The organism is Streptomyces caeruleatus (assembly GCF_001514235.1).
Classification (GTDB): domain Bacteria; phylum Actinomycetota; class Actinomycetes; order Streptomycetales; family Streptomycetaceae; genus Streptomyces; species Streptomyces caeruleatus.
Genome location: NZ_KQ948941.1, coordinates 29,777 through 142,891, shown reverse-complemented (window position 1 = coordinate 142,891; position 113,115 = coordinate 29,777). Strand labels below are relative to the sequence as shown.

The window sequence follows — 113,115 nt, the reverse complement described above, 5'->3', positions numbered from 1 at the left end:
ACGGCAGCGCACGCGACCAGGGCGTGAGCGCGGTCGACGCGTATCTGCCGCTGCACCGGGCGCTGGCCCGGCTGGAGGCCGAGCGGAACCGGGACGTCCATCCCCTGATGGCCGAGCACCCGATCCCGTACGCCCTGTCCGTGGGGACCGTACGGGCCGGCGACTGGGCGAGCAGCGTGCCCGACGTGCTGGTCGCGGAGGGGCGGCTGGGGGTGCGGCTCGGCGAGGATCCGGCCGAGGCGCGGGCTGCCTTCGAGCGGTGCGTCGCCGAGGCCTGCGACGACGACCCCTGGCTGCGGGCGCATCGGGCGAGCGTGACCTGGCCGGGCGGGCGGTTCGCCAGCGGGCGGCTGCCGCAGGGGCATCCGCTGCCCGAGGTGATCCGGGTCGCCCATGCCGACGCCGGGGGAGCGGCGGGGCTGCGGGAGTGCGGGGCGCCGTACGGGAGCGATCTGCGGCTGTACGCCGGGGAGGGGATCCCGACCGTGCAGTTCGGGCCGGGGGACATCCGGGTGGCGCACAGCGAGCGGGAGCGGGTGGCGGTCGCCGAAGTGGTGCAGGCGGCACGGACGTTGGCGGTGACCGTGCTGCGGACGGTCGGGGTGAAGTGACGGGGCGTCATGTGCAGGGGGGAGGGCTGCCGGGGTCCGGGAGGTACTCGGCTCGCTCCTTCTGCGTGAAGTCGCGGCCCACGGCCCAGCAGATCCGCTCGACGGCCTCCTCCGGGTCCGGCAGGGAGAGCCGCCACAGCTCCACACCGGCGTCCTCGCTGCCGACCGCCAGCCGGCCGCCGTCGGGAGCGAAGGCCACGGAGGCCACCGGGCCGGGCGCACCGGTGAGGACCCGCCGACTGCGGTTGGTGGCCGTCTCCCACAGGCGTACCGACCCGGAGCGGCCGCCGGTCGCGAGGAAGCGGCCGTCGGGGGAGTAGGCGGCCGCTGTCACACCGTCACTGCCCTCCAGCGTCGCGTCCAGGCGTCCCGAGACCGTGTCCCACAACCGCAGTGGACCGTCGCCGCCGGTGACCAGGACACTCCCGTCCTCGGAGAACGCCAACGGCTTGATCGGCGCTGTGCCGTCCGGTGCCTCAAGGCTCGTTCGCAGGTCCCCGGTGGCGGTGTCCCACACCACCACCGTGCCGCTGTTCCGCGCGGCCAGAGTGGTTCCGTTCCGGGAGAGCAGCAGACTGTCGAACTGCCGGTCGCCCTCGCCGAGCCGGGGCGACGACCTGAGCACGCCCGTGGCCGTGTCGCGCACCGACAGGTCGTTGCCGCGCCGGAGCGCCACGGTGCTGCCGTCCGGACTCAGGGCCGCCTCACGCACCCCGCGCTGCTCGGACGTGCCCGGACCGCGGGCGGGCAGCGCCTTGCGGGTGGCGATGTCCCGCACCGCCCAACCGTCCTCGTCGTCGACGACGGTCAGCGGGCGGCCCTCGCGGTCGTAGGCGGCGGTTGCGCGCAAGGCGTGAGTGCCGGAGTAGCTGACACGGACGTCGCCCGTTCCCGCGTCCCACACCTGCGCCTCCTTCGTACCGACACCGAGCAGGTCGGCTCCGTCGGGGCTGAAGGCCAGGCCGAGGGCGGGGCCGCCCAGTTGCCCGGACCGCTTCACACGTGCGTACGGCTGGAGTTGGTCCAGGTTCCACACCCGGACCTCGGAGTAGTCGCTCGTCACCACCGTGCGGCCGTCCGGGCGGAAGGCGACGCGGTAGTGGTCCGAGCGGGCGTGACCGCTGGCGAAGGAGGTGCGGAGCCTGCGGTGGGGTACGTCCCACAGCTTGACGGCCCGGTCGTCGGTGAGGGCCGCGAGTGTGTCGCCCGCCGGGGCGAAGGCCAGCGCGCGGACCGTTGCGGACGGCCCCCGCAAGGTGGCCGTGACCTTGCCGGTCCGCACGTCGATCAGGCGTATCCGGCCCGACTCGCCACCGGTCGCCAGGGTGTCGCCGTCCTCGGTGAGCGCCACCGACCGAACGGGATCGTCGTGCTGGTCGGCGATCGTCCGTTTCCTGCCCGTCGTCCGGTCCAGCACCACCACACCCCGCCCGGGCGAACTCGCCGCCACTTTCCGCCCGTCGGGAGTGACGGTCAGGACGAGATCGTCCGTCGGCGGCCGCTTACCGGGCACCGTGGCCGAGACGCGGTCGAGGGGCTTACGGGTCTTCAGGCTCCAGGTGACGGCGAGACCGTCTCCGTCGACGGTCGTCAGCGTGTCGTCGGCGGTGAAACGTATCTCGCGCGGTGACGCACCGGAGCCGAGGGTGATCGAGAGCTTCTGGTGACCGTCGCGCACGTCCAGGAGACGCACGCGGTCGGCTTCTCCGACCGCCAGGGTCCCGCCGCTGTCGTCGAACGCCACGGCCGTCGCCCGGTACCCGCTCCCGTCATGCGCGGCGTCCTCCCGGCCGGCTCCGATGCGCAGGGTGCGCTGTGCGCGCGACACCAGGTTCCACAGCCGGACCTCGTCGCCGTCCTTGCCGCTCGCCGTGGCCAGCGTCCGGCCGTCCCGGCTCAGCGCCATGGGCCCGCCCGCGCCCTCCAGTCGCCGGACCAGCGGCAGGTCCGAGGCCGCGTAGAGGGCCGCACGGCTCTCGGGGGTGGGCCAGGTTCGGTAGGCCTGTACGGCGAGCAGAGCCGCGAGCTCGGGTTGCGAGAGCAACGTACGGGACTGGGTGAGGAGTTGGCGTGATTCGGCCAGTTGCTTGGCCTCCAGGGCCTGCTGCCGTTGATGGAAGGCCACCGAGGCCGCGACGAGGACCAGTCCCAGCAGGACCGCGAGGATGACGTTGAGCCTTCGCGCCCGCTGCTGCCGCGCCTTGCGGTGCGCCTCGCGCGCCTTGTGGTGGGCCTCGCTGGCCTGGACGTACTCCGCCGTGTGCCGGGGAAGCCGCTCTCTGGCCGCCCACCGCAGGCCATCCGCCAGATCGGAGCCGTGCAGCAGGTCGTCGGGGTGGTGTAGCTCGTCCCACTGGACGCGGCGCTCGTCGGCACGTCGGAGCCAGTCGTGGAAACGGTGGTCACGGGCGACCCAGTCGTTCAGGGCCGGCCAGGCGCGGATCAGGACGTCGTGAATCAGTTCCGCGACGGGTTCCTCGTCGTCGGGCCGCCCTGGGCGGCGCCGCATCCCGATGATGACGATCCGGCTCCGGATCAGCTCGGCCAGCACCTCGTCGGCGTCGGCCTCCATCTCGCGTAGCACGTCCAGCGGGACGCGCTGCCGTACGGCGGGGACTTGGCGCTCGTCGTCGGCCGGGCGGACGAGGGCCGTCAGCAGCTTCTCGGCGACGGGCCTTTGGTCGGGCGGCAGCTTCTCGACGGCGTCCTGACACCACATCCCCAGCGCGCCGGTGACCCTCCCGATGTCGTGGTGTGCCTTGTAGGTCAGGCAGCCGGTGGGGTCCAGGCGCTCCCACAGCCTGTTCATGGCGAGTTGGAGGGCGGGCAGCAGGGTCACGGGCGCCGTGGAATCCGTGAGGAGGGCGGCCACGATCAGCTCTGGCAGGCCGTACTCGAAGCGGGCGCCGACGGCTGCGGCCGGCCGGGTGACGATGGCCTCCAGTTCCTTGCGGTCGAGCGTGGCGGGCATGTTGACCAGGCCGTGCCGCAGCTTCTCCAGCAGGGCGGGGGCCGAGGCGGCCAGCCGGGGGTAGAAGTCGTCCCGCAGGACCAGCAGTACGGTCAGCCGGGGAACCGTGCCGATCGCCTCCGTGAGCGGCTCGACGACGGCCGGGTCGCCGAACAGCAACTCCTCGAACTGGTCGACGACGAGCAGGATCCGGTCATGGTCGGGGTCGTCGTCCAGCCGACTGCCTACAGCGCCGGCCAGGCCGTGCTCGCGTGTCCCGGGCAGGGGGCCGGCGTCCAGTTCGGCCATGAGGTCAGAGCCGGGGCGGACGACCACGGGCAGCCAGCGGTCGCTGCCGGGCACGCCTACGTCTTCCAACGCGGGCAGCACACCGGCCCGCACGAGCGACGACTTCCCGGACCCCGACGGCCCCAGCAGTAGAACCCCGCTGCCCCGGCCGGTCTGCTCGGCCAGCGCTGCCAGCACAAGGCTCACCGCCCGCTCCCGGCCGTGGAACCAGGCCGCGTGCTCCCGGCCGTAGGGCTCAAGGAGGCCCGGATACGGACACTCGGGGCTGTGCCCGAGCTCCGGCCAGGCTTTGCGGAGCGCCTGCACGGCGGTCGCGTACGCGATGTTCTGACCGCGGTCGTGTTCATCAGGTACGACGATGGAGGTGACCATGCCGACCACGTGCTCGGTGAAGTCGTCCACGACCGGGCCGCCGCTGAAGCCCGTCGTCAGATCGTTGGCGTCGCTCAGCTGCAGGACGGGTCCCGATGCGTCATGGTCGAGGACGGCGCCCGCGACGCCGGTGCCGAAGTGCCCACCGGGCGGCGCCTGCCGGGGGAACCCGAAAGACCGCACCTTGTGTCCGCGGCAGCCTTCGGAGAAGCCCAGCGGCAGGACCGGGACGTCACCGACCGGCCCGTCGAACCGCACCACGGCGATGTCCTCGGCCTCGCGCGCCCGCCAGGCCTCGGACAGCACCCGGCCGGTCAACCGCGGCTTGCCATCGGCATGCGGGAAGACGACGGTCAGCTCTTCACCGGGGCCCGCCCCGGCCTGCAGCACGACGTGGGCGCAGGTCGCCAAGAGGTCCTCGGCCAGCAGGAAACCGGCTCCGACCACGGTGTCGTCGCTCCCGAGCACCTGGGCGACCGACGCCTGTAACGGCGGGGTCATCAGGCGCGGGGGGACGAATCGCCGCGCGGGGGAAGGTGGTTGGCGTCCGGGGAATCCGGGGCATTCGGGGAATCCGGGGCATTCGGGGTGTCGGCGCGGGTGGCGTCCGGGCTGCCGTCAGGTGCGTGGCCGCCGCCCGGCGACTCGTCGCGGCGCCACAGCATGCGGACGGTCACGTGGCACCCCGTCTCCGCCTTGGTGATGACCGCCCCGGCCTGCGCCGCGAGGTTCACGCCGAACTCGACCTCGATCTCGTCGGGTCCGGCCTGGCGCAACTGGGTCAGCATCGCCCGGGCCGCGTCCCGCACCGGGACGAGCGTCGTCTGGAGAGTCGAGGGGAGTTCCCCGACGGCGTCACTGAGGCGCCCGGCCTTCACCGGCCCGCCCGGTACGGCCGCCACGCCCTCGAAGAGAACCGAGCCCCCGCCCTCCAGGGGCACACGCACAATCCCGTCCACGTCCCTGCCCCCGTCCCCCGCCCCGGGCGGCCTCCGGCCCGGCGCCTTCTCGAGTGGTCTCGCACGATGGTACGTGCGATGTTCGTGAGGCCGGAGGGGTTCCGTGCCGGGCGAGCCGGATCAGGCCACGATTCCTTGAGCCCTGAAGGGTTCCTGTGTCCGTCCGCTGTCCGTCCGCTGTCCGTCCGCCTGAAGTCCTGGGAAAACGGTCACCGTTGAGGCACCTGCTCCGTACACTCCGTGACCGTTTTGACGCTACAGGCCGGGCACGAGGTCGCCGGCCGCTACCTCCTCAGGGAACCCGTCGGCAGAGGCGGGATGGGCGTCGTGTGGCAGGCCTGGGACGAGACGCTGCGGCGGATCGTCGCGGTCAAGTGCGCGCGCCCGGACGACGGGCAGGCCGCCAGGAGACTGCGGAAGGAGGCGCAGTACGCCGCCCGGCTGCACCACCCGAACATCGTGCCGGTGTTCGACTTCGTGGAGGAGCCGGACGACGGCACCGGCGGCGAGGCCACCTGCTGGATCGTCATGGAGTACGTCCCCTCCCGCAGCCTCGCCCAGCTCGCCGACGACAGCGGTGGCACCCTCCCGCCCGAGGACGCCGGGTCCGTCGGCTGCCAGATCGCGGCCGCGCTGGCGAAGTCGCACGCCCTGGGCGTCGTGCACGGCGACGTCACGCCGGAGAACATCCTGGTCACCGAGGACGGGGTGGCCCGGCTGACCGACTTCGGCATCGCCCGGGCGCTGTGGAGCGACGTCACCCAGACGCACACCACGGGCGTGGTGCGGGGCAAGCCCAAGTACCTCGCGCCCGAGCTGGTCAAGGGCCGGTCCGCCGGCGAGAAGGCCGACGTGTTCTCCCTCGGCGCCAGCCTGTTCGCGTCGGTCGAGGGACACTCGCCGTACGGCAAGGTCGACCACCCGATGGCCTACGTCGCCCGCGCCCTCCAGGGGCACCTCGAACCCGCCGAGCGGGCCGGCCGGCTGACCGCCCCGCTGACCGCGCTGCTGGAGCCGGACGCCCGGCGCCGCCCCGACGCCGCCGAGGCGCACCGGCTGCTGACGCGGGCCGCGCCGCCGCCCCCCGAGGTCCAGGGCAAGCTGCGCGACCAGGCCTCCCACACCCACACCCTGCCCCTCGCCTCACTCACCCTGCGGCTGCCGCATGCCGCATGCCGTACGGCGTCGGGGGCGCCCCCTGGCGATCGGGGCGGCGGCGCTGTCCGCGGCGGCGGCCCTGGTCACGGCCGGGGTCGTCGCCCTGATGTCGGGCGGCGACGGCAAGGGCCCGGCGCCCGACGCCATGCCCACGGCCACCCTGCACGCCGGCGCCATCGGCGACGTCCGCACGGCCGACCCCTGCAAGCTCCTCGACGCCACCTCGCTCGGCCGTTTCGGCGACACCGAACTCGACCCGGACTACGGCGAGTTGGACCGCTGTGACGTACTGGTGCTGAGCGACGGGGGCGACGAGCTCGCGGGTGTCGAGGTCAACTTCTCCAGTGCGGCCAGGGAGTTCGACGGCGGCGTGGCCGTTCGGCGGGCCGGCGACGTCGAGGTCGCGAGCATGACGCGGGACGGCGACGACTGCGAGCGCTACATCGCGACCGCCGACCGCCGGGGGATCGTGGTCATCGGGTCGAGAAGGGACGCCGGCGCGCCCGACCCCTGTGCCCTCGCCGACGCCGCCACCGACTACGCGGTCACCGTCCTGGACCGGGGCCCGGTGCCCCGGCGCTCCTCGTCCTGAGCCGCCAGCTCCCTCGCCCGACTCGACGCCTGCGAACTGCTCGACAGCACCGCGCTCGCCCGGGTGCCGGGCCTGCGGAGCCGCCCGTCGGACCACGGTTTCGCCGACTGGGCCTGCGACTGGTCGAGCCCGGACGGCGACCATGCCTTCGTCCAGCTGACGTTCACCCGCGACAACCGGCTGGAGGACAACGGCGTACATCGCCCACGAGGGCCCGCCCGGCTACGGCCACGGCGGCATGAGCGCCATGCTTCTGGACGAGCTCATGGGCCGGGCCTGCGCGGCGGCCGGAAGGGCGGGCCTGACCGTCCGGCTCGGAATGGCTACCACGGTCCGGTCCCGCTGGAGACACCGCTGCGGATCCTCGCCCGCGTCACCGACGTCACCGGCCCGGACGCCCGCAAGGTCCAGGTGACCGGGTCGACCGCCACCGAGGCGGACCCGGACACGCACCTCGTCACGGCCGACGGCGTCTTCGTCGTCCCGGACGCGCGCCGCGTCCGCGCCCTCTTCCCGGGGCCGGAGCCCGCCCCTCAGACGAGGTTGCGCTCCAGCGCGGTCAGGTAGCCGGCCATGAAGTGGTCGCGGATGCCGTCGCCGGCCGGGGCGAAGGCGTCCGCGGTCAGGCCACGCCCGCGGTCGGCCAGGCCGCCCAGGAGGGACATGGACTCCCGGACCCTTCCGCCGGAGTCGATGTGGCGCAGGACGTCCACGTGGTGGAAGACGGGCTCGGGCGGCAGCTGCGGGACGATGTCGTTGTTGTTGACGAACCGGTACAGGCGGTTCTTGAACGCCTTGTTGCAGGACGCCGCCAGCAGCCGGTCGCAGGTGCGGGGCTGGCCGTAGGTGTAGACGCCGTCCGCGAGGAGTTCGGGGTCCTCCAGGTAGAGACGGCAGCCGGCGAGCATGGCCAGGGCGCCGCCCAGGCTGTGGCCGGTGAACCAGAGGGTCTGGCCGTTGTCGTGGAACTCGGCGAGCGTGTCCTTGACCTTCGGGAACACGGAGTCGAGGGCCTCCGCGAAGCCGTAGTGGATGTGGCCGGTGCCCGCCGGGCCGGGACAGGGCGGGGTGGTGGCGTCGGTGAGCCAGTCACGGATGTTGGCGGGCTCGGTGCCGCGGAACGCGGTGATGATCATGTGCTCGTTGGTGGCCGTGTACGCCTGGGTGTCCTGCAACGGGAACGGCGGCGTGAAGGTGCTCCGGTGGTGCCGGACCCGGTCGAAGCCCCACTCCCGCAACTGCCGTTCGATGGTGGCCTCGTCCTTGTAGGCCAGGTCGGAGGCGCGGGCGAGCCAGTAGGCGTGGGCGAGGCTGTAGCCGGTGGCGCGGTGGTCGAGCGGGGGGACGGGCACGGTGGTGCCTCCTGGGAGGTCGCGGCGGGGGTGGCGCCGAGCGGCGCGGGATCGCCTTGTACCTATCCGGGCTCCGTGGGCGGACGCGGCCCGGCAGTCGATCTTCACCCGAAGGATCCAGCCCCTGCTTCCGACAGGCTTCCGGCCGCCTCCCTGGCCGGGACGGGACCCGAAAGCCCCCGCCCCCCACGCCGAGCGGGTCCGTCACACCGTCAGCCACACCGCCTGGTCCGGCGCCAGCGTGCCGCCCTCGACGGGACCGCTCGCAAGCAGCACCGACGTGTGCTCGGGCAGCGGGCAGGGCTCCGCCGAGAGGTTGACCACGCAGACGAAGCCCGGGTCGCGGCCGAACGCGAGGACGCCTTCCGGGGCGTCCAGCCAGGCCAGGCTGCCGTCACCGAGCGCCGGGTGCTCGCGGCGCAGACGCAGGGCCGTGCGGTAGAGCTCCAGCATCGAGCCCTCGTCGCCGGTCTGGGCGGCCACGGTGCGCGGCGCCCAGTCGGCCGGCTGCGGCAGCCAGGGCGAGGCTCCGGCACCGTCGGGGCTGAAGCCGTACGGGGTGGTGGTGCCGGACCAGGGGATCGGGACCCGGCAGCCGTCGCGGCCGCGGTTGGTGTGCCCGGAGCGTTCCCAGACGGGGTCCTGGAGGACGGCCTCGGGGAGGTCCTCGACCTCGGGCAGGCCGAGTTCCTCGCCCTGGTAGACGTAGGCGCCGCCCGGCAGGGAGAGCATCAGCAGGGCGGCGGCGCGGGCGCGCCGGGTGCCCAGTTCCAGGTCGAGGGGGCCTTCGGGTTCGTACGCCGTGTTGGCCACCCAGCGCTTGGTGGCCCTGCGGCCGTAGCGGCTGGGATGGCGTACGACGTCGTGGTTGGAGAGCACCCAGGTGGCGGAGGCGCCCACCGCGCCGAGCATCTCCAGGGAGCCGTCGATGACCTCGCGCAGGTCCTTCGGATGCCAACTCGACATCAGGAAGTCGAAGTTGAACGCCGTGTGCAGGCCGTCCGGCCGGACATAGGCGGCCAGCCGCTCCGGGGTGTCCGCCCAGGCCTCGGCGACGAAGGAGCGGTCGCCGGGGAACTCGTCGGCGACCCTGCGCCAGGCGCGGTAGATGTCGTGGACCTCGTCGCGGTCCCAGTGCGGGTGGTCGACGTGCTGCCAGGGCTGCGCGGTGTCCGGGTCGCGGCGGGGCGGGAGGTCGGGCAGTTCCGGGTGCTTGATCAGGCCGTGGGCGACGTCGATCCGGAAGCCGTCCACGCCCCGGCTGAACCAGAACCGCAGGACCGACTCGAACTCGGCCCGCACCTCGGGGTGTTGCCAGTTCAGGTCCGGCTGCTCGGGCGCGAACAGGTGCAGATACCACTGGCCGTCGGGCAGCCGGGTCCAGGCCGGGCCGCCGAAGCAGGAGACCCAGTCGTTGGGCGGCACGGAGCCGTCCGCGCCCCGGCCGTCCCGGAAGACGTAGCGCTCGCGCTCCGGACTGCCGGGACCGGCCGCCAGCGCCGCCTGGAACCAGACGTGCCGGTCGGAGGTGTGGTTGGGCACGATGTCCGGGATGACGCGGATCCCGTGCGCGTGCGCCTCCTCGATGAGCCGCTCGGCCTCGGCGACCGTGCCGAACAACGGGTCGATCTCGCGGAAGTCGGCCACGTCGTAACCGTGGTCGGCCATCGGGGACTTGTACCAGGGGTTGATCCAGATGGCGTCCACACCCAGCGACTTCAGATACGGCAGCCGGGAGCGGATGCCGGCGATGTCACCGATGCCGTCGCCGTTCCCGTCGGCGAAGCTGCGGATGTAGACCTGGTAGATGACGGCGCTGCGCCACCAGGGCGCGGGGGTGGGGGACAAGGCTCGGTAGCTCCTTGGTTGTCGGGGCAGTCGTAAGGGGGGTCGCGTTACTTCGCCGCGCCCGCCGTGAGTCCGGCGACGATGCGGCGCTGGAAGAGCAGCACCATGACCACCAGCGGGACCGTGACCAAGGACGCCCGCGGCCATCTAGCCCGATGAACGGGGCCGTCTTCCACACCTCGGCGATGATGACCGCGACCTTGGCGTGGAACCCCTCGGTGGTCCACAGCACCTGATGGCCGATCAGGGCGTTGGCGACACCGTCGCTGTTGAAGATCCAGCGCCACAGCAGGCCGGAGATCGCCGTCGGCACGGCCCAGGGGATCAGGATCCCGGCCCGCACGAGGCCGCGGCCCCGGAACGCCTTGTGCATGATCAGGGCCATGGCCACCCCGATCACCGTCTCCAGGCCGACCGTGAGGACGGTGAAGAAGGTGGTGTTCCAGAAGGCGTTCCAGAACCGCTCCCCGGCCTCCCCGAAGATGTCGGCGTAGTTCTTCAGTGCGACGAACGGCTCGGTGTCGCTGATGAACCCGGTCGCCGGGTCCAGTCCCTTCGGCCCGTACAGCGACTCCTTCAGCGCCATCAGCGTCGGGTACGCGACGACGATCGACAGCACCAGCAGGGTCGGGGACACGAGCAGGGCGGCCATCCGGCCCGAGCCGGCCGTGGCCCGGGCGGGGTGGCGCGGGTTGCGCCGCGAGGGCTTCACCGGTCCGCAGGGCCGCCCGGTGACGGCGTCCTGCCGAGACAGGCCCGGGCTTCCGGTCGGGGTCCCGGTCGGGGTCTCGGTCTCGGTCTCGGTCTCGGCCATGCTCCCGCTCCTCACTGCGCGACGGACTTCCGCAGGGCCGCCTGAAGGTCCTTCAACGCCTGCGCGCTGCTCTTCTCACCGGTCAGGGCGGCGTACGCCTGCTGCTGGACCGCCGAGGTCACGTCGCCGTAGCGCACGACACGCGGGCGGGGCACGGCGCGCAGGATGGACTCCTTGAGGACGGGCAGGTACGGGTACTGCCCGGTCAGCGCCTTGTCGTCGTAGAGGGAGGCGTACGGCGGGGCGAGGGAGGCGTCCTTGAGGAAGGTGGCCGCGTTCTCCTCGCTGGTGAAGAACCTGATGAAGTCCAGGGCCGTGGCCTTGTTCTCGGCGGAGGACGACAGGGCCATGTTGTGCCCGCCCAGGCTGGAGGCGCCGGGCCCGTTCAGCCCGGGCAGCGGGGCGACCGCGTACTTCCCCTTGATCCCGCTCCTGGCGGCCAGCGCGTACACGTAGGGCCAGTTGCGCAGGAAGACGAGCTTGCCGGCCTGGAACGCCTGGCGGCCGTCCTCCTCCAGGTAGGTGATGCCCTCCTTGGGGACCGTCCCGTCCTTGACGGAGCCGACGAGGAAGTCCAGGCCCTTCCTGGCCTCGGGGGTGTCGACGTGCGGCGCGCCGTTCGCGTCGGTGACGGTGCCGCCGGCCGAGTTCACGGCTTCGGCGAAGTTCACCGTGAGGCCCTCGTACTTCTGGAACTGCCCGGCGTAGCAGGACATGCCCTTGGCCTCGGGCAGCTTGCGCACCTTCGCGCAGTCGGCCTTCATCTCGGCCCAGGTGGTGGGCGGTCGGGCGATCCCGGCCTTCTTCAGCAGGTCGGTGCGGTAGTACAGCATTCCGCCGTCGGAGCTGGCCGGGACGGCGTACAGCCCGCCGCGGTACTCGGCCGTCTCGACCACCGGGTCGAGCATCCCGCCCAGCGGGAACCGCTCCTCGGGGAGCCGGTCGATCCACTGGTGGGCGGCGAACTCCGACGTCCACACGACGTCCAGCGAAAGCACCGTGTAGGCGTCGGACTTCGTCTCCGCGTTCTGGATCATCTGCTGGCGCTGCGCGTCCGGGTCCGTCGGCAGCTGGATGAAGGTGACCTTCTCCGTCGGGTGCAGCTTGTTCCAGCGGTCGATCGCCGGCTGGACGGTGCCGGAGGTGTCCTTGCCTGCGACGTACGTGATGGGGCCGCGCCCCTCGAACGACGCCGCGGCCCCGGCCTGCCCGGAGTCACCCTCACCGAGGCGGGCGTCCCCCTCGACGACGACCTGGTCGCCGCGACGACGGTCGGCGACAAGCGCGGCACCGCCGAGGTGCTCGGCCGGCTGCTCAGCCTGCGTGAGCCGCCCACCGCGATCTTCGCCGAACAGGACGAGGTCGCGGTCGCGGTCATCCGCGCCCTGCGCCGGACGCGGATCGCCGTTCCGGAAGGTATCTCCGTCCTCGGCTTCGACGACCAGCCGCTCGCCGACTGGTTCGACCTGTCCACGGTGGCCCAGTCCCCCTCGGACATCGGCCGCGAGGCCGGCGAACTGGCCCTGCGGCTCATCGAGGACTCCCAGGTGGAACACGCCCAAGCGGAACGCGAACGTCACGTCGTCCTGCCGACCCATGTGATCCCCCGGGCCACAACGGCCCCGGCGCCCCGCCCTCAGGACGAGCGGGAGGTGGGCGGGGAGGCGGAACGGGGGTGAAGGGGGCGTAAGCCGGCCCTGCTCAGGTCGTGCTGAGCAGATCCAGCTCACCTACGGCGGCGACGTCGTGCGGCGACGTCGTGCGGCGACGTCCTGCGGCGACGTCCTGCGGCGACGTCCTGCGGGAAGTGCGGCCCGAGCTGTCAGCCCACCCCGTCCCCCACCAACTGCTCCTCCAACTGCTCCTCCACCAGATCCGCGGCCCGGCGGGTGCCGCCTTCGGTGCGCGCCTCGGACCACAGCCAGGCAGAACGCGTGGCGACCCGCGGATCGCCGATGAGCTCCATCAGCGCGGTACGCAGCGTCGCCGCCGTGACGTCCGAGGCGTCGATGCGGCGGGCGACCCCCAGCTCGACGAGCCGGTCGGCGTGAAGGCACTGGTCGGCCCCCTGCGGTACCGCGATCATCGGCACCCCGGCGTACAGGCCCTCGCCGCTGCTGCCCATCCCGGTGTGCGTCACCCACACGTCCGCATGCTCCAGGATCGTCAACGGCGGTTCCCAGGGCCGGACTTCGAAGTTGGCGGGGATCCGGTTCCCCGGAACGACGAGACCGCCACCGCCACCGCCACTACCGCCACCGGTGCCGCTGCCGCCCGTCTGCAACACCACATGCCACCCGGGGAGATCCGCGAACGCCGCCAGACACTGGTGGTAGACCTCCTCGGGCCCGTGGTGCGCCGAGCCGGTCAGCGACACCAGCAGCACCTTCTCCGCACCGGCCGGCCGCGTCCAGCCGCCCCGCTCCTGGCCGGCGCCGAAGCACGGGCCGACGAACGTCACCGCCTCGGTGTCGACCCGGTCCGCATGCGGCTGCAGGGCGCGCGGGATCATGGCGAGCACGCGTGGCGGACGGCCGATGAACTCCTCCACGTCCGTGGTCACCGCCCCGCACCGGCTCAGCCAGGCCGCGAACCGCGCCCGGTACGCGGGACCTCCGGGCAGCCCGGCGAACGACGCACCGATCTGCTCCCGGGCACCCTCCCAGCCCACATGCGCGGCGGACAGCTGCAGGAGACCGCGGCCCTGCGCCTCGGCCAGGGCCCGGCCCGCGTACGCGCCGACGTCGTAGAGGTAGAGGTCGGCGGGAGCGTCGTCGTACGCGGCGTGCAACTGCGGCAGCACTGCCCTCGCCTCCTCCAGGAACAGGGACGCGGCGCCGATGGGATCCTGCGGCCAGTCACCGTCGGCGACCGGCAGGGTCGACGCGATGCCGACCAACTCGGCGCCGGTGGGGGAGATCAGCTCGGCGACGCGACCGGAGACGGCGTACGTCACCCGATGGCCGCGGGCCACCAGCTCACGGATGATCTCCAGGCTGGGCAGCACATGGCTGACCGCAGACGTACCGACCATGGCGATATGTGCGGGACGGGGCATGACCGGACTTCCTTGGATAGAGGTCTACGCCAGGGAAACGCCGAGAACCCCGACGGGGCAACGCGCTTCCCGCCCGGAACCGCCCACATGCCTGCCGGCGCCCCTTCCGGCACATGACGAAGGCGGGGCCTGAAGACCCCGCCAACTCCTGACTCAACCGCCGACTACCGGCGAAAGCTCTGCTTCAGGGCCACACCAGGCAGTACGAAGGGAGATTCCATGCAGCGAATATCTGTCGCTTCCACCAATCTGGCGTCCGTCGGCTATGAGTCGAACTCTAGGACACTCGAAGTTCAGTTCAGGAATGGATCGGTCTATCAGTGTGCGGGTGTGCCCGAGGCGGTTTACAGCGGATTGATGAACGCAGCCAGTAAGGGGAGTTACCTTGACGCCTTCGTAAAGAAGGCGGGTTACGCGGTAGCGAGAATCGCTGGACGTCCTGCCCTTACAGAGTTGGCTCTCGGTCAAGTGCCAAGTCGCTGCTGCCTTGGTCAGACGAAGACGAGAGAGCGGAACTCGTTGCGGACGTGGGTGAGTGGTTCGCGGTCCCGGCTGTAGTAGAGCTTGTTGGTGAGCAGGGCTGCCCAGCGGTCCTTCCTGGGGGACAGCCACATGCCGGTGCCTGTGAAGCCGTAGTGCACCCAGACGTCGTCGGCCTCCGGAGTCGTGCCTGGTGCAGGGTGCCAGAACAGGCCCCGGGCGGGCGTTAGATCCCCGGTGTGGATCTGGAGGGATTCCTTGATCCAGTCCGTGCCGAATCCGGGTGATGCGTTCAGCTGGTTCGGATCGAGGAGATAGCGCAGGAACGTAGCGACGTCGTCGAGGACGGAGAAAGCGCCCGCGATGCCGCACACCCCGCCGAGCAGGCGGGCGGAGAAGTCGTGGGCGGTTCCTTTGAGATGGGTTCCTGCGCTGTCGTCGAGTTCGGTCGGTGCGCAGCGGGCCGCCGCTTCGGGACTCAACGGCCCGAAGCAGGTCTGTGTCATGCCCAGCGGTTCCCAGACGCGGTCGGCCGCGAGCGCATCGAGCCGCTGGCCGGAGAGGTGTTCGGCGAGGTAGCCGAGGATGAGGGCAGCGCGGTCGGTGTATTCCACGGCCTCACCGGGCGGCCGGTGCAGGGCTTCTCGCAGGACGCCGTCGCGGACGTCCTGCGGGTCGGTGCCGTACAGGTTCTTGAGGTTGGCCCGGAGCGGTACGCCGGCGGTGTGGGTGAGCAGGCGGCGTGCGGTCACCTGCGCCAGTGGGCGTCCGCTTACTTCAGGCCAGAAGTCGCCTAGTGGTGCGTCGAGTTGAAGCTTCCCGTCCTCGACGAGACTGCCGATGCTCGACCACACCGCGAGGATCTTGGTGAGGCTGGCGACGTCGAAGACGGTGTCGCGCCGCATCGGCTCGTCGGGCCGTTCGGGATCCAGGACGCCCGTGCTGCCGCTGGCCTGGGTTCCTCGGCTGTCACCGACGGCCCAGATGGCGCCCGGGTAGATCAGGGCGGCCAAGAGCCCCTGCCGCGGCCAGCAGCGGCAGAGCGGCGTTCTTCGAGCCATCCACGGTGACGGTGCCGGTGAGTGGCGGCCCGGGGCGTACGGCGATCACCTCGGCGGCTCGGGTAGAGGTGCTGGTGGGCACGGTCAACTCCTTTGCAGAGGAAGGGAAACGGTCGTCTTCGTCGCCGGGCGGACGGGCAGGGCGATCTCGGCCCAGCAGCGCTTGCCCGTCGGCGTCGGTTCGGCGGCGTACCGGTCGGCAAGAGCGGCGACGAGGAACAGGCCGCGGCCGTTCTCGCTGTGCTCGTCCGGGAGGCCGGGCCGAGGCAGCACCGGACTGGAGTCGCGCACCTCGACGCGCAGGACGGCTGCGAGCAGCTGCACTTCCAGCGAGACCTGACCTTCTCCGGCGTACCGGACGGCGTTGGTGACCAGCTCGCTGATCACCAGCTCGGCTGTGTGCACCACCTCGTCGTCCAGATCCACCTGCCAGCCCTGTATCGCCTCCACGGCCTGGTGCCGGACGAAGGCGACCGCGGTGGGGGTAGCCGGTACGGACAGGGTGAGCTGGTGCGCTGCCATGAGCGGCCTCCCGAGGTTGGTGCGGCCACTTCACGCAACCAGCTCGTAGCAGTGGGTGGTTAGTCCAGGTGCCGGTGGTGCATCGGTTATGCAGGAGCTGCATCACGGCGAAGTACGGCTGATCTACGCTCGGTTGAGCAGGCAGGATCGGCGACGGCAGAAGGGGCCGTGGCAGATGGCCGAAGCACACAGGGAAGCGAGACGGATCGGCGAAGTGATCCGTCAGGCACGAGTGTTACAGCGGCGCTCGCAGAAGGACGTCGCCGCCGCGCTCGGCTACCACCAGTCCAAGGTGAGTCGTCTGGAGGGCGGCCGTGGCACGGAGGACATCCGTGTCCTGCGTGCCGTCGCGCAGGAACTCAAGATCCCCGCCCAACAGTTGGGTCTTGCCACTGCTGTTCCCGACGCCTCCGCCACCGATCCCGAAGCAGACGACATGCACCGCCGTACCTTCCTTGCCGCGAGCATCGCCGCGCTCGCGCCCCCTGCCGCCTCGGCCGCCGCCCACGACGATCTCGTCCAGGCCCTCCTCCCGGGACTGAGCGCGGCGGGTACCGACGCCCCCTTGGACACGATCGCGCTGCGGGAGCGGGTCGGGGCTGCCCGCAAGCTCTTCTACACCTGCGACTACGCGGAGCTGGAGCGCACCCTGCCTGGCCTGATCGCCGACCTCAGACTGGCATCCAGCAGCACGACGGACAGCGATGTGCTGTCCGCGCTGCTGGCCACGACGTACCAGACCTCCACCAGCCTGCTGCTCAAGCAGCACGACCAGGGCAACGCCTGGCTCGCGGTCGGCCGTGCGATGGCCGAGGCCGAACGCTCAGGCGACCCCGTGGTGCTGGCCTCCAGCGTCCGCGTACAGGCCCACGTCCTGGCCCGCGAGAAGCACACCGCCCAGGCCGTCACCCTCGTTCGCCACACGGCCGATCAGCTCACCGGCTCGTACGACCGCCGCTCTCCGAAGGATCTCGCAGCCGTTGGGCTGTTGCTGCTCCGCGGTGTGACCGCAGCCAGCGGTGGTGGCGATCGCGCGGCCACTGATGAATTCCTCGCCGAGGCCAAAGAGGTGGCCCGGTACGTATCCCTCGACCAGCCCGATGCCTGGGCCAACTTCAGCCCAACCAACGTCGCCCTGCACGAGCTCAGCGCCCTGGTGGCCTTCGGCGACTCCGGCCTCGCACTCCAGGCCGCCCGCCCGCTCATGCGTCGGCACATCCCGGTCCCCGAGCGCCGGGCGGCCCTGTGGGTGGAGACAGCCCGCGCCTACAGCCAGCAGGGCCGTCTCTCCGACGGTTACCAGGCCCTGCGCATCGCCGAGACCTGCGCCGCCCAGGATGTCCGCCGACCCGCCGTCCGCGACCTGGTCGCCGACATGGCCGCCCGCGATCGCCGCCGTACTCTGCCGGAACTGCACCACTTCAGCCGCCAACTGGGAGTCCCTGCGTGAGTGAGCCGAACGACCCGGAGAAGAAGCCCTTCCTGTACGTCGTCGTCTGCGCCTGCGGCATCGCCGGCGACGTCGGCAAACTGATCACCGCTGCGCAGGGGCAGCACTGGGACGTCGGCGTCATCGCCACCCCGCAGGCACTGGGCTTTCTCGACACCGAGGCGATCGAGGCGCAGACCGGCTACCCCCTCCGCTCCGCCTGGCGAACGCCCGGCGAGGCGCGCCCACTGCCGCCCGCCGATGCCATCGCGGTCGCGCCGGCCACCTTCAACACGGTCAACAAGTGGGCGGCAGGGATCTCCGACACCCTGGCGCTGGGCATCCTGTGCGAGGCGTACGGCATGGGCATCCCGACCGCCGTCCTGCCGTATCTGAACTCGGCGCAGGCCGCCCACCCCGCCTATCACCGCAGTCTGGACTGCTTGCGGGAGATGGGTGTGCTGATCGGTTCGTACGAGCCGCATCGTCCGAAGGCCGGGGGCGGGGCGGACCGCTTCCGCTGGGAGGAAGCGGTGGAATTGCTCACCCCCAAGCTGTCCGCCTAAGCCTGATCAGCGCCGTCGTGTCGGATTCGGCGGAGATTGGACGGGTGGGGTGGGGCGCTGCGAGAGCGCGGGGCGCGCTACCTCCAGGCGGCTCCGGAAGACGGCATACACGCCCTCCGGCACGCGTACGCCTCCGTGCTCCTGGACGCGGGGGAGAGCATCAAGGCGCTCTCCGAATACCTCGGCCACTCGGACCCGGGCTTCACGCTGCGGACGTACACGCACCTGTTGCCGTCCAGCGAGACCCGCACCCGCAAGGCGATCGACGACGTCTTCGCAGAAGCCGAGGCAGAAGCCGAGGGCGACCGGCCGGCACTCAGGGCACATCAGTGCCCCCAGCGGAACCCATGTGCCCTGGCCGCCTGACGGCCTCTCTCCGCACATGACGAGGGCGGGGTCAGAAACCCCGCCCGAAACCCCCGAAACCCCTGAAACCCCAGGTCACGGCCAAACCAGGCAATAAGGCTGATGCCCCGCCTCATGCAACCGATGGCTGAAGTCCTGCCACTCATGCAGCAGCTGGTACACGTTGAACGCATCCCGGGGCCCGCCCCGATCCGGCACCGTCGACCAGATGAACGCCGCGGCGCCCACCGCTTCCTCTCCTATGCCCCGCAGCGGGTCGACCACCGTCATCGGGAGCTTGACCACCGCGTAGTCGGGGTGGAGGACGACCAGCTCCAGGGGCGGGACCTTGTGCAGGGGGACACCCTCGATGCCCGTGAGGACCATCGCGGCCATCGTCTCCGGCTTGATCTTGGTGAACATGCCGTTCATGCCGAGTTCGTCGCCGCCGAGTTCTTCGGGGCGCATCGAGATCGGGACACGGGCCGCGGTCGCACCGTCCGGCGCGCCGAAGTACTTGTACGTCACCCCCACCCGACCACCATTCCTGCTCGCCCTCAGCCGATCACTGTGACGGTCGGCCCGCTCTGATTCGTTCGGTACACCCGGCATATCCGGTACTACGTGTCCCTGACGTGCTTCGTTCGAATCCTCCGCGTCGCGCCGGTGCCTTCCCCGCCGGGCACGTCGAGGACCCAGGTCATCAGTCCCCTCGCCCAGCCCGCCACCGCGATGCATATCTCCACCCGACTGCTTTTCTAGGACGCCTGACGCCCGCCGCGCAACCCGATCATCGTGTCAGTGACCTCCCCCACGGCCGCCCGCCGAAACGTGCGTTGAAACACCTGTCCGCAGGATCTTTTCAGTCCCCGACCATCACGCCCCGCATGAGCTGTGTGTATCACGCCCAGTCTCGCAGATCGCGGGCGGAGAGCCGCCGGGAAGTGGACAGCGGGGGAGGCGCGGGGAGCCCGTCCGGCGGGGCGGCGGCCGTCCCGCGGCCGCGACTCCCCGCTGGCCTACCCTGAGGAGGTCACTGCCCATCGGAGCCCGAGAAGGTCGGAGAAGTCGCAGGCCATGAGCGAATCGCCCTATCCATACGAAGCACCGGCCTCGCAGGCCCTGTTCGACCGTGCGGCAATCGTCACACCCGGCGGCGTGAACTCCCCGGTCCGCGCCTTCCGTGCCGTGGGCGGTACGCCCCGGTTCATGGTGTCCGGCACCGGTCCGTACCTGACCGACGCCGACGGACGTGAGTACGTCGACCTCGTCTGCTCCTGGGGCCCCATGATCCTCGGGCACTCCCACCCGGACGTGATCGCCGCCGTCCAGGACGCCGTCTCCCGCGGTACCTCCTTCGGTACGCCCGGTGAGGGCGAGGTCGCGCTCGCCGAGGAGATGGTCGACCGGATCGAGCCACTGGAGCAGGTGCGGCTGGTCTCCAGCGGGACCGAGGCCACCATGTCGGCCATCCGGCTCGCCCGCGGGTTCACCCAGCGGACCAAGGTGATCAAGTTTGCCGGGTGTTATCACGGGCACGTCGACTCGCTGCTGGCCGCGGCCGGGTCCGGCGTCGCCACCTTCGCCCTGCCCGACACCCCCGGCGTCACCGGCGCCCAGGCCGGCGACACCATCGTCCTCCCCTACAACGACCTCGAATCCGTCCACGAGGCCTTCCACCGCTACCCCGGCGAGATCGCCTGCGTGATCACCGAGGCCTCGCCCGGCAACATGGGCGTCGTCCCGCCGCGGCCCGGCTTCAACGAGGGACTGAAGGACGCCTGCCGCAAGAACGGCGCCCTCTACATCTCCGACGAGGTCATGACCGGTTTCCGGACCAGCCGCGCCGGGTGGTACGGCATCGACGGGGTCAAGCCCGACCTGATGACCTTCGGCAAGGTCATGGGTGGTGGCTTCCCGGCCGCAGCCTTCGGCGGGCGCGCCGACGTGATGGCCCACCTCGCCCCGGCCGGGCCCGTGTACCAGGCCGGCACCCTCTCCGGGAACCCGGTCGCCACCGCGGCCGGCCTCGCCCAGCTGCGGCTCCTCGACGAGGCCGCGTACGACACGGTCGACGCCGTCTCCGCGCAGATCCAGTCGCTCGTCACCGAGGCCCTCGCCAAGGAAGGCGTCGCGCACCGGCTGCAGAACGCCTCCAACATGTTCTCCGTCTTCTTCACGGACCGGGAAGTGCGCACCTACGAGGACGCCAAGCGCCAGGAGTCCTTCCGCTTCACCGCCTTCTTCCACTCGATGCTGGCGCAGGGCGTCTATCTGCCGCCCTCGTCCTTCGAGTCCTGGTTCGTGTCCACGGCCCATGACGAGCGGGCCGTCCAGCGGATCGCCGACGCCCTCCCGGCGGCGGCCCGAGCGGCGGCGGAGGCCACGGCGGCATGAGCGACAACCTCACGACCGAGAACAGCGACGTCACCGTCGTCCACGTCATGCGGCACGGCGAGGTGGCCAACCCGGACGGGATTCTCTACGGCCGTCTCGCGGGGTACCACCTCTCCGAGCTCGGGCGGCAGATGGCCGACCGGGTCGCCGAGCATCTCGCCTCCCGCGATGTGACGTACGTCTGCGCCTCCCCGCTGGAGCGGGCGCAGGAGACCGCGACGCCGATCGCCAAGGCGCACGGTGTTGACCTGGCGACCGACGCGCGGCTCATCGAGGCCGACAACGTCTTCCAGGGCAAGACCTTCGGCGTCGGGGACGGGGCGCTGAAGAAGCCGGAGAACTGGAAGCACCTGGTCAACCCCTTCAAGCCGTCCTGGGGTGAGCCGTACGTCGACCAGGTCGTGCGGATGATGGGCGCGCTGGACTCCGCCAAGGACGCGGCGCGCGGGCACGAGGCGGTGCTGGTCAGCCATCAGCTGCCGATCTGGATCGTGCGCAGCTATGTCGAGAAGCGGCGGCTGTGGCACGACCCGCGCAAGCGGCAGTGCACGCTCGCGTCCCTGACGAGCTTCACGTACCAGGGCGACCGGATCGTGTCCGTCGGCTACAGCGAGCCCGCCATCGACCTCGTCCCTGCCCATCTCCGCGCCGGCGCCAAGCCGGTGAAGGGGAAGGACAAGGCCTTCGGCGCCTAAGACACGTTTGTGACATTTGTTTCGGTTCCTCCGCGATAGGGAGGAACCTCCCCGTTCGTCGTGCCCTCTGGCTGGGTGACCACCACAGAAGCACGACGGACGGGGCAGCAATGCGCAACTTCAGCCGCAGGGGAGTCATCGGACTCGGTGCCGGAGCGGCCGCCGCCCTCGGACTCGCGGGATGCGGCACGCTCACCTCGTCAGACGGGTCGGACCAGGCCGAAGGTTCCAGCGGCGGTACGGGCAATCAGCCCGGCGCCCAGACCCACCGCACCCGTCCCATAGGCGACGGCTCCACCTCCTACACCGGCAAGCAGCCGAACCAGCCGGGCAAGCCCGAGCCGCTGGAGCCGGGGCAGGAGCCGCCGCAGTTCGTCGTCTTCTCCTGGGACGGCGCCGGCGAGGTCGGCAACGGCCTCTTCCCGCGCTTCCTCGAACTCGCCAAGGAGCACGAGGCGCACATGACCTTCTTCCTCTCGGGGCTGTATCTGCTCCCCGAGTCGAAGAAGCGGCTCTACGAACCGCCGAACAACCCGCGCGGCGCCTCCGACATCGGCTACCTCACCGACGAGCACATCAAGGCGACGCTGAAGAACGTCCGCCAGGCCTGGCTCGACGGGCACGAGATAGGCACCCACTTCAACGGCCACTTCTGCGCCGGCAACGGCACCGTCGGCAACTGGACCCCGCAGCAGTGGCGCAGCGAGATCGACCAGGCCAAGGCCTTCGTCAAGGAGTGGCGGACCAACTCCGGCTGGACCGACCTGCCCTCGCTGCCCTTCGACTACGACAAGGAGCTCGTCGGCGGCCGTACCCCCTGCCTCCTGGGCCAGGACAACCTGCTGCCCACCGCCCGCGAACTCGGCTGGCGTTACGACGCCTCCTCGCCCGGCGGCCGCCAGGTGTGGCCGCAGAAGAAGCAGGGGCTGTGGGACCTGCCGTTGCAGCAGATACCTTTCCCCGGCCGTTCGTTCGAGGTCCTCTCCATGGACTACAACATGCTCGCCAACCAGTCGATCAACTCGACGAAGGCACCCAGCCACAACTACCCGGGCTGGCGACAGCAGTCGGCGCAGGCGTACATCCAGGGATTCAAGCGGGCGTACGAGACAAACCGCGCACCCTTCTTCGTGGGCAACCACTTCGAGCAGTGGAACGGCGGCATATACATGGACGCCGTCGAGGAGGCCCTGAAGCACATCGCGCGGGAGAAGGAGAAGGGAGCCGACATCCGGCTCGTCTCCTTCCGGCAGTTCGTGGACTGGATGGACGTGCAGAAGCCGGATATTCTCGACAAGTTGCGCACGCTGGAGGTCGGACAGCAGCCCGTCGGCGGCTGGAAGACCTTCCTGCAGGGCAGCCAGGGCGGCCAGGGTGGCCAGAGCGCTTCCGCGGGCACGCAAAACGCCGCCTGAAATGCGGGTCTACGTCCGGGAGGGGGGTGCCAAAGATCCCCGGAACGGGCATGCGAAACTTTTCACATGAGTGCCGCCAGCCGCGCCCGTAGCCGTACCGCCCTGCTCACCACAGCCGCCGCCGTGGCCGCGCTGACCCTGTCCGCGTGCAGCTCCGGCGGTACGTCGGGCGGTGGGGGCGACACCGGCTTCGTGCCCGGCGACAACGGCATCGACACGGTCGCCCAGGACAAGCGGGCGGTGGCGCCGGTCCTCTCCGGCGAGACGATCGACGGCAAGCAACTCTCCACCGCCGGCACCAAGGGCAAGGTCCTCGTCATCAACGTATGGGGATCGTGGTGCCCGCCCTGCCGTGCCGAGGCGAAGAACTTCCAGACCGTCTACGACGACGTCAAGGGCCAGGGCGTCGAGTTCGTCGGCATCAACACCCGGGACACCAACACCACCGTCGCCAAGGCCTTCGAGAAGGAGTTCGGGATCACCTACCCGAGCCTCTACGACCCGACGGGCAAGCAGATGCTCCGCTTCAAGAAGGGCACGCTCAACCCGCAGGCGATCCCCTCCACGCTCGTCATCGACCGCAAGGGCAGGCTCGCCGCGCGTGCGCTGACGCCGCTCAGCGAGGAAACCCTGCGCAGCATGCTCAAGCCCGTCCTCGCGGAGAAGTGACGTGAGCGCACTGACCACGCTCGCCGAGGTCGCCGGTCGCAACGAGACGGTGATGAGCGGCGCCCTGCTGCTCGCCCTGCCCATCGCGCTGCTCGGCGGCCTCATCTCCTTCTTCTCCCCCTGCGTGCTGCCGCTGGTCCCCGGCTATCTCTCCTACGTCACCGGAGTCACCGGCACCGACCTGGCCGAGGCCCGACGCGGACGGATGGTCGCGGGCGCCTCCCTGTTCGTGCTCGGCTTCACCGCGGTGTTCGTCTCCAGCGGAGCGCTGTTCGGCTACTTCGGCGACACCCTCCAGGAACACAAGGACGTCCTGACCAGGGTGCTGGGCGTGCTCATGATCGTCATGGGCGTCTTCTTCATGGGGCTGATGCCCTGGATGACCCAGCGTGAGTTCCGCTTCCACAAGCGACCCGTCACCGGGCTGGTCGGCGCGCCCTTCCTCGGCGCGCTGTTCGGTATCGGCTGGACGCCCTGCCTCGGGCCGACGCTGACCTCGGTGATCGCGCTGTCGTACAACGAGGCGAGCGCCGGCCGCGGCGCAATACTGACCGTCGCCTACTGCCTGGGCCTCGGCCTGCCCTTCGTGCTCGCTGCCGTAGCCTTCCGCAAGGCCCTCGGCGCCTTCGCCTGGGTCAAGCGCCACTACGTCTGGGTGATGCGCATCGGCGGCACCATGATGATCGCGACCGGTGTGCTGCTGCTGACCGGCGCGTGGGACCGCATCGTGCAGGAGATGCAGGTCTGGTCCACCGGCTTCAGTGTGGGGATCTGATCGATGAGCGAGACGAAGACCGGAGCGCCCGACACCACGTCGGCCGCGGCTGACGAGGACCTGGGCGCCGCGGGCTCCCAGCTCTCCACCGCCCCCGCGGAGGACGCCCCCAACCTGCCGGCCCTCGGCGTCACCGGCTGGGTCCGCTGGTTCTGGCGGCAGCTGACCTCCATGCGGGTCGCGCTGCTGCTGCTCCTGCTGCTGTCCCTCGGCGCGATCCCCGGCTCGCTCATCCCGCAGACCGGGATCGACGAGACCAAGGTCGCCGAGTTCCGCAAGGCGCATGAGACGCTCGCGCCGGTCTACGACAAGCTCGGGCTCTTCCACGTCTACAGCTCGGTGTGGTTCTCCGCGATCTACATCCTGCTGTTCGTCTCCCTCATCGGCTGCATCATCCCGCGCACCTGGCAGTTCGTCGGCCAGCTGCGCGGCCGGCCGCCGGGCGCGCCCAAGCGGCTGACCCGGCTGCCCGCCTACACCACCTGGCGCACCGAGGCCGAGCCCGAGCAGGTCCGCGAGGCCGCGCTCGCGCTGCTGAAGAAGCGCCGCTTCCGCGCCCACCTCGCCGGTGACGCCGTCGCCGCTGAGAAGGGCTATCTGCGCGAGGTCGGCAACCTCGCCTTCCACATCGCGCTGATCGTGATGCTGATCGCCTTCGCCTGGGGCCAGCTGTTCAAGTCCGAGGGCAACAAGCTGGTCGTCGAGGGCGACGGGTTCTCCAACACCCTCACCCAGTACGACGACTTCAAGTCCGGCAGCCTGTTCACCCAGGACGACCTGGACCCGTTCAGCTTCAACCTGAAGAACTTCGTCGGCAGCTACGAGCCGTCCGGCCCCAACCGGGGCACCCCGCGCGTCTACAAGGCGGACCTCACCTACAGCGTGGGCTCCTCCGACCAGGAGAAGAAGACCACCATCGAGGTCAACGAGCCGCTGGAGATCGGCGACTCGAAGGTCTACCTCGTCAGCCACGGTTACGCCCCCGTCGTCACGGTCCGCGACGGCAAGGGCAAGATCGTCTACCAGGACGCGGTCCCTCTCCTTCCGCTCGACGGCAACGTCACCTCCACCGGCGCGATCAAGGTCATGGACGGCTACCGCAACGCCAAGGGCGAGCGGGAGCAGCTCGGCTTCCAAGCCTTCTTCCTTCCGTCGTACGGCGGCGCGGGCACCGCGGTCGTCTCCCAGTTCCCCGCCCTGCTGAACCCGGTGCTGAACCTGGAGGCGTACCACGGCGACCTCGGGGTGGACGCGGGCATCCCGCAGAGCGTCTACCAACTGGACAAGAAGAACCTGAAGGGCTTCAAGGACGCCAAGGGCGCCCAGGTCCGGGAGAACCTGAAGCCCGGCGAGACCATGAAGCTCCCGAACGGCGCCGGCTCGATCACCTTCGAGAAGGAGATCAAGGAGTGGGCCGGCTTCCAGGTCGCCCGCCAGCCCGGCAGCGGCTGGGCCCTCGCCGGTTCGCTCGCCGCGATCTTCGGTCTCGCCGCCTCCCTCTTCATCCAGCGCCGCCGCGTGTGGGTGCGGGCCACCACCGGCAGCGACGGCGTCACGGTCGTCGAGATGGCCGGCCTCGGCCGCAGCGAGTCCGCCAAGGTGCCGGAGGAACTCGGCGACCTCGCCGGGATCCTGTACGAGCAGGCTCCGGGCGCACCCGACCCCGACGACGACCCCGCAGATTCCGCAGCTTCCCCCGACCCCCAAGTCGCACCCGCCGAAGGGGCTGACAGCAAGTGACTCTCGCCGCCGCGACCGAGTTGGCCGCCGCCACCAACGAAAACCTCGCGAACATCAGCAACACGCTGATCTACTCGTCGATGGCCGTCTACACCCTGGCCTTCTTCGCGTACATCGCCGAATGGCTCCTCGGCAGCCGCAGCAAGGTCGGCCGCACGGCCGCCGCGCTCACCCCGGCGAAGGCCGGGACGGGCGGGAAGGCCGACCCGCCCGCCGTCACCGTGAAGAAGGGCGGCTCCACCGCCGTACTGGAGCGGCCGACGGTCGTCGTGCGGGCCGCGGCCGGCCAGCGGGACGTGCCGGACGGGCCCGGGGCGCACGGCGGGGACGCGCAGGGCGACCTCTACGGGCGTATCGCCATCTCCCTCACCGTCCTCGCCTTCCTGGTCGAGTTCGGTGGTGTGCTCACACGGGCTCTGTCGGTGGAGCGGGCGCCGTGGGGCAACATGTACGAGTTCAACATCACCTTCTCCACGGTCGCCGTCGGTGTGTACCTCTCCCTGCTCGCGCTGAAGAAGAACGTGCGCTGGCTCGGGCTGTTCCTGATCACCACGGTCCTCCTCGATCTCGGCCTCGCCGTCACTGTCTTGTACACCGCGAGCGACCAGTTGGTTCCCGCTCTTCACTCGTACTGGCTGTACATCCACGTCTCGACCGCGATCTTCTGCGGCGCGGTCTTCTACGTGGGCGCCGTCTCCACGCTGCTCTACCTCTTCAAGGAGTCCTACGAGAACAAGCTGGCGAACGGCGGCACCCCGGGCCGTTTCGCGAACTCCGTCCTGGACCGGCTGCCCGCCTCGGCGTCCCTGGACAAGTTCTCCTACCGCGTCAACGCCGCCGTCTTCCCGCTGTGGACGTTCACGATCATCGCGGGCGCCATCTGGGCGGGCGACGCCTGGGGCCGCTACTGGGGCTGGGACCCCAAGGAGACCTGGTCCTTCATCACCTGGGTCGCCTACGCCTGCTACCTGCACGCCCGCGCCACGGCCGGCTGGAAGGGCCGCAAGGCCGCCTACCTGGCCCTGATCGCCTTCGGCTGCTGGCTCTTCAACTACTACGGCGTCAACATCTTCGTCTCCGGCAAGCACTCCTACGCCGGGGTGTGAGTCCGGGGGCGCCCGGAGCGGGGTGCGTCTCGCGCCCCGCGGGGTCAGGCTGGTGTCATGACCGGTTCGGTGGAACAGGGCATCAGCCAGACCCACGGAAACACGCACATCCTGCACTTTCTCGTGCGGCTTCCCCAGGCCATGGAGACCGTCTGGCCCGCGCTGACCACCCCGGAGGGGCTCGCGTCCTGGTTCACGGCCGCCGACGTCCTGGAACCCCGGCTCGGCGGCGCGGTCACGTTGCGTGACATCGGGTCGGGTTCGATCACCGCGTGGGACGTGGAGCGGGTCGCCGAGTACACGGTGGAGGCCGGCGGCCGGCTCAGGTTCCATCTGGAGCGGGACGGGGACGAGGGCAGCGTGCTGCGCTTCACCCACGAGTTCCAGGGCGAGGAGGAGTCGGAGCCCCGGTGGCGGGCGCGCTTCGAGCGGCTGATCGGCGTACTCGAAGAGGTCAGTCCACGGTGATCGAGTCCAGCTTCTCCCGCAGATACACATGCGAGTCGACCGGCTCGTACGCCACCCGCCCCACCGGAGCCGGCACGGACTCCACGAGCGTGCCGGGCGTGCACTCGCCGAAGTAGACGAGGGACATCAGCTCCTCGGCCGGCGCGTCCGCGGGCGGCGGCAGCACCCGGTGCCGCCCCGACCGCCACCGGTCACCGGTCCAACGGGCCATCAGGTCCCCGATGTTGATGGTGAACGCCTCCGGGTTGAAGGGCGCGTCCTCCCACCCGCCGTCGTCCGTGTAGACCTGCAGCCCGCCCTTGCCGGCCTGCCGGTCGAGGATCGTCACGGTGCCGAAGTCGGTGTGCGGCCCGATGCGGAACTGGCCGGGCTCCGGGGTGCCGATCACCGCCGTCCCCGGGTACCAGTTGATGTTGAAGCCGTACGTCGGACGGTCCATGTGCCGGGCGAAGAAGTCGGGTTCGAGGCCGAGGGCCTCGCCGAGCAGGGAGAGCAGCTGGTTCTCCAGCTCGGCCATCCGTGCCAGGTACTCCTCGCACAGCGACCGCAGTTCGGGTGTCTCCGCCGGCCAGACGTTCGGCGCGTACCACTCGGCGTTGATCACCGGGTCGTCGAAGGGCTCGTGCGTGGCGAAGGTGAGCGACTCCTTCAGGTCCGGCGGGGTCTCGGTGCCCTCCGCGTACCCGTTGGCCTCCGCGCCGGGGCCGAGCCAGCCGCGGCCGCCGACCTTCGCCGCGTACGCCTGCTTGACCTCGACGGGGAGCGTGAAGAAGGCGCGGGCCGCCGCGCGGATGCGGGCGCGCAGGGCCGGGTCCACGCCGTGCCCGGTGACCAGGAGGAATCCGGCGGTCTGGAGGGCCTCGTCGACGGTGCGGGCGATGGCCCGGCGGGTTTCGGTGTCGCCGTCGAGCCAGGGGCGCAGGTCGATCGTGGGGATCCGGGGGATCTGACTGCTGCCGGGTGTCTGAGCGCTGCCGGGCGTCCGAAGGGTGCCGGGCGTCTGGCTGGTGCTGAGGTGGTCACTCACCGATGTCCTCGTTCCACAGGTCGGGGTGGTCCTTGGTGAAGCCGCGCATCAGCCCGACGCAGCCGGGATCGTCGAGGAGCACGACCTCCACGCCGTGCTCGGCCAGCCAGTCGTGCCCGCCGGTGAAGGTGACCGCCTCGCCGATCACCACCCGGGAGATGCCGAACTGCCGGATCAGTCCCGAGCAGTACCAGCAGGGCGAGAGCGTGGTCACCATGGTCGTGCCGCGGTACGACCGCCGCCGCCCCGCCGCCCGGAACGCCGCCGTCTCCGCGTGCAGCGACGGGTCCCCGTCCTGGACGCGCCGATTGCGGCCGCGCCCCAGCAGCGTCCCGTCGGCCCCGTACAGCGCGGCGCCGATCGGGATGCCGCCCTCGGCGAGCCCGGCCCGGGCCTCGGTGACGGCGGTGGCCAGCCAGGCACGGGCCGTCGCCTGATCCAAGAGCTCCATCCTCACGACTCTCCTGTGCTCGGAACACGAGGCCAATGTGCGGAATGTACCCACGCCGCACGCCCGACGTGCTTCAACGACGGAGCGTCACCCACGGAGCGGCTGCCGGACCGGAGGGGAGGCCTGCTGACTACTGACCGCCGAGCAGCCCGAGGACCCGGTTGACCGCCTCCAGCACCGGCTGCCCCACCGCGCCCACCGTCGCGGCGATGCCCGCGATGGCCATCAGGGCGCGGTGCCGGTCCTGCGGTTGCGCCGCGGTGTCGGGGCTGAGGGCCGGCACGGAGTCCTCGATGGTCCGGGCGCTGGCGGCGGGCACCCGGGTGCGCAGCTCCTCGACGAGCCGCAGCAGTTCCTGGACCGCCGCCAGCATCTCGGCGGACGCCGCCGACGCGTCGTCGGACACCATCTGCCGCTTGTCGATGCCGACGTTGTCCCGGCCGCCGTGCATGGTCACGCTGTCGCCGAAGTAGTAGTTGTCGCCGCTCACCCGTGCGCCACCCCCACGTTGCCCGTGCCGCCGTACATGTTGACGTTGTCTCCGAAGTAGTAGTTACGTGGGTTGACCATGAGCCGGTCCACCCTGACCTGGAACTCCACCTCGGGGTTCTCGATCGCCTGCACGATCGAGCCGACGAGCTGGTCCAGTTGGCGCGGGTCGGCGCTCGTGACCATGGCGATCGACGGGCCGGACGTCTCGACGGCCAGGACGTACTGCGAGGACGCCGTGAGGACGGACACCAGCTCCACGATGCTGAAGGCCAGCGCGGCCAGCGCGCCCAGCCAGACGAACGTGAGGATCGTGCCGCCCGCGCCCTCGTTGGCGATGCTCGTGAGACCGCCGAGGATCGTCAGGGCGAACGCCACCGACAGGATGATCCCCACGCGCTTCACGAAGAGCAGGGTGGCTTCCTTGCGCCGGGGCGTGAGCGTGTACGTGTACACGCGCGTGACGTTCTCCAGCGGATACGCGGCCCCGTCGACCCACAGCAGCCGCTTGCCGACCCGCAGGTCGACGGCGGTCGCCGCGCGGGGCGGAAACGCGGGCGGTGACGGTATGTCATGGTGTCCGGGCGGTTCGGTTCTCTCCATCGGTCCCCCTGAGGTATGGGCGCGGATGGCCCATCACTGACGCCGATTACTGCCTGATGGTCATTAACTACTCGAAGTGGCGTCGGTGCAAGCGAGTAACCGGAGTCAACTGTGAGGCAGTCGTGGAGAGTTGAGGCAGAGGCGAGGCCGCGCGAGGCTCTCAGGGTTCGTCGCGCTTGGGGCCGTCACCGTTCTTCTTGTCGTCGTCGTCCTCGTCCAGGGACTTCAGGAACTCGGGGTTGTCGTCGGGGGCCACCCACTGCCGACGCTCGCGCTGACGGTCCCGCACGCCGGACCAGCCCTCGGCGGCCGGGCTGCGCTTCTTGCCCGCGATGAGCCAGGAGATCGAGCCGACGAGGGGGAACACCAGGACGAGGATCGCCCAGAGCGGCTTGGGCATGTGGCGGATGTCGTCCTCCTTCGTGCTGATGCAGTCGATGAACGCGTACACGCTCAGCGCCAGTGGTACGAGGAACATCAGCACCCGGAGCATGGGCCCTCTCCAGCGAAACGGTCGTCGGGGCCGGGGGCGCGGCCCCCGGGTTCAGGGCCAGAGTAGCCGCTCGGGGATACTTGACCCCATGGCTTACGACGATCTTCGTTCCCTGCTCAGGGCACTGGAGCGCGAAGGAGACCTCAAGCGCGTCAAGGCTGAGGTCGATCCGTATCTGGAGGTCGGGGAGATCGTCGACCGGGTCCAGAAGTCCGGCGGTCCGGCGCTGCTCTTCGAGAACGTGAAGGGCTCCTCGATGCCCCTCGCGATGAACGTCTTCGGCACCGACCGGCGCCTGCTCAAGGCCCTCGGCCTGAAGTCGTACGGCGACATCTCCGACAAGATCGGCGGCCTGCTCAAGCCCGAGCTGCCGCACGGCTTCGTCGGCGTCCGCGAGGCCTTCGGCAAGCTCGGCGCGATGACGCACGTACCGCCGAAGAAGGTGAAGTCGGCGGGCGCGCCGGTGCAGGAGGTCGTGCTGCACGGCGACGAGGTCGACCTCGACAGGCTGCCGGCCCTGTTCACCTGGCCCAAGGACGGCGGCTCCTTCTTCAACCTGGGTCTCACCCACACCAAGGACCCGGAGTCCGGCGTACGGAATCTCGGCCTGTACCGCCTCCAGCGCCACGACAAGCGCACCATCGGCATGCACTGGCAGATCCACAAGGACAGCCGCAACCACTACCAGGTGGCGGCGCGGCGGGGGGAGCGGCTGCCGGTCGCCATCGCCTTCGGGTGCCCGCCCGCCGTGACGTACGCCTCGACGGCGCCGCTTCCCGGTGACATCGACGAGTACCTGTTCGCGGGGTTCGTCTCGGGCAAGCGGATCGAGATGGTGGACTGCAAGACCGTTCCGCTCCAGGTGCCGGCGCAGGCGGAGGTCGTGCTGGAGGGGTGGCTGGAGCCGGGGGAGATGCTGCCGGAGGGGCCGTTCGGCGACCACACCGGCTTCTACACGCCGCAGGAGCCGTTCCCGGCGCTGAAGATCGACTGCGTGACGATGCGCCGTCGCCCGCTGCTCCAGTCGATCGTCGTGGGCCGGCCCCCGACGGAGGACGGACCGCTGGGCCGTGCGACGGAACGCTTCTTCCTCCCGCTGCTGAAGATCATCGTCCCGGACATCGTGGACTACCACCTGCCCGAGGCCGGCGGCTTCCACAACTGCGCGATCGTCTCGATCGACAAGAAGTACCCCAAGCACGCCCAGAAGACGATGCACGCGATCTGGGGCGCCCACATGATGTCCCTGACCAAGCTGATCGTGGTCGTCGACTCCGACTGCGATGTCCACGATCTGCACGAGGTCGCCTGGCGGGCGCTCGGCAACACGGACTACGCCCGCGACCTGACCGTGGTCGAGGGCCCCGTCGACCACCTCGACCACGCCTCCTACCAGCAGTTCTGGGGTGGCAAGGCGGGGATCGACGCCACGAAGAAGTGGCCCGAGGAGGGCTACACCCGGGACGGCGGCTGGCCCGACATGGTGGAGTCCGACCCTCAGACGGCGGCGAAGGTCGACCGCCGGTGGAAGGAGTACGGACTGTGAGCAGCGCCTCCGCCGCGATCCCGCAGCCAGGACGTACGAAGGCGTTCCTGCGCCTTGTGATGATCGAGCACTCCGTGTTCGCGCTGCCCTTCGCGTACATCGCCGCGCTGACGGCCATGTTCCAGCTGGACCGGAACATCCACTGGGGCCGGCTGCTGCTGGTCACCGTCTGCATGGTGGGCCTGCGGACCTTCGCCATGGCGGTCAACCGGATCATCGACCGCGAGATCGACGCACGGAACCCGCGCACCGCCCACCGCGAGCTGGTGACCGGCGCGATGTCGGTCCGGCACGCCTGGACGGGCGCCCTGATCGCCCTGGTGGTCTTCCTGGGCTCGGCGGCCCTGCTGAACCCCCTGTGCCTGGCCCTCGCCCCCATCGCGGTGATCCCGATGGTGGTCTACCCCTACGGCAAACGGTTCACGAACTTCCCGCAGGCCATCCTGGGCCTCGCCCAGGCCATGGGCCCGGTCGGCGGCTGGCTGGCGATCACCGGGTCCTGGTCCTGGGACGCGGTGATCCTCGGCCTCGCGGTGGGCGTCTGGATCGGCGGCTTCGACCTGATCTACGCCTGCCAGGACGTCGACACCGACCGCGAGACCGGCGTCATGTCGGTCCCGGCCCGCTTCGGCATCCCGGCCGCGATCTGGGGCGCGCGGGTCTGCCACGCGATCACGACGGCCCTGCTCGTCTGGTACGCCCTCGCCACGGACGCGGGCTCCTTCTTCTGGCTGGGCCTGCTGATCGTGGCCGGCGCGTTCGGGTACGAGCACTCGATCGTGCGGCCTCATGACCTGTCGCGCCTGAACAGGGCCTTCTTCAGTGTCAACGGGTTCATCGGGATTGCCCTCTTCGTGTGTGCGCTGCTTGATCTCTTGGTTCGAGGTCTGACCGTGTGACTACGGTGCGGGCCATGAACCGACTGCACTCGCAACTCGCCCGGTTCGAGGACGCGTTCCCCGGCTTTCGTACGGAGATCGTCGAGGGCGACGTGGTGGCGAGTCCCGTCACACCGCATCACGGGATGACGATCCACAGGGTGTGGAGCGCCCTCGAACCGCAGGTCGGTGACAGCTGGGGAGTGACGAGCGATGTCGCCTTCCCCTTCGACGAGGAGAACGAGTTCTGCCCTGACCTGGCCGTCATTCCGGCAGCGGAGGTCGCGAAGAACCAGATCTCCTACGCGCCTGACCTGATCGAGATGGTCATCGAGGTCGTCTCACGAGGCAGCAGCCGCCGCGACTACGAGATCAAGCCTCGCCGGTACGCCGCTCAAGGCATCGCCAACTACCTGATCTTCGACCCGCTCAAGGGCCACTGCGTCGCCATGTGGAACCCGGGCCCCGACGGCTACCGAGGCCGCGACACCATCCCCTACGGCCCCGACCTCACCGCCGACTCGCCGCTCGGCAAGCTGACAGTTCCCACCGCGAGCCTCCCCGTCGACCCTAAAGCCCGCCCCCGGCCCTGAGCGCCGGACCGGATGCCCGGCGCCCCAGCACGAACGCCGCCGCGACCCCCGCCACCAGCCCCACCAGATGTCCCTGCCAGCTGACGCCGGACTGGGTCGGGGCGAGGCCCGCCAGTATGGAGCCGCCCCAGACGGCGGCCACCAGCAGGCCGGCCAGGACGCCGAGCGGGCGGCGCTCCACGAAGCCGGTGACCAGGAGGAAGCCGAAGAGGCCGAAGACCAGGCCGGAGGCGCCCGCGGTGTTGGTGTCGGGCGGCGATATCAGCCACACCCCGAGGCCGTCGGCGACGATGATCAGGGCGCAGACCACGACGAACCGGCGTATACCCCCAAGGGCCGCGAGGAAGCCGAGGACCAGCAGCGGCACGCTGTTCGCGGCGACGTGGGCGAAGCCGAAGTGGACGAAGGACGCCGGGACGACGTCCACCAGCTCGGACGGGGTGCGCGGGACGATGCCGAAGCCGTCGAGGACGTGTCCGCTGACCACGTCGACCACTTCCAGCAGCCACAGCAGCGCGACCCAGCCCAGCATCAACTTGGCCGCGGCCTTCGCGCGGGCACCCCGCGGCCACGCGCCCTCCGCACCCCGCGGCACCGGCGTACCAGCCATCGCGACCCCACCCCCGTCAACTCGTCCCCTCCAGGGAACGCCCGGCCCCCCTTGGTCGGTTCCCACCCGGCGGCGCCGGATAGGCTCGGTGTCGTGAACCCAGTCAAGCCAGGAGAGACGCCGCGTACGCCTTGGATCGTAGGGGTGTCCGGCGCTTCCGGCACTCCATACGCCGCCGCGGTGCTGCGTGCGCTCCTCGCCGCCGGGGAGAGTGTCGACCTGGTCGTCAGCCGGGCGTCACGGCTCACGTTGCTCGACGAGACGGGGATCCCGTTCCGGGACGCCCACTGGCAGGCCGACCTGCGCGAATGGCTGTCGCGCGGAGCCGACGGCAAGCCCGGGACCTTCGAGGTCGACATCGCAGGCGTACGGCACTGGAGCGCGGGCGACCTCGCGGCGGGGCCGTCGTCCGGGTCGTACCCCGTCAAAGGCATGCTGATCGTGCCCGCCTCGACGGCCTGCGTCGCGGGCGTCGCGCTCGGGCTGTCCAAGGATCTTCTGCAGCGCGCGGCGGGCGTCACCCTCAAGGAACGCCGCAAGCTGGTCGTGGCCGTACGGGAGACCCCGCTGAACGGCCAGACCCTCCGGCACCTCGTCGCACTGGACGACGCCGGCGCCAGCGTCGTACCGGCGTCCCCGGGCTTCTACGCGGGCGCGACCCACATCCAGGACCTCGTGGACTTCGTCGCCGGACGCGTGCTGGACGCCGCGGGCGTCGAGCACGGGCTGTACCGGCGGTGGAAGGGCGAGCTGGGGAACGGCACATAGGGCACGACGGGCAAGCAGCAGTACCTCTCGTCACTTGACTCTCATCACTTCTGGAACTCTTCAGCGGAAGGCTTCGAATCGCATGGACGCGGTGGACAGGCAGCTCATCCAGGCCCTGAGGGAGAACGGCCGGGCCTCCTACGCGGAGCTGGGACGCCTCGTCGGCCTGTCGGGACCCAGCGTCACCGACCGCATCAACCGGCTGGAGGCGGCCGGCGTCATCACCGGCTACCGCGCCACCGTCGACGCCGCCTCGCTCGGCCTCGGCGTCACCGCGCTGATCGGCATCTCCCTCTCCGACGCCACCGACCACGAGGACGTCGCGAACCGCCTGCGCGACCTGGGCGAGATCGAGGACTGCTGGTTCATCGCGGGCGACGACTCGTACATGCTCAAGGTGCGCGCGGCCGACGTGGACGGCCTGGAGAAGATCATCCGACGGCTCAGCGGCACCGTGGGCGTCTCCCGGACCCGTACGACGATCGTGCTCTCCACCAAGTGGGAGAACCGGGTCGGGCAACTGCCTGAAGAGGCGTAGGCGCGGAGCGCGTTCGGGGGTCCCGCCGCCCGGAGGGTGGGGGAGTACGGTTGACGAAGTCTGTCTAGGAGAGGTGCACGCATGGACGTCGGGCTCAAGCGCGAGCTGGAGGAGAAGGTCCGCTCCGGTGAGCGGCTGTCCCGTGAGGACGGCATCGCGCTGTACGAGTCGGACGACCTGGCGTGGCTCGGCGGGCTCGCGCACGAGGTGCGGACGCGCAAGAACGGCGACGTCGTCCACTTCAACGTCAACCGGCACCTCAACATGACGAACGTCTGTACGGCCTCCTGCGCGTACTGCTCCTTCCAGCGCAAGCCGGGGGAGAAGGACGCGTACACGATGCGGATCGAAGAGGCCGTCAAGCTCGCCAAGGCGATGGAGTCGGACAACCTCACCGAGCTGCACATCGTCAACGGCCTGCACCCGAACCTCCCCTGGCGCTACTACCCGCGCTCGCTGCGGGAGCTCAAGGCCGCCCTCCCGGACGTCTCGCTGAAGGCCTTCACGGCGACGGAGATCCACCACTTCGAGACGATCAGCGGCCTGTCCGCCTCCGAGATCCTGGACGAGCTGATCGACGCGGGCCTGGAGTCGCTGACCGGCGGTGGCGCCGAGATCTTCGACTGGGAGGTCCGTCAGCACATCGTGGACCACCGCACCCACTGGGAGGACTGGTCCCGCATCCACCGCCTGGCGCACGAGAAGGGTCTGAAGACCCCGTGCACCATGCTCTACGGCCACATCGAGGAGCCGCGGCACCGCGTCGACCACGTTCTGCGCCTGCGTGAGCTCCAGGACGAGACCGGCGGTTTCCAGGTCTTCATCCCGCTGCGCTACCAGCACGACTTCGTCGACATGAAGGACGGCAAGGTACGCAACCGCCTCCAGGCGCGCACCCAGATGGCGACCGGCGCGGAGGCCCTGAAGACCTTCGCCGTCTCCCGTCTGCTCTTCGACAACGTCCCGCACGTCAAGGTCTTCTGGGTGATGCACGGCGTCCAGACCGCCCAGCTGGCCCTCCAGCACGGCGCCGATGACATGGACGGTTCGGTCGTCGAGTACAAGATCACGCATGACGCCGACAACTACGGCACTCCGAACAAGCTGACCCGTGAGGATCTGCTGGACCTGATCCGGGACGCGGGCTTTCGGCCGGTGGAGCGGAACACGCGCTACGAGATCATCCGGGAGTACGAGGGCCCGGATCCGGCGCGCCGGGAGTCGCCGCAGCCGATGCGGGTCTGATGTGCGGGGGGCGGGACTGTCCCCACCTCCAGGGGCGCGGGGCTGTGTCGATATGCGGCTCCGCCGCGTGGGCGCGACCAGCCCCCACGCACCCGCGGACGACATGGGTCCGAGTCCCTGCGGCGGGTACTCGGACGCCATGGTGACCACCCGAGCGCCTGAGGACGCCTACACCGCGGAACCGTTCGTCCCGGAGGGGGCCCGGGGCCTTCCCACGCTGCGCCGGGCCGCCGCCGATTGCCGGGGCTGCCCGCTGCACCGGGACGCCACACAGACGGTGTTCGGCGCCGGGACGGCCCACGCGCGCGTGATGCTCGTCGGCGAGCAGCCCGGCGACCAGGAGGACCGGCAGGGCAAGCCCTTCGTGGGGCCCGCCGGCAAGCTCCTCGACCGGGCTCTCGCGGAGGCCGGGATCGATCCCGGCGAGGCCTATGTCACCAACGCCGTCAAGCACTTCAAGTTCACGCAGGCCGAGCCCCGCAAGCGCCGCATCCACAAGGCGCCCACCCTGCGTGAGATGACGGCGTGCGGGCCCTGGCTGGCCGCCGAGCTGGCCGTTGTCGAGCCCGAGCTGATCGTGATCCTGGGCGCCACCGCGGGCAAGGCGCTTCTGGGATCGTCGTTCCGGGTCGGGGAGGCACGCGGGGCGCTGCTGGAGCGGGAGGTCCACGGCCGGCCTGAGAAGCTGGTGGCCACGGTGCATCCGTCGTCGGTGCTGCGGGCGCGGGACGACGCGGACCGCAAGGCGGCCTACGAGGGCCTGGTCTCCGATCTGAAAGTGGCGGCACGAGCCCTGTCGTAATGGTTACGATGGCGTGGTGTCCCTTACTTTCACCCTCGACCCGGCCGTCACCCCCGCCCTGCGCGACGGCATCCTCGACCTGTGGACCGAAGTCTCCAACGCGGGCGGGGCCGTCGGCTTCGTGCCGCCCGTGACACGGGAGACGATCCGGCCGGAGCTGCTGCACCACCTCGCGGCGATGGCCGACGGCCGCACCAGGCTGCTGGTCGGGCGCGACGAGGCGGGCGAGGTGGTCGCGACGGCGTTCTTCACCTTCAACACCCACCGGCTGATGACCCACTGGGCCTGGCTCTACACGGTGATGGTGCACCCCCGGCACCAGGGCAAGGGCTACGGTCGCGACCTGCTGGCGGCCGCCGAGCGGGAGGCCCGCGCCTTCGACGGCATCGAGGCGCTGCGGCTCACCTGCCGGGGCGGCCTCGGCCTGGAGCGGTTCTACGGCTCCTGCGGCTACAAGGAGGTCGGCCGGATCCCGGGCGCCATCAGGGTCGAGCCGGGCGACGACCGGGACGACGTGATCATGCTGCTGCCCCTCGGCTGACGGCCCGCCGACCCCCCTGCAAGATCGAGGGCCGCGCGTGCTTCACTGGGCAACGGCCCTTTTTGGAATCGGAAGAGTGGATTGAGATGCTCCGCTACACACTGATGCGCCTCGGGATCTTCGTGGGCTGCCTCGTGGTCGTCTGGGGCCTCGTCTACTCCGGCGTCGCGCCGCGCGGCCTCGGCGACTCCAACGGCATGTGGATCGTCCTGCTCGCCCTGGTGATCTCGGCCCCGATCAGCTTCGTCGTCCTGCGCAAGGAACGTGACCGCGCGTCCGTCCAGATCGTGCAGAAGGTCGACCGCGTGAAGGCCAACCTGGAGGCCAACCGCAGCCAGGAGGACGACGTGGCCGACATGGCCGACGAGGCGACCCGGGCGCAGGGCCAGACCTCTTCCTGATACCGATCGGTAACTGTGCGGGGTACCCCCCTTACCTTTGTCCGGATCATGATGTGGGATGACTGGAACCACATCGGGCCGACCGGTGTATCACCAGTAGGACCCGCATCCAACGGGCATCGGAACACAAGGGGGAACCGTGGCACGAGCGCGCGCCAAACAGGGCGCACGACGCGTCGCCGAGGCCGTCGCCTCCGGCACCGATCCGCGGAAGGCCGCGCAGGAGGAACTGCAGCGGCAGATCGGCGGACGGGGATCGCGCGAAGGCGGCGAGGAGTACGACGCGCAGGGCTGGGCCATCGACCCGGCCGACTTCCTGGCCGCCCGGGAACAGGGCGGATCCACCGCCACCGTCATGCGCCAGAAGACGGTGCCGCTGGACGAGGCCGGGGAGGCGCTCGGCCGTAGCGAGCAGGTGCGCGAGGGCGGCGAGGTGGTGCACGCCATCTGCCCGATGGTGATCCCCAAGGGCCGCTCGATCGTCTCCATGCTGCCGGTGCTGACGCTGCTCGTGCTGAGCCTGGTGGGCGCGGCGCTCGTGGGAGCCTCCGGTGCCGACGTGCTGACCAACCCGCTGTTCGGCGTGCACTCCTGGCTCATCGCCCTGCTCGCCGTCGCCTTCGTCTGGTGGCGCCAGGGCATGGTCATGGTGCCGGACGGCTGCCAGGCGCTGATCACCCGGTTCGGCAAGCTGGAGAAGGTCGTCGGACCCGGCCGGATCGTGCTGCTGAGCCCGTGGAAGCGGGTGTCGTACATCGTCAACACCACGATCGAGTACCCGTTCAACGCGCCGGTGCGCGAGGCGCCGACCCGGGGCGGCGTGAAGGCGTCGATCGACCTGTTCATCCAGTTCCGGATCAGCGACCCCACCGAGTTCGTCTACACGCTGGGCGCGGTCCGCGGCTTCGAGGAGAAGCTGAGTAACGCGGTGAGCGAAACCATCCGCAGCCTCATCTACGAGCAGGAGGCCGCCGGGATCTACGACATGGTCGGCGAGGACACCGGCCGGCTGCTGGAACAGCTCAACCAGCAGTTCCGCCCGGCCGTCGAGCTCACCAACGCCAACATCACCCACGCCGAGCCCTCCGACCAGCGCTACCGCATGGACCTGGCGGCGCCCGAGATGGTGCGGGTCGCCAAGGAGGCGTACACCCACGAGTACGCGCTCCAGCTCCGCAAGGAGCAGGACGAGGGCGACCTCACCCGGGAACTCGCCTCCAGCCAGGAGACCCTGTCCGCGATCCAGGCCGACATCGCCCAGTACCAGGCGCAGATGGACACGGCCGTGGAGCGCGAGACCAACCGCGCCGAGGCCCTCGCCCGGCAGCGGTACGTCCAGGCCGAGTCGGAGGCCAAGGCCAACGCGGCCCTGCTGGAGGCGCAGGCCCTCGACATCCGCGCGGTGACCGCCGCGGAGGCCCCGGAGATCCTGGAGTACCGCTACCAGCAGCAGGTGCTGGACACACTGGAGCAGGTCGCCGACCACCTGCCGCGCCTGGTCCGCATCGGCGGCACCGCGGACGCGGGGATCGACTTCCTGGAGCTGGCCCGCGAACTGGTCGGCGAGCGGGGCACGGAACTGTTCACCGACGAGGACATGGCCGCCGTGCGGGCGCGTCTCCCCGAGGTGTCCGAGCGGATCGCCGCGCGCGAGGCGGAGATCGGCGCGCTGCTGGCCGCCGACCGGCCGACGGTGCCGCAGGTCCCCGAACAGCCCGCACCGGCGGGCGACGACGCCCGTGACGCCGGCTCCGACACCGCCGAGGAGACCACCCGATGAGCACCGCCCGTTCCCAGCGCAGGTCGGTCATCTCCGAGAAGGTCGCCCCCTGGGCCGACATCGCGCGGCTGCTGCGCGGCGGCGAGGCCGACACCCTGATCCCGGTCATCATCCCCCGTCACCGGCGCCGCCTGTGGTGGATGCTGCCGCTGTGGCTCGGTGTCTACGCCCTGTTCATGGGCCTGATGCTGACGCTGGGCGCGGCGGAGTCCGAGTCGGTCGCCGGGGACCTCGCCTACGGCACCCTCGCCACCCTGTCCTACGCCGGCGGCGCGGTGCTGCTGCTGATCGGCGTGCTGTGGTGGTGGCGCTCCTCGATCGTCGAGATCGAGCAGGGCACCAACGGCGTGCTGACCCGCTACGGCGCCGTCGTCCGCACCCTGGACGCCGGCCGCCACTACCTGTGGCACCCCTGGTCCCGGGTCGACTTCGTGGTCGACACGGCCACCGAGATCCCGTACTCCGCACCGGTGATGGCCTGCCCGACGCAGGAGAACGTGCCGCTGCGTTCCATCGAGTTCTTCCTGAAGTTCCGCATCAACGACGCCGTGCTGTTCGTCCGCACGATCGGCGCGGGCAACTTCGACCTGGTGCTCTCCAGCGCCGTACAGGACGCGATCCGGCAGCGGGCGCGGAAGATGCGCACCGAGCGCGCCTACGACCTGCGCGGCTCGGACGTGGCCGACATGCAGGAGCTGCTCAACCGCCAGCTCTCCGGCTACGGCGTGCGCATCACCGGCTGCAACATCCCGGACGTGCAGCTGCCGGCGCAGTACCAGCAGCACCTGGCCACCCGGGAGCGGGTCGCCAAGGAGCGCACGGCGTACGACCAGGAGTGGGGGCTCATCCGCAAGCGCCGCATCGACCAGCTGGGCATGGACATCGAGCGGGCCAAGAAGGTGCGGGACGCCCGGATCGTCGAGGTCAAGGCCGCGCTGAACCGGGCCCGTGAGGAGGTCGCCCAGCTGCTGGAGCAGCAGGAGACCAACGCCCAGCGGGTGCGGTTCGAGATCGAGACGCGGGGCCGCAGCGGTCTGATCGCCGCCGAGAACGAGGCCCGCGCCCAGCGTGCCCTCGCCAAGGCCTACCGGGACAACCGCGCGGTCCTTCAGTACGAACTGGCCCGGCGCCGCCTGGAAGTGGGCGCGAAGCTCGCCGGGAAGGCCCCGCAGCCGGTGGTCGTACGGACCGACGGCTCCGGCGCGGACACCTCCGCCCTGTCCACCCTGCTCACCGCGCAGCTGCTGCCCCGGCTGACGGCGCTGCCGTCGGGCGAGGGGCGGCCGTTGATCGACCAGGTGGCGCGGTTCGCGGACGAGGCGAGAGGCGAGGAGTAGCCGTTCGCGCGGGCGGCGATGTGTGGCGGGCCGGGTGGGATCACCCCTCCTGGCCCGTACGCTAATCGGCATGGGTGCCGTGAAGACCAAGCGGATGCCGCGCGCCGTCCGTGAGCAGCAGATGCTGGACGCCGCCGTGCGGACCTTCGGCCGACGGGGGTACATGGCCGCGTCGATGGACGAGATCGCCGAACTCGCGGGCGTCTCCAAGCCGTTGGTGTACCTGTATCTGAACTCGAAGGAAGACCTCTTCACGGCCTGCATCCGCCGGGAGGCCGCCGCGCTCACCGAGGCCGTCCGGGCCGGGGTCCGGCGTGATGTGCCGGCCGACCGGCAACTCTGGGAAGGGCTCGTCGCGTTCTTCACGCACACCGCGCAGAACCCGGACGGCTGGGCCGTTCTGCACCTCCAGGCCCGCACCCATGGGGAGCCGTTCGCCTCCGAGGTCGCCGCGATGCGCGCGGGGATCGTCGCGTTTGTGACGCAGCTGATCCTCGCGGCCGCGCGGGAGGCCCATCGCGACCCCGACCTGCCCGAGAGCGAGGTCGCGGGGCTGGCCGAGGCCCTGGTCGGCGCGGCCGAGTCCCTGGCGGACTGGGCCAACGCCACACCCGGGGTGACCGCGCGGGAGGCGGCGGCGACCCTCATGAACTTCTCCTGGTCCGGCCTCGGCAACCTCATGGCCGGCCGGCCATGGTCACCTCCGGCCCCGGCCGGGGCGGCGGCGGCCGAGGCACCTGCGGCCGCCGCTCACGAGGTGAGCGGGTAGACCTCCCCGGCCACGTGGACGCGCTCCCTGGCGCCCCGTAGCTCGAACCGCCCGCCCTCCGCCGCATAGGTCACGGTCCCCGGAAGCAGCACGGGTGCCCGGAACTCGGCTTTCACCAGCGCCCGTTCAGGAGTGCCGTGCGCGGCGAGACAGCGGGCCACCGTCCACATGCCGTGGGCGATGGCGCGCGGGAAGCCGAACAGCCGGGCGGTGAGGGGGTGGAGGTGGATGGGGTTGCGGTCACCGGAGGCGGCGCCGTAGCGGCGGCCGACGTCCCCGGCGAGACGCCACTCGGCGACCGCGGGAAGCGGCTTGGCCGGCTCGGGAGCCCTGCCCGACGCGGACGGCTCGCCGCGCCGTCCGTCCGTGCGGTGCCGGGCGAGATACCGGCTCCGTGACTCCCATACGACGGCCTCCCCGTCCCGCACCTCGGTGACCACGACGGCCTCCGTTCCCCTGCGGTGCGGCACCAGGGCGTCGATGTGCACGGACAGTTCGTACGCGCCGGTCGCCGTCAGCCGCCGGTGGCGGGTGATGCCGATGTGGGTGTGGACGAGGCCGAGCAGCGGCAGCGGGAAGTCCCGGGCGCTCATCAGCCGCATGGCCAGGGGAAAGCCGAGGACATGCGGATAGGTGACCGGCAGTGCGTCGTCGCCGGTCGCGAAGCCGCAGACCCGTTCGTAGGCCGCGAGCCGCGCGAGGTCGACGCGCAGGCCGGGCAGGACGAGCCGGGTTCGCGGGAACTCCGCGTCGGGGCTGGGTCGTTTGAAGGGGGAGAGCACAGCGCCCCGGGCGAGCAGCCCCGGCAGGGAAGGGGATCCGGTCAGGACGGTCGCGGTCGTCATCACGCCCCCAGCAGGCTCTGGCCGCACACCCGGACGACCTGCCCGTTGACCGCACCCGACTGCGGGTGCGCCAGCCAAGCCGTCGTCTCGGCGACGTCGACCGGCAGGCCGCCCTGGGCGAGGGGGTTCATGCGGCGGCCCGCCTCACGGATGATCAGGGGAATCGCGGCGGTCATCCTGGTCTCGATGAAGCCGGGCGCGACGGCGTTGACGGTCACCCCGTGCTCGGCGAGCGCACGGGGCGCGAGCGAGCGGACCAGACCGACGACACCCGCCTTGCTCGCGCCGTAGTTGGTCTGCCCGGCGTTCCCGGCCAGCCCCGCGATCGACGCCGTCGCCACGATCCGCCCGCCCCGCCGCAGCGTCCCGCTCTCCAGCAGGGCGTCCGTCGTGCGCAGCACGCTCGCCAGATTGACGTCGAGCACCGAACTCCAGCGCTCGGCGGGCATGTTGACCAGGCGCCGGTCCCGGGTGATCCCGGCGTTGTGGACCAGGATGTCCAGTCCGTCCGGCAGCGCGGCGGCGATGCGCTCGCCCGCGTCGGGTGCGGTGATGTCGAGCGCGAGGGCGGTGCCGCCGAGCCGGTCGGCCACGCGCCGGGCGTCCTGTTCGGCCTGCGGCACATCGAGCACGACGACCCGGGCGCCGTCCCTGGCCAGCGTCTCGGCGACCGCCTCACCGATACCGCGCGCGGCGCCGGTGACCAGGGCGGTGCGGCCGGTGAGGGGGCGGTCCGGGTCGGTCAGGGGGCGGTCGGGGCCGACGGGCGCCCCGCCCTCGCCGAGAGCACCGCTGTCGCGAACACCCTCGCCAAGTGCGCTCTCGCCAAGTGCGCCCTCGTCATAGCCACCCGCGTCATAGGCGCCCTCGTCATAGCCACCCGCGTCATAGGCACCCGCGCCGTAGGCACCGACCTCGATCACCTGGCCGCTGACGTAAGCCGACCTGGGGGAGAGGAGGAACCGCAGGGTGGACCCGGCGGCGCGGGCGTCCGTCAGCCGGACGAGGTTCACGGTCCTGCCGCGCCCGATCTCCTTGCCGAGCGAGCGCGTGAAGCCCTCCAGGGCCTGCTGGACGGCAGCCTGGTGATGGTCGGCGGTGTCCAGGGGCGCGCCGAGGACGATGATCCGGCCGCTCTCGGCGACGGACCGTACGACGGGGTGGAGAGCGGCGTGCACCTCGGCGAGCGTCTCCACGTCCCGTACGCCGGTGGCGTCCAGGAGCACGGCGGCCGGGTTCTCGGCGGAGGCGGTCAGGCCGAGGCCCGTGTCCGTCCACTCCAGGTCCGACTTCCCGGCCGTGAGCAGCAGCCGCTCGCCCTCCAGCGCGGGCCGCTCCGGTGACCAGCGTTTCAGCGCGGCCGGCTGCGGCAACCCCAGACGACGGGTCAGGAAGCGGCCGGGCGTCGTGCCGGTGAAGGTCAGATAGCGGTCGGCCATGTACCACTCCCAGTGCTGCTCCGGTGCTGACTCCGGAGTAAGGTTACCCGAGGTAAGTCCATGGTGACGTGAGGAGTGGGTGGAGATGAGCCCCGTGAAACCACCGTCGGTACGGCGCGTCGCGATCATCGGCGGCACCCGGATCCCGTTCGCCCGCTCCGACGGCCCGTACGCCACCGCCTCCAACCAGGACATGCTCACGGCCGTGGTCGACGGCCTGGTCGAGCGGTACGGGCTCGGCGATCCGGGCGCGGTCGGCGAGTTCGTCGCCGGGGCCGTCCTCAAACACAGCCGTGACTTCAATCTCGCCCGTGAGACGGTTCTCGGCTCGAAGCTGGACGCGCGTACGCCCGCGTACGACATCCAGCAGGCCTGCGGGACCGGTCTCCAGGCCGTCATCGCCGCCGCCAACAAGATCGCGCTCGGCCAGACCGAGTCGGCTGTCGCGGGCGGCGCGGACACGACGAGCGACGCGCCCCTCGGCGTCAACGACGAGCTGCGCCGCATCCTGTTGGAGGCGCGGCGGGCCAAGTCGCTGGGCGGGCGCGTCAAGGCGCTCACGCGCGTACGGCCCACCCACCTCGTCCCCGACATCCCGCGCAACGCCGAGCCCCGTACCGGGCTCTCGATGGGCGAGCACGCCGCCGTCACCGCCCGCGCCTGGGGCATCGCGCGTGCGGCCCAGGACGAGCTCGCGGCCGCCAGTCACCAGCGGCTGGCGGCGGCGTACGAACGCGGCTTCTTCGAGGATCTGGTCCTCCCCTTCCGGGGGCTGGCGCGCGATCAGAACCTGCGCCCCGGGTCGACGCCGGAGAAACTGGCCGCGCTGAAGCCGGTGTTCGGGCTGGACCGGCCCGACCCCACCATGACGGCGGGCAACTCGACGCCGCTGACGGACGGGGCGGCGGTCGTGCTGCTGGCGAGCGAGGAGTGGGCCGAGCGGCGCGGGCTGGAACCGCTGGCGTACCTCACCGCGTACGAGACGGCCGCCGTGGACTTCGTAGGGGGCGATGTCGCGGACGGCGAGGACGGGCTGCTGATGGCGCCGGCGTACGCGGTGCCGCGCATGCTGGAGCGCGCCGGACTCGGCCTCGCCGACTTCGACTTCGTCGAGATCCACGAGGCCTTCGCCTCCCAGGTGCTGGCCACGCTGGCGGCGTGGGAGAAGCGAGGGCTCGGCCCCGTGGACCGTGCCCGTCTGAACGTGAACGGATCCTCCCTGGCCACCGGCCACCCCTTCGCGGCGACCGGCGCGCGGATCGTGGCGACGCTGGCGAAGTCGCTGGCGGAGCAGGGCGGTTCGGGACGCGGGCTGATCTCCGTCTGCGCGGCCGGCGGGCAGGGCGTGACCGCGGTGCTGGAGCGCGGGTGACGGCCGCGACGGAGCGAAGGTAAGGAGAGGGTGAGACGAAACTGAGGGGCCCTCACATAACCCCCGACGTTGCACATACCCGGCTCCGTACCGCCGCCGAACCCGCACAACCCCCACACGCGCGAGCCGTACGATCTCCTGCCTAACCAGCGGTAACCCTTTCCGCAGGCCTCCGCATGCCTCGGCAGGTGAACGCCACGGTGCGCGAGGCACGTACGTCATGCAGCAAGCAGTGTTCTGTCGCTGCACGCCCGCCGCAGGAGCCGCCCGTGTCCACCCCGCTTCCCTCCTTCGCCCCGTCGGCCGCCTTCGACGACGCTCCGGGACCGAACCTGGTGCAGCCCGAGACGCGGCGACTGGACGGTGCCGTACGGGAGGCGTACGTACCGCCGTTCGCGCCGACGGTGACCCACGGGTCGCTCGCGGACCTGCCCTTCGACAACGCGGCGGCGGCTCCGGACGCCGTGGTCCTCAGCCGCAGGGGCGCGGACGGGCGCTGGTCGGACGTGACGGCGGCGGAGTTCGCCGAACAGGTGCAGGCGGTGGCCAAGGGGCTGGTCGCCGAGGGGCTGATGCCGGGCGACCGGATCGCGATCATGTCGCGCACGACGTACGAGTGGACGCTCCTGGACTTCGGCGCATGGGCGGCCGGACTCGTCACGGTGCCCGTCTACCCCACCTCCTCCGCCTTCCAGACACGCTGGATCCTCCAGGACTCGGGAGCGGTGGCCCTGGTCACGGAGACCGCCGCCCAGGCCGCCACCCTCGGCCCCGAACTCGACCGCGTGCCCGACCTGCGCCACATGTGGGTGATGGAGAAGGGCCATGTGGAGCGGCTGGCCGAGCACGGCAGGCAGCAGCCCGACGGGGAGGTGAGCATACGGCGCGGCATGCTGGTGCCGGACACGCTCGCGACGCTCATCTACACCTCGGGCACCACGGGCCGGCCCAAGGGCTGCGCGCTGACGCACGGCAACTTCTTCGCCGAGGTCGACAACGCGATCGAGCTCCTCTACCCGATCTTCAAGGCGAGGACGAGCGAAGAGGCCTCGGTGCTGCTCTTCCTCCCCATGTCGCACGTCTTCGGCCGCATGGTGGCGGTGGCGTGTATCCGGGCGCGGGTCCGCCTGGGCCACGCGCCGAGCCTGAAGGCGGAGAACCTGCTGCCGGACCTGGCGGCCTTCCGGCCCACTTGTCTCCTGACCATCCCCTACATGCTGGAGAAGGTCTTCAACTCCGCCCGCGCCAAGGCCGAGACAGGCGGCCGGGTGTCGTCCTTCGACCGTGCGGCGTCCGTGGCCGAGCGCTACGGCGAGGCGATGGAGGCCCGGGCGGCGGGCACGGGCGGCGGCCCGACCGCGGCGCTGAAGACCGCCCGCGCCTTCTACGACCCGCTGGTCTACCGCCGTATCCGCAACGCCATGGGCGGCCGGGTGCGGTACGCGATCTGCGGCGGCTCACCGCTCGGCCGCCGCCTCGCCGCCTTCTACACCGGCGCGGGCATCGAGATCTACGAGGGCTACGGCCTGACCGAGACGACCGGCGCCGCGACCGTCACCCCGCCCCTGAAGCCCCGTCTGGGCACGGTGGGCTGGCCCCTGCCCGGCACCCGCATCCGCATCGCCGCGGACGGCGAGGTCCTCGTCGCAGGCGACCAGGTGCTGCGCGGCTACTGGGACCCGTCGGCGGGCGGCGTGGTCCCGGCGGCGGCGGACGGCTGGCTGCCGACGGGCGACATCGGCACCCTCGACGACGAGGGCTACCTCACGATCACCGGCCGCAAGAAGGAACTCCTGATCACCGCGGGCGGCAAGAGCGTCGCCCCGGCCCCCCTGGAGAACTGGCTGCGCTCGCACCCCCTGATCTCCCAGTGCATGGTCCTGGGCGACCGCCGCCCCTACGTCGCCGCCCTGGTCACCCTGGACATGGACGGCGTAAGCCACTGGCGCCGCATGCACGGCAAGCACCCCGTGCCCGCCGAACTCCTCGTGAACGACGACGAGTTGAGGGCGATCCTCCAGCGCGCGATCGACGAGGCCAACAAACTCGTCTCCCGCCCCGAGTCGATCCGCCGCTTCGCGATCCTCCCGGCCGACTTCACCGAGACGGACGGCCATCTGACGCCGTCGATGAAGCTGCGCAGGGAAGTCGTCATGCGGGATTTCGCGACGGAGGTCGAGGGGCTGTACGAGAAGTAGCAGTCGGCACCAGCGAGTACGGAAAACGGTTGCCGTCTCGTTACGACAACTGCTTGACGTGACATGCCTGTGCCGCGTTGGCTACCGCCACCCGGGTTTGCCGCCCCCCGGTCAGCACCGCCGCTCGCCCGCTCGGAAGGCACCAGTAGTGAACGCACGTACCCCCCACATCCCCGCTGTACGCCGTGTCGCGATAGCCCTGGCCGCCTCGGCCTCGGCGTTGTCGCTCGCCGCGTGTGGTGTCGTCGACGGAATCGCGGGCGGTGACAGCTCCGAGTCGCCCAAGAAGGGCGACGACATCACGGTGGGGCTGCTGCTGCCCGACAAGGACACGGCACGCTTCGAGAAGTTCGACTACCCGCTCATCAAGAAGGAGGTCGGCACCCTCACCGACGGCAAGGGCAAGGTCGAGTACGCCAACGCCGAAGCGAGCCCGGACAGACAGAGCCAGCAGTTCCAGAAGATGATCGAGGACCAGGTCGACGTGATCCTGGTGGACGCTCTCGACGCCAAGGGCATCGCGTCGGACGTGCAGAAGGCGAAGGACGCCGGTATCCCCGTCATCGCCTACGACCGTCTCGCCCAGGGGCCGATCGACGCGTACGTCTCCCACGACAACGAACTCGTCGGCGAGGTGCAGGGCCGCGCGCTGGTCGAGGAGCTCGGTTCCAAGGCCGCCTCCAGCAAGGTCGTCATGATGAACGGCGACCCCGCCGACCCGAACACGGGCCTGGTCAAGAAGGGCGCGCTCGACGAGCTCGAGGGCGAGGTGAACATCGTCAAGCGGTACGACACCGACAAGTGGTCGCCCGAGGCGGCCAAGGCGAACATGAAGAAGGCGATTGCCGCCGTCGGGCTGAACAACATCGCCGCCGTCTACTCGGCGAGCGACGGCTTGGCGGACGGCGTCATCGACGCCTTCAAGGAGGCGGGCGCGAGCAAGATCCCGCCGGTCACCGGGCAGGACGCGAACCTGGACGCGGTGCAGCGGGTCGTCTCGGGTGAGCAGTTCATGACGGTGTACAAGTCGTTCCTGCTGGAGGCGACCAACGCCGCGAAGATCGCCGTGTACAAGGTCCAGGGCCGCGACATCGAGTTCGACGCGCTGACCCAGAACTCGGTCGACAGCCCGACCGACGAGGGCATCCCGGCGCAGCTGGTGCCGGTGGTCGCCCTCACGAAGAGCAACATCGAGGAGACGGTGATCCAGGACGACGTCTACACCGTCAAGCAGATCTGCACCCCCGAGTACGCGGCGGACTGCGCGGCGATCGGCCTGAACTAGCCGCCCGGGCTGCCCGTGTTCCCCGAGCCGCCGGACCGCCCGCTGCCCTGCGCCGGCTCTCCACCAGGTCCGCGAACGCCCGGTCCGGCGGGCTGAGCGCGTCCCAGCGGCGGACCGCCCAGCCCACGGGCAGCGGGCGCAGGGCGGGCAGCGGGATCAGCCGCAGGTCGCCGTCGCGGCCGGGGACGGGCAGGCCCGGCAGCGCGGGCAGCACCGCCCGCCCGACCCCCAGCTCGGCCAGCAGCAGCGCCGTGTCCCAGTCGGCGACGCTCGTGTCGTGCGTGAGACGGACGCCCAGCTCCGCGCAGGCGGCGTCCAGATGAGCCGCCGAGGCGGAGTTCGGCGGCAGCCGGATCAGCCGTACGTCACGCAGGTCGGCGCCGACGTCGACGTACGGCCGCCGCGCGAGCGGATCGTCGGCCCGCACCGCCAGCACCCAGGGCACTTCAACGCGCGCTTCAACTGCCGTGCTCCGCACTTGACTTCACAAGGCATCCGCGTCACATTCGCATTTCTGACACATCCTCAGAAATGCGGAGCCGTCCAGGCGGGAGCTGCCCCCATGACCACGAGCGCGCACCTTTCCCGAAGACACGTACTCGCCGCCGGCGCCGCGGGCACCGCCGCCGCCACCCTGGGGCTCACCACTGCCCGTGCTGCCGACCTGCCCCTCCTCGGCACGTACGACGTCGTGGTCGTCGGCTCCGGCGCGGCCGGCATGACCGCCGCCCTCACCGCCGCCCGGCAGGGCCTGAGCTGCGTGGTGCTGGAGAAGGCACCCACCTTCGGTGGATCCGCCGCCCGGTCCGGCGCCGGGATCTGGATCCCCAACAACTTGGTGCTGCTCGCGGCGGGCGTGCCGGACACGCCCGCGAAGGCCGCCGAGTACCTCGCCGCGGTCGTCGGCCCGGACGTCCCGGCCGAGCGGCAGCGGGCCTTTCTCGCCCACGGCCCGGCGATGCTCTCCTTCGTCATGGCTAACAGCCCGCTCCGCTTCCGCTGGATGGAGGGCTACAGCGACTACTACCCCGAGCTGCCCGGCGGCCTCCCGAACGGCCGCTCCGTCGAGCCCGACCAACTCGACGGCAACCTCCTCGGCGCGGAACTGGCGCGGCTGAACCCGCCGTACATGGACGTGCCCGCCGGCATGGTCGTCTTCAGCGCCGACTACAAGTGGCTGGCCCTGGCGGCGGTGAACGTCAAGGGCGCCGCGGTCGCCGCGGAGTGCCTCGCGCGCGGTACGGCCGCGGCACTGCGCGGGGAGAAGCCGCTGACCATGGGGCAGTCGCTGGCGGCCGGGCTACGGCTGGGGCTGCGGTCGGCCGGGGTCCCGGTGTGGCTCGGCACACCGCTCACCGACCTGTACGTCGAGGGCGGCGCCGTGAGCGGGGCGGTCGTCACCCGGGACGGCGCGCCCGGCCTGGTCCGCGCCCGCCGGGGCGTGATCGTCGGCTCGGGCGGCTTCGAGCACAACGCGGCGATGCGTGCGCAGTACCAGCGCCGGCCCATCGGCACGGACTGGACGGTCGGCGCGAAGGAGAACACCGGCGACGGCATCCGGGCCGGCCACCGGCTCGGCGCCGCCCTCGGCCTCATGGACGACGCCTGGTGGGGCCCGGCGATCCCGCTCCCCGGCCAGCCGTACTTCTGCCTGTCCGAACGCACCCTCCCCGGCGGCCTGTTGGTCAACGCGGCAGGCGCCCGGTTCGTCAACGAGGCCGCCCCCTACAGCGACGTCGTCCACACCATGTACGACGTCCAGGACACCAGCCCCGCCATCCCGTCCTGGCTGATCGTCGACCAGAACTACCGCAACCGGTACCTCTTCAAGGACGTCCTGCCGACGCTGCCCCTCCCGGCCGGCTGGTACGACTCCGGCGCCGCGCACAAGGCCTGGACCCTGGACGCGCTCGCCACCTCGATCGGCGTTCCGGCGACGGCCCTGCGCACCACCGTGGACCGCTTCAACTCCCAGGCGTGGCGCGGCAAGGACCCCGACTTCCACCGGGGCGACAGCGCCTACGACCACTACTACACGGACCCGTCCGTCCTCCCGAACTCCTGCCTGGCGCCGCTCTGGCTCCCGCCCTATCACGCCTTCCGGATCGTCCCCGGCGACCTCGGCACCAAGGGCGGCCTCGTCACGGACGCCCGTGCCCGTGTGCTGCGGGAGGACGGCTCGGTGATCCGGGGGCTGTACGCCGCCGGAAACGCGAGCGCGGCCGTCATGGGGCACAGCTACGCGGGCGCGGGCTCGACGATCGGTCCGGCGATGACGTTCGGGTACATCGCGGCGCGGGACATCGCCGGGAGCCTGTAGTCAGTCCTGGGCGGCTTACTTGCGGGCGATCAGGAACGCCTGCGGGGACGTCTCGTCGAGCGCGGGATCCGGTTCGCGGACCGTCCGGGAGACCAGGGCGAAGCCGGCCGCCGTCAGCAGGGCGACCATGTCCTCCGGGCGGCGACGCTGGAAGGTGAGCGCGACCGGGTGACCCCAGGGCTGGTCGTGGTGCCGGTGCTCGTCGCCGGCCTGGAAGGCGACGAGCAGGGGCGCGCCCGGCGCCAGCACCCGGTGGAACTCGGCGAAGAGGGCCGGGAGCCGGTCCACAGGCGTGTGGATGGAGGAGTAGAAGGACAGGGCACCGGCCAGCGAGCCGTCCGGGAGATCCAGTTCCAGCATCGAGCCCTGCTCGAAACGGAGTTCCGGGTTCTCGCGGCGGGCGATCGTGAGCATCGACTCCGACAGGTCGAGCCCGAACACGTTCAGCCCCAGCGCGGCGAGGCGCCCGGTCGTCCGGCCCGGCCCGCACCCCAGATCGGCCACCAGCCCGTCCTGGCCGGCTCCGCCCTCCTCGACGAGTTCGGCGAACACGCTCAGCAGTGCCCGCTCCAGCGGCCGGTTCACGAGCTCGTCCTGGAAGAGGGTCGCGTAGTCCTCCGCGACGGCGTCGTAGAAGGTGCGGGTGGTGGTCAGGAAGTCGGAGTCGGTCATGGCCGGGGACCCTAGCGGAGGCGGCGCCTACTCGCCTCTGTCTTCTGGCTCTGCGGCCCGCATCCGGCCGACACCCACCCCGGTGCCGACGGCGATGCCCATGCACATCCCCAGCGACAGCCCGAGGGCCAGGTTGTCGAGGACGGTCATCCCCAGGACAAGGCCGATGCTCACGCCGATGCTCAGCCCGACGGACAACCCCGTCGCAAGTTTGTTGCCCGCGGCACTGCCGCCGCTCTCCCCGTGGTTGTTCTCTTCACCGGTGCTCACCCGGCAATTCTCCCACTGGGGCCATTCATGCCAACCCTGTTGCCCGCAGCACCGCTGTGACGACCGCCGCCCCCAGCACGACCACCGGGAACGGCGCCCGCCACCACGCCAGCACACCGGCCACCAGCACCCCGGCCGGCCGCGCCCACCCTGCGAAACCGCCGCCCTCGGTCAGCGCGCCCGTCGCCAACAGGGCCACCAGCAGGACAACAGCCCCCGCCGACAGCAGCTCCTGCACCCGCGGCGACAGCACCACCCGCCCGTGCAGCACCGGCCCCACCAGCCGGAAGGCATACGTCCCCACAGCCAGCGCCAGGATCATGGCCACCGCCGCGCTCATGCCGTACGCCCCCTGCCGCGCCCGTGTCCGACGAGCCCCGCCAGTGCCACCAGCACCGGCACCCCGGCCGGCACGGCGGGCGTCACCGCCAGCGCCAGCCCGGCGCCGAGCAGCGCGCACCGCCGTACGGCCGGATTCGCGCGCAGGGCGGGCAGGACCAGGGCGACGAGGACGGCGGGGAAGGCCGCGTCCAGGCCGTAGGTGCCGGTGTCGCCGAGCGCGTCGCCGGCCAGCGCCCCGGCCAGGACGCCGAGGTTCCACACGGCGAACAGGCCGAGCCCGGAGATCCAGAACGCCGCCCGTCGCCGCGCGGGATCCGACTGGGCGAGGGCGAAGGCCACCGTCTCGTCGGTCACCAGGTGCGCGCCGAGGAGCCGGGCGAGGCGGCCCTGGCCGAGGATGTCCGCGACGGCGAGGCTGAAGGCCAGCGTGCGGGTGTTGAGCAGCAGCCCCGTGGCCGCGGCGGCCACCGGCCCGCCCCCGGCCAGCAGCACCCCGACCGCGCTGAACTGGGCCGAGCCCGCGTACACGACCAGGGACATCACCACCGGCACCCACACGGGCAGCCCGCCGGCCACCGAGATCGCGCCGAAGGAGACGCCCACGACACCGCTGGCCAGCCAGACGAGCGAGCTGTCGCGGACCAGGGAGGTGTCGAGGGAGCCGCGTGCGGGGCCCAGAGGTGTTCGGAGAAGCGAACGCATGTTTTCTACAATGGACAGCAAGAGAAGTGTTCGTCAAGGCGAACGAGCGTACCGATGGAGCGAACGCCATGTCCGACGCAGCGCCCCCGCCCTCCCGCCTGCCCCTCGACTGGATCGCGGCGTCCCTGCGGCGCGAGCGCACCCGGGCCGGGCTGTCCCTGTCCGAGCTGGCCAAGCGGGCCGGGATCGCCAAGTCCACGCTCTCCCAACTGGAGGCGGGCGGCGGGAACCCGAGCGTGGAGACGCTGTGGGCGCTGGGGGTCGCGCTCGGTGTGCCCTTCAGCGCGCTGGTGGAGCCGCCGTCGCCCGCGGTCCAGGTGATCCGGTCCGGCGAGGGGCCCACCGTCGCGTCCGAGCGGGCGGACTACGTGGCCACCCTGCTCTCGGCCAGCCCGCCAGGCGCCCGCCGGGACATCTACCACCTGCGCGCGGAACCCGGGGCCGCCCGGGAGTCGGAGCCGCACATTCCGGGCTCCGTGGAGCACCTGGTCGTCAGCACGGGGCGGCTGAAGGCGGGGCCGCGGGGGGAGGCGGTGGAGCTGGGGCCCGGGGACTACATGACGTATCGCGGGGATGTGCCGCACGCGTACGAGGCGCTGCTGCCCGGGACGACGTTCGTGCTGATCATGCAGCACGTGTGAACGCATTCACGCGCTGGGCGGGAAAAGGCAGGACGGGCGGGAAAAGGCAGGAGCCCCGTTGCCTTGCGGCACGGGGCTCCTTGGGTACTGCTATCTGTTCCGGATCAAAGCACCAGGCTCCGAGACCGAAGACTCAGACCGGGGTGACGTTCTCCGCCTGAGGACCCTTCGGGCCCTGCGTCACGTCGAAGGAGACCTGCTGGTTCTCCTCCAGCGAACGGAAACCGTTCGCGTTGATCGCGGAGTAGTGAACGAAGACGTCGGGGCCGCCGCCTTCTTGGGCGATGAAGCCAAAGCCCTTTTCGGCGTTGAACCACTTCACGGTTCCGGTAGCCATAAGCCCTCCTTGGGCCCAAAGGGTTGCCCTGCTCCAGAACCCTGCAAGTGTGAAAACAAAATGCCGCACAACTGCATACGTCTGAAAACGACGAGAGCCCGCGGTTACATGCTCCGCAGGCTCTGTACTGCAAGGGAAACCAAACTGCAACTTGCGACGAGCCTAGCACGCAGGCAGCCGAAAGCAATAGAGGTCAAGATCACGTCACTCGGATGTTTGAAGATCAAGTGTCGGCTTGACGGAAAGATCCCGTGTCGGCTTGACGAGCCGGGGGTTAACGGTGGTTGTGACGGAGGTGTCACGACCCAGGAGGCTGCACGCTACCCCATGGGGTCTACTGTCGCGATGTGGACAATTCTCGCACCCGGCCGCGCGTAGGCCACATCCAGTTCCTGAACTGCCTGCCCCTTTACTGGGGGCTCGCGAGAACGGGCACGCTCCTCGACTTCGAGCTGACCAAGGACACCCCGGAGAAGCTCAGCGAGCAGCTCGTGCGCGGCGACCTCGACATCGGGCCGATCACCCTCGTCGAGTTCCTGCGCAACGCCGACGACCTGGTCGCCTTCCCCGACATCGCGGTCGGCTGCGACGGCCCCGTGATGTCCTGCGTGATCGTCTCGCAGGTCCCGCTGGACGAACTGGACGGGGCCAGGGTCGCCCTCGGCTCCACCTCGCGCACCTCGGTCCGCCTGGCCCAGCTGCTGCTGGCCGAGCGCTACGGCGTGAGCCCCGACTACTACACCTGCCCGCCCGACCTCAGCCTGATGATGCAGGAGGCGGAGGCGGCCGTACTCATCGGAGACGCCGCGCTGCGGGCCAACCTCCTCGACGGCCCGCGCTACGGCCTCGAAGTGCACGACCTCGGCGCGCTCTGGAAGGAGTGGACCGGGCTGCCGTTCGTCTTCGCGGTCTGGGCGGTGCGCCGGGACTACCTGGAGCGCGAGCCGGTCATCACCCGCAAGGTCCACGAGGCCTTCCTCGACTCCCGCAACCTCTCCCTGGAGGAGGTCGGCAAGGTCGCCGAGCAGGCGGCCCGCTGGGAGGCCTTCGACGAGGCGATCCTGGAGCGCTACTTCACGACCCTCGACTTCCGCTTCGGCGGCCCGCAGCTGGAGGCCGTCGCGGAGTTCGCGCGCAGGGTGGGGCCGACCACGGGATTCCCGGCGGATGTGAAGGTGGATCTGCTCCAGCCGTAAAGGCGGGGGTGCTCGCGCACTAACCTGCTGGAGGGTTTTACCGGCGTGATGAGCCGTACGGGGGAAGGGTGGAGGCCGATGCAGCCGCTCGGAGTTGACGAGCCCACCGCCATCGGACCGTACCGGCTGCTCGGCCGGCTCGGCTCCGGCGGCATGGGCCGGGTGTACCTGGGACGCAGCGCGGGTGGCCGTACGGTCGCGGTCAAGATCGTGCATCCGCACTTCGCGCTGGACGAGGAGTTCCGGGCCCGCTTCCGCCGGGAGGTGGAGTCGGCGCGGCGGGTGGGCGGCGCGTGGACGGCGCCCGTGCTGGACGCCGATCCGGAAGCGGCGGTGCCGTGGGTGGCCACGGGGTACGCGGCGGGTCCCTCGCTGGCCGCCGCGGTCGCGGACTCGGGCGCACTGCCCGCCCATTCCGTACGGGCGCTGGGCGCCGGGCTGGCCGAGGCGCTGGCGGCCGTGCACGAACTGGGTCTTGTGCACCGGGACGTGAAGCCGTCGAACGTCCTGCTGACGCTGGACGGCCCGCTGCTGATCGACTTCGGTATCGCCCGGGCCACGGACGGCACCGCGTCCCTGACGTCGACCGGCGTCTCCATCGGCTCCCCCGGCTACATGTCGCCCGAGCAGATCCTCGGCAAGGGCGTCACGGGAGCGGCGGACGTCTTCTCGCTGGGCGCCGTGCTGGCGTACGCGGCGACCGGGGCGCCGCCGTTCCCCGGGGACTCGTCGGCGGCACTGCTGTACAAGGTCGTGCACGAGGAGCCCGAACTCGGTCCGCTGGACGGTTCGCTGGGCGGCGAGGTGCGCGAGCTGGTGGAGGCCTGCCTGGCCAAGGAGCCGGGCGCGCGGCCCACCCCGGCCGAGCTGGCGCGACGGCTGGCTCCGGACGGGGCGGCCCGGCTGGTGGCGGGCGGGTGGCTGCCCGGCGGGCTGGTCGAGCAGGTCAGCCGCAGTGCCGTGCGGCTGCTGAACCTGGACGCGGCCGACACCGGGGCGGAGGTCGTCTCGGGGCCGGTGGCGTTCAGCCGGCCGGCGGCGGTGGGGGAGTTCGGGCCGCCGCCGGTGATGCCCGGGGTGCCCGTGGGGGGCGCTGCTGTGCCTGAGACCGCGCCGCCGGTGGTCGTGCCCGAACCACGCGATGCCGTACCGCGCGATGTCGTACCGCGCCATGCCGTACCGCGGGACACGGCCCCCGCCTCCGGCTCCGGTGACCGGCCCGGGAAGCTTTCCCTCTCGGTCGCGGCGGTCTCGACGCCGGGGGAGGGCGGCCGTGGGCGACGGATGAGCTGCACCGTGGCGCTCGCGGTGGCGGGGGCGTTGGCCGCGGTGACGGTGGGGACCGTGTTCGTGTTCGAGCTGCTGCCGGGCGAGGGCAAGGACACCAACGCCGGTTCCGATGCCCCCGCGCCCGCGGCGCCGGATGACGGTGTCTCCGGCGCACCGGTCGAAAGCGACGTGCCCACCCGCTATGTCGGCACCTGGGAGGGCAAGGCCAACGCCCTGAACGGCGCCCTGCCGGCCGGTACCTTCCGGCTCACCGTGCACAAGGCCACCATCGGCGAGGAGGTGGGCACCCTCCGGGCGACGGACCTGCTCGGCCTCGCCTGCAACGACGTACTGACCCTGAAGAAGGTCACGGCGAAGGAGCTCGTCGTCACGTCCGTGGGCCGGAAGACCAACCACGCCGGCTGCAACCCGAAACCGCACACCGTCCGGATCACGCCGACCGGCGACGACCTGCTGTACCGGTCCGAGAGTGACGCGGAGGGGAATCCCGAGGCGCGGTTGTCGAAGGTCGACGACTAGCGAGGCCCAAGGTCCAGGAGCGGTGGCAACTCCCGTAACCGCGCTTACTACTGTGTCTCCGCACGCGAGCACGCCGACGGGGGAGACCCACCATGGAGACACTGCAACCCGACGATCCACGGGAGTTGGGCCGGTACCGACTGCTGCGCCGGCTCGGTGCCGGAGGCATGGGACGCGTCTACCTGGCCCGTTCGCCCGGTGGCCGCACCGTCGCGGTGAAGGTGATCCGCCCGGATCTCGCGGCCGACGCCGACTTCCGGGAACGCTTCCGGCACGAGGTCGACATAGCCAGGGCGGTCTCCGGCCGCCATACGGCACCCGTCGTGGACGCCGACCCGGACGCGGCGGTGCCGTGGCTGGCGACGTCGTACGTCCTCGGTCCCGACCTCACCGACGTGGTCGCCGCGCACGGCGCGCTGCCCGAGCACACGGTCCGCGCGCTGGGCGCGGGGCTCGCGGCCGCGCTCCAGGAGGTCCACGCGGCGGGCCTGATCCATCGCGACCTGAAGCCCTCGAACGTCCTGCTGGCCGCCGACGGCCCACGTGTCATCGACTTCGGCATCGCGCGTGCGGTGGACGGAAGCCGTATGACACAGACGGGAGTCGTGGTCGGCTCCCCCGGTTACATGCCGCCGGAGCAGGCCCTCGGGCAGGACGTCGGGCCGGCCGGTGACGTCTTCTCGCTGGGCGCGGTGCTGGCCTTCGCCGCGACGGGCCGCAGCGCCTTCGGGGACGGTGCCGCCTCGCACGCGGCGCTGCTCTACCAGGTCGTCCACGGGGAGCCGGACCTGGCGGACGTACCGCCGTCGCTCCTCGGGCTGATCCGGGCGTGCCTGCTGAAGGACCCGGCACAGCGGCCGGCCCCCGCCGAGGTCGTGGCGGCGCTGGCACCGCAGGGTGTCGGGGACGCCCTGCACGACTGGCTGCCGTCGGCGGTGGCGTCGACGATCGCCACGCACGCGGCGGGGATCCTGGACCTGGAGGCGCCGGAGCAGCAGGCGCAGACGGCGGCACAGTTCGGGCCGGCACCGGCGGGGTACGGGTATCCCCAGGCAGCCGCGTACGGACCGCCGTCCGCCGGTACGGCGCCCGTGCCCGGCTACGGCACGCCACCGGGCGGCACCCCCGCACCGGCGACCCCCGCTCCCGGATACGACACCCCGCAGCCCGGCACCGTCCGGCTCGGCTCGTCCCCCGCGCCCGCGCCCTCCCGCCGCCGCGCCCTCTCCCTCGCCCTCGGCGGTGCGGCCGCCGTCGCCGCGGTCGGTGGTGGCACGGCATGGTGGTTCGGCAAGGACGACGACACGTCGCGCACCGCGACGGGCGAGGGCGGCAAGGGCGGCAAGGGCGCCTCCGCCGAACCCGCCCGCGAGACGTTCACGACTCCGCCGGCCGGCGTGGCACCGCAGCCGCTGTGGCGCGAGACGGTCGCCGACGACAGCACCAGCACGTCCGTACCGTTGCTCGTCCACGACGGCCTGCTCCTGGTCAGCGGCGACCCGCTGGTGGCGTACGACGTGAGGACGGGCAAGGCCCGCTGGTCCAAGCCGGACATCTGCCCCGCCGGCGCCCAACTCCTCTTCCACGGCGGCAAGGTCTTCCTGTCCGACGGCGGTATCGACGGCATCCTCGTCGCGTACGACGCCGGCACCGGTGAGGAGGCGTGGCGGAGCCGGCTCGGCAAGGCGCTCGACGTCCAGGACACGATCGCCATCGACGACAAGAACGTCTACGTCACCGTGACCGACTACAGCGACGCCAAGTCCGCCACCGACTACCGCACGGCCGTCGCCGCCATCAGCCACACCACCGGCAAGAGGGTGTGGCTGCAGAAGCGCGACTGGGGCACCGACGACTACGACGTCGAGGGCACGGTCTCCGGCAAGTACCTGGTCTACACCGACTCCAAGTTCAACGTCACCGTCCGCGACACCGCCACCGGCGTCCAGCTGTGGTCCAGGAAGATCGGCGACGACTGGAGCTGGCGCCCCACGGTCGCGAACGGGCTGGTCTTCCTGCCGGGCGAGAAGCTGACGGCCGTGGACGCGGAGACCGGGAAGACCCGCTGGACCCTGTCCCCGAACGGCCGGCGCGGCTTCAACGACCCGACGGTCATCGACGGTGTCCTCTACGTCCGGGACTACGACCGCGGTGTCTGGGCGGTCAACGTCAGGACCGGCAAGCGGATCTGGCTCTGCGACGAGAACAACCGGGGTGCGCAGACCTTCCTCAAGGCCGGGACGACGCTGTACGGGGCGGGTTCGTCGCTGGCCGGCGGTGTCGCCGCCATCGACGCGAGGACCGGCAAGGTCCGCTGGACCTTCACCGACGACAGCGACTACGACGAGTGGCGGATCGCCCTCGCCGGGAACCGGCTGATGGTGGCGAACGGAGCGGAGATCTATGCCATGCCCGCCGTCTGAGCAGACCTGATGGCTCCGGGCGGCGGCGGGACCCGCTCCTCAGTCGCCGCCCCCGCCGCCGCCTCCGCCGTCACCCCCGCCGTCGCCGCCTCCTCCACCGGAGTCCCCGCCGCCGCCGTCCCCGCCGCCGCCGTCCCCGCCGTCCGAGCCCCAGCCGTCGCCGCCGCCGGGCTCGTTGTCGTCGCTGCCGCTCCCGAGGTTGGTGAACCAGGGGCGGTCCCACCACTCGTCGAAGGCGATCGGCTCGTCCCCGCCCGGCGCCGGGCGCCGCTGGGACCGGAAGCGCGCCAGGCCCGTCGTGTCCCCGAGCCCGAAGGCGACGGCGAAGACGTGCGCCATGACGACGTCCAGCGGGTCGGCGCTCTCGTAGCGCACCGGGGCCAGCGGCAGCAGCACCGAGCCCGGCTCGGGCACCGGTCGGCGCGCGGGACGGGTCAGCAGGGCGACGGGCCGCTCGTCGCGCAGCAGCCATGAACTCGTCGCGTTCTCCCGCCGCAGCACCCAGCGCTGCCCGGGCAGCCGCACCTCGACGGAGCTCTTCGACTTGCGCCGCTTCTTGTCGAGGCTGAGCTGCGCCGTCATGGCGCCGACGGTCAGCCGCAGGCCCTTGGCCGGCTGGGGTGAGTCGCGGCGGTATCCGTGGGGTGCCCGGATGCGGACGACGGGAGCCCCGGGACCCCAGACGTCCACGCGCACCAGACGCCGGTCCACGGCGACGGCGATCGGCCCGGCGGGGCCCGGCGCGAACCGCCGCGCGATCCACAGCGGTACGCCCTCGGCCCGGGCCCGGTCCGCCAGCGCGGCCACCTGCTCAGGTCCGCCACACCGCCACACCGCCAACTCCCCCAGCGCGCGGGCGAACTCCGCGGCCTGCCGTACCTTGACCGGCGTGGCGGTCCCGGTGACGCGGGTCACCGGGACGATCCCGGGACCCTCGGTCAGCCGCTGAAACGGGCGTTCCGCGCCGCCGCCCCCGAGCCAGGACCCGCGTCGGAACGCCTCGGCCATGGCACCGAGGTTCAGCTCGGCGAGCGGCGTCACCCTGCCGCCGCGCCGCAGCTGGTCCTCGGTCAACTCGACAGTCCGGGCCAGCGGATTCCACGACCGCTCGGCGTACAGCATCTGGCTCACGACAACCCCCGTACGTATGTGGCTCGCCAGTGCACACGCTCACACAGCCGGTTCTGGTTTCCGGCGTCGCAGCGCCCTGCCCACGATCCCCAGCAGGCCCGCCACCACCCCGAAGACCGCCCCGGCCACCACAACGCCCGGGAACAGCGCCGACCAGAAGTCGGGGCCGAAGAGCGGGGGCAGTTCGTCCTCGCGCACGGCGTCCGTGACCGGGTACGGGCTGTCGGCCGTGGTCGGCTCGTCGGAGCGCTCGGTCTTGTCGAGGACGGTCATCAGGGCGGCGAGACGGCTGCCCATCAGGTAGTCGTCGGCGTCGAGGGCATTGGCGTCGCCGACCGTGATGGATTCCGGCATGTCGAAGGCGAGGCTGTAACTGTCCAGCCGCAGACCGTAGTTGAAGACGTCGATGGAGCCGTGCAGCGGGTCGGCGACGACGTACACCCCGTCCTTGCCCAGCTTGTCGTGGACCGCCGCGGCGAACGCCTCCTCGTCGCCCCCGGACTCATCCTCCATCAGCTGCGGGACGAGCGAGACGAAGACCGGGCCGCCACCGTCGGAGCGAGCGAACGCACGGATGCGGCTCTGGAGCCGGTCCAGCTGAGCGGCGTCCAGGACCCGCGGGCTCTCCGGGTCCGCGTACACCGGGTCCTCGGCCAGGCCTTCCGCCACCCGGTCGAGACGGGCGTTGAGCTCGAACGCCCGGGGCGGCGGCGACCAGCTCGACCTGGTCTGGTCGTAGACGCGGGGGGCGGCCACGACGACGGCGACGGCGGAGGCGAGGGCCAGGCCCGCGACGGTCCAGCGCAGGGTGCGGCTCGCCGGGGGCACCACCGGCCTCTTGGCCTGCTTGCCTGACTCGCCCTTCTTGGTCTCCTTGGCCCCCTTAGCCCCCTTAGCCCCCTTGGTCCCCTCGATCCCCTTGTCCTGGGGGGCTGGCGAAAGGCGGAGCCACCAGCGCCGTACGTAGGGAACCAGCACCAGGATCAGCAGCGGTACGACGACGAGCAGGGCGCCCGTGAAGGACGACTGCTCGCTGCGGTCGGTCGAGCCGATGTACGCGTTCGCGGGCTCGGCGCCGTCGTCGTACTTCTCGCGTGCCGCCTCGGCCCGCGCCTTCGCCTTCTCGTCGCCCTGCGCGACGACCTCGGCGAAGCGCTCGAAGCGGCGCAGCGGGCCCACGTCGTAGGGGAGTTCGTAAAGGGCGACCGTCGAGGCGTCGTCCGCCGGGGCGTCGACTCCGTACGCCACTGCGTCCGTCACCCTCGACTCGTCGAGGAGCACGTACAGCCCGTCCCGGCCGAGCCGCTCGTGGACCGCGTCGAGCAGGCCCGGGTCCGTGCCGCTGAGGCTCGGGAGGACGAGGACGTACGTCGGTACGCCGGTGCGCTCGGCCACCTCGGCGAAGTCGCGGGCCGTGGACTGCGGTACCTCGCGGGGGAGTTGGTCGGTGACGTGGACCGGGTTCTCGCGGAGTCGGTCGGCGAGGTAGGCGGCCTGCGGGGCGGTGTCGGTGGCCGCCCGGGCCGGGGCTGTGGCGGTCGCGAACAGGGCTGCCAGGGCACAGAGGGCGAGGAGCGCGCGGGTGACTCGGGTACGCCATGGATGCCGGGTCCGGGGCCCGCGTATGCCGATTGCCATGGTTGTGCGCACTGCTGTCTTCCCCCGTGTCACGCCGACCGCTGTTGCTCGCGGCACTCTACTGAGTGCGTCTTCGGTGCCGCCTTCGACGGGGACGGTGGGAGTCCATAAGATCTCGATACCTTCAACAGATCCTCATATCCCGCTCCCTGTATCCCGCTCCCTGAATCCCTGTCTTCGTACCCAACCCCAGGACATCCGCCATGAATACGGCCCTGCTGGTGCTCGTCGCCGCGCTCTGGGGTGCCGCTGCGGGGGCGCTGCTGCCCCGGGCCGCGTACCGGTTCTCCGTGCCGGAGGGGGAGGAGTGGCGGGAGCGGTGTCCGGGTGGGCATCCGGTCGAGGGCTGGCCGGGGCGGGCCCGGTGCGGGCGGTGCGAGGCCGGTACGCCGCCGTACGGCCCCGGCGCTCCCGGGCTCGCCACCGTCACCGCCCTCGTCTGCGCCGTCCTCGCCGCCGCCACCGACACCCGGCCCGAGCTGGGCGTCTGGCTGCTGCTGGCGCCCGTCGGCGTACTGCTCACCGTCGTCGACTTCCGGGTACGGCGGCTGCCCAACCCGCTGACCCTCACCCTGGCGCTCGCCACCCCGGCCCTGCTCGGCCTGGTCGCCCTCGTCCCCGAGCACGCCGGTGACTGGCCGACCGCCCTGTGGGCCACGCTCGCGCTCGGCGCCGGCTACTACGTGCTGTACCTCGTCAACCCCGGCGGCATGGGCTTCGGCGATGTGAAGCTGGCGCTCGGGGTGGGGGCGGCGCTGGGCTGGTACGGCTGGTCGACGGTCATGCTCGGCACCTTCGCCGGGTTCCTGTTCGGGGCGCTCTACGGCTGGACCCTCGTGCTGCTGCGCCGGGCCGGGCGCAAGACGGCGATCCCGTTCGGGCCGTTCCTGCTCGGCGGGGCGTTCGTGGGGCTGCTGATCGGGGCGTACGCGGCCTGACCTCGGGGGTGAGGGAGCGCTGGCGTAGGCTGGTCAGGTCCGTCCAACCCCTTGACGAAAGGGACGCTCCCGGTGACCGAGAAGGCCGACCTCACGTCGTTTGATGTCACAGCCGTCCTCGACCGTGCCGCAGCGGGCGGACGCATCACCTCCGAGGAAGCGCTCGTCCTCTACCGCGACGCCCCGCTGCACGCGCTGGGCGCCGCCGCCGACGCCGTACGCCGCCGCAGGTACGCGGGCACCGAGCACATCGCGACGTACATCATCGAGCGCAACATCAACTACACGAACGTGTGCGTCACGGCGTGCAAGTTCTGCGCCTTCTACGCGGCCCCCAAGGACACGGCCAAGGGCTGGAGCCGCGACCTCGACGACATCCTGCGGCGCTGCGCCGAGACCGTCGAGCTCGGCGGCACCCAGATCATGTTCCAGGGCGGCCACCACCCGGACTACGGCGTCGAGTACTACGAGAAGCACTTCGCCGCCATCAAGAAGGAGTTCCCGCAGCTCGTCATCCACAGCCTGGGGGCGAGCGAGGTCGAGCACATGGCCCGGATCTCCGGTGTGTCGGTCGAGGAGGCCATCACCCGGATCCACGAGGCCGGCCTCGACTCCTTCGCGGGCGCCGGAGCCGAGCTGCTGCCCGAGCGGCCGCGCAAGGCCATCGCCCCGCTGAAGGAGAGCGGCGAGCGCTGGCTGGAGATCATGGAGGCCGCGCACAACCTCGGTGTCGAGTCCACGTCGACCATGCTCATGGGCACGGGCGAGACCAACGCCGAGCGCATCGAGCACCTGCGGATGATCCGTGACGTCCAGGACCGCACGGGCGGCTTCCGGGCCTTCATCCCGTACACCTACCAGCCCGAGAACAACCACCTGAAGGGCCGTACGCAGGCCACGATCTTCGAGTACCTGCGGATGATCGCCATCGCGCGCCTCTTCATGGACAACATCGCCCACATCCAGGGCTCCTGGCTGACCACCGGCAAGGAGATCGGCCAGCTGTCGCTGCACTACGGTGCCGACGACCTCGGCTCGATCATGCTGGAGGAGAACGTCGTGTCCTCCGCCGGGGCCAAGCACCGCTCCAACCGGCTGGAGATCATCGACCTGATCCGCAAGGCCGGGCGGGTGCCGGCGCAGCGGACGACGACGTACGAGCACATCGTGGTGCACGACGACCCGGCGAACGACCCCGTCGACGAGCGGGTCGCCTCCCACATCTCGTCCACCGCGATCGAGGGCGGCACGGCCCACCCCGAGCTGAAGCTCCTGGCCTCCAACTGACGTCCCCGTGCTGACGATCCACGCCGACTCAAGGGGCCACGCGCTCGTCGTCCAGGGCGCGTGGATCGCGGACGCGGGGCAGCTGGCGGAGCTGGTCGCGGCGCATCCGCGGGCGCGGGTGCGGGAATGGCCGGGCATTCTGACGCCCGGCCTGGTCAACATCCACGGCAACGAGCTGCTGGAGGAGGCGTACCACCCCGACCCCCGCGAGGCCGACGAGCTGGGCACCGAGCCGCTGACCGGGGACGCGTTGGCGGCGCTGGACATGGACGACGCCCGGTGGGGGGCGAGTGCCCGGCGGGCGGTACAGCGGATGCTGGCACACGGCACGGTCCGGGCGGCTTGCGAGTCACTGACCAACCACGCGGTGCGGGATGCTGTGCACCGCTCCGGCCTGGCGGTCATGGGCCGCATCGGGCGCCCAGGCGGAACCCCCTCGCTCGATCCGTACGCCGCCGAGTGGCCGGTGACGTTCGCGGAGCCGAGGGAGCGTCACTCCGCGGCCCGGTTCGCGGTGTTCGACGTACGGGACGAGACGGAACTGGCCGAGCGCGGTGCGGGGACGTGCGTGGCGACGGTGGCGGAAGGCCGGATCGTCTACCGCCGACGGTAGGGAAACGCCCCCGGTTTTTTGGTAAGTCCCCGTGGGAAGTCCCCAAGCTCACCCCGAAAACGCCTCCGCAAACGCCCCCTCCTCCTGATCCACCCCACTGCAATTCGTCAACGCGTCATCCGCGGACGAATCGTCACCACACTCCTGATCCCGAAACGTCGCCCACATGGACACCCACCCGACCCCCTTCTCCTCCGCGAACTCCCGCACCTGCGCCGCGTCGTCAAGCGCGAACGTCTCGCCGTCCACATCGTTCACGCCAAGCATCGACGTCAACGCCATCCCCTTCCAGGCGCCCGCGTCCGACGTCCCGAAAAGCTTCTTCAACTGCGTGTGCGCGGCCTTGGCCGAGGTGAGGGCGTAGTCACCCATGTCCCCGTCGTACGACTCGCCGTAATTCATGGTCATGATGTTCACGGTGGAGACCTGGACGTCGTGCTCGTTGGCGGACTCCAGCAACGCCAGGCTGTCGTCGTCCAGTCCGGACGGCATCACCGGCAGAGTGAAGGACACCTCAAGATCGCTCCGCTCCTTCTGGAGCAGCGCAATCGCCTCGGACCGCAGGTCAACCGAGTCGGAGTCGGTCAGCTCGTCACCCTCGATGTCGAAGTCCGCCTGGCCGGCACCGGCCGCGTCCAGCGCCTTCCCGTACGCCGCCGCCAGCTCGGACGCGCTGTCACAACTCGCCGCCAGCTCCTTGCCGGAGGCACCGCCGAAGGAGACGCGGACGGTGGCGCCGTCCTGGGTGAGCTGCGCGATACGGGACTTCGTGGCCGAGTCGGAGAGGGCGGTCGTACCGTTCCACTTGGGGGTGCAGTCGCTGCCGTCCGAGATGACGAAGGCCAGGTTGTACGCGGTCGGGGAGCCGGCGGAGTCGTTGTCGGAGGCCTCGGTGGCGCTGACGTAGGGGGCGTACGACGTGGTCGTCGAGGTCGACTCGGAGGGCGAGTCGTCGGCCGACGCGGTGGGCTGCAGCGTCGGCGGTGCCGCGTCCGCGGTGTCGTCGGAGCCCGCGGAGCACCCCGTGACGGCCAGTGCGAACATGCAGGTGAGTCCGGCCGTCGCCGTATGGAAACTCCGCATTACGTGTGTACCCGCTTTCGTGTTTTCTGTCCCGGTCCGGAAAACCCGGTACGTATCCCGGACGGAAATGTCTCACACTCATCCAGGTCCGGGCCCTCAACTCCTTTCACATGGCTGTGAAGTGCGCAGAGGTTCGCCGAAACTCTCAGGGAACGGACAGGCTAAGACGTTTCTCATGGGCGTCTCACATGAAGTACAGAGCTGTGCGCACATAAAGGTTCCCTAATGTCCGGGGAATGCATTCCGAGCCTGCCATCGAAAACCGCGCCGCCGCACCCGCCGTGCGCGGTCGCCGCCGCAAACGCGGCAACGGGTCCGCCGAGGGTCCCGTGTTCGTTGACAACTCCGGACGCCGCTCCAAGCTGCTGCGACGCCTCGGCCTCCTGGTCGGCGTCGCCTGTCTCGGGTACGCGGTCGTGCTGGGCATGGCCTTCATGGGCATCGGCACCTCGCTCACCCCGTCCGAGTTGCTCCCCTTCGGAGGCGGCGGTCCGGCCGGTGCCCCGAACTCGGGCCCCGGCGGCGCCCAGCCGCAGGGCGGTGTCGGCACCCCGCCCGCGAAGCCCACCGGTACTCCGCCGACGGGCACCGTGACCGGCGAGCCGCCCAGCGCCGCCCCGACCGTGTCCGCCTCCGCCTCTGCGGCCGCCGCCAACTGACCGGGACAGCACCCACACCCATGACTACGACGACTCCCTCACGCGGCCGCCGCCGCGCCCCCTCCCGCATCGAGCGAGTGGCGGGCAAGGCCGCGGCCCTGCAGAAACCCCGGGTCATCCTCGCCGGACTGCTCCTGCTCGCGCTGACCAGCGTCATGCTGCTCGACGGCTATCTGCGCGCCGAGGTCGGCGGCGACCAGCGGGTGCGTACCGGGGCCAGTTCCAGCAAGGTCCCCGACAAGATTCTCGACGGCGGACCGATCCTCACCTTCCGCGGCGGCCAGGCCACCACCGTCTCCGTCCCGGACAAGACGATCGCGCTCACCTTCGACGACGGCCCGAACCCCACCTGGACGCCGCAGGTCCTGGCCATCCTCAAGAAGTACGACATCCCCGCCACGTTCTTCGTGGTCGGCTCGATGGTCTCGCGCTACCCGGGAATCGTCGGGGACATGGTCGAGCAGGGCAACGAGGTGGGCATCCACACCTTCACCCACGTCGACCTCTCCTACCAGAGCGACGCCCGCGTCAACCGTGAGATGCAGCAGACGCAGCTGGCGCTCGCGGGCGCGGCCGGCATCACGACGACGCTGTTCCGGGCGCCGTACTCGTCGGAGACGGACGCCATCGACAACTACAGCTGGCCCGTCTACAAGAAGCTCGGCGAGGACGGCTACACCAGCGTCTTCGTCGACACCGACAGCGACGACTGGAAGCGGCCCGGCGTCTCGAAGATCATCAAGTGGGCGACGCCGGAGGACGGGGCGGGCGCGTCCGTCCTCTTCCACGACGCCGGCGGCGAGCGGTCGCAGACGATCAAGGCCCTGCCGGAGTACATCGAGAAGATGAAGGCGAAGGGCTACACCTTCACCACGATCAGCGGCGCCATCCAGCAGGAGGAGTCGGCGAACGGGCAGCAGGCGAGCGGTCAGCAGGCCAGTGGTCAGCAGGCCAGTGGCCAGCAGGCGAGCGGTCAGCAGGCGAGCGGCCAGCAGGCCGGCGGTCAGCAGACCGGGGCCGGTGCAGCAGGCGGCGTCGGTCAGCAGGCGGAGGGCGGTTCCGGAGCCGGACAGCAGCCGGGCGGCCAGCCGCAGCAAGGTCCGAACGGGCAGACCGGTGGCGCGGGGACCTCCAACCTCCAGGCCGCCCACCGCGAGGCCACCGGCGCGACCCTCTACGAGGGCAAGGCCCTGATCGGGGCCGTGGCCGTCGCCGAATGGGCGGTCCCGGTGCTGTCGGTCGGCCTCATGGTCGTCGGCGCCGCCGTCATGGGCCGCTTCGGCATGATGCTGCTCCTCGCCCGCCGGCACTACCGGCAGCGCAACAAACGCCGGTTCAGCTGGGGACCACCCGTCCACCAGCCGGTGAGCGTGATCGTCCCGGCGTACAACGAGAAGGAGTGCATCGCCAACACCCTCGCCTCGCTGGCGAAGAGCACGCATCCGATCGAGATCATCGTCGTGGACGACGGCTCGTCGGACGGCACGTCCGAGATCGCGAGCAACGCCGCCCACGAACTCGGCATGACCAACGTCCGCGTCATCCGCCAGGAGAACGCGGGCAAGCCGGCGGCGCTGAACAACGGTGTGCGCAGCGCCAGTCACGACATCGTCGTGATGATGGACGGCGACACGGTCTTCGAGCCGGACACCGTACGGCAGCTGGTGCAGCCCTTCGCCGACCCCGAGGTCGGCGCGGTCGCCGGCAACGCCAAGGTCGGCAACCGCAACACCGTCATCGGCGCCTGGCAGCACATCGAGTACGTGATGGGCTTCAACCTCGACCGCCGGATGTACGACCTGCTGCGCTGCATGCCGACCATCCCGGGCGCGATCGGCGCCTTCCGCCGTGAGGCGGTCCTGGAGGTCGGCGGCATGAGCGAGGACACCCTCGCCGAGGACACCGACATCACCATCGCCATGCACCGCGCGGGCTGGCGGGTCGTCTACCAGGAGCACGCGCGCGCGTGGACCGAGGCGCCGGGCTCCCTGAAGCAGCTGTGGTCCCAGCGCTACCGCTGGTCCTACGGCACCATGCAGGCCCTGTGGAAGCACCGCAAGTCCCTGACGGACAAGGGTCCTTCGGGCCGCTTCGGCCGGGTCGGCATGCCGCTCGTGGTGATCTTCCAGATCGTCACGCCGGTCTTCGCCCCGCTGATCGACGTCTTCACCGTCTACTCGATGATCTTCGTCGACTTCACGGCGGCGCTGCTCGCGTGGCTGGCGGTGCTCGGGGTCCAGCTGCTGTGCGCGGCGTACGCCTTCCGCCTCGACCGCGAGAAGTACCGCTATCTGCTGATGATGCCGCTCCAGCAGCTCGCCTACCGCCAGATGATGTACCTCGTCCTCATCCACTCCTGCATCACCGCGCTGACGGGCGGCCGCCTGCGCTGGCAGAAGCTGAAGCGGACCGGTGAGGTCGGGACGCCGGCGGGGGTGAGCTGAGGTGGGTTCCCACCGCAGAGGGGGGTCTTCGGCCGTGGCCGCGACCGCTGTGCAGGGTGCCGACGCGACGGACGTCCAGCGGGCGGCCGACCCGTCACCCGCGGCCCAACCGGCCGGACGTGACCGCTACTTCGACACCCTGCGGGCCGTGGCCCTGATCAGGGTCGTCACCTACCACACCTTCGGCTGGGCCTGGGCCGGCATGGTCTTCCCCTCCATGGGGGTCATGTTCGCCCTGGCCGGCACGCTGATGGCGAAGTCCCTGGAACGCCCCGCGCTCAAGGTGATCCGCGGCCGGCTGCGGCGCCTGCTGCCCCCGTTCTGGTTCTGGGGCTTCTTCGTGGTCGTGGCGATGCTGATCCACGACTGGATGCCGGGCCGGCAGATCGTCTACTGGATCGTGCCGCTGGGCGACCCGCCGGGCAACGCGTGGGGCGAACAGGCCTGGGAGATCCTCTGGTACCTGCGCACGTACCTCTGGTTCGTCCTGCTCTCCCCGCTGCTGCTCAGGGTGTTCCGGCTGGCCCCGGTCCCGGTGCTGCTGCTGTCGCCGGCCCCGATCCTGGTCGTCCACTTCGCCTGGGAACCCCCGGACAACCGCTTCGGCGGCGCGCTCACCGACCTGGCCACGTTCCTCTTCTGCTGGATGCTCGGCTTCGCGCACCGCGAGGGCGTCCTGCGCCGCCTCAAGCCGTTCGCCGTGGCCGTCCTCTCGCTCGCGGCCGTCGCGTACGGCGGCTGGTACGCCTTCACGCACCAGGCCGAGACGGGCTCCTACGACCTGGACGACATCCCGCTCGCGCAGGCGTTCTGGTCGGCGGGCTATGTGACGCTGCTGATGTGCGCGAAGGACCACTTCGGTATCGACTTCGCCTGGCTGACCAGGTTCCCGCGTCTCGACCGCCTCGTCACGATCTTCAACGCGCGCGCGGTGACGATCTACCTCTGGCACGAGATCGCCCTGATCCTCGCCGTCCCGCTGATCGACCAGTTCTGGAACGTGCCCGCGTTCGAGACGTACCTGCCCCTGGAGAGTCAGTGGTTCATGTTCGGCATCGGCTGGGTCCTGATCGCCGTCTTCGTGCTGCTGTGCGGCTGGGTCGAGGACGTGGCCGGGAAGAAGAAGCCGAAACTCCTCCCGGGAGGCCGTACCGCGACCTCGTGATGCCGACTGCCACAATGGGGCCGTGACCCGCGCATCCCTGAACAAGAAGCCGCACGAAGTCGCCTCGATGTTCGACGACGTGGCGGAACGGTACGACCTGACGAACGACGTGCTGTCGCTCGGCCAGGACCGTGTCTGGCGCAAGGAGGTGGCGAAGGCGGTCGACGCCCGGCCCGCGCAGAAGGTCCTCGACCTGGCGGCCGGCACGGGCACCTCGTCCCTGCCGTTCGCGCAGACCGGCGCGTACGTCGTCCCCTGCGACTTCTCCCTCGGGATGCTCCAGGTCGGCAAGCGCAAGCACACCTGGCTGCCGTTCACGGCGGGCGACGCGACGCGGCTGCCGTTCAAGGACGACACCTTCGACGCCGTGACGATCTCCTTCGGGCTGCGCAACGTCCAGGACTTCGACGCCGCCCTGCGCGAGATGTACCGGGTGACGCGGCCCGGCGGCCGGGTCGTGATCTGCGAGTTCTCGCACCCGACCTGGGCGCCGTTCCGCACGGTCTACACCGAGTACCTGATGCGCGCCCTGCCCCCGGTCGCCCGCGCGGTCTCCTCGAACCCCGACGCCTACGTCTACCTCGCCGAGTCCATCCGCGCCTGGCCCGACCAGCCGGCCCTCGCCGAGCATCTGCGCAAGGCCGGCTGGTCCAAGGTGGCCTGGCGGAACCTGACGGGCGGGGTCGTGGCCCTGCACCGGGGCTTCAAGCAGAGCTGACCACGGGGTACGGGTCTTCGGGCTGGTCGAGTTCGCGCCGCAGCCCGCCCGACGGCGGCCGCGGGATGCGTGGCTCACGTACGCCTCCGCCGCCCTCACCCTCGCCGAAGTCGAACCAGATGTAGACCATCGAGTCCTGCGGCACCTCGGCACCGGGCTGGGGATACTGGCGTACGACGTAGTCGACGACGGTGAGGTGGAAGTCCGGCCGATCCGGTGCGTTGAGGACCAGGCCGTGCGACTTCGCTGCCTCGCGCGCGTCCATGGCCATCAGTCCGACGAGCCTCGGCACGCGCACCTCGGGATTTTTGGGTGTTATGCGCACAGATGTCACCCCCAGCGGTACTGGCAGGGTAACCGCCCGGAGGTGCCGTCCGGAAGCTTCAAGTACCTTTCTGTAGCAGTCGATTACACAAGGTGACGAAAGTGGGAGTGGCGCGTTCCGTGCTTCACAGTTCGAGCCGGTAGCAGTGCCCCTTCTGCCGCTCGTCCGGCGTGGTGAACACTTCCGCGAGCCGCATCCCCAGCCGCCGCGTCACCGCGATCGACCGCTCGTTGCGCGCGTCCACCATCGCCACCACGCCCGGCACCCCGGCCGCCCGCACCCGCTCCAGGGTCAGCTCGGCGGCCGCCGTGACATACCCCTTGCCCCAGTGCTCCCGCGCGAGCCGCCAGCCGATCTCGATCTCGCCGGTGGGACCCCAGTTCCGTTCCCACGGCTGGGCTCCGGTGAAGCCGATGACCTGCTCGTCGTCGTCGAGCACGGTCCACAGGCAGTACCCGCGCTCGGCGTCGTGCCGGCGCTGACGGGCGGTGAGCTCCTCGTAGACGGACAGCTCCGCGGGCCGGCCGCCGTGGAACTCCATGACATCCGGGTGGGCGAAGATCCGGTGCCAGGCGACGGCGTCCTCGTCGGTGGGGACACGGAGCCGTACGACAGGGAGAACTCGGTTCACGGAGGCAGCCCTTCAGCCGGGTGATCAATGCTGCTGAATAGACTGCCCATGTCCAGTGCCGGTCGGCACACAGATTTCGAACTTGGGGAGATCCCGCCGTGACCGACGTGACCGAGCCCGTCTCCTCACCTCTCTCCTCGCCGCTCTCCGAGAACACCGCCGATGTGATCGTCGTGGGCGCGGGGCCGGCCGGCTCCACGACGGCGTACCACCTGGCCAAGTCCGGCCTCGACGTCCTTCTGCTGGAGAAGACCCAGTTCCCGAGGGAGAAGGTCTGCGGCGACGGCCTGACCCCGCGCGCCACGAAACAGCTCGTGGCCATGGGCATCGACATCTCCGAAGAAGCCGGCTGGCTGCGCAACAAAGGCCTGAGGATCATCGGTGGCGGGGTCCGCCTCCAGCTCGACTGGCCGGATCTCGCCTCCTTCCCCGACTACGGCCTCGTCCGCAAGCGCGACGACTTCGACGAGCAACTCGCCCGCCAGGCCCAGAAGGCCGGCGCCCGGCTCTACGAGCGCTGCAACGTCGGCGCCCCGATCATCGACGACCGCACCGGCCGCATCACCGGCGTCCACGCCAAGCTCGGCGAGGACAAGCGCGAGGTCACCTTCCACGCGCCCCTGGTGGTGGCGGCCGACGGCAACTCCACCCGCCTCTCCCTGGCGATGGGCCTGCACCGCCGCGAGGACCGCCCCATGGGCGTGGCCGTACGGACGTACTTCACCTCGCCCCGCCACGACGACGACTACCTGGAGTCCTGGCTGGAACTGTGGGACCGCCGCGGCCCCGGCGAGGACCGCCTCCTGCCCGGCTACGGCTGGATCTTCGGCATGGGCGACGGCACCTCCAACGTCGGCCTCGGCGTCCTGAACACCTCCGACTCCTTCAAGGAGCTGGACTGGCGCGAGGTCCTGAAGGCCTGGTGCGCCTCCATGCCGGAGGACTGGGGCTACACCCCGGACAACATGACCGGCCCCATCCGCGGCGCCGCCCTCCCCATGGCCTTCAACCGCCAACCCCACTACACCAAGGGCCTGCTGCTGGTCGGCGACGCCGGCGGCCTGGTGAACCCCTTCAACGGCGAGGGCATCGCCTACGCCATGGAGTCCGGCCAGATCGCCGCCGACGTCATCGTCCAGGCCCACGCCCGCTCGACCCCCGCCGGCCGCGAACTCGCCCTCCAGCGCTACCCGCGTGTCCTGAAGGACACCTACGGCGGCTATTACACGCTGGGCCGTGCCTTCGTGAAGCTCATCGGCAACCCGAAGGTCATGAAGATCGCGGCCCAGCGCGGCCTGACCCACCCGCTCCTGATGAAGTTCACCCTGAAACTCCTGGCCAACCTCACCGACCCGACGGGCGGCGACGCGATGGACCGGATCATCAACGGCCTCAGCAAGGTGGCGCCGAAGGCCTGAACCAGCCCTTCAGACCAGCCCTTCAGACGAGCCCGTCAGGCCAGCCCGTCAGGCCAGCCCTTCAGACGAGCCCGTCAGGCCAGCCCTTCAGATCAGCCCTTCAACGCCTCGACGTTGGCGGACCGGCGCGCGAACACCTCGTCCCGCCGGTCCGCCACCTGCCGCAGCGCGTCCCTCCGCTCCCGCTTGGAGAGCCGGTCCAGATAGACCTGCCCGTCGCAGTGGTCGGTCTCGTGCGCGAGGCAGCGGGCGAAGTACCCCGTGCCCTCGATCACGAGCGGCTGCCCGTCCTTGTCGAGCCCGCGCACCACGGCCCGGTCCGGACGCGGTACGTCCATCACGGCCCCCGGCACGGACAGACAGCCCTCCGAGTCGTCTAGGAGCCTCCTGTCCGCGGCGCCGAGCGGCTCCAGCACCGGGTTGACGATGTGCCCGACGTGCCGCACGCCGTCGTCGTCCGGGCAGTCGTACACGAACAGTCGCAGACCGACCCCGACTTGGTTCGCCGCGAGTCCCGCCCCGTCGGCGATGTACATGGTCAGGAACATGTCGTCGATCAGCGCGGCGAGATCGGGCCCGAACTCGGTCACGTCCCGGCACGGCTTGTGCAGTACCTCCTCACCCGTCTCGGTGATCCTGCGCACCGACCCACGCCGGGCCTCGGGCGCGAGCGGCGGATACGAGTCGACGGGCCTGCCCTGGACGAAAACGCTCGGCATCTGTGTCTCCTTGTGGTTGTGAGGATGCTGTAGGTGACCGGGAATCGGGCTTCCGACCTTCGAAGCCCCTCCCTACCCTCCGGGAATCATGACAACAGAACACGCACAGCAGCCCCAGGAGCAGACAGGGCCCACGCGAACCGGCCATACCCGCAGACGCTTCCTGACCGGTGCCGGGGGAGTGGCAGGCGCCCTCGCCTTATGGCCCGCCGGCAGCGCGAGCGCGGCCTCCGGCAAACGCGTCGCCGTCCTCGGCGGCGGGGTCTCCGGCCTGAGCGCCGCCCACGAACTCGCCGAACGCGGCTACGCCGTCACCGTCTACGAGTACTACGACGCCCTCGGCGGCAAGGCCCGCTCGATGCCCGTGCCGGGCACGGCGACCGGCGGGCGCGCCGACCTCCCCGCCGAACACGGCTTCCGCTTCTTCCCCGGCTTCTACCGGAACCTGCCGGACACCATGCGCCGCATCCCCGTCCCCGGCAACCCGCACGGCGTCCACGACAACCTCGTCAGCGGCACCGAGGCCCTGTTCGCCCGCGCCGGCGGCCGCCCCGACCTGCACTTCCCGCTCCGCCGCGCCACCACCCCACCGCGCCCCGGCGACCTCACCCTCGGCTGGATCCGCGACCAGCTCCTGTCGGCGTTGGACCTCGGCACCCGCCTCCCCGCCCACGAGGCCGCCTACTTCGCCGACCGGCTCCTCGTCCACCTCACCAGCTGCGACGCCCGCCGCGAGGGGCAGTGGGAGAAGGTCGCGTGGTGGGACTTCATCCGCGCCGAGGAGATGAGTGCGGAGTACCGGACGCTCCTCGGCGTCGGGCAGACCCGCAACCTCGTCGCCACGCGCGCGGAGGTGGCGTCCACCCGGACCGTCGGGCGCGTCATCATCGAGGCCCTGCTCCTGTGGGGCCTGCTCGGCCGCGGCATGGACGGCGACGCCGACATCGACCGTGTCCTCAACGCCCCCACCAGCGAGGCCTGGATCGACCCCTGGGAGGCCCACCTGCGCTCCCTCGGGGTGGAGTTCGTCCTCGGCACCCAGGTCCACGAGGTCCGCTACGACGGCGGCGCGGTGAGCGGCGTCCGCGTTTCGGCCCGCGACGGCGGCGACGAACGTACCGTCACCGCCGACCACTACGTCTCCGCGCTCCCGGTCGAGCACGCACGCGTGACGTGGGGCCCGGCTCTGCGCGCCGCCGACCCGCAGCTCGCCCGCTGCGACGCGCTCCAGGCGGACTGGATGACCGGTGTGATGTTCTATCTGCGCACGCCCACCCCCGTCGTGCACGGCCACGTCAACTGCCTCGACTCGCCGTGGTCGGTGACCGCCGTCGGTCAAGCCCAGTTCTGGCATGGACGCGACTTCCCCCGCGACTACGGCGACGGACGGGCGCGGGACTGCCTCTCGGCGATCATCTCGGAGTGGGACAAGCCGGGCATCCTGTACGGCAAGACGGCCAAGGAGTGCACCAAGGAGGAGGTCGTCGCCGAACTCTGGGCCCAGCTGAAGGACGGCCTCAATGACGCCGGCAAGACCACGCTCCGGGACGAGGACCGCCTCGGCTGGTTCATGGACCCGGCGGTGACGGGCCTGGGCGGCCCCGATCCGCAGAACCGCGAGCAGCTCCTCATCCACCCCACGGGCACCCTCTACAACCGCCCCACGGCCCGTACGAAGGTCCCGAACTTCTTCCTCGCGGGCGACTACGTCCGCACCGACGTGGACCTGGCGACGATGGAGGGCGCCAACGAGTCGGCCCGCCTCGCGGTCAACGCGCTCCTGGACGCGGACAATTCGGACGCCGATCGCTGTGAGATCTGGGAGCTGTACCGGCCCCCGGAGCTGGAGCCCCTGAAACGGGTCGACGAGGTGCGCTACAAGCTGGGCCTGCCCAACACCTTCGACCTGGGCTGAGCCGCGAAGGCTCTCGAACGGGACGTAAGGGCCGCTGCCCCCGAGCGGCTGCGGCCCTTACGGTGATCCTTGCGACTCAGAGGACGCGCACCGCGCCCGACGCCGGGTAGCCGGACAGGTCCTGGATGACGACGCCCTTGGACGGGTTGGCCGCGTCCAGGTACTGGCCGTTACCGATGTAGACGCCCACGTGGTAGGCCGAGCCCTTGCCGCCCCAGTACAGGATGTCGCCGACCTGGATCTGCGAGAGCGGGATGTCGGTGCCGGCCATCGACTGGTCCTGCGAGACCCTCGGCAGGTCGACACCGACCTGCTTGAACGCGGCCTGGACCAGGCTGGAGCAGTCCCACGCGTTGGGGCCGGTGGCGCCCATGACGTACGCGTCGCCCACCTGGGCCTGGAGGAAGGCGATGACCGTCCCCACGCTGCCGCTGGCGGGAGCGGCCACGCTGGTGCCCGCGGAAGCGGACAGGGTGGTGCGCTCGGCGCTGCGGGAGGCGGCCTCCTCGGCGGCCGCCCTGCGGGCCTCCTCGGCCTTCTTCTTCGCCTCGGCCTTCTTCTTGGCCTCCGCGAGGTCCTTCTTGGCTTCCTTGGCGGCCGCGGCGGCGGCCGCGTCACGCTGGGCGTCGAGCTCGTAGTTCGCCGCCGCCAACTGGGTGGCGTCCGCGGACTGGGCGAGCTGGTCCGCCACGTCAGCCGTGAGGGTGGGCAGTTCGATGGTCTGCGTCACCGGCTCGGCGGCGTTCGCCGTGGCCGAGGCACCAGCCGCTGCCATGCTGAGGACGCCACCGGCAACTCCGGCACGCATCGCGATGGACGACGACGCGCTGCGGCGGGGCTTCCGGTGGCTACGTATGTGAGCGGTGTGGGACATGAGAACAACCGGTATCAGGGGCTCCTCCATACCTACAAGAAACGTGTGCTGCGCCACAGTTACTCAATCGCCGCCCCAAATTCCGGGCCGACCGCCCTTAATTGACGCCGTAACGGACATTGCGGACGCGCTGTATCCCGCCCGTGATCACGGGCTTTCATCATTAAGTCCGAATTGCCCACCGCTTACCACTTGTTGGGACCGGTGGCCAAGCCCGGTTCTCATGGCCCTCTCGCCATGTGGCAGAGGTCACGCAACGGTTACGGCCCCGTGCGCGTCCTGTGCCCGAATCGCGCCCGCCAACGCTCGTGAATGCGTGCACGCGTCCACACCCCCCTCTCCGGCTCCCTCTGAAGTGTGAACGCGCTCCTCTATCAAGACGTCCCGTCCAGCGCCAATTTGCATGCAAGGGAAGTCTCTTGATATTGAGACGACCCCTCCGAGCTGCGACGACGAGCGAAAATGTCACCTCTGGTGATCACTCGGACGCTTCTCGTGCGAAGATCACCGCTCATCCGGCTTCATGATCCTTCGTCAGGTGGTGGAGATCACAAAGCTTGTACAATACCCCGTGTCGCAGATCACAGAGCGGCGGGCATAAGATGCGAGGCAGTTGGGCTTGTGACCTGCTTCACATGTTCTCGATCTTCGCCGGGACGAGCGGGGCTCGTGGGATCGGTGAGGCGGCTGTGAGCCCAGTGCAACCGCCAGCAGTCAGTGCCGACTGAGAGGAGCGAGGAGCGGTGAACGCGTATGCGCCCATCCTCGTACTGGGAGCCCTCGGGGCAGGCTTTGCGATCTTCTCCGTGGTCATGGCCACGCTGATCGGTCCGAAGCGGTACAACCGGGCCAAGCTCGAGGCCTATGAGTGCGGCATCGAGCCGACCCCCACGCCGGCCGGAGGCGGGCGCTTCCCGATCAAGTACTACCTGACGGCGATGCTCTTCATCATCTTCGATATCGAGATCGTCTTCCTCTACCCCTGGGCCGTCACCTTCGACTCCCTGGGGATTTTCGGGCTCGTGGAGATGCTGCTCTTCGTGCTCACCGTCTTCGTCGCGTACGCGTACGTATGGCGGCGCGGCGGCCTGGAATGGGACTGAGGGGCCTTTAACTCATGGGACTCGAAGAAAAGCTGCCGAGCGGATTCCTGCTGACCACCGTCGAGCAGGCCGCGGGCTGGGTGCGCAAGGCGTCCGTCTTCCCGGCCACCTTCGGCCTCGCGTGCTGCGCCATCGAGATGATGACGACCGGCGCCGGCCGTTACGACCTGGCGCGCTTCGGCATGGAGGTCTTCCGCGGCTCGCCGCGCCAGGCCGACCTGATGATCGTCGCCGGCCGGGTCAGCCAGAAGATGGCGCCGGTGCTCCGGCAGGTCTACGACCAGATGCCGAACCCCAAGTGGGTGATCTCCATGGGGGTCTGCGCCTCCTCGGGCGGCATGTTCAACAACTACGCGATCGTGCAGGGCGTCGACCACATCGTCCCGGTCGACATCTATCTCCCCGGCTGCCCGCCGCGGCCCGAGATGCTGATGGACGCCATTCTCAAGCTCCACCAGAAGATCCAGTCCTCCAAGCTCGGCGTGAACGCCGAAGAAGCGGCCCGTGAGGCGGAGGAAGCGGCGCTCAAGGCCCTGCCCACGATCGAGATGAAGGGGCTGCTGCGGTGAGCGACGCGAACGGCACCAACGGCACCAACGGGGTGAACGGGTCGAACGGGGTCAACCCCGAGAAGGACCTCTCCGCCTCCAACCTCCCCGGCCAGCGCGGCCAGGGCGGCGAGGAGATCCGCGTCCAGCGCGGCATGTTCGGCGCCAACAACGGCGGGGACACCTCCGGGTACGGCGGCCTGGTCCGCTCGGTCCGGCTCCCGGGCCCGGCGAGTCGCCCCTACGGAGGCTGGTTCGACGAGGTCGCCGACGAACTCGAGGGCGCGCTGGAGGAACAGGGACTCCTGCCCGGCAACGCCATCGAGAAGACGGTCGTCGACCGCGGTGAACTCACCTTCCACATCGAACGCGAGCACCTGCTCCGCGTCGCCCGCACCCTGCGCGACGACCCGGCCCTGCGCTTCGAACTGTGCACCGGCGTCAGCGGCGTCCACTACCTCACCGACAAGGGCCGCGAGCTGCACGCCGTCTACCACCTGCGCTCGATCACCCACAACCGGCTGATCCGCCTCGAAGTCAGCGCCCCCGACAGCGACCCGCACATCCCGTCGCTCGTCTCCGTGTACCCGACGAACGACTGGCACGAGCGCGAGACGTACGACTTCTTCGGCATCGTCTTCGACGGTCACCCCGCCCTGACGCGGATCATGATGCCGGACGACTGGCAGGGCCACCCGCAGCGCAAGGACTACCCCCTCGGCGGCATCCCCGTCGAGTACAAGGGCGCCCAGATCCCGGCTCCGGACCAGCGGAGGTCGTACTCGTGAGCACGCAGTCAGCATCCGCCCACCCGTCACCCGGCCACCACCCCTCATCGGGTCCCTCCGGGACGCAGAGTCTTTCTCGTGAGACCACCGAGGGCACCGTATATACGGTCACCGGTGGCGACTGGGACGAGGTCGTCCAGGCGGCGGCCCGCGCCGACGACGAGCGCATCGTCCTCAACATGGGCCCGCAGCACCCCTCCACCCACGGAGTGCTCCGCCTCATCCTGGAGATCGACGGCGAGACGGTCACCGAGGCCCGCTGCGGCATCGGCTATCTCCACACCGGCATCGAGAAGAACCTCGAGTACCGGACCTGGACGCAGGGCACCACGTTCGTGACGCGCATGGACTACCTGACGTCCTTCTTCAACGAGACGGCCTACTGTCTCGCCGTCGAGAAACTCCTCGGCATCGAGGACGAGATCACCGAGCGCGCCAAGATCATCCGGGTGCTCCTGATGGAGCTGAACCGGCTCTCCTCCCACCTGGTGTGCATCGCCACCGGCGGCATGGAACTCGGCGCCACCACGATCATGATCTACGGATTCCGTGATCGTGAAATGATTCTCGACATCTACGAGCTCATCACGGGGCTCAGGATGAACCACGCGTACATCCGCCCCGGCGGACTCGCCCAGGACCTGCCGCCCGGCGCGGTGGACCAGATCCGCGAGTTCGTGAAGAAGATGAAGAAGAACCTCCCGGAGTACGACAAGCTCGCCACCGGGAACCCCATCTTCAAGGCCCGTATGCAGGACGTCGGCTATCTCGACCTGGCCGGCTGCATGGCCCTCGGCGCCACCGGCCCGATCCTGCGCTCCACCGGCCTGCCGCACGACCTGCGCAAGGCGCAGCCGTACTGCGACTACGAGACCTACGACTTCGAGGTCCCGACCGCCGACACCTGCGACTCCTACGGGCGCTTCCTGATCCGTCTGGAAGAGATGCGGCAGTCGCTCGGGATCGTCGAGCAGTGCCTGGACCGGCTTCAGCCCGGCCCGGTCATGGTCGCCGACAAGAAGATCGCCTGGCCCGCCCAGCTCGCCCTGGGCCCGGACGGGCTCGGCAACTCCCTCGACCACATCAAGAAGATCATGGGCACCTCCATGGAGGCCCTGATCCACCACTTCAAGCTGGTCACCGAGGGCTTCCGCGTCCCGCCGGGACAGGCGTACGTCGCCGTCGAGTCGCCCAAGGGCGAGCTCGGGGTGCACGCCGTGTCCGACGGCGGCACCCGCCCCTTCCGGGTCCACTTCCGCGACCCGTCCTTCACCAACCTGCAGGCCATGGCGGCGATGTGCGAGGGCGGCCAGGTCGCCGACGTCATCGTCGCCGTCGCGTCCATCGACCCCGTGATGGGAGGCGTCGACCGGTGACCACCTCTTCTTCCGAGCGGGGCGTCAGCCTGGGCATGCCCGAACTGCCCGCGCCCGCGTACCCGGACGACGTTCGGGAACGGCTCGAGCGCGACGCGCGCGAGGTCATCGCCCGCTACCCGGACTCCCGGTCGGCCCTCCTGCCGTTGCTGCACCTGGTGCAGTCGGAGGAGGGGCATGTCACGCGCACCGGGATGCAGTTCTGTGCGGACGTGCTCGGCCTGACCACGGCCGAGGTCACCGCGGTGGCCACCTTCTACACGATGTACCGGCGCAGGCCGAGCGGCGACTACCAGGTGGGCGTCTGCACCAACACCCTGTGTGCGGTGATGGGCGGCGACGCGATCTTCGAGGAGCTCCAGGAGCACCTGGGCGTCGGCAACGGCGAGACCACCGACGACGGCAAGGTCACCCTGGAGCACATCGAGTGCAACGCGGCCTGCGACTTCGCGCCGGTCGTGATGGTCAACTGGGAGTTCTTCGACAACCAGAACCCGGCCAGCGCCAAGCGCCTCGTCGACGACCTCCGGGCGGGACGGCCCGTCGAGCCGACGCGCGGGGCGCGGTTGTGCACCTTCAAGGAGACCGCGCGCATCCTGGCCGGCTTCCCCGACGAGCGGCCCGGGGCCGTCGAGGAGAGCGGCAGTGCGGGACCGGCGTCGCTGGTGGGCCTCCGCCTGGCCAGGGGAGAGGCCGCACCCGCGCGCGTGGTCCATCCGCGGGACGGCGGCCCGCACGACGAGCCGCAGGGCAAGACAGTGCACGAACCGTCGCCGGCTGAACACCTCAGCTCGCACGACGCGCCGCAGGAATCGTCCGCGTCCGACCCAGCCCACCCGGCAGGGCCTGTCGCCGAGGAGGGGGAGTGATGACGTTGGCACCAGAGCTGAAGGAAAACAGCCCCGAGAAGCTGCTCGCACCCGTGCTGTCGGCCTTCTGGGACGAGGACAGGTCCTGGACGCTGGACGTCTACCGAAGGCACGAAGGGTACGAGGGTCTGCGCAAGGCGCTCGCCATGTCGCCGGACGACCTGATCGCGTACGTCAAGGACTCCGGTCTGCGCGGGCGCGGTGGCGCGGGATTCCCGACGGGAATGAAATGGCAGTTCATTCCCCAGGGTGATGGAAAACCGCACTATCTAGTTGTCAACGCCGACGAATCGGAGCCCGGGACCTGTAAGGACATCCCGCTCCTCTTCGCGAACCCGCACAGCCTCATCGAGGGCATCGTCATCGCGTGTTACGCCATCAGGTCTTCGCATGCCTTCATCTATCTGCGTGGTGAAGTCGTCCCCGTATTGCGGCGGTTGCACGAGGCCGTGCGCGAGGCCTACGCGGCGGGCTACCTCGGCGAGAACGTCCTGGGCAGCGGACTCGACCTCGAACTCACCGTGCACGCCGGCGCCGGGGCGTACATCTGCGGTGAGGAGACCGCGCTGCTCGACTCGCTCGAAGGCCGCCGTGGTCAACCGCGGCTGCGTCCCCCCTTCCCTGCGGTGGCAGGTCTCTACGCCTGCCCCACTGTTGTGAACAACGTCGAGTCGATCGCGTCGGTTCCCGCGATCCTGCATCGGGGCAAAGAATGGTTCCGGTCGATGGGCAGCGAGAAGTCCCCGGGCTTCACGCTCTACTCGCTCAGCGGCCATGTCACCAATCCCGGCCAGTACGAGGCTCCGCTCGGCATCACACTCCGCCAGCTCCTGGAGATGAGCGGCGGGATGCGCCCCGGCCATCGCCTGAAGTTCTGGACGCCGGGCGGCTCCTCGACGCCGATGTTCACCGACGAGCACCTCGACGTCCCTCTTGACTACGAAGGAGTGGGCGCCGCGGGTTCCATGCTCGGCACGAAAGCGCTGCAGTGCTTCGACGAGACGACCTGCGTCGTGCGTGCCGTCACCCGCTGGACCGAGTTCTACGCCCACGAGTCCTGCGGCAAGTGCACGCCCTGCCGCGAAGGCACGTACTGGCTCGTGCAGTTGCTGCGCGACATCGAGGCCGGCAAGGGCGTCATGTCCGACCTCGACAAGCTCAACGACATCGCCGACAACATCAACGGCAAGTCCTTCTGCGCCCTCGGCGACGGTGCCGCCTCGCCGATCTTCTCCTCGCTGAAGTACTTCCGCGAGGAGTACGAGCAGCACATCACGGGCCGCGGCTGCCCCTTCGACCCGGCCAAGTCGACGGTCTGGGCCGACCACCGCACGGAGGTGAACGCATGACTGTGACCACCAGCGCTCCCTCCGGAGGGGGAGAGGCGGCGGTCCCGCCGGAAGATCTCGTGACGCTGACCATCGACGGCGCCGAGATCAGCGTGCCCAAGGGCACCCTGGTCATCCGGGCCGCCGAGGAACTCGGCATCGAGATCCCCCGCTTCTGCGACCACCCCCTCCTCGACCCGGCCGGCGCCTGCCGCCAGTGCATCGTCGAGGTCGAGGGCCAGCGCAAGCCGATGGCGTCCTGCACGATCACGTGCACGGACGGCATGGTCGTCAAGACGCACCTCACCTCGCCGGTCGCCGAGAAGGCCCAGAAGGGTGTGATGGAGCTCCTGCTCATCAACCACCCGCTGGACTGCCCGGTCTGCGACAAGGGCGGCGAGTGCCCGCTGCAGAACCAGGCCATGTCGCACGGACACGCCGAGTCCCGCTTCGAGGGCAGGAAGCGGACGTACGAGAAGCCCGTACCGATCTCCACGCAGGTGCTGCTCGACCGCGAGCGCTGCGTGCTGTGCGCCCGCTGCACCCGGTTCTCCAACCAGGTCGCGGGTGACCCGATGATCGAGCTGGTCGAGCGTGGCGCGCTCCAGCAGGTCGGCACCGGTGAGGGCGACCCGTTCGAGTCGTACTTCTCCGGGAACACCATCCAGATCTGCCCGGTCGGCGCGCTGACCTCGGCGGCGTACCGGTTCCGTTCCCGCCCCTTCGACCTCGTCTCCTCGCCGTCGGTGTGCGAGCACTGCTCCGGCGGCTGCGCCACGCGCACCGACCACCGGCGCGGCAAGGTCATGCGACGCCTGGCGGCCAACGACCCCGAGGTCAACGAGGAGTGGATCTGCGACAAGGGGCGGTTCGGGTTCCGGTACGCGCAGCAGCGTGACCGGCTTCAGACGCCTCTGGTGCGCAACGCCGAGGGCGACCTCGAACCCGCCTCCTGGCCGGAGGCGCTCCAGATCGCGGCCCAGGGGCTGCTCGCCTCACGCGGCCGCACCGGTGTCCTGACCGGCGGTCGGCTCACCATCGAGGACGCCTACGCGTACAGCAAGTTCGCGCGCGTGGCGCTCGACACGAACGACATCGACTTCCGCGCGCGCGTGCACAGCGGCGAGGAGGCCGACTTCCTCGCCGCGCGGGTCGCCGGGCACGGCCGTGACCTCGACGGTACGGGCGCCACGTACGCCTCCGTCGAGAAGGCGCCGGCCGTCCTGCTGGCCGGGTTCGAGGCCGAGGAGGAGGCGCCCGGCATCTTCCTGCGGCTGCGCAAGGCCTGGCGCAAGCACGGCCAGAAGGTGTTCGCGCTGGCCACGCACTCCACGCGCGGTCTGGAGAAGGCCGGCGGCATGCTGCTGCCCGCCGCTCCCGGCACCGAGACCGAGTGGCTGGACGCGCTCGCCAGCGGGGTCGGCCTGGACGAGGCCGGATCAAAGGCGTCCGAGGCACTGCGCACCGAGGGCGCGGTGATCGTCGTCGGTGAGCGGCTGGCCGCAGTGGCGGGCGGGCTCACCGCCGCCGTACGGGCCGCGACCGCGACCGGCGCCGAACTGGTGTGGATCCCGCGCCGGGCCGGGGAGCGCGGTGCCGTCGAGGCGGGCGCGCTGCCGTCGCTGCTGCCCGGCGGACGTCCCGCGACCGACCCACGCGCGCGTGAGGAGGTCGCCGCCGTCTGGGGTCTGGCCGATCTCCCGCACCGTTACGGCCGCGACACCGGCCAGATCGTCGAGGCCGCCGCGACCGGCGAGCTCCAGGCGCTGCTGGTCGCGGGCGTAGAGGTCGCCGACCTGCCCGACCCGGCACGCGCGCGCGTGGCGCTCGCCGAGGTCGGTTTCGTGGTCTCGCTGGAGCTGCGACCCGGTGAGGTGACCGAGCTCGCCGATGTCGTGCTGCCGGTTGCCGCGGTCGCCGAGAAGGCCGGCACCTTCCTCAACTGGGAGGGCCGGGTGCGCTTCTTCGAGGCCGCGCTCAAGCCCGACCAGATGACCCGCCGTCTGGCCCCGACCGACGGGCGGGTGCTCCAGATGCTGGCCGACGCCATGGACGTACACCTGGGCCTGCCGGATCTGCGCACCACGCGCGCGGAGATCGACCGGCTCGGACCATGGGACGGACCGCGGGCCACCGAACCGCTGGAGGCCCGCCCGTCGCCCGACCACCACCCCTCAACGACAGGCTCCGCCTGGCCCCTTTCGTCTGCCCAGTTGCCGCGACCGGCCGCCGGTGAGGCCGTGCTGGCCGGGCACCGGCTGCTGCTCGACCAGGGCCTCCTCCAACAGGGCGACGAGGCGCTCGCCGGCACCCGGCACGCCGCCCACGCGCGCGTGTCGGCCGCCACGGCGGCCGAGGCCGGGGTGAAGAACGGCGACGTACTCGCCGTGAGCGGTCCGGCCGGAGTCGTCGAACTCCCGCTGCAGATCACGGAGATGCCCGACCGGGTGGTGTGGCTCCCGCTGAACTCCGTGGGCCGCGGCGTCGCCTCCGACACCGGGGCGCTGCCCGGCTCACTCGTCCGCATCGGCCCGGCGACCCTCGCGTCCGAGGCCCCCGAGGAGGTGGAGGCATGAGCCCTTTCCTCGCCGCTGAAGACCTCTCGATGTTCGGCCGCGACCCCTGGTGGCTGGTCGTCATCAAGGCGGTGTTCTGCTTCGCCTTCCTGATGGTGACCGTGCTGTTCTCCATCGTCTGGGAGCGCAAGGTCGTCGCCTGGATGCAGCTGCGCATCGGCCCCAACCGGCACGGCCCCTGGGGCATGCTCCAGTCGCTCGCCGACGGCATCAAGCTGATGCTGAAGGAAGACGTCATCGTCAAACGCGCGGACAAGGTGGTCTACGTCCTCGCGCCGATCGTCGCGGCCATCCCGGCCTTCATGGCCATCGCGGTGATCCCCTTCGGCCCGGCCGGCAACGAGATCTCGATCTTCGGCCAGCGCACCACGATGCAGCTCACCGACCTGCCGATCGCGATGCTCTACATCCTCGCGGTCGCCTCGGTCGGCATCTACGGCATCGTCCTCGCGGGTTGGAGTTCCGGCTCCACCTATCCGCTGCTCGGCGGACTGCGTTCCTGCGCGCAGATGATCTCGTACGAGATCGCGATGGGCGCGGCGTTCGCCTCGGTGTTCCTCTACTCCGGGTCGATGTCGACGTCGGCGATCGTCGAGGCGCAGCAGGACCGCTGGTACATCGTGCTGCTGCCGGTGTCCTTCCTGATCTACATCGTGACGATGGTCGGCGAGACCAACCGCGCCCCGTTCGACATGCCGGAGTCCGAGGGCGACCTGGTCGGCGGGTTCAACACCGAGTACTCGTCGATCAAGTTCGCGATGTTCATGCTCGCCGAGTACGTGAACATGGTGACGGTCTCGGCCGTCTCCGTGACGCTCTTCCTGGGCGGCTGGCGGGCGCCGTACCCGATCAGCGCCTTCTGGGAGGGCGCGAACCACGGCTGGTGGCCGCTGCTCTGGTTCGTGATCAAGGTCCAGCTGCTGCTCTTCTTCTTCATCTGGCTGCGCGGCACGCTGCCTCGCGTCCGCTACGACCAGCTGATGAAGCTGGGCTGGAAGGTCCTCATCCCGGTCTCCGTCGTCTGGCTGATGCTCGTCGCGACCGTGCGGACCCTCCGGAACGAGAACTACGACTTCGCCGACATCGTGCTCTACGTCGCCGGCGGCGTCATCGCGTTGCTGCTCCTCTCCTTCATCGCGGACATGTTCCGTGAGCGGGCGAAGGCGGCCTCGCATCCCGCCGAGGAGCCCGCGTTCGACGCGATGGCGGGCGGATTCCCCGTACCGCCCCTGCCCGGACAGGAGCTTCCGCCGGTGCCGCGGCGCCGCTCGCGCCGTGAGCGGGAGCTGATTGTCAGTGGTGGGCCCGATACTCAGAGTGACGGATCTCTGGATGGAAAGGAGGCGTCCGATGGCTGAGGAGCCCAAGGAGACCAAGCCCGGTTTCCAGAACCCCGTGGCCGGCTTCGGCGTGACCTTCAAGGCCATGTTCAAGAAGCGGCTGACCGAGCAGTACCCGGAACAGCAGAAGACCACCGCTCCGCGTTTCCACGGACGGCACCAGCTCAACCGCCATCCGGACGGCCTGGAGAAGTGCGTCGGCTGTGAGCTGTGCGCCTGGGCCTGCCCCGCCGACGCCATCTATGTGGAGGGCGCCGACAACACCGACGAGGAGCGCTACTCGCCGGGCGAGCGGTACGGCCGCGTCTACCAGATCAACTACGCCCGCTGCATCCTGTGCGGCCTGTGCATCGAGGCGTGCCCCACGCGCGCGCTCACGATGACCAACGAGTTCGAGCTTGCGGACTCCAGCCGCGCCAACCTCATCTACACCAAGGAGCAGCTGCTCGCCGGTCTGGAAGACGGCATGGTCGACAGTCCCCACGCCATCTACCCGGGGACCGACGAACAGGACTACTACCGGGGTCTGGTGACGGAGGCCGCGCCGGGCACGACCCAGCAGGTCGCGCTCTCCAAGGGTGAAATCCCGCAGGAGGCCGCCACCACCTTCGGCAAGGACGAACCAGCGTCCGAGAAGGTGATCGGCCGATGACCGAGCAGCTCGCCGCCTACTCCACCTCCACCGGCGAGGCCGTCCAGTTCTGGATCCTCGGCACCGTCGCCGTCATCGGCGCCCTGTGCACCGTCTTCATGAAGAAGGCCGTGCACAGCGCGCTCTGTCTCGCCGGGACCATGATCATCCTGGCGGTCTTCTACCTCGCCAACGGTGCCTACTTCCTGGGCATCGTGCAGATCGTCGTCTACACCGGCGCGATCATGATGCTGTTCCTGTTCGTGGTGATGCTGGTCGGCGTCACGGCCGCGGACTCCCTGAAGGAGACCATCAAGGGCCAGCGCTGGCTGGCCCTTCTCTGCGGGCTCGGCTTCGGCATCCTGCTGATCGCGGGCATCGGCAACGCCTCCATCACGGAGTTCAACGGCCTGGCCCAGGCGAACGCGAACGGCAATGTGGAGGGCCTCGCGGCGCTCATCTTCACCAAGTACGTCTTCGCCTTCGAGATCACCGGCGCCCTGCTGATCACGGCCGCCGTCGGCGCCATGGTGCTCACGCACCGCGAGCGCACCGAGCGCGCCAAGACCCAGCGCGAGCTGTCCGAGCAGCGCGTCCGCGAAGGCAAGCACGTCCCGCCGCTGCCCGCGCCCGGCGTGTACGCCCGGCACAACGCGGTCGACATCGCGGGCCTGCTGCCCGACGGCACGCCGTCCGACCTCACGGTCAGCAAGACGCTGCGCGAGCGGGGCCAGATCCGTGACGTGTCCACCGAGGCGCTGAACGACCTGCGGGCCCTGGAGCAGCGCGCGGAGGAGCGGCTGGAGCGGACCGCGATCGAGCCGGCGACCTTCAAGCGGCCCGAGGAGGCGTCCAAGTGAACCCGGTCAACTACCTCTACCTCGCCGCCCTGTTGTTCACGATCGGCGCCACCGGCGTGCTGATCAGGCGCAACGCGATCGTCGTCTTCATGTGCATCGAGCTCATGCTGAACGCCTGCAACCTCACGCTCGTCGCCTTCTCCCGGATGCACGGCAACCTCGACGGCCAGATCATCGCCTTCTTCACGATGGTCGTCGCCGCCGCCGAGGTCGTCGTCGGGCTCGCGATCATCGTGTCGCTGTTCCGTTCCCGCCACTCGGCCTCGGTCGACGACGCCAGCCTGATGAAGCTCTAAGGGGTCGGAAGAATCGTGGAGAACCTGATTGCGCTGCTGATCGCGGCGCCATTGCTCGGAGCGGCCGTACTGCTGTGCGGTGGCCGGCGCCTCGACCGCGTCGGCCACTGGATCGGCACCGCCCTCGCCGCCGTCTCCTTCGTGTTCGGCGTCGTCCTCTTCGCCGACCTGCTCGGCAGGAGCGCCGAGGACCGGACCCTGACGAGCCACCTGTTCAGCTGGATCCCGGTCGAGGGCTTCCAGGCGGACATCGCCTTCCGCCTGGACCAGCTGTCGATGACGTTCGTGCTGCTGATCACCGGCGTCGGCTCGCTGATCCATCTGTACTCGGTCGGGTACATGGAGCACGACGAGCGGCGCCGCCGCTTCTTCGGCTATCTGAACCTGTTCCTCGCGGCGATGCTGCTGCTCGTCCTCGCCGACAACTACCTGCTTCTGTACGTCGGCTGGGAAGGCGTCGGTCTCGCCTCCTACCTGCTGATCGGCTTCTGGCAGCACAAGCCCAGCGCCGCCACCGCCGCGAAGAAGGCCTTCCTGGTCAACCGCGTCGGCGACATGGGCCTGTCGATCGCGATCATGATGATGTTCCTCTGGTTCGGCACCTTCGCCTTCGGGCCGGTGCTCGGCGGGGAGGGGGAGCCCGGCCTGGTTGGTGACGCGAGCGAGGGCAGGCTCACGGCGATCGGCCTGATGCTGCTGCTCGCCGCGTGCGGCAAGTCCGCTCAGGTGCCGCTCCAGTCCTGGCTCGGGGACGCGATGGAGGGCCCGACCCCGGTCTCGGCCCTCATCCACGCCGCGACGATGGTGACCGCGGGCGTCTACCTGATCGTCCGCTCCGGCGCCATCTTCAACGCAGCGCCCGACGCGCAGCTGGTCGTCACCATTGTCGGCGCCGTAACGCTCCTCTTCGGTGCGATCGTCGGTTGCGCGAAGGACGACATCAAGAAGGCGCTGGCCGGCTCGACCATGTCGCAGATCGGCTACATGGTCCTCGCCGCCGGCCTCGGCCCCATCGGCTACGTCTTCGCGATCATGCACCTGGTGACGCACGGCTTCTTCAAGGCCGGGCTGTTCCTCGGCGCCGGTTCGGTCATGCACGGCATGAACGACGAGGTCGACATGCGCAAGTACGGCGGCCTGCGCAAGTACATGCCGGTCACCTTCGTGACGTTCGGCCTCGGCTACCTCGCGATCATCGGCTTCCCGGGCCTGTCCGGCTTCTTCTCCAAGGACAAGATCATCGAGGCGGCGTTCGCCAAGGGCGGCACCGAGGGCTGGATCCTCGGCGGCTGCGCGCTGTTGGGCGCGGCCATCACGGCGTTCTACATGACGCGCGTGATGCTGATGACGTTCTTCGGCGAGGAGCGCTGGCGGCACACGAAGACGGCGTCACCGGCCGAACCCAGCGTGGAGCCCGCCGCCGAGACGCACGGCGAGCACGCGGAGCCGCACCCGCACGAGTCGCCCAAGGTCATGACGATCCCCATGATCGTGCTGGCCGTCGGATCGGTCGCAGGCGGTGCGTTCTTCAGCATCGGCGACCGCTTCGTGCACTGGCTCGAGCCCATCACCGGGCACTCCCACGGGCACCCCCCGATCGGCGCGGCAGCGGTCACCGGCGCGACCGTGGCGTGCATGATCATCGGCGTCGCCATCGCCTACGCCCAGTACGGCCGCCGCCCGGTCCCCGCCGTCGCCCCGCGCGGGTCGCTGCTCACCCGGGCCGCCCGGCGCGACCTGTACCAGGACGACTTCAACCACGTCGTTCTCGTACGCGGTGGAGAGCACCTCACGCGTTCTCTGGTGTACGTCGACCACACCCTGGTCGACGGCGTCGTCAACGGCACGGCGGCCTCGGTCGGCGGTCTGTCCGGACGGATGCGCAGGCTTCAGAACGGCTTCGCGCGGTCGTACGCGGTCTCGATGTTCGGCGGTGCGGCGATCCTCATCGCCGCGACCCTGCTGATGAGGGCGGTCTGATACCGATGTCCTTTCCTCTGCTGACAGCCACGGCGGCGCTCCCGGCGATCGGGGCGGTCGCCACGGCCGCCGTACCGGCCGCTCGGCGCACCGCCGCCAAGTGGCTGGCGCTGCTCGTCTCGCTCGCCACCCTCGCCCTCGCGATCACCGTCCTGGTCCGCTTCGACCCGGACGGCGACCGCTACCAGCTCACCGAGTCACACGCCTGGATCGCCGACTTCGGCGTCCGCTACGAACTCGGCGTGGACGGCATCGCCGTGGCGCTGATCGCGCTGACGGCGCTGCTGATCCCGTTCATCATCCTCGCGGGCTGGCACGACGCCGACCCGCTGGAGACCGGCAGTTCGCGCTGGCGGCCCACGCAGGGCTTCTTCGCCCTGATCCTGGCCGTCGAGGCGATGGTGATCCTCTCTTTCGAGGCCACCGACGTCTTTCTCTTCTACATCTTCTTCGAAGCCATGCTCATCCCGATGTACTTCCTCATCGGCGGCTTCGGGGACCGTGCCCACGAGCACGGCGAGAAGGTGGCGTCGACCCAACGCTCGTACGCCGCCGTGAAGTTCCTGCTCTACAACCTGGTCGGCGGTCTGATCATGCTGGCCGCGGTGATCGGCCTGTATGTGGTCGCCGGGAACTTCAGCCTTCAGGAGATCGCCGAGGCCCGCGCCAACGGCACGCTCGACATGGCGACGAACACCGAACGCTGGCTGTTCCTCGGCTTCTTCTTCGCCTTCGCCGTGAAGGCACCGCTGTGGCCGCTGCACACCTGGCTGCCCAACGCGATGGGGGAGGCCACCGCACCGGTCGCCGTCCTCATCACCGCGGTCGTCGACAAGGTGGGCACCTTCGCGATGCTCCGCTTCTGCCTCCAGCTGTTCCCGGAGGCCAGCAAGTGGGCGACGCCCGCCATCCTCGTACTGGCGCTGATCAGCATCATCTACGGGGCGCTGCTCGCGGTCGGCCAGCGGGACATGAAGCGCCTGATCGCGTACGCGTCGATCTCGCACTTCGGCTTCATCATCATGGGCATCTTCGCGATGACCAGCCAGGGCCAGTCCGGCGCGACGCTCTACATGGTCAACCACGGCATCTCGACAGCCGCGTTGATGCTGGTGGCAGGCTTCCTGATCTCCCGGCGCGGCTCGCGGCTCATCGCCGACTACGGCGGTGTGCAGAAGGTCGCCCCGGTGCTCGCCAGCACCTTCCTGATCGGCGGTCTGGCGACCCTGTCGCTGCCCGGACTGGCGCCGTTCGTGAGTGAGTTCCTGGTCCTGGTCGGCACGTTCACGCGCTACCCGGTGATCGGCATCATCGCCACGTTCGGCATCGTGCTCGCCGCGCTCTACACCCTCGTCCTCTACCAGCGGACGATGACGGGCCCCGTGAAGCCGGAGGTCTCGGCGATGCCCGACCTCAGGGTGCGCGAGCTCGTGGTCGTCGCTCCGCTGGTCGCATTGCTGATCTTCCTGGGCGTCTACCCGAAGCCCGTCACGGACATCGTCAACCCGGCGGTCAAGCAGACCATGTCCGACGTACAGAAGAAGGACCCCCAGCCCGAGGTGGAGGCGGCCAAGTGAGCGCATCAGCCGTCCACAGCCTGTGGACAATCGCGGCCGACCCGATCCCGAAGATCGGCGCGCCGAAGATCGAGTACGGACAGCTCTCGCCCACCCTGATCATCGTCGGTGCGGCGGTCGTCGGGGTGCTGATCGAGGCTGTCGTCCCGCGCAAGGCTCGTTACTACGCGCAGGTGTTCGTCTCCGTCGTGGCCCTCGTCGCGGCCTTCGCCGCGGTCGTGGCGCTCGCCGCCGGCGGATACGCCACGACCAAGGCGGGCATCGCCGCGATGGGTGCCATCGCCGTCGACGGGCCGGCTCTGTTCCTCCAGGGCACGATCCTGCTGGCCGCCCTGGTCGGCCTGTTCACCTTCGCCGAACGACGGCTCGACCCGGCGGCACACGGCAACCGGGTCGACTCCTTCGCCGCGCAGGCCGCGTCCGTGCCGGGCAGCGACAGCGAGAAGGCCGCGGTCAAGGCCGGGTTCACCACCACCGAGGTGTTCCCGCTGCTGCTGTTCGCGGTCGCCGGCATGCTGGTCTTCCCGGCGGCCAACGATCTGCTGACACTGTTCATCGCCCTGGAAGTCCTCTCGCTCCCGCTGTACCTGATGTGCGCGCTGGCCCGCCGCAAGCGGCTGATGTCGCAGGAGGCCGCGGTCAAGTACTTCCTGCTCGGTGCGTTCGCCTCCGCGTTCACGCTGTTCGGTATCGCGCTGCTGTACGGCTACGCGGGCTCGGTGTCGTACGTGACGATCGCGCAGGTCGTCGACGGTACGGTCCCGGAGGTCACTCCGGCGCTCGCGGACACGATGGGCAACGACGCGTTGCTGCTGGTCGGCGCCGCGATGATCGTGATGGGGCTGCTGTTCAAGGTGGGCGCTGTCCCGTTCCACATGTGGACGCCGGACGTCTACCAGGGCGCTCCGACGCCGGTGACCGGGTTCATGGCGGCGGCGACGAAGGTGGCGGCGTTCGGTGCGCTGCTGCGGATTCTGTACGTCGTGCTGCCGGGCCTGCGCTGGGACTGGCGGCCGGTCATGTGGGGCGTGGTGATCGTCACCATGCTGGGCGGTGCGATCGTCGCGATCACGCAGACCGACATCAAGCGACTGCTGGCGTACTCGTCGATCGCGCACGCCGGGTTCATCCTCGCGGGTGTCATCGCGACCACGCCGGACGGGGTGTCGTCCGTCCTCTTCTACCTGGCCGCGTACTCGTTCGTGACGATCGGGGCGTTCGCGGTGGTGACGCTGGTGCGGGACGCCGGCGGCGAGGCCACGCACCTGTCCAACTGGGCGGGTCTGGGCCGTCGTTCGCCGCTGGTCGCGGCCGTGTTCGCGGTGTTCCTGCTGGCCTTCGCCGGTATCCCGCTGACCTCCGGCTTCGCCGGGAAGTTCGCCGTGTTCAAGGCGGCGGCGGAGGGCGGGGCGGCCCCGTTGGTCGTGGTCGGTGTGATCTCGTCGGCGATTGCGGCGTTCTTCTACATCCGTGTCATCGTGCTCATGTTCTTCAGTGAGCCGCGGCCCGAGGGGCCCACGGTCGCCGTTCCGTCGCCACTGACGATGACGGCGATCGGGGTCGGCGTGGCGGTGACGCTGGTGCTGGGGGTCGCGCCGCAGTACTTCCTGGATCTGGCGAGTACGGCAGGGGTGTTCGTGCGCTGACGCGTCGCCCGCCTGTACGGCCCGCTCGCACGGCAGTTTGTACCGCAGTGGCCCGGCTTCCCTCGGGGGGATGCCGGGCCACTGCGCTGTGGAGGGCCCGCCGCTCGGCCGGTCACTCAAGGTTTCCGGTCGATCACGAAAGGGTGAGGGGTGAGAGCCTGTGGATAACTCCGGGTGCTGTCGGTGGCGGCCCCTATCGTGGAGGCAGTGGTCGAGGGACGACGTACGGGGGACACGACGATGGGTGCGACGGGCGGGATCAGCGAGATGCCAAGGGTGACCGAGGTGGCACAGGCGGGCGACAGCGAGGCGCTGGCCGCACTGCACCGGGTCTTCGGGTACGAGGCCTTCCGCGGCGAGCAGGGAGCCGTCATCGAGCATGTGGTGGCCGGTGGCGACGCCGTCGTGCTCATGCCGACCGGAGGCGGGAAGTCCCTCTGCTACCAGATCCCGTCCCTGGTCAGACCGGGTACGGGCATCGTCGTCTCGCCGCTCATCGCGCTGATGCAGGACCAGGTGGACGCGCTGCGGGCGCTCGGCGTGCGGGCCGGGTTCGTCAACTCCACACAGGACTTCGACGAGCGGCGCGTGGTGGAGGCGGAGTTCCTGGCGGGCGAGCTGGACCTGCTCTACCTCGCCCCGGAGCGGCTGCGGCTCGACTCGACGCTGGACCTGCTGTCGCGTGGCAAGATCGCGGTCTTCGCGATCGACGAGGCGCACTGCGTGTCCCAGTGGGGCCATGACTTCCGCCCCGACTATCTGGCGCTCTCGCTGCTCGGCGAGCGCTGGCCGGACGTCCCCCGGATCGCGCTCACGGCCACGGCGACGCACGCGACGCACCAGGAGATCACCCAGCGGCTGCACATGCCGACGGCCCGGCACTTCGTGGCGAGCTTCGACCGGCCCAACATCCAGTACCGGATCGTGCCGAAGGCGGACCCGAAGAAGCAGCTGCTGAGCTTCCTGCGCGAGGAGCACGCGGGCGACGCGGGCATCGTGTACTGCCTGTCCCGCAAGTCCGTGGAGGCGACGGCCGAGTTCCTGAGCCGGAACGGCATCGAGGCGGTGCCCTACCACGCGGGCCTGGACGCGGGGACGCGCGCGGCGCACCAGTCCCGGTTCCTGCGGGAGGAGGGCCTGGTCGTGGTGGCGACCATCGCCTTCGGGATGGGCATCGACAAGCCGGACGTGCGGTTCGTCGCCCATCTCGACCTGCCCAAGTCGGTCGAGGGCTACTACCAGGAGACGGGCCGCGCCGGCCGTGACGGCCTGCCCTCCACGGCCTGGATGGCCTACGGCCTCAACGACGTCATACAGCAGCGCAAGCTGATCAACTCGGGCGAGGGCGACGAGGCGTTCCGGCGCCGGGCCGCCTCGCATCTGGACGCGATGCTGGCGCTGTGCGAGACGGCTCAGTGCCGGCGCGGTCAGCTGCTCGCCTACTTCGGCCAGGACCCCGACGCGGCGGGCTGTGGCAACTGCGACACCTGTCTGACACCGCCGGAGACCTGGGACGGCACGATCGCGGCGCAGAAGGTGCTGTCGACGGTGGTGCGGTTGCAGCGCGAGCGGGGGCAGAAGTTCGGTGCGCTGCAGATCGTCGACATCCTGCTGGGTAAGCGCACCGGCAAGGTGATCCAGTTCGACCACGACCAGCTCTCCGTGTTCGGCATCGGCGAGGAGCTGAGCGAGGGCGAATGGCGGGGTGTCATCCGGCAGTTGCTGGCACAGGGGTTGCTCGCGGTCGAGGGAGAGTACGGGACGCTCGTGCTGACCGAGGCCAGTGGCACCGTGCTGCGCCGGGAGCGGGAGGTGCCGCTGCGCAAGGAGCCGAAGAAGCCGGTGACCTCGCGGTCGGCGTCGGGGTCCGGTTCCGGCGGGTCCGGGCGCGGAGAGCGCAGGGCGAAGGCCGCGGTGGCCGAGCTGCCCGAGACGCTGGTGCCGGCCTTCGAGGCGCTGCGGGCCTGGCGGGCGGAGCAGGCCCGGGAGCAGGGGGTTCCGGCGTATGTGATCTTCCATGACGCGACGCTGCGGGAGATCGTGACGGTGTGGCCCGCGTCCGTGCGGGAGCTCGGGAGTGTCGGCGGGGTCGGCGAGAAGAAGCTGGCCACGTATGGGGAGGGCGTGCTGGAGGTGCTGGCCTCGGTGCGCGGCGGCTCCGATGCCGGGGCGGCGGGTGCTGCGGCACCCGCGGCCGATCACGGGGCGGACGACTGGCCCGAGATGGAGCCGGAGCCTGAGCCGGAGGACTGGGCCTAGCCCCGGTCTGGCCGGGCAGGAACGGCGGCCGCCCTCTCAGTCCGCCCGGCACCCTGAGCGCGACGGTCACGTCAACGCCGTCAGCCCGGGCGCGAACGTGATCAGCAGGGGCAGCAAGGGCACCAGGGCGGCCAGCGTCGTGGTCAGGGCCCGGTGGTGGCGGTCCAGGCGCGGCGGTGGCTCGAGGAGGCGGTCGACGCGTTCGCCCAGGAGGCGGTGGGTGGAGGCGCAGGACAGGACGCCACGGTGCTGATTGAGCTCGATCAGGGCCAGAGCCGTCGTCAGATGACCGCAACGGCGGGACGCGGTGTCGTCGGCGGCCAGTTCGACCAGACGGTGGGTCTGGTCGCAGAAGTGGGCGAACAACGGGATGCGGGGGAATCCGGTGGCGAGCGCGGTCGAGAGGTGCAGGAGCCAGTCGTGGCGGGCGCGGGCATGGCCGCGCTCGTGGGTGAGGACGGCGTCGAGCTGGTGGCCGGTGAGGCGGTGCAGGGCACCGGTGGTGACGATCAGCTGGGCCGGGTTGCCGGGCATCCACCAGGCGTCCGGGTACTCGTCCTCCAGGACCAGGAGCGGGCCGCGCGCCGAAGGCAGGCCGGCCGGCAGATCGGGAGCGCGTTCGCGCAGGTGGGCCCTGGCCTGGCCGCGGCGTCGGCGGGCCTCGGCGAGTTCGCGGCCCAGCATCGCCGTCGTCCAGGCGGCGCCGCAGGCCAGGAGCAGGGTCAGGACGGCGGCCCAGGCCGGCGCGGACGAGAGGTCGTACGCCGCGGTCACCGCCGCCGGTGCCGGAGCGAAGAGCTGCGCGCGTACAGTGCCGAAGACGGCCGCGGCGCCCAGCGCCAGGGCGGTCAGACAGCACAGCAGCACGGTGGCGACCAGGCACTGCCACACCCAGAGCGCGACCACGGGTTCCCGTTCGGGCCATACGGCACGGGTCAACGCTCGCGGAACGGGCACGGCTGCTGTCAGAGCGACGGTGCTCAACAGGAGCAGGCAGAAGGTCATGCCGGAGGCTCCGGATCCTGGTCAGGGGAGGTGCGCGGGCGGACATGCGGGGCGGTGGACGAGGAACACGTCACCGCCAGCCAGTATGACGGTGACGGTCGCCGGAGTCAGCGGTGAAGAGTCGCCGAACTCGCTTCGGGGCAGCGGGCGTACGCCGACACGGCCGTCGCCACCGCCCCCTGCCGTCGTGGCGCCTCGCGGACCGCCGATGTCGCGGCGCCCCTGGCTCCGAGGCGCGGGCCCGCGCTCCCCGGCCTCACGTCAACTGCCTGCCACCACCTGCCCGGTGACCTCTCCCAGCCCCACCCGGACCCCACCGGGGCCCGGCGCCCAGGCGGACAGGGTGACCACGTCGCCGTCCTCCAGGAACGTGCGCTTGCCGTCGGGGAGTTCTAGAGGGTCCCGGCCGTTCCAGGTCAGCTCCAGCAGGGAGCCCCGCTCGCCTTCTGCGGGGCCGCTCACGGTGCCCGACCCGTAGAGGTCGCCGGTGCGCAGGGAAGCGCCGTTCACGGTCATGTGGGCGAGTTGCTGTGCGGCCGTCCAGTACATGGTGGAGAAGGGGGGTTCGGAGACCACGTGGCCGTTGATGGCCACCGAGATACGCAGGTCGTAGCCGCCGGGTTCGGCCTCGGAGCCGGAGTCGTCGAGGTACGGCAGCAGCGGGTGCGTCCGCTCCGGCGCCGCCACCCGGGCCTCCTCCAGCGCGTCCAGCGGGGTGACCCACGCCGACACCGACGTGGCGAAGGACTTGCCGAGGAACGGGCCGAGGGGGACGTACTCCCAGGCCTGGACGTCGCGTGCCGACCAGTCGTTGAGGAGGCACAGGCCGAAGACGTGCTCGCGGAAGTCGCCCAGCGCCACCGGCCTGCCCATCTCGGAGGGCGTCCCGACCACGAAGCCGACCTCGGCCTCGATGTCCAGGCGGGCCGACGGGCCGAAGGCGGGTGCCGGGTCGGTGGGGGCCTTGCGCTGGCCGGACGGGCGTACGACATCCGTGCCGGACACGACCACCGTGCCGGAGCGGCCGTGGTAACCGATCGGGAGGTGCTTCCAGTTAGGGGTGAGGGAGTCGGCGGCGTCGGGACGGAAGATCTGGCCGACGTTCCGGGCGTGGTTCTCGGAGGCGTAGAAGTCGACGTAGTCAGCGACCTCGAAGGGGAGGTGCAGGGTCACCGAGGACAGGGGGTGCAGCAGGTCCTCGACGGCCTCCTGGTGTGCCGGCACCGTCACCCACGCCGTCAGCGCGCGGCGCACGTCGGACCAGGTGGTGCGGCCCGCGGCGAGCAGCGGGTTCAGGGAGTCCTGGGCGAGCAGCGGGGCGTACGGCGAGCCGAGGGCGTAGGCCGCTTTGCCCGCATCGAGGACGTGGTCGCCGAGCCGGACGCCGACCCGGCGTGCGGAGTCCGAGCCGGGGAGGGAGAAGACGCCGTACGGAAGGTTGTGCGTGCCGAAGGGGTCGCCCTCGGGGAGATCGAAGGGGGGCATGGGGTGCTGCCTCACTCTCTTACGCTCCGTGCCATGTGGTCGGGCCACACGTTACGGGTGAGGTGCCGGTCTTGGGCAGTACGGAACTCGCGTCGCCGAGGCCGGCGAATCACCAGGTCGCGGCGCACGGTCGAGGCTCACGCGCCCCCCGGTGTGGGGCGACGGTGCGGGTCGAAGGGCCCCGTGGGAGTGAAATCGCAACAAGCGGAAGGAAGTTGTGCACACCGCAACAGAATCCGAACCGGAACAGGTGTCAACACATGTGAACACAGCAGCCGTCCGGTTCACGTCGAGTCGATGGGGCTTCCTGTCCGTATTCTCTGATCATGGCCCCACCCATCGCATATTCACTCATCGCCACTGACCTGGACGGGACGCTGCTCCGAGGCGACGACACGCTCTCCGACCGTTCCCTCGACGCGCTCGCGCAGGTCGCGGCGGCCGGTGCCCAGCACCTCGTCGTGACGGGGCGGCCGGCGCCCAGAGTGCGGCCGCTCCTCGACGTCCTGGGCAGCAGGGGGCTCGCGGTGTGCGGGCAGGGCGCGCAGTTGTACGACGCCGGCGCGGACCGTCTGTTGTGGTCCATCACCCTGGACCGGGAGTTGGCGGAGACCGCGCTCGGCAAGATCGAGGCCGAGGTCGGGGAGGTGTACGCGGCCGTCGACCAGGACGGCGTCGACGGGCTCACGCTCATCGAACCCGGGTACCTGATGCCGCACCCCACCCTGCCCGCCGTACGCGTCCAGCGCCGGGCCGACCTGTGGTGCGAGCCGATCAGCAAGGTGTTGCTGCGCCATCCCACCCTGTCCGACGACGAGTTGGCGGCGACGGCCCGGTCGGTCGTCGGTTCTCTCGCGACGGTCACCATGTCCGGACCCGGGACCGTCGAACTCCAGCCATGCGGCATCACCAAGGCGACCGGTCTCGCACTCGCCGCCGAGCATCTCGGCCTCGGCGCGCACCAGACCATCGCCTTCGGGGACATGCCCAACGACATCCCCATGTTCGACTGGGCCGCCCGCGGGGTGGCGATGGCCAACGCCCATCCCGAACTCAAGGCGGTCGCCGACGAGATCACTCTCTCGAACGAGGACGACGGCATCGCCGTCGTCCTCGAGAGACTGTTCGCGGGCGCGGGCGCGGGCGCAGACGCGAGTACGCTGGCCGATTTCGCCCAGTAAGGGTGAATTGATCCACTCGGTTCCGCTTTGGGGCTAGTAGGGCCCGTTCACGTTGTCGATCGAGCCGTAACGCGCGGCCGCGTAGTTGCACGCGGCCGCGATGTTCGCGACCGGGTTGAAGGGGTCGTAGACGGTGCCCGGCACGTGGTAGGCCGCGAAGGTGGGGTCGATGACCTGGAGGAGGCCCTTGGATGGGGTGCCTGCGGCGGCGTTGGAGTCCCAGTTGTTGATGGCCTGGGGGTTGCCGGACGACTCGCGCATGATGTTGCGGTGAATGCCCTCGTATGAACCAGGGATTCCGTTCTGCCCCATGATGTCCAGAGCGTTGCGGATCCAGCCGTCGAGGTTGTCCGGGTAGGTCTTCACCGAGGACTGGGTGGCCTGGGCGACGGCGGACTTCTTGGCGGGCGCGGCGGCCTTGTCGGCGGTCGTGCTCGGCGTGCCGGCCTTCTTCGTCGCCCGGACCTTCAGGTCGACACCCGGGTGGATCAGTCGGGGGTTGTCGCCGATGGTCTCGCGGTTGTCCTTGTAGAGCTGCTTCCAACCGCCCTGGGTGTCATATCGGTCCGCGATACCGTAGAGCGAATCGCCCTTTTTGGTGGTGTACGTAATGGTCTTGGCCTGCGTGGCGGTGGGGGCCTGGTCCGGCTGGGCGGCGCCCGCGGTGGTCGCGCTCAGGAGCGGGAGCGCGAGGGCGGCGGTGCCGGTGCCTGCGAGGGCGACGCGGCGGGTGAGCGGGTTGGTGCGGGGGCGGCGGTGCTTGCCTCGGGGCATGGCGCTGTTCCTCTCCGACGCCTACGAGGTGAGCTGTCGGGTTCGGGCGGGAGCTGCCCGGCCGCGCCGCTGAGCGGTGGCGCGACTTCACCCCGAGCCGGGCCGGTGCGCCATCAAGGCGGCCGGTCCGGCGACTTACCTGGGTCCCCCGCTCCTGCCGTGCGTGTGTGAGTTCCGTGGGTGGATGACTCGGGCGGCGGCAGGATTCGGCGTCCGCCCGACGAGCGGGAACGTATGCGAGAGCACATGCCCGAAACAAGTGCCGTGGTCACCTGTCGTGCCGGTTGACCATGGTCTGGCGTTTATGGGGTGCTTGATCCTTTGCGGTTGCCAAGCCTCAACTCGTATGGGGAACAAGGGGAGACGCGGGCGGGTCGGACGGGGTGCGCGGCTGGGTGCGCGTGACCCAACTCACTGGCATCCACAAGAGCGGCAAATCGGGCAATGGATCCAACTCGCCTTTAACCGGCCGTCCGTGGAGTCCGTTTTTCTCATGTCCGGTGGAAAAGTACTTCTTCGCCCTTCGTGCAGACCACCTCGCTGGAGGCGATGAAGTCACGCCGGACGCAGCCACGCCGGTCGCAGCTGATCTCGGAGCGCGTGCGCACCGTCGCCTCCCAGCCGAGCTCCGGGCGGTGCAGCCGGATCGTCCAGTCCGAGGGGTGCCGGCGGACAGGGGGTCCGCCTCGTTGATCACGTACGTCTCCAGCGCATCCTCGGTGAACTCCAGGCCGTCGGGGTACACGCGCGTGCCGCCGTACCGAGGGTCGACCTCCAGGCGCCACTCGCCCTTGGCCACGTCCCGCACGACCAGCCGCTCGGGACGGGGCTCGTCCAGCGTTGGGGGGAAGCTCACGCCTAGCGGCTCCGCCTGCTCCGGTTCCTCGAAGGTGATCGCCGCGTCGCTGTCCACCTTGCCGTCTGTCGCCACGCCCGCCGATTCGGTCACCGACTCTTCCAACGCACGTGCGCGTACCGGAAGTTCCAGCGAGCTCCCCGCCGGTTCCAGGACGAAGCCGGCCGCCGGCTCCGGCTGGGCCAGAACCACGGCCAGTACGCGGAGGAGACGGCGAGGCGGATGCGGTGGCCGGGTGGGAAGGCGTGGCCGATGCCGTTCAGCTCGAACGTCGCGTCCTCGGTGGCGCCCGGCTCCCACGGCATCACGCGGTCCCGGCCATGACGTGCCGTCAGATTCAGTACGCCCCGCGTCACCAGGGTCGAGGAACCGTCCGGTGCCACGTCGCAGAGCCGGGCGACGACCTGCCCGCGCGGCACCTCCGACGTCAGCCGCTGCCGCACCCTCGGCCGTCCCAACACCCAGGTCTCCTCGCCCACTTCGAACTCGAAGCACGCCGACCGGGCGTCCTCCTCCCGCTGGTCCGGCGGCAGGTCGGCGTCGTTGCCGAACGGGAAGAAGCGGCCGCGTCGAGGCCAGTGTGCATGGGGGAGCGCACGAGGACGGGCACGCCCTGGAAGGCGTACGTCGCCGTGCGCACGTGGGGCGAGGGCCACGCCGGCTCGCCGACCCAGCGGCCGGGCAGTGTGGGGTACATCGTGGCCGGGGGGGGGGGAGTCGCTGACGTAGGAGCGCAGCAGGGGCTCGGACATGACGCCGGTGTCCTCGTCCTTGAGTCAGTGGTCCCACCAGCGCAGCGTCTCCTGGAGGAAGCCGATCGCCGGGCCCGGAGGCAGGGCGCGGTCGGGGTACTGGTGCGACCAGGGGCCGCTGAGGCCGCGGACGCGGTCGGCGGGCAGGTGTTCGACCAGGCGCAGGACCGTGTCGCGGTACGGGTCGTGCCGGCCGCCCACCGCGAGGACGGCGGCGTCGATCGCGCCGTAGTCCTCGCCGACGCTGCCGTGACGCCAGTAGTCGTCTCGGGTCTGGTGGTCGAGCCAGGTGTGCAGGAACGGTTCGACGGCGTCCAGCCGCCTGAGCCACATGTCCCGCCAGGCGTCGCCGACGTGCAGTGGGTCCGGGGGCGGGCGACGGAGGCGCGCATGGTCGAGGCCCAGGCGTGCATGTCGACGGCGAGGACGGAACCTCTCGTGTAGTGCACGTCGTTGTCATAGCGGTCGTCCGTCGAGCAGACCGTGACGATCGCCTTGAGCGGCTCGGGCGCGAGGGCCGCGATCTGGAGGGAGTTGAAGCCGCCCCAGGAGATGCCGAACATGCCGAACATGCCGAACATGCCGACCTTGCCGTTGCACCAGGGCTGGGCCGCCAGCCAGTCGACCACCTCGGCCCCGTCGGCCAGTTCCGTCGCCGAGTGCTCGTCCGTGGGCATGGCCTCGCTGTTGCCGTGGCCGCGGATGTCCACGCGCACGGAGGCGTAGCCGTGGCCGGCGTACCAGGGGTGACGCTGGTGGTCGCGGGGCGCGGTTCAGTCTGTCAGGCGGTACGGCAGCTGTTCGAGGAGCGCCGGTACGGGCTCGTCCGTCAGAGGGCGCCACACGCGCGCGTACAGCGAGGGCGCCACACGCGCGCGTACAGCGAGGGCGCCACGCGCGCGCGTACAGCGAGGGCGCCACGCGCGCGCGTACAGCAGGGTCCCGTCTTCGAGCGGGATGCGGATGTCGTGATGGGTCGTCTCGTAGGGGAAGGACGTACGGATGTGCATGGGCGGGATCCCCGTCGGGTCGGTTCGTCGGGTGCGGCAGGTGTTTTGTGGCGGGTCAGCGCACCGGGTGCATCGTGCGGCGCAGCCAGCGGGTCGCGGCCGTCACGGCGAGCCCCGCGAGCACCGCGATGGTGCCGTTGACGCCGAAGTAGGCGGGCTTGGAGGTGTCGTCGTAGAGCTTGACCGTCTGGGCCTGGATGCCGTTGGCCAGGGCGAGGGGGAGGGATCAGAGGGACATGGTCTGGCCGGCGAAGGCGGCCGGGGCGAGCTTGGTCGTGGCCGACATGCCGGAGGTCTCCAGCAGGACGTCGCCGAGGCCGAGCAGCAGGTACGAACCCACGATCCACCAGACGGACATGAGGTGGTGGTCGGAGGAGTGCCCGGAGGTCGGGATCACCATCAGCAGGAAGGACAGGCCGCCCAGGACGACCCCGATCGCGATCTTGTTCGAGGCGTGCGGCTGGCTGGGCCCCATGCGGGCCCACAGCACGGCGACGACCGGCGCGAGGGCGACCTCGAAGGCGCCGAGGGCCGAGGCGTACCAGCTCGCGGGGAAGCCGAAGCCGAGGATCGACCTCTCGGCGTTCGTCGACGCCAGCAGCATCATCGTCGAGTACGCCTGGAACAGGATGAAGTCGAAGACCACCGAGGCGAGGAAGAGGACGATGTACGGGCGCAGCCGGCCGCGTTCCTCGGCGGTCACGCGCGGACTGGTGAACATCACCGCGAAGTAGACGACCGGGGCGATCACCGAGACCAGGGTGAGCAGGTCGACGAAGCGGTCCATGGTGAGCAGGCCGGAGGCCGTGAGGAGGGCGGCGAGCGTGGCGGTGGCCGTGAGGAGGGCGGCGAGCGTGGCGGTGGCCGTGAGGAGGACGGCGAGCGTGGCGGTGGCCGTGAGGCCCGCGACGACGAGGCGGACCGCCCGGCGCAGGGCGTCCGGGGGCAGCGCGAACTCGGCGGCGTGCTTCCGTCCGGCCAGGTGGCGACGGCCCAGGGCGTACTGGACCAGGCCGAACGTCATGCCGATCGCGGCGGCCGAGAAGCCCCAGTGCCAGCCCCTGTGGTCGCCGAGCCAGCCGGTGACGAGCGGGCCCGCGAAGGCGCCGATGTTGATCGCCATGTAGTACAGCGCGAAGCCGGGGTCACGGCGGTCGTCGTCGGCGCGGTAGCGCAGCTTGCCGACCATGGGGGCGACGTTCGGCTTGAGGAGCCCCGTGCCCGCGCTGATCAGACCGAGTCCGGCCCACGTCGTGCCGGCGGCCGGCACCGCCATGGCGTAATGGCCGCAGGCGATCAGGATGCCGCCCCACAGCACCGCGCGGTACAAGCCGAGGACGCGGTCGGCGAGCCAGCCGCCCGCGATGGAGACCAGATAGATGAGGGTTCCGTAGGCGGCGGAGACGGAGGCGGCGGTTCCGGCCGACATGCCCAAACCGCCGTGGGCGACCGTGTCGGCGAAGTACAGGACGAGGATGGCCTGCATGCCGAGGAACGAGAAGCGTTCCCGGACCTCCAGGCCGGAGAGCGTGAGAAGGCCTCTGGGCTGGCCGAAGAAGGCGTGGTCGGTGCGCGGCGGCGGCCCGCTCCCGGGCTGGACATCGACTCCGGTTCGGGATACGGGCCGCTACTTCCCTATAAGTCGATGGATATCCGGCCTTATCACGTGATCAAAAACATGCCCGCCGTGATCCGATACAGCCCGTGGTGGACGGGTGGGCGGCATCGGTGATCGAAACGTGACCGGATACGCTGACTTGAGTGATGGCAGCGACCTATCGACAAACCGTGTAACCGCCAGTAGACACCAGCAGACAGGAGACCCCTCGTGACCGTCGTCGGGCCGTTCGGGCTGAGCGTGCGGGACCAGGCTCTGGAAGCCGATGTCCAGGCCGGATTGACGGCTGTCGAGGAGGGATTGCTCGAAGCCACCAAGAGCGAGGTCCCCTTCATCACCGAGGCCGCCCAGCATCTGGTGCGGGCGGGCGGAAAGCGGTTCCGGCCGCTGCTCGTGATGCTCACTGCCCAGTTCGGGGACCGGTATGCGCCGGGCATCGTGCCGTCGGCGGTGGTGGTGGAGCTGACCCATCTGGCGACGCTGTACCACGACGACGTGATGGACGAGGCGGCCGTACGGCGCGGTGTCGACAGCGCGAACACCCGCTGGGGCAACTCGGTCGCCGTCCTGACCGGCGACTTCCTCTTCGCGCGAGCCTCGCACATCCTGGCCGACCTCGGGCCGGAGGCGGTGCGGGTGCAGGCCGAGGCGTTCGAGCGGCTGGTCACCGGGCAGATCCTGGAGACGGCGGGGCCGCAGGACGGGCGGGATCCCGTCGAGCACTACCTCGATGTGCTGAGCGGGAAGACCGGGTCGCTGGTGGCGGTGTCGTGCCGGTTCGGGGCGATGATGTCGGGCGCCGACGAGACGGTGGTCGATGTGCTGACCCAGTACGGGGAGCGGCTCGGGGTCGCCTTCCAGCTGGCGGACGACGTCCTGGACATCGCGAGCGACTCCCATGAGTCCGGGAAGACGCCGGGGACGGATCTCCGGGAGGGGATTCCCACGATGCCGGTGCTGCGGTTGCGGGAGCGGGCCGCGCGGTTGGGGCTGGCGGAGGACGTCGCGTTGAGCGAGTTGCTGGACTCCGATCTCAGTGATGACGCGCGGCTTGCGGAGGCGTTGGCTCAGCTTCGGGTGCATCCGGCGTTGGAGCAGGCTCGGCGGGACACCGTGCGGTATGCGGAGGATGCGCGGGCCTCGTTGGCGCCGTTGCCGGAGATGGGGGCGAAGGCGGCGTTGATGGAGTTGTGCGATGCGGTCGTGCATCGGGCCGGGTGATTTCGCCCCCGCCGCCCCTACCCGTCCCATCCCTTGAAGGGGCTCCGCCCCTTCGACCCCGCTGGGGCTGCCGCCCCAGACCCCGCTGTCGGCCCTTCGGGCCTTGTCCTCAAACGCCGGACGGGCTGAGAGGGCGGCTCGGCCTCAAACGCCGGACGGGCTGGAGGGGTGACGCACGTCATGGAGTTGGACTGAGTCCAGGCTGAGATCGTCTCCGTAAGAGTCTGGTCGTCACCGCTGTCACGGTGGTTCCCGCCTTCGCCGCCGGAGGTCACCGGGCCGACCGTGCGGGGCATGCCGGAGGCACCGGGGGCACCGTCCTTGCCGCGAGTCTTCGCGGGGCGAGCGAGGTGCCTAACGAGGGTGGGCCCACTGTGGGGGGGCAGGGACGGTGGCGCCCTGGCGTTTGTGAAGGTCGAGGGGGACGAGGTGTCCGTCGCCGCGACCTGGCGGGGGACCGGCCGGTCGACCGCTCTGCACATCCACCAAGGCGCCAAGGGCACCAACGGAGGCATCAAGGTCGACTTCGGTGGCCTCCTCGGCCAGGTCAGGGGGACCGTCTCGTCGGGGCCGTCCCCGTGAAGGACCCCGCCCCTGCTCAACGCGCTGAAGACCGACCCGAGTTCCTTCTACGCCAACCTCCACACCGCCGAGGTCCCGGGCGGTGCCGTCCGGGGGCAGCTGCACAAGATGACCGTCGTCGGGTTCGGCTTCCGGGACGCGTGCCGTGCTCGGGCGAACGGCGACGGGAACATCCTCGAACTCGACCTGAAGGCCACTCGGTCCGGCAGGCACCACGGCCTCCTCGCCGGCACCGCCGAGATCCGGCGGCTCAACACCGTCGGCGGCGTCGCCCCGGCCGGCTCCTGCACGCCCGGCGTCGTCGTCGGGGTGCCGTACCGGGCTGACTACGTGTTCCTCAACGGCTGATCGGCCTCGGCGATGGCTGATCGGCACGGCGGTTCCGCCCCGCACAGCGGCGTCTTCCCCGGCGACCCCTACGGGTCGGGGGAGGCGACGCCCTTGTGTGTCATACCCCAGGTGTACGCGGAGTTGGCTCCGAAGGTTGACGAATCTCCCTGGCCGATTTGGTCAGATGGAAACCACGGACAACAACACCACTCCTCACCGATTCGGGTGAGAATGGCGGCACAGGGGTGGACGAGTGCGGGGTCGTAAGACTCGCGGGCGACGAACGAGAAGGACAGCCGCCGCCGACGACGGAGGTAAGGCACACATGGCACCGTACGAATCCGACGACAGTACGACCGCGGTCGGGGAGGTCGACGACCTGCCCTCGGGGCGGCGCAAGGCGGCGCGGTACGTCGTCCCGGTCACGGTCGTGGGAGTCGCGGCGGCGACCATCGGGCTCGTCCCGGCCATCGCCGACTCGGGCGACCCGGACCTGCCGAAGATCACCGCAGAGCAACTCATCGAGAAGATCGCGCAGTCGGACGTGGAGCAGCTGTCCGGCACCGTGAAGATCAGCACCGACCTGGGGCTGCCGGACCTCGGCGGGCTGGGGGCCGGCCTCGCCTCCGGCGCCATGGCGTCCGGGTCGGGTGACGGATCGTCCGCCGACCCGTCGGCCAAGCTCACCGAGCTGGCGTCCGGCACGCACACGCTGCGCGTCGCCGTGGACGGCGAGAACAAGCAGAAGCTCTCCCTGCTGGAGAACGCCTCCGAGTACAGCCTCATCCATAACGGCAAGGACGTCTGGGGCTACGACAGCAAGTCCAACGAGGTCTTCCACGGCACCGCCGAGGAGGCGAAGGGCGGGCAGGAGAAGCAAGACGTTCCCGCCACGCCCAAGGACTTCGCCGAGGCGGCGCTCAAGGCGGTCGACGACACCACGTCCGTCACCGTCGACGGCACCGCGCAGGTCGCGGGCCGGGACGCCTACCAGCTGCTCATCAAGCCGAAGCAGTCCGGGACCACGGTCGGCGCGATCACCGTGGCCGTCGACGCCAAGACCGGGATGCCCCTGAAGTTCACGCTGACCCCGGCGAGCGGTGGCGCGGCAGTGATCGACGCCGGCTTCACTCAGGTCAGCTTCGCCAAGCCGGCCGCCTCCACCTTCGACTTCACCCCGCCCAAGGGTGCGAAGGTCACCGAGGAGGACGAGCTGGAGGGGAAGGACGGCGAGAACGGCTCCCCGAAGTCCGAGGACGAGCTGCGCAAGGAGCTCGACAACGAGTTCGGGAAGGACTTCGGCAAGGACTTCGGGAAGGAACTCGACGGTCCGAAGTCCGGGGACAAGCTCGGCAAGGCGCCCGAGGGCGGCCCCGAGGTCATCGGCGAGGGCTGGAACACCGTGGCCGTCTTCGACACCGGCGGCGAGGGCGTCCCCTCCGGCGCCGAGGTCGGTGGGGAGATGGGCGGCTTCCTCGACTCCCTGGGCGACAAGGTCACGGGCAAGTTCGGCTCGGGCACGGTCTTCAAGACCCGTCTGATCAACGCCCTGATCACGGACGACGGCAAGGTCTACGTGGGCGCGGTCGACAAGGACGCGCTCGTGAAGGCGGCCGACTCCGGGAAGTGAACCGCGGCCGGTTGCCGGTTGCCGGGTGCCGTTGCAGGTTGGCGGTCGCTGGTCGGCGGATGGTGACCGGCCGGTCGCCGTAGCTGTAGCCGTAGCCGTAGCCGTGCCAATGATCTAGGTGCCCCTAGGAACCCGAGGAGCCTGAGGACCGATGGAGGAACTGCCCGCCGCGCAGGCGGTGATCGCCACCCGCGCGCTCACCAAGCGCTACCGCGGCGGGCAGCTCGCCGTCGACGGTCTCGATCTGACCGTCCCGGCGGGCAGTGTCTTCGGCTTCCTCGGTCCGAACGGCTCGGGCAAGACAACGACCATCCGCATGCTGATGGGCCTCATCGAGCCCACCGCCGGCACCGCGCGCGTGCTGGGGCAGCCCATGCCCCGGTCCGCGCGCTCCGTGCTGCCGTACGTCGGCGCGCTCATCGAGGGACCCGCCCTGTACGGCTTCCTCTCCGGACGCGACAACCTCGTCCGGTACGACGCCGCCGACCCGACCGCCGATCCGCGCACCCGGCGCACCCGGGTCGCGGCCGCGCTGGACCGGGTGGGCCTGACGGCCGCCGCGGGCAAGAAGGCCAAGGCGTACTCGCTCGGCATGAAACAGCGGCTGGGGCTCGCGGCCGCGCTCCTCCAGCCGCGCAGGCTCCTCGTCCTCGACGAGCCGACCAACGGACTCGACCCGCAGGGCATGCGCGAGATCCGTGCCCTGATCCGGGAGTTGGCGTCCGACGGCACGACCGTCTTCCTCTCCTCCCACCTCCTCGACGAGATCGAGCAGGTCTGCACCCACGCCGCCGTGATGGCGCAGGGCCGGCTGATCACCCAGGGCGCGGTGGCGGAGCTGGCGGCCGGAAGCCGCGGCCGGCTCGTCGTGACCACCCCGGACACCGCGGATGCGGCCCGGGTGCTGAAGGAGCAGGGTGCCGGCGACGTCGTCAGTACCGAGGACCGGGTGACCGCCGAACCCCCGGACCGCGATCTCGCCGACGTCAACGCCGCGTTGGTGACCGCCGGGGTCCGGGTGCGGGGCTTCGGCGTCGAACGGGCCTCTCTGGAGGACGCGTTCGTGGCACTCACGGGGGAGGGGTTCGATGTCGCGGGCTGAGGTCGTCCGGCAGGGCGCCGCGGGCGAAGGGACCCGGAAGGTCAGCCTTCTGTGGACCTTCGGGGTCCTCCGCAGCGAACTGCTCACCACCTTCCGGCGCTGGCGCACCCTCGCGCTGCTCGCCGTCCTCGCCGCCGTGCCGATCCTGGTCGGGATCGCAGTGAAGATCGAGACCAGCGACGGTGCGTCGATGGGCGGCGGCGGCCCGCAGGGCGGCGGCCCGGCGTTCATCTCGCAGATCACCAACAACGGCCTGTTCCTGGTCTTCACCGCACTGGCCGCGACGCTCCCGTTCTTCCTGCCCATGGCGATCGGCGTCATCGCGGGCGACGCGATAGCCGGCGAGGCGAACGCGGGCACCCTGCGCTATCTCCTCGTCGCCCCCGCCGGCCGCACCCGGCTGCTCCTCACCAAGTACGCGACCACGATGGCCTTCTGCCTGGTCGCCACCCTCGTGGTCGCGATCTCGGCGCTCACGGTCGGGGCACTGCTCTTCCCACTGGGCGAACTGACGACCATCTCCGGCACCCGCATCAGCTTCGCGGAGGGACTCGGCAGAGCCCTGCTGATCGCCCTGGTCGTCGCCGCGTCACTGATCGGCGTGGCGGCGCTCGGCCTGTTCGTCTCCACGCTGACCAACAGCGGGATCGCGGCGATGGCGACGACCGTCGGCCTGCTGATCACCGTCCAGATCCTCGACCAGATACCCCAGCTCCACGCACTCCAGCCGTACTTCTTCTCCCACTACTGGCTGTCCTTCGCCGACCTCATGCGCGAACCCGTCTACTGGGACGACCTCGTCAAGAACCTGGGGATCCAGGCCCTCTACGCCGCTGTGTTCGGTTCGGCGGCCTGGGCGAGATTCACCACGAAGGACATCACCGCGTAGCGCTCCGCTCGGGCAGCCGGGTTCCGCTCGGGCGGCCGGTATACGTTCGGGCGGCCGGTATCCGTTCGGGCAGTCGGTATCCGTTCGCACGGCTGGGTGTCCGGTCAGGCGGCCTGGTAGGGGAAGAGGGCGGTGGGCGGGTCCTGGGCGAAGAAGGTCTTGGCGCGGGTGAGCGCCGCGGTGTCGCCCAGTACGTCGTCGATCCGGCCGCCCTTGCCCAGCAGGACGCCGCCGAAGCGCATGCCGAAGTAGGCGGCCGAGTTGTTGAGCGTGCCGATCAGCGGCTCTGCGACCTCGTGTTCCTTGTGGTAGAGCGCGGTGACACCCCACAGGTGCGCTCGGCCATCCTCGCCTTGAAGTCGAGGCCGGGAGTGCGCAGCCAGTTCTCCCACTCCTCCAGATAGCGCTTGGTGTGGGCGGACACCGAGTACCAGTACCGCGGCGACGCGATCACCAGGTCCGTGGCCGCCAGGGTGGCGTCGAGGAGCGGCGCGGCGTTCCCGAGCTTGGTCGGTGGGTTCAGCCCAGCGGGATCGGCCGGATCGGCGGGATCAGTCAGATCAGTCGGATCGGCCTGATCAGCTGGCTCAGCCGGTCCAGCCCGTCCAAGGTCCAACGGCCGCCTCGGCCGCCCGCGCCGCCTCGATCAACAGAGCCTCCCCTCCATGCGCCGCCACCAACTGGAGCCCGACCGGACAGCCATCGCCGTCCAACCCCGCGGGAATGCTGATCGCCGGATGTCCGCTCAGGTTGAACGCCCAGGTCAGTGCGGTGGAGTACCGGTCGCCGGGACCGTCGTGGCCGTGCGGCGGGGTGGGGGCGGTCGGCGTCAGCAGCAGCTCGGTCTCGGTGAAGAGGTCGGCCAGGCGGCGGTCGTTCGCGGCCCGGATCCGGTGCGCATCGGGGGTCCGGGACGCGGAATCCGAGGCTCGCAGGGCGAGCCATGCCGGGGCCGGGTCTTCGAGACGGAGCGGCGACCGTGGCCGTACGAGCCGTATCGCGTCGGCCTCGGCCAGCCGTACGGCCGTGGCGTGGGCGACGGCGACGACGTCCGGGTCGGGGGAGTCGAAGCCGAGGTCGGGGGACCATACGGCGGTCGGGGCGTCGTACCTGCCGACCAGCCGGTCATGTGCGTCGCCCGGCCTGCCGAGTTCCCTACCCGGCCAGTCGTGTGCGCCGACCGGCCTGCCCAGTTCCCCACCCGGCCAGTCGTGTGCGCCGACCGGCCTGCCCAGTTCCCCACCCGACCAGTCATCCGCGCCGACCGGCCTGCCCAGTTCCCCACCCGACCAGTCATCCGCGCCGACCGGCCTGCCAAGCTCACCAACCGACCTGTCTTGGCCCCCGAACGGCCCGTCATAGGTGCCCGCACCAGGCGGCCCGCCGCCCGGCACCTGGCCACCCCGCACTCGGCCACCCCGCGCCGCACCATCCCGCACCTCGTCACCCCGCACCCCGTCACCCTGCGCCGCACCATCCCGCACCCCGTCACCCTGCGCCGCACCACCCCGTAGCCCGCCACCCCACGCCCC

100 protein-coding genes, 7 pseudogenes and 1 riboswitch (1 of these 108 running past the window's edge) are annotated in these 113,115 nt (G+C 70.5%); of the genes and pseudogenes, 68 read left to right on the top strand and 39 right to left on the bottom strand.

Features of this window, described 5'->3' with window-relative positions:
• Positions 1–611, top strand: the 3' portion of a protein-coding gene (locus tag AQJ67_RS38660) for an ArgE/DapE family deacylase (protein WP_062724170.1). It extends 655 nt beyond the left edge of the window; only the last 611 of its 1,266 coding nucleotides appear in the window; its start codon lies beyond the left edge, outside the window; the stop codon is at positions 609–611.
• Positions 612–618: 7 nt separating this feature from the next.
• Here AQJ67_RS38660 and AQJ67_RS38655 read toward each other — a convergent pair whose 3' ends face one another.
• Together AQJ67_RS38655 and AQJ67_RS38650 are read right to left on the bottom strand one after the other, a co-directional pair.
• Positions 619–4,743 (bottom strand): nSTAND1 domain-containing NTPase, encoded by a 4,125-nt coding sequence (locus tag AQJ67_RS38655; protein WP_062724169.1) that lies wholly within the window; start codon positions 4,741–4,743, stop codon positions 619–621.
• Positions 4,743–5,201, bottom strand: a complete 459-nt coding sequence (locus tag AQJ67_RS38650) for a CU044_2847 family protein (protein ID WP_063807412.1) — start codon at positions 5,199–5,201, stop codon at positions 4,743–4,745. Before AQJ67_RS38650 ends, AQJ67_RS38655 begins: the two co-directional genes overlap by 1 nt.
• Positions 5,202–5,441: 240 nt before the next feature.
• On the opposite strand from AQJ67_RS38650, the gene AQJ67_RS38645 reads away from it, so the two are divergent.
• The 3 genes from AQJ67_RS38645 (at position 5,442) to AQJ67_RS49870 (ending at position 7,518) form a co-directional block, all read left to right on the top strand.
• Positions 5,442–6,644 carry a serine/threonine-protein kinase gene (locus AQJ67_RS38645; protein WP_244190740.1) on the top strand — a complete coding sequence of 401 codons (1,203 nt, stop codon included), beginning with the start codon at positions 5,442–5,444 and terminating at the stop codon, positions 6,642–6,644.
• Entirely contained in the window at positions 6,631–6,951 is a 321-nt protein-coding gene (locus AQJ67_RS49875; RefSeq protein WP_244190739.1) for a hypothetical protein, read from the top strand. Before AQJ67_RS38645 ends, AQJ67_RS49875 begins: the two co-directional genes overlap by 14 nt.
• A 63-nt stretch (positions 6,952–7,014) precedes the next feature.
• Positions 7,015–7,518: a hypothetical protein gene (locus tag AQJ67_RS49870; RefSeq protein ID WP_062724167.1), complete on the top strand. Its 504-nt coding sequence runs from the start codon at positions 7,015–7,017 to the stop codon at positions 7,516–7,518.
• Here the strand turns inward: AQJ67_RS49870 and AQJ67_RS38635 are convergent.
• From AQJ67_RS38635 to AQJ67_RS38620, 4 genes and pseudogenes are all read right to left on the bottom strand, one after another.
• Entirely contained in the window at positions 7,485–8,303 is an 819-nt protein-coding gene (locus AQJ67_RS38635) for a lipase family protein (RefSeq protein ID WP_062724166.1), read from the bottom strand. The two genes, AQJ67_RS49870 and AQJ67_RS38635, sit on opposite strands and share 34 nt — an antisense overlap.
• Before the next feature lie 204 nt (positions 8,304–8,507).
• The gene (locus AQJ67_RS38630; protein ID WP_079056458.1) at positions 8,508–10,151 is read right to left on the bottom strand and encodes a glycoside hydrolase family 13 protein; all 1,644 of its coding nucleotides are present in this window, start codon (positions 10,149–10,151) and stop codon (positions 8,508–8,510) included.
• A gap of 47 nt (positions 10,152–10,198) precedes the next feature.
• Positions 10,199–10,288, bottom strand: a pseudogene (locus AQJ67_RS50845) (carbohydrate ABC transporter permease); the annotation flags it as partial.
• 688 nt (positions 10,289–10,976) lie between these two features.
• Positions 10,977–12,068, bottom strand: a complete 1,092-nt coding sequence (locus tag AQJ67_RS38620) for an ABC transporter substrate-binding protein (RefSeq protein WP_244190744.1) — start codon at positions 12,066–12,068, stop codon at positions 10,977–10,979.
• Here AQJ67_RS38620 and AQJ67_RS47265 point away from each other — a divergent pair.
• Positions 12,063–12,644 (top strand): substrate-binding domain-containing protein, encoded by a 582-nt coding sequence (locus AQJ67_RS47265; protein ID WP_244190743.1) that lies wholly within the window; start codon positions 12,063–12,065, stop codon positions 12,642–12,644. The genes AQJ67_RS38620 and AQJ67_RS47265 overlap by 6 nt on opposite strands.
• Positions 12,645–12,787: 143 nt before the next feature.
• Here the strand turns inward: AQJ67_RS47265 and AQJ67_RS38610 are convergent, their stop codons facing one another.
• Positions 12,788–14,023 carry a macrolide family glycosyltransferase gene (locus AQJ67_RS38610; RefSeq protein WP_244190737.1) on the bottom strand — a complete coding sequence of 412 codons (1,236 nt, stop codon included), beginning with the start codon at positions 14,021–14,023 and terminating at the stop codon, positions 12,788–12,790.
• Positions 14,024–14,242: 219 nt separating this feature from the next.
• Here AQJ67_RS38610 and AQJ67_RS46210 point away from each other — a divergent pair, with 219 nt between their 5' ends.
• A complete protein-coding gene (locus AQJ67_RS46210) occupies positions 14,243–14,581 on the top strand; it encodes a KTSC domain-containing protein (protein WP_079056449.1) in 339 nt (112 codons plus the stop codon).
• On the opposite strand, the gene AQJ67_RS38605 is transcribed toward AQJ67_RS46210, so the two are convergent.
• The 3 genes and pseudogenes from AQJ67_RS38605 to AQJ67_RS38600 form a co-directional block, all read right to left on the bottom strand.
• Entirely contained in the window at positions 14,515–15,564 is a 1,050-nt protein-coding gene (locus AQJ67_RS38605) for a serine hydrolase domain-containing protein (RefSeq protein ID WP_062724164.1), read from the bottom strand. The two genes, AQJ67_RS46210 and AQJ67_RS38605, sit on opposite strands and share 67 nt — an antisense overlap.
• Positions 15,506–15,652, bottom strand: a pseudogene (locus tag AQJ67_RS47260) (UDP-N-acetylglucosamine 1-carboxyvinyltransferase); the annotation flags it as partial. The pseudogene AQJ67_RS47260 and the gene AQJ67_RS38605, both read right to left, overlap by 59 nt.
• The gene (locus tag AQJ67_RS38600) at positions 15,649–16,086 is read right to left on the bottom strand and encodes an ATP-binding protein (protein ID WP_062724163.1); all 438 of its coding nucleotides are present in this window, start codon (positions 16,084–16,086) and stop codon (positions 15,649–15,651) included. The gene AQJ67_RS38600 and the pseudogene AQJ67_RS47260, both read right to left, overlap by 4 nt.
• A 175-nt stretch (positions 16,087–16,261) precedes the next feature.
• Between AQJ67_RS38600 and AQJ67_RS38595 the strand changes: the two genes are divergently transcribed.
• The 3 genes and pseudogenes from AQJ67_RS38595 to AQJ67_RS38585 form a co-directional block, all read left to right on the top strand.
• Positions 16,262–17,536: a helix-turn-helix domain-containing protein gene (locus tag AQJ67_RS38595; RefSeq protein WP_079056457.1), complete on the top strand. Its 1,275-nt coding sequence runs from the start codon at positions 16,262–16,264 to the stop codon at positions 17,534–17,536.
• On the top strand, positions 17,533–18,081 hold the full coding sequence (locus tag AQJ67_RS38590) for a flavoprotein (RefSeq protein ID WP_062724161.1): 549 nt from the start codon (positions 17,533–17,535) through the stop codon (positions 18,079–18,081). The genes AQJ67_RS38595 and AQJ67_RS38590 overlap by 4 nt, the downstream gene beginning before the upstream one ends.
• 60 nt (positions 18,082–18,141) lie before the next feature.
• Positions 18,142–18,467: pseudogene (locus AQJ67_RS38585) on the top strand (tyrosine-type recombinase/integrase); the annotation flags it as partial.
• A 55-nt stretch (positions 18,468–18,522) separates the two neighbouring features.
• On the opposite strand, the gene AQJ67_RS38580 reads toward AQJ67_RS38585, so the two are convergent.
• On the bottom strand, positions 18,523–19,164 hold the full coding sequence (locus tag AQJ67_RS38580) for a hypothetical protein (RefSeq protein WP_078504104.1): 642 nt from the start codon (positions 19,162–19,164) through the stop codon (positions 18,523–18,525).
• 339 nt (positions 19,165–19,503) lie between these two features.
• Here AQJ67_RS38580 and hemL point away from each other — a divergent pair, with 339 nt between their 5' ends.
• The 8 genes from hemL (at position 19,504) to AQJ67_RS38540 (ending at position 27,691) form a co-directional block, all read left to right on the top strand.
• The gene (gene hemL / locus AQJ67_RS38575; RefSeq protein WP_062724159.1) at positions 19,504–20,823 is read left to right on the top strand and encodes a glutamate-1-semialdehyde 2,1-aminomutase; all 1,320 of its coding nucleotides are present in this window, start codon (positions 19,504–19,506) and stop codon (positions 20,821–20,823) included.
• Positions 20,820–21,518, top strand: a complete 699-nt coding sequence (locus AQJ67_RS38570) for a histidine phosphatase family protein (protein ID WP_062724158.1) — start codon at positions 20,820–20,822, stop codon at positions 21,516–21,518. Before hemL ends, AQJ67_RS38570 begins: the two co-directional genes overlap by 4 nt.
• A gap of 110 nt (positions 21,519–21,628) precedes the next feature.
• On the top strand, positions 21,629–22,933 hold the full coding sequence (locus AQJ67_RS38565; RefSeq protein WP_062724157.1) for a polysaccharide deacetylase family protein: 1,305 nt from the start codon (positions 21,629–21,631) through the stop codon (positions 22,931–22,933).
• Between the two features lie 66 nt (positions 22,934–22,999).
• Positions 23,000–23,602, top strand: a complete 603-nt coding sequence (locus AQJ67_RS38560; RefSeq protein ID WP_062724156.1) for a TlpA family protein disulfide reductase — start codon at positions 23,000–23,002, stop codon at positions 23,600–23,602.
• A gap of 1 nt (position 23,603) precedes the next feature.
• Positions 23,604–24,377, top strand: a complete 774-nt coding sequence (locus tag AQJ67_RS38555) for a cytochrome c biogenesis CcdA family protein (protein WP_062724155.1) — start codon at positions 23,604–23,606, stop codon at positions 24,375–24,377.
• 3 nt (positions 24,378–24,380) lie between these two features.
• The gene (resB, locus tag AQJ67_RS38550) at positions 24,381–26,117 is read left to right on the top strand and encodes a cytochrome c biogenesis protein ResB (RefSeq protein WP_062724154.1); all 1,737 of its coding nucleotides are present in this window, start codon (positions 24,381–24,383) and stop codon (positions 26,115–26,117) included.
• Positions 26,114–27,223, top strand: a complete 1,110-nt coding sequence (ccsB, locus tag AQJ67_RS38545) for a c-type cytochrome biogenesis protein CcsB (RefSeq protein WP_062724153.1) — start codon at positions 26,114–26,116, stop codon at positions 27,221–27,223. Before resB ends, ccsB begins: the two co-directional genes overlap by 4 nt.
• Before the next feature lie 57 nt (positions 27,224–27,280).
• A complete protein-coding gene (locus tag AQJ67_RS38540; protein ID WP_062724152.1) occupies positions 27,281–27,691 on the top strand; it encodes an SRPBCC domain-containing protein in 411 nt (136 codons plus the stop codon).
• On the opposite strand, the gene AQJ67_RS38535 is transcribed toward AQJ67_RS38540, so the two are convergent.
• The 5 genes from AQJ67_RS38535 to AQJ67_RS38515 form a co-directional block, all read right to left on the bottom strand.
• A complete protein-coding gene (locus tag AQJ67_RS38535; protein WP_062724211.1) occupies positions 27,678–28,637 on the bottom strand; it encodes an isopenicillin N synthase family dioxygenase in 960 nt (319 codons plus the stop codon). The two genes, AQJ67_RS38540 and AQJ67_RS38535, sit on opposite strands and share 14 nt — an antisense overlap.
• 73 nt (positions 28,638–28,710) lie before the next feature.
• A complete protein-coding gene (locus AQJ67_RS38530) occupies positions 28,711–29,169 on the bottom strand; it encodes a nucleoside deaminase (RefSeq protein ID WP_062724151.1) in 459 nt (152 codons plus the stop codon).
• A gap of 130 nt (positions 29,170–29,299) precedes the next feature.
• Positions 29,300–29,659 carry a hypothetical protein gene (locus AQJ67_RS38525; RefSeq protein ID WP_062724150.1) on the bottom strand — a complete coding sequence of 120 codons (360 nt, stop codon included), beginning with the start codon at positions 29,657–29,659 and terminating at the stop codon, positions 29,300–29,302.
• Positions 29,656–30,261: a DUF6232 family protein gene (locus tag AQJ67_RS38520; RefSeq protein ID WP_062724149.1), complete on the bottom strand. Its 606-nt coding sequence runs from the start codon at positions 30,259–30,261 to the stop codon at positions 29,656–29,658. The genes AQJ67_RS38525 and AQJ67_RS38520 overlap by 4 nt, the downstream gene beginning before the upstream one ends.
• 160 nt (positions 30,262–30,421) lie before the next feature.
• On the bottom strand, positions 30,422–30,754 hold the full coding sequence (locus AQJ67_RS38515) for a PLD nuclease N-terminal domain-containing protein (RefSeq protein WP_062724148.1): 333 nt from the start codon (positions 30,752–30,754) through the stop codon (positions 30,422–30,424).
• Between the two features lie 88 nt (positions 30,755–30,842).
• On the opposite strand from AQJ67_RS38515, the gene AQJ67_RS38510 reads away from it, so the two are divergent.
• Genes AQJ67_RS38510 through AQJ67_RS38500 form a run of 3 tightly spaced genes read left to right on the top strand, consistent with a single transcriptional unit; the run spans position 30,843 to position 33,771 of the window.
• Entirely contained in the window at positions 30,843–32,300 is a 1,458-nt protein-coding gene (locus tag AQJ67_RS38510) for a menaquinone biosynthesis decarboxylase (RefSeq protein ID WP_062724147.1), read from the top strand.
• Positions 32,297–33,199, top strand: coding sequence for a menaquinone biosynthesis prenyltransferase MqnP (gene mqnP, locus AQJ67_RS38505; RefSeq protein WP_062724146.1), 903 nt, complete (start codon positions 32,297–32,299; stop codon positions 33,197–33,199). Before AQJ67_RS38510 ends, mqnP begins: the two co-directional genes overlap by 4 nt.
• Positions 33,200–33,213: 14 nt before the next feature.
• Positions 33,214–33,771 carry a Uma2 family endonuclease gene (locus AQJ67_RS38500; RefSeq protein ID WP_062724145.1) on the top strand — a complete coding sequence of 186 codons (558 nt, stop codon included), beginning with the start codon at positions 33,214–33,216 and terminating at the stop codon, positions 33,769–33,771.
• Here AQJ67_RS38500 and AQJ67_RS38495 read toward each other — a convergent pair.
• Complete coding sequence (locus AQJ67_RS38495) at positions 33,749–34,381, bottom strand: rhomboid family intramembrane serine protease (protein WP_062724144.1); 633 nt, start codon at positions 34,379–34,381, stop codon at positions 33,749–33,751. The genes AQJ67_RS38500 and AQJ67_RS38495 overlap by 23 nt on opposite strands.
• A gap of 93 nt (positions 34,382–34,474) precedes the next feature.
• On the opposite strand from AQJ67_RS38495, the gene AQJ67_RS38490 reads away from it, so the two are divergent.
• The 9 genes from AQJ67_RS38490 (at position 34,475) to AQJ67_RS38450 (ending at position 42,562) form a co-directional block, all read left to right on the top strand.
• Positions 34,475–35,149, top strand: coding sequence for a UbiX family flavin prenyltransferase (locus AQJ67_RS38490; RefSeq protein WP_062724143.1), 675 nt, complete (start codon positions 34,475–34,477; stop codon positions 35,147–35,149).
• 82 nt (positions 35,150–35,231) lie between these two features.
• Positions 35,232–35,687 (top strand): Lrp/AsnC family transcriptional regulator, encoded by a 456-nt coding sequence (locus AQJ67_RS38485; protein WP_062724142.1) that lies wholly within the window; start codon positions 35,232–35,234, stop codon positions 35,685–35,687.
• 81 nt (positions 35,688–35,768) lie between these two features.
• Entirely contained in the window at positions 35,769–36,932 is a 1,164-nt protein-coding gene (mqnE, locus tag AQJ67_RS38480) for an aminofutalosine synthase MqnE (RefSeq protein ID WP_062724141.1), read from the top strand.
• Between the two features lie 139 nt (positions 36,933–37,071).
• Positions 37,072–37,734 (top strand): UdgX family uracil-DNA binding protein, encoded by a 663-nt coding sequence (locus AQJ67_RS38475; RefSeq protein WP_107123094.1) that lies wholly within the window; start codon positions 37,072–37,074, stop codon positions 37,732–37,734.
• Positions 37,735–37,750: 16 nt separating this feature from the next.
• On the top strand, positions 37,751–38,275 hold the full coding sequence (locus AQJ67_RS38470; protein ID WP_062724140.1) for a GNAT family N-acetyltransferase: 525 nt from the start codon (positions 37,751–37,753) through the stop codon (positions 38,273–38,275).
• 86 nt (positions 38,276–38,361) lie between these two features.
• Positions 38,362–38,676 carry a DUF4229 domain-containing protein gene (locus AQJ67_RS38465; RefSeq protein ID WP_062724139.1) on the top strand — a complete coding sequence of 105 codons (315 nt, stop codon included), beginning with the start codon at positions 38,362–38,364 and terminating at the stop codon, positions 38,674–38,676.
• A 139-nt stretch (positions 38,677–38,815) separates the two neighbouring features.
• Entirely contained in the window at positions 38,816–40,456 is a 1,641-nt protein-coding gene (locus AQJ67_RS38460) for an SPFH domain-containing protein (protein ID WP_062724138.1), read from the top strand.
• The gene (locus AQJ67_RS38455) at positions 40,453–41,793 is read left to right on the top strand and encodes an SPFH domain-containing protein (protein WP_062724137.1); all 1,341 of its coding nucleotides are present in this window, start codon (positions 40,453–40,455) and stop codon (positions 41,791–41,793) included. Before AQJ67_RS38460 ends, AQJ67_RS38455 begins: the two co-directional genes overlap by 4 nt.
• A 70-nt stretch (positions 41,794–41,863) precedes the next feature.
• A complete protein-coding gene (locus AQJ67_RS38450) occupies positions 41,864–42,562 on the top strand; it encodes a TetR/AcrR family transcriptional regulator (protein ID WP_062724136.1) in 699 nt (232 codons plus the stop codon).
• On the opposite strand, the gene AQJ67_RS38445 is transcribed toward AQJ67_RS38450, so the two are convergent.
• Both AQJ67_RS38445 and AQJ67_RS38440 read right to left on the bottom strand, forming a co-directional pair.
• Positions 42,544–43,407 carry a MaoC/PaaZ C-terminal domain-containing protein gene (locus AQJ67_RS38445; RefSeq protein ID WP_062724135.1) on the bottom strand — a complete coding sequence of 288 codons (864 nt, stop codon included), beginning with the start codon at positions 43,405–43,407 and terminating at the stop codon, positions 42,544–42,546. The genes AQJ67_RS38450 and AQJ67_RS38445 overlap by 19 nt on opposite strands.
• On the bottom strand, positions 43,407–44,846 hold the full coding sequence (locus AQJ67_RS38440) for a 3-oxoacyl-ACP reductase (protein ID WP_062724134.1): 1,440 nt from the start codon (positions 44,844–44,846) through the stop codon (positions 43,407–43,409). The genes AQJ67_RS38445 and AQJ67_RS38440 overlap by 1 nt, the downstream gene beginning before the upstream one ends.
• An 85-nt stretch (positions 44,847–44,931) precedes the next feature.
• On the opposite strand from AQJ67_RS38440, the gene AQJ67_RS38435 reads away from it, so the two are divergent.
• The 3 genes from AQJ67_RS38435 to AQJ67_RS38425 all read left to right on the top strand — a co-directional run bounded on the left by AQJ67_RS38435 (position 44,932) and on the right by AQJ67_RS38425 (position 49,701).
• A complete protein-coding gene (locus tag AQJ67_RS38435) occupies positions 44,932–46,218 on the top strand; it encodes an acetyl-CoA C-acetyltransferase (protein WP_062724133.1) in 1,287 nt (428 codons plus the stop codon).
• Positions 46,219–46,487: 269 nt separating this feature from the next.
• Complete coding sequence (locus AQJ67_RS38430; protein WP_062724132.1) at positions 46,488–48,416, top strand: AMP-dependent synthetase/ligase; 1,929 nt, start codon at positions 46,488–46,490, stop codon at positions 48,414–48,416.
• 148 nt (positions 48,417–48,564) lie between these two features.
• The gene (locus AQJ67_RS38425; RefSeq protein WP_062724131.1) at positions 48,565–49,701 is read left to right on the top strand and encodes a sugar ABC transporter substrate-binding protein; all 1,137 of its coding nucleotides are present in this window, start codon (positions 48,565–48,567) and stop codon (positions 49,699–49,701) included.
• Here AQJ67_RS38425 and AQJ67_RS38420 read toward each other — a convergent pair.
• Positions 49,643–50,152 (bottom strand): annotated as a pseudogene (locus AQJ67_RS38420) (LysR family transcriptional regulator substrate-binding protein); the annotation flags it as partial. The gene AQJ67_RS38425 and the pseudogene AQJ67_RS38420 overlap by 59 nt on opposite strands.
• 111 nt (positions 50,153–50,263) lie before the next feature.
• Here AQJ67_RS38420 and kstD point away from each other — a divergent pair.
• Positions 50,264–52,021, top strand: a complete 1,758-nt coding sequence (kstD, locus tag AQJ67_RS38415; protein ID WP_062724129.1) for a 3-oxosteroid 1-dehydrogenase — start codon at positions 50,264–50,266, stop codon at positions 52,019–52,021.
• 15 nt (positions 52,022–52,036) lie between these two features.
• On the opposite strand, the gene AQJ67_RS38410 is transcribed toward kstD, so the two are convergent.
• The 4 genes from AQJ67_RS38410 to AQJ67_RS38395 are packed head-to-tail and all read right to left on the bottom strand — an operon-like array spanning position 52,037 to position 54,007.
• On the bottom strand, positions 52,037–52,693 hold the full coding sequence (locus AQJ67_RS38410; RefSeq protein ID WP_062724128.1) for a class I SAM-dependent methyltransferase: 657 nt from the start codon (positions 52,691–52,693) through the stop codon (positions 52,037–52,039).
• Between the two features lie 27 nt (positions 52,694–52,720).
• Positions 52,721–52,963: a glycine zipper domain-containing protein gene (locus AQJ67_RS38405; RefSeq protein WP_062724127.1), complete on the bottom strand. Its 243-nt coding sequence runs from the start codon at positions 52,961–52,963 to the stop codon at positions 52,721–52,723.
• Between the two features lie 25 nt (positions 52,964–52,988).
• Positions 52,989–53,303 (bottom strand): AzlD domain-containing protein, encoded by a 315-nt coding sequence (locus AQJ67_RS38400; protein ID WP_062724126.1) that lies wholly within the window; start codon positions 53,301–53,303, stop codon positions 52,989–52,991.
• On the bottom strand, positions 53,300–54,007 hold the full coding sequence (locus tag AQJ67_RS38395; RefSeq protein WP_062724125.1) for an AzlC family ABC transporter permease: 708 nt from the start codon (positions 54,005–54,007) through the stop codon (positions 53,300–53,302). The genes AQJ67_RS38400 and AQJ67_RS38395 overlap by 4 nt, the downstream gene beginning before the upstream one ends.
• Before the next feature lie 68 nt (positions 54,008–54,075).
• Here AQJ67_RS38395 and AQJ67_RS38390 point away from each other — a divergent pair, with 68 nt between their 5' ends.
• On the top strand, positions 54,076–54,648 hold the full coding sequence (locus AQJ67_RS38390) for a helix-turn-helix domain-containing protein (RefSeq protein WP_062724209.1): 573 nt from the start codon (positions 54,076–54,078) through the stop codon (positions 54,646–54,648).
• 133 nt (positions 54,649–54,781) lie between these two features.
• Here the strand turns inward: AQJ67_RS38390 and AQJ67_RS38385 are convergent, their stop codons facing one another.
• Positions 54,782–54,985, bottom strand: coding sequence for a cold-shock protein (locus AQJ67_RS38385; RefSeq protein ID WP_007490911.1), 204 nt, complete (start codon positions 54,983–54,985; stop codon positions 54,782–54,784).
• Between the two features lie 347 nt (positions 54,986–55,332).
• On the opposite strand from AQJ67_RS38385, the gene AQJ67_RS38380 reads away from it, so the two are divergent.
• The 3 genes from AQJ67_RS38380 to AQJ67_RS38370 all read left to right on the top strand — a co-directional run bounded on the left by AQJ67_RS38380 (position 55,333) and on the right by AQJ67_RS38370 (position 60,413).
• Positions 55,333–56,181, top strand: a complete 849-nt coding sequence (locus AQJ67_RS38380) for a menaquinone biosynthetic enzyme MqnA/MqnD family protein (protein WP_062724124.1) — start codon at positions 55,333–55,335, stop codon at positions 56,179–56,181.
• 78 nt (positions 56,182–56,259) lie between these two features.
• On the top strand, positions 56,260–57,990 hold the full coding sequence (locus AQJ67_RS38375) for a serine/threonine-protein kinase (protein WP_062724123.1): 1,731 nt from the start codon (positions 56,260–56,262) through the stop codon (positions 57,988–57,990).
• A gap of 92 nt (positions 57,991–58,082) precedes the next feature.
• Positions 58,083–60,413 carry a protein kinase domain-containing protein gene (locus AQJ67_RS38370; RefSeq protein WP_062724122.1) on the top strand — a complete coding sequence of 777 codons (2,331 nt, stop codon included), beginning with the start codon at positions 58,083–58,085 and terminating at the stop codon, positions 60,411–60,413.
• A 39-nt stretch (positions 60,414–60,452) separates the two neighbouring features.
• Here AQJ67_RS38370 and AQJ67_RS48435 read toward each other — a convergent pair whose 3' ends face one another.
• Complete coding sequence (locus tag AQJ67_RS48435; RefSeq protein WP_244190741.1) at positions 60,453–61,535, bottom strand: hypothetical protein; 1,083 nt, start codon at positions 61,533–61,535, stop codon at positions 60,453–60,455.
• A 48-nt stretch (positions 61,536–61,583) separates the two neighbouring features.
• Complete coding sequence (locus AQJ67_RS38360) at positions 61,584–63,182, bottom strand: hypothetical protein (RefSeq protein WP_062724120.1); 1,599 nt, start codon at positions 63,180–63,182, stop codon at positions 61,584–61,586.
• A 203-nt stretch (positions 63,183–63,385) separates the two neighbouring features.
• Here AQJ67_RS38360 and AQJ67_RS38355 point away from each other — a divergent pair, with 203 nt between their 5' ends.
• The 3 genes from AQJ67_RS38355 to AQJ67_RS38345 all read left to right on the top strand — a co-directional run bounded on the left by AQJ67_RS38355 (position 63,386) and on the right by AQJ67_RS38345 (position 66,020).
• A complete protein-coding gene (locus tag AQJ67_RS38355; RefSeq protein ID WP_062724119.1) occupies positions 63,386–64,120 on the top strand; it encodes a prepilin peptidase in 735 nt (244 codons plus the stop codon).
• Between the two features lie 72 nt (positions 64,121–64,192).
• Positions 64,193–65,407, top strand: coding sequence for a cyclic dehypoxanthinyl futalosine synthase (mqnC, locus tag AQJ67_RS38350; RefSeq protein WP_062724118.1), 1,215 nt, complete (start codon positions 64,193–64,195; stop codon positions 65,405–65,407).
• Positions 65,408–65,414: 7 nt separating this feature from the next.
• On the top strand, positions 65,415–66,020 hold the full coding sequence (locus AQJ67_RS38345) for a hypothetical protein (protein WP_062724117.1): 606 nt from the start codon (positions 65,415–65,417) through the stop codon (positions 66,018–66,020).
• A gap of 48 nt (positions 66,021–66,068) precedes the next feature.
• On the opposite strand, the gene AQJ67_RS38340 is transcribed toward AQJ67_RS38345, so the two are convergent.
• The gene (locus AQJ67_RS38340; protein ID WP_062724116.1) at positions 66,069–67,103 is read right to left on the bottom strand and encodes a chitinase; all 1,035 of its coding nucleotides are present in this window, start codon (positions 67,101–67,103) and stop codon (positions 66,069–66,071) included.
• Positions 67,104–67,339: 236 nt separating this feature from the next.
• Between AQJ67_RS38340 and AQJ67_RS38335 the strand changes: the two genes are divergently transcribed.
• The 4 genes from AQJ67_RS38335 to AQJ67_RS38320 are packed head-to-tail and all read left to right on the top strand — an operon-like array spanning position 67,340 to position 72,089.
• Positions 67,340–67,762 carry a hypothetical protein gene (locus tag AQJ67_RS38335; RefSeq protein ID WP_062724115.1) on the top strand — a complete coding sequence of 141 codons (423 nt, stop codon included), beginning with the start codon at positions 67,340–67,342 and terminating at the stop codon, positions 67,760–67,762.
• A gap of 20 nt (positions 67,763–67,782) precedes the next feature.
• Positions 67,783–70,206 carry a bifunctional polysaccharide deacetylase/glycosyltransferase family 2 protein gene (locus AQJ67_RS38330; protein WP_062724114.1) on the top strand — a complete coding sequence of 808 codons (2,424 nt, stop codon included), beginning with the start codon at positions 67,783–67,785 and terminating at the stop codon, positions 70,204–70,206.
• A 49-nt stretch (positions 70,207–70,255) separates the two neighbouring features.
• Complete coding sequence (locus tag AQJ67_RS38325; RefSeq protein ID WP_062724208.1) at positions 70,256–71,371, top strand: acyltransferase family protein; 1,116 nt, start codon at positions 70,256–70,258, stop codon at positions 71,369–71,371.
• Positions 71,372–71,393: 22 nt separating this feature from the next.
• Entirely contained in the window at positions 71,394–72,089 is a 696-nt protein-coding gene (locus AQJ67_RS38320; RefSeq protein ID WP_062724113.1) for a demethylmenaquinone methyltransferase, read from the top strand.
• Here the strand turns inward: AQJ67_RS38320 and AQJ67_RS38315 are convergent.
• Both AQJ67_RS38315 and AQJ67_RS38310 read right to left on the bottom strand, forming a co-directional pair.
• Positions 72,076–72,387 carry a PASTA domain-containing protein gene (locus tag AQJ67_RS38315; RefSeq protein ID WP_107123093.1) on the bottom strand — a complete coding sequence of 104 codons (312 nt, stop codon included), beginning with the start codon at positions 72,385–72,387 and terminating at the stop codon, positions 72,076–72,078. The genes AQJ67_RS38320 and AQJ67_RS38315 overlap by 14 nt on opposite strands.
• A 151-nt stretch (positions 72,388–72,538) precedes the next feature.
• On the bottom strand, positions 72,539–73,045 hold the full coding sequence (locus AQJ67_RS38310) for a GNAT family N-acetyltransferase (RefSeq protein ID WP_062724112.1): 507 nt from the start codon (positions 73,043–73,045) through the stop codon (positions 72,539–72,541).
• Positions 73,046–73,143: 98 nt separating this feature from the next.
• Here AQJ67_RS38310 and AQJ67_RS38305 point away from each other — a divergent pair, with 98 nt between their 5' ends.
• The gene (locus AQJ67_RS38305) at positions 73,144–74,463 is read left to right on the top strand and encodes a geranylgeranyl reductase family protein (RefSeq protein ID WP_063807411.1); all 1,320 of its coding nucleotides are present in this window, start codon (positions 73,144–73,146) and stop codon (positions 74,461–74,463) included.
• A 92-nt stretch (positions 74,464–74,555) separates the two neighbouring features.
• Here AQJ67_RS38305 and def read toward each other — a convergent pair whose 3' ends face one another.
• Positions 74,556–75,182: a peptide deformylase gene (def, locus tag AQJ67_RS38300; protein WP_062724111.1), complete on the bottom strand. Its 627-nt coding sequence runs from the start codon at positions 75,180–75,182 to the stop codon at positions 74,556–74,558.
• Between the two features lie 88 nt (positions 75,183–75,270).
• Here def and AQJ67_RS38295 point away from each other — a divergent pair, with 88 nt between their 5' ends.
• Positions 75,271–77,097, top strand: coding sequence for a hydroxysqualene dehydroxylase (locus AQJ67_RS38295; RefSeq protein ID WP_062724110.1), 1,827 nt, complete (start codon positions 75,271–75,273; stop codon positions 77,095–77,097).
• Positions 77,098–77,173: 76 nt separating this feature from the next.
• Here AQJ67_RS38295 and AQJ67_RS38290 read toward each other — a convergent pair whose 3' ends face one another.
• Positions 77,174–78,001 (bottom strand): C40 family peptidase, encoded by an 828-nt coding sequence (locus AQJ67_RS38290; RefSeq protein ID WP_062724109.1) that lies wholly within the window; start codon positions 77,999–78,001, stop codon positions 77,174–77,176.
• 713 nt (positions 78,002–78,714) lie between these two features.
• Between AQJ67_RS38290 and AQJ67_RS38285 the strand changes: the two genes are divergently transcribed.
• The 15 genes from AQJ67_RS38285 (at position 78,715) to recQ (ending at position 97,148) form a co-directional block, all read left to right on the top strand.
• Positions 78,715–79,074 carry an NADH-quinone oxidoreductase subunit A gene (locus AQJ67_RS38285; protein WP_030950624.1) on the top strand — a complete coding sequence of 120 codons (360 nt, stop codon included), beginning with the start codon at positions 78,715–78,717 and terminating at the stop codon, positions 79,072–79,074.
• 14 nt (positions 79,075–79,088) lie between these two features.
• The gene (locus tag AQJ67_RS38280) at positions 79,089–79,643 is read left to right on the top strand and encodes a NuoB/complex I 20 kDa subunit family protein (RefSeq protein ID WP_007383964.1); all 555 of its coding nucleotides are present in this window, start codon (positions 79,089–79,091) and stop codon (positions 79,641–79,643) included.
• The gene (locus AQJ67_RS38275; protein WP_062724108.1) at positions 79,640–80,410 is read left to right on the top strand and encodes an NADH-quinone oxidoreductase subunit C; all 771 of its coding nucleotides are present in this window, start codon (positions 79,640–79,642) and stop codon (positions 80,408–80,410) included. The genes AQJ67_RS38280 and AQJ67_RS38275 overlap by 4 nt, the downstream gene beginning before the upstream one ends.
• A complete protein-coding gene (locus AQJ67_RS38270; RefSeq protein WP_062724107.1) occupies positions 80,407–81,786 on the top strand; it encodes an NADH-quinone oxidoreductase subunit D in 1,380 nt (459 codons plus the stop codon). The genes AQJ67_RS38275 and AQJ67_RS38270 overlap by 4 nt, the downstream gene beginning before the upstream one ends.
• Positions 81,783–82,655 (top strand): NADH-quinone oxidoreductase subunit NuoE, encoded by an 873-nt coding sequence (gene nuoE / locus AQJ67_RS38265; protein WP_062724106.1) that lies wholly within the window; start codon positions 81,783–81,785, stop codon positions 82,653–82,655. The genes AQJ67_RS38270 and nuoE overlap by 4 nt, the downstream gene beginning before the upstream one ends.
• Positions 82,655–84,004: an NADH-quinone oxidoreductase subunit NuoF gene (gene nuoF / locus AQJ67_RS38260; RefSeq protein WP_062724105.1), complete on the top strand. Its 1,350-nt coding sequence runs from the start codon at positions 82,655–82,657 to the stop codon at positions 84,002–84,004. Before nuoE ends, nuoF begins: the two co-directional genes overlap by 1 nt.
• Positions 84,001–86,559, top strand: coding sequence for an NADH-quinone oxidoreductase subunit G (locus tag AQJ67_RS38255; RefSeq protein WP_062724104.1), 2,559 nt, complete (start codon positions 84,001–84,003; stop codon positions 86,557–86,559). The genes nuoF and AQJ67_RS38255 overlap by 4 nt, the downstream gene beginning before the upstream one ends.
• Complete coding sequence (gene nuoH, locus AQJ67_RS38250) at positions 86,556–87,917, top strand: NADH-quinone oxidoreductase subunit NuoH (protein WP_062724103.1); 1,362 nt, start codon at positions 86,556–86,558, stop codon at positions 87,915–87,917. Before AQJ67_RS38255 ends, nuoH begins: the two co-directional genes overlap by 4 nt.
• The gene (gene nuoI, locus AQJ67_RS38245) at positions 87,910–88,551 is read left to right on the top strand and encodes an NADH-quinone oxidoreductase subunit NuoI (protein ID WP_062724102.1); all 642 of its coding nucleotides are present in this window, start codon (positions 87,910–87,912) and stop codon (positions 88,549–88,551) included. The genes nuoH and nuoI overlap by 8 nt, the downstream gene beginning before the upstream one ends.
• A complete protein-coding gene (locus tag AQJ67_RS38240) occupies positions 88,548–89,390 on the top strand; it encodes an NADH-quinone oxidoreductase subunit J (RefSeq protein ID WP_062724101.1) in 843 nt (280 codons plus the stop codon). The genes nuoI and AQJ67_RS38240 overlap by 4 nt, the downstream gene beginning before the upstream one ends.
• A complete protein-coding gene (nuoK, locus tag AQJ67_RS38235; protein ID WP_003998919.1) occupies positions 89,387–89,686 on the top strand; it encodes an NADH-quinone oxidoreductase subunit NuoK in 300 nt (99 codons plus the stop codon). Before AQJ67_RS38240 ends, nuoK begins: the two co-directional genes overlap by 4 nt.
• 15 nt (positions 89,687–89,701) lie before the next feature.
• Complete coding sequence (nuoL, locus tag AQJ67_RS38230) at positions 89,702–91,666, top strand: NADH-quinone oxidoreductase subunit L (protein ID WP_062724100.1); 1,965 nt, start codon at positions 89,702–89,704, stop codon at positions 91,664–91,666.
• A 5-nt stretch (positions 91,667–91,671) separates the two neighbouring features.
• Positions 91,672–93,243, top strand: a complete 1,572-nt coding sequence (locus tag AQJ67_RS38225) for an NADH-quinone oxidoreductase subunit M (protein WP_062724099.1) — start codon at positions 91,672–91,674, stop codon at positions 93,241–93,243.
• Positions 93,240–94,889, top strand: a complete 1,650-nt coding sequence (gene nuoN, locus AQJ67_RS38220; protein ID WP_062724098.1) for an NADH-quinone oxidoreductase subunit NuoN — start codon at positions 93,240–93,242, stop codon at positions 94,887–94,889. The genes AQJ67_RS38225 and nuoN overlap by 4 nt, the downstream gene beginning before the upstream one ends.
• A gap of 240 nt (positions 94,890–95,129) precedes the next feature.
• Positions 95,130–97,148, top strand: a complete 2,019-nt coding sequence (gene recQ / locus AQJ67_RS38215) for a DNA helicase RecQ (RefSeq protein ID WP_062724097.1) — start codon at positions 95,130–95,132, stop codon at positions 97,146–97,148.
• 66 nt (positions 97,149–97,214) lie between these two features.
• On the opposite strand, the gene AQJ67_RS38210 is transcribed toward recQ, so the two are convergent.
• Together AQJ67_RS38210 and fahA are read right to left on the bottom strand one after the other, a co-directional pair.
• A complete protein-coding gene (locus tag AQJ67_RS38210; RefSeq protein ID WP_062724096.1) occupies positions 97,215–98,153 on the bottom strand; it encodes a M56 family metallopeptidase in 939 nt (312 codons plus the stop codon).
• A gap of 261 nt (positions 98,154–98,414) precedes the next feature.
• A complete protein-coding gene (gene fahA, locus AQJ67_RS38205; protein WP_062724095.1) occupies positions 98,415–99,638 on the bottom strand; it encodes a fumarylacetoacetase in 1,224 nt (407 codons plus the stop codon).
• A 326-nt stretch (positions 99,639–99,964) separates the two neighbouring features.
• On the opposite strand from fahA, the gene AQJ67_RS38200 reads away from it, so the two are divergent.
• On the top strand, positions 99,965–100,819 hold the full coding sequence (locus AQJ67_RS38200; protein WP_062724094.1) for a Cof-type HAD-IIB family hydrolase: 855 nt from the start codon (positions 99,965–99,967) through the stop codon (positions 100,817–100,819).
• 33 nt (positions 100,820–100,852) lie between these two features.
• On the opposite strand, the gene AQJ67_RS38195 is transcribed toward AQJ67_RS38200, so the two are convergent.
• From AQJ67_RS38195 to AQJ67_RS38185, 3 genes and pseudogenes are all read right to left on the bottom strand, one after another.
• Positions 100,853–101,593, bottom strand: a complete 741-nt coding sequence (locus AQJ67_RS38195) for a LysM peptidoglycan-binding domain-containing protein (RefSeq protein ID WP_062724093.1) — start codon at positions 101,591–101,593, stop codon at positions 100,853–100,855.
• A gap of 5 nt (positions 101,594–101,598) precedes the next feature.
• Positions 101,599–101,767, bottom strand: a riboswitch (cyclic di-AMP (ydaO/yuaA leader).
• Between the two features lie 317 nt (positions 101,768–102,084).
• A pseudogene (locus AQJ67_RS38190) lies at positions 102,085–104,211 on the bottom strand (CocE/NonD family hydrolase).
• Between the two features lie 55 nt (positions 104,212–104,266).
• Positions 104,267–105,793 (bottom strand): annotated as a pseudogene (locus AQJ67_RS38185) (peptide MFS transporter); the annotation flags it as partial.
• 246 nt (positions 105,794–106,039) lie between these two features.
• Between AQJ67_RS38185 and AQJ67_RS38180 the strand changes: the two are divergent.
• The 6 genes from AQJ67_RS38180 (at position 106,040) to AQJ67_RS38160 (ending at position 111,583) form a co-directional block, all read left to right on the top strand.
• On the top strand, positions 106,040–107,050 hold the full coding sequence (locus AQJ67_RS38180; RefSeq protein WP_062724092.1) for a polyprenyl synthetase family protein: 1,011 nt from the start codon (positions 106,040–106,042) through the stop codon (positions 107,048–107,050).
• 363 nt (positions 107,051–107,413) lie between these two features.
• Entirely contained in the window at positions 107,414–107,632 is a 219-nt protein-coding gene (locus AQJ67_RS49860; protein WP_244190735.1) for a CHRD domain-containing protein, read from the top strand.
• A gap of 108 nt (positions 107,633–107,740) precedes the next feature.
• Positions 107,741–107,980 carry a DUF3455 domain-containing protein gene (locus AQJ67_RS49855; RefSeq protein ID WP_062724091.1) on the top strand — a complete coding sequence of 80 codons (240 nt, stop codon included), beginning with the start codon at positions 107,741–107,743 and terminating at the stop codon, positions 107,978–107,980.
• Positions 107,981–108,287: 307 nt separating this feature from the next.
• The gene (locus AQJ67_RS38170; protein WP_062724090.1) at positions 108,288–109,592 is read left to right on the top strand and encodes a LolA family protein; all 1,305 of its coding nucleotides are present in this window, start codon (positions 108,288–108,290) and stop codon (positions 109,590–109,592) included.
• 151 nt (positions 109,593–109,743) lie between these two features.
• Positions 109,744–110,694 (top strand): ABC transporter ATP-binding protein, encoded by a 951-nt coding sequence (locus AQJ67_RS38165; RefSeq protein WP_062724089.1) that lies wholly within the window; start codon positions 109,744–109,746, stop codon positions 110,692–110,694.
• On the top strand, positions 110,681–111,583 hold the full coding sequence (locus tag AQJ67_RS38160) for an ABC transporter permease (protein ID WP_062724088.1): 903 nt from the start codon (positions 110,681–110,683) through the stop codon (positions 111,581–111,583). Before AQJ67_RS38165 ends, AQJ67_RS38160 begins: the two co-directional genes overlap by 14 nt.
• A 104-nt stretch (positions 111,584–111,687) precedes the next feature.
• Here the strand turns inward: AQJ67_RS38160 and AQJ67_RS38155 are convergent.
• Positions 111,688–112,088: pseudogene (locus AQJ67_RS38155) on the bottom strand (flavodoxin family protein); the annotation flags it as partial.
• Positions 112,089–112,170: 82 nt separating this feature from the next.
• Positions 112,171–113,115: amidase family protein (locus AQJ67_RS46200; protein ID WP_244190734.1), on the bottom strand; the 945-nt coding region annotated here is incomplete at its 5' end.

Excerpts from the sequence above, each read along its gene's own strand:
- AQJ67_RS38655 (WP_062724169.1), bottom strand. The coding sequence starts at position 4,743 with ATGACCCCGCCGTTACAGGCGTCGGTCGCCCAGGTGCTCGGGAGCGAC.
- AQJ67_RS38610 (WP_244190737.1), bottom strand. The coding sequence starts at position 14,023 with ATGCCCCGTCCCGCACATATCGCCATGGTCGGTACGTCTGCGGTCAGC.
- AQJ67_RS46210 (WP_079056449.1), top strand. The coding sequence starts at position 14,243 with ATGCAGCGAATATCTGTCGCTTCCACCAATCTGGCGTCCGTCGGCTAT.
- AQJ67_RS38605 (WP_062724164.1), bottom strand. The coding sequence starts at position 15,564 with ATGGCTCGAAGAACGCCGCTCTGCCGCTGCTGGCCGCGGCAGGGGCTC.
- AQJ67_RS38600 (WP_062724163.1), bottom strand. The coding sequence starts at position 16,086 with ATGGCAGCGCACCAGCTCACCCTGTCCGTACCGGCTACCCCCACCGCG.
- AQJ67_RS38595 (WP_079056457.1), top strand. The coding sequence starts at position 16,262 with ATGGCCGAAGCACACAGGGAAGCGAGACGGATCGGCGAAGTGATCCGT.
- AQJ67_RS38580 (WP_078504104.1), bottom strand. The coding sequence starts at position 19,164 with ATGCATCGCGGTGGCGGGCTGGGCGAGGGGACTGATGACCTGGGTCCT.
- hemL (WP_062724159.1), top strand. The coding sequence starts at position 19,504 with ATGAGCGAATCGCCCTATCCATACGAAGCACCGGCCTCGCAGGCCCTG.
- AQJ67_RS38570 (WP_062724158.1), top strand. The coding sequence starts at position 20,820 with ATGAGCGACAACCTCACGACCGAGAACAGCGACGTCACCGTCGTCCAC.
- AQJ67_RS38565 (WP_062724157.1), top strand. The coding sequence starts at position 21,629 with ATGCGCAACTTCAGCCGCAGGGGAGTCATCGGACTCGGTGCCGGAGCG.
- AQJ67_RS38560 (WP_062724156.1), top strand. The coding sequence starts at position 23,000 with ATGAGTGCCGCCAGCCGCGCCCGTAGCCGTACCGCCCTGCTCACCACA.
- resB (WP_062724154.1), top strand. The coding sequence starts at position 24,381 with ATGAGCGAGACGAAGACCGGAGCGCCCGACACCACGTCGGCCGCGGCT.
- AQJ67_RS38540 (WP_062724152.1), top strand. The coding sequence starts at position 27,281 with ATGACCGGTTCGGTGGAACAGGGCATCAGCCAGACCCACGGAAACACG.
- AQJ67_RS38530 (WP_062724151.1), bottom strand. The coding sequence starts at position 29,169 with ATGGAGCTCTTGGATCAGGCGACGGCCCGTGCCTGGCTGGCCACCGCC.
- AQJ67_RS38520 (WP_062724149.1), bottom strand. The coding sequence starts at position 30,261 with ATGGAGAGAACCGAACCGCCCGGACACCATGACATACCGTCACCGCCC.
- AQJ67_RS38515 (WP_062724148.1), bottom strand. The coding sequence starts at position 30,754 with ATGCTCCGGGTGCTGATGTTCCTCGTACCACTGGCGCTGAGCGTGTAC.
- AQJ67_RS38510 (WP_062724147.1), top strand. The coding sequence starts at position 30,843 with ATGGCTTACGACGATCTTCGTTCCCTGCTCAGGGCACTGGAGCGCGAA.
- AQJ67_RS38500 (WP_062724145.1), top strand. The coding sequence starts at position 33,214 with ATGAACCGACTGCACTCGCAACTCGCCCGGTTCGAGGACGCGTTCCCC.
- AQJ67_RS38495 (WP_062724144.1), bottom strand. The coding sequence starts at position 34,381 with ATGGCTGGTACGCCGGTGCCGCGGGGTGCGGAGGGCGCGTGGCCGCGG.
- AQJ67_RS38485 (WP_062724142.1), top strand. The coding sequence starts at position 35,232 with ATGGACGCGGTGGACAGGCAGCTCATCCAGGCCCTGAGGGAGAACGGC.
- mqnE (WP_062724141.1), top strand. The coding sequence starts at position 35,769 with ATGGACGTCGGGCTCAAGCGCGAGCTGGAGGAGAAGGTCCGCTCCGGT.
- AQJ67_RS38475 (WP_107123094.1), top strand. The coding sequence starts at position 37,072 with ATGGTGACCACCCGAGCGCCTGAGGACGCCTACACCGCGGAACCGTTC.
- AQJ67_RS38465 (WP_062724139.1), top strand. The coding sequence starts at position 38,362 with ATGCTCCGCTACACACTGATGCGCCTCGGGATCTTCGTGGGCTGCCTC.
- AQJ67_RS38455 (WP_062724137.1), top strand. The coding sequence starts at position 40,453 with ATGAGCACCGCCCGTTCCCAGCGCAGGTCGGTCATCTCCGAGAAGGTC.
- AQJ67_RS38450 (WP_062724136.1), top strand. The coding sequence starts at position 41,864 with ATGGGTGCCGTGAAGACCAAGCGGATGCCGCGCGCCGTCCGTGAGCAG.
- AQJ67_RS38445 (WP_062724135.1), bottom strand. The coding sequence starts at position 43,407 with ATGACGACCGCGACCGTCCTGACCGGATCCCCTTCCCTGCCGGGGCTG.
- AQJ67_RS38440 (WP_062724134.1), bottom strand. The coding sequence starts at position 44,846 with ATGGCCGACCGCTATCTGACCTTCACCGGCACGACGCCCGGCCGCTTC.
- AQJ67_RS38435 (WP_062724133.1), top strand. The coding sequence starts at position 44,932 with ATGAGCCCCGTGAAACCACCGTCGGTACGGCGCGTCGCGATCATCGGC.
- kstD (WP_062724129.1), top strand. The coding sequence starts at position 50,264 with ATGACCACGAGCGCGCACCTTTCCCGAAGACACGTACTCGCCGCCGGC.
- AQJ67_RS38410 (WP_062724128.1), bottom strand. The coding sequence starts at position 52,693 with ATGACCGACTCCGACTTCCTGACCACCACCCGCACCTTCTACGACGCC.
- AQJ67_RS38400 (WP_062724126.1), bottom strand. The coding sequence starts at position 53,303 with ATGAGCGCGGCGGTGGCCATGATCCTGGCGCTGGCTGTGGGGACGTAT.
- AQJ67_RS38395 (WP_062724125.1), bottom strand. The coding sequence starts at position 54,007 with ATGCGTTCGCTTCTCCGAACACCTCTGGGCCCCGCACGCGGCTCCCTC.
- AQJ67_RS38390 (WP_062724209.1), top strand. The coding sequence starts at position 54,076 with ATGTCCGACGCAGCGCCCCCGCCCTCCCGCCTGCCCCTCGACTGGATC.
- AQJ67_RS38385 (WP_007490911.1), bottom strand. The coding sequence starts at position 54,985 with ATGGCTACCGGAACCGTGAAGTGGTTCAACGCCGAAAAGGGCTTTGGC.
- AQJ67_RS38375 (WP_062724123.1), top strand. The coding sequence starts at position 56,260 with ATGCAGCCGCTCGGAGTTGACGAGCCCACCGCCATCGGACCGTACCGG.
- AQJ67_RS38370 (WP_062724122.1), top strand. The coding sequence starts at position 58,083 with ATGGAGACACTGCAACCCGACGATCCACGGGAGTTGGGCCGGTACCGA.
- AQJ67_RS48435 (WP_244190741.1), bottom strand. The coding sequence starts at position 61,535 with ATGCTGTACGCCGAGCGGTCGTGGAATCCGCTGGCCCGGACTGTCGAG.
- AQJ67_RS38360 (WP_062724120.1), bottom strand. The coding sequence starts at position 63,182 with ATGGCAATCGGCATACGCGGGCCCCGGACCCGGCATCCATGGCGTACC.
- AQJ67_RS38355 (WP_062724119.1), top strand. The coding sequence starts at position 63,386 with ATGAATACGGCCCTGCTGGTGCTCGTCGCCGCGCTCTGGGGTGCCGCT.
- AQJ67_RS38340 (WP_062724116.1), bottom strand. The coding sequence starts at position 67,103 with ATGCGGAGTTTCCATACGGCGACGGCCGGACTCACCTGCATGTTCGCA.
- AQJ67_RS38335 (WP_062724115.1), top strand. The coding sequence starts at position 67,340 with ATGCATTCCGAGCCTGCCATCGAAAACCGCGCCGCCGCACCCGCCGTG.
- AQJ67_RS38330 (WP_062724114.1), top strand. The coding sequence starts at position 67,783 with ATGACTACGACGACTCCCTCACGCGGCCGCCGCCGCGCCCCCTCCCGC.
- def (WP_062724111.1), bottom strand. The coding sequence starts at position 75,182 with ATGCCGAGCGTTTTCGTCCAGGGCAGGCCCGTCGACTCGTATCCGCCG.
- AQJ67_RS38295 (WP_062724110.1), top strand. The coding sequence starts at position 75,271 with ATGACAACAGAACACGCACAGCAGCCCCAGGAGCAGACAGGGCCCACG.
- AQJ67_RS38290 (WP_062724109.1), bottom strand. The coding sequence starts at position 78,001 with ATGGAGGAGCCCCTGATACCGGTTGTTCTCATGTCCCACACCGCTCAC.
- AQJ67_RS38280 (WP_007383964.1), top strand. The coding sequence starts at position 79,089 with ATGGGACTCGAAGAAAAGCTGCCGAGCGGATTCCTGCTGACCACCGTC.
- nuoF (WP_062724105.1), top strand. The coding sequence starts at position 82,655 with ATGACGTTGGCACCAGAGCTGAAGGAAAACAGCCCCGAGAAGCTGCTC.
- AQJ67_RS38255 (WP_062724104.1), top strand. The coding sequence starts at position 84,001 with ATGACTGTGACCACCAGCGCTCCCTCCGGAGGGGGAGAGGCGGCGGTC.
- nuoH (WP_062724103.1), top strand. The coding sequence starts at position 86,556 with ATGAGCCCTTTCCTCGCCGCTGAAGACCTCTCGATGTTCGGCCGCGAC.
- nuoI (WP_062724102.1), top strand. The coding sequence starts at position 87,910 with ATGGCTGAGGAGCCCAAGGAGACCAAGCCCGGTTTCCAGAACCCCGTG.
- AQJ67_RS38240 (WP_062724101.1), top strand. The coding sequence starts at position 88,548 with ATGACCGAGCAGCTCGCCGCCTACTCCACCTCCACCGGCGAGGCCGTC.
- AQJ67_RS38225 (WP_062724099.1), top strand. The coding sequence starts at position 91,672 with ATGTCCTTTCCTCTGCTGACAGCCACGGCGGCGCTCCCGGCGATCGGG.
- recQ (WP_062724097.1), top strand. The coding sequence starts at position 95,130 with ATGGGTGCGACGGGCGGGATCAGCGAGATGCCAAGGGTGACCGAGGTG.
- AQJ67_RS38210 (WP_062724096.1), bottom strand. The coding sequence starts at position 98,153 with ATGACCTTCTGCCTGCTCCTGTTGAGCACCGTCGCTCTGACAGCAGCC.
- fahA (WP_062724095.1), bottom strand. The coding sequence starts at position 99,638 with ATGCCCCCCTTCGATCTCCCCGAGGGCGACCCCTTCGGCACGCACAAC.
- AQJ67_RS38200 (WP_062724094.1), top strand. The coding sequence starts at position 99,965 with ATGGCCCCACCCATCGCATATTCACTCATCGCCACTGACCTGGACGGG.
- AQJ67_RS38195 (WP_062724093.1), bottom strand. The coding sequence starts at position 101,593 with ATGCCCCGAGGCAAGCACCGCCGCCCCCGCACCAACCCGCTCACCCGC.
- AQJ67_RS49855 (WP_062724091.1), top strand. The coding sequence starts at position 107,741 with ATGACCGTCGTCGGGTTCGGCTTCCGGGACGCGTGCCGTGCTCGGGCG.
- AQJ67_RS38170 (WP_062724090.1), top strand. The coding sequence starts at position 108,288 with ATGGCACCGTACGAATCCGACGACAGTACGACCGCGGTCGGGGAGGTC.
- AQJ67_RS38165 (WP_062724089.1), top strand. The coding sequence starts at position 109,744 with ATGGAGGAACTGCCCGCCGCGCAGGCGGTGATCGCCACCCGCGCGCTC.
- AQJ67_RS38160 (WP_062724088.1), top strand. The coding sequence starts at position 110,681 with ATGTCGCGGGCTGAGGTCGTCCGGCAGGGCGCCGCGGGCGAAGGGACC.